95 protein-coding genes, 6 tRNA genes, 2 pseudogenes and 1 riboswitch (2 of these 104 only partly in view) are annotated in these 115,343 nt (G+C 57.8%); of the genes and pseudogenes, 53 read left to right on the top strand and 50 right to left on the bottom strand.

Annotation, left to right across the window (positions count from 1 at the left end; translation table 11 throughout):
• The 3 genes from ACTG20_RS14055 to ACTG20_RS14065 all read left to right on the top strand — a co-directional run.
• Positions 1-505 carry the 3' portion of an electron transfer flavoprotein-ubiquinone oxidoreductase gene (locus tag ACTG20_RS14055; RefSeq protein WP_194496285.1) on the top strand. The gene continues 1,139 nt to the left of window position 1, outside the view, so only the last 505 of its 1,644 coding nucleotides appear in the window; the start codon falls outside the window, past its left edge; its stop codon occupies positions 503-505.
• A gap of 293 nt (positions 506-798) precedes the next feature.
• Positions 799-1,746 (top strand): magnesium/cobalt transporter CorA, encoded by a 948-nt coding sequence (gene corA / locus ACTG20_RS14060; RefSeq protein WP_194496284.1) that lies wholly within the window; start codon positions 799-801, stop codon positions 1,744-1,746.
• A gap of 149 nt (positions 1,747-1,895) precedes the next feature.
• Positions 1,896-2,357: a DUF2919 domain-containing protein gene (locus ACTG20_RS14065; protein WP_194496283.1), complete on the top strand. Its 462-nt coding sequence runs from the start codon at positions 1,896-1,898 to the stop codon at positions 2,355-2,357.
• Between the two features lie 12 nt (positions 2,358-2,369).
• Here ACTG20_RS14065 and ACTG20_RS14070 read toward each other — a convergent pair whose 3' ends face one another.
• Entirely contained in the window at positions 2,370-3,089 is a 720-nt protein-coding gene (locus ACTG20_RS14070) for a hypothetical protein (RefSeq protein ID WP_376787914.1), read from the bottom strand.
• Between the two features lie 278 nt (positions 3,090-3,367).
• Here ACTG20_RS14070 and ACTG20_RS14075 point away from each other — a divergent pair, with 278 nt between their 5' ends.
• Positions 3,368-3,919 carry a lipoprotein gene (locus ACTG20_RS14075; protein WP_439987736.1) on the top strand — a complete coding sequence of 184 codons (552 nt, stop codon included), beginning with the start codon at positions 3,368-3,370 and terminating at the stop codon, positions 3,917-3,919.
• Positions 3,920-4,103: 184 nt separating this feature from the next.
• Positions 4,104-6,101: a hypothetical protein gene (locus ACTG20_RS14080; RefSeq protein WP_439987737.1), complete on the top strand. Its 1,998-nt coding sequence runs from the start codon at positions 4,104-4,106 to the stop codon at positions 6,099-6,101.
• Between the two features lie 84 nt (positions 6,102-6,185).
• Here the strand turns inward: ACTG20_RS14080 and glgC are convergent, their stop codons facing one another.
• On the bottom strand, positions 6,186-7,460 hold the full coding sequence (gene glgC / locus ACTG20_RS14085) for a glucose-1-phosphate adenylyltransferase (protein ID WP_439987738.1): 1,275 nt from the start codon (positions 7,458-7,460) through the stop codon (positions 6,186-6,188).
• A gap of 189 nt (positions 7,461-7,649) precedes the next feature.
• Between glgC and ACTG20_RS14090 the strand changes: the two genes are divergently transcribed.
• The gene (locus tag ACTG20_RS14090) at positions 7,650-9,290 is read left to right on the top strand and encodes an EAL domain-containing protein (RefSeq protein ID WP_439987739.1); all 1,641 of its coding nucleotides are present in this window, start codon (positions 7,650-7,652) and stop codon (positions 9,288-9,290) included.
• On the opposite strand, the gene ACTG20_RS14095 is transcribed toward ACTG20_RS14090, so the two are convergent.
• From ACTG20_RS14095 to ACTG20_RS14135, 9 genes are all read right to left on the bottom strand, one after another.
• Positions 9,253-9,747 carry a hypothetical protein gene (locus ACTG20_RS14095; protein ID WP_439987740.1) on the bottom strand — a complete coding sequence of 165 codons (495 nt, stop codon included), beginning with the start codon at positions 9,745-9,747 and terminating at the stop codon, positions 9,253-9,255. The genes ACTG20_RS14090 and ACTG20_RS14095 overlap by 38 nt on opposite strands.
• 176 nt (positions 9,748-9,923) lie before the next feature.
• Positions 9,924-10,286 carry a DUF2750 domain-containing protein gene (locus ACTG20_RS14100; protein WP_033115181.1) on the bottom strand — a complete coding sequence of 121 codons (363 nt, stop codon included), beginning with the start codon at positions 10,284-10,286 and terminating at the stop codon, positions 9,924-9,926.
• Positions 10,287-10,583: 297 nt separating this feature from the next.
• A complete protein-coding gene (locus ACTG20_RS14105; protein WP_439987741.1) occupies positions 10,584-11,888 on the bottom strand; it encodes an inosine/guanosine kinase in 1,305 nt (434 codons plus the stop codon).
• A 186-nt stretch (positions 11,889-12,074) separates the two neighbouring features.
• A complete protein-coding gene (locus tag ACTG20_RS14110) occupies positions 12,075-12,467 on the bottom strand; it encodes an MAPEG family protein (RefSeq protein ID WP_005346381.1) in 393 nt (130 codons plus the stop codon).
• 34 nt (positions 12,468-12,501) lie between these two features.
• Positions 12,502-13,476 (bottom strand): ferrochelatase, encoded by a 975-nt coding sequence (gene hemH, locus ACTG20_RS14115; protein WP_064336268.1) that lies wholly within the window; start codon positions 13,474-13,476, stop codon positions 12,502-12,504.
• A 98-nt stretch (positions 13,477-13,574) separates the two neighbouring features.
• Positions 13,575-14,219 (bottom strand): adenylate kinase, encoded by a 645-nt coding sequence (adk, locus tag ACTG20_RS14120; RefSeq protein ID WP_005337083.1) that lies wholly within the window; start codon positions 14,217-14,219, stop codon positions 13,575-13,577.
• Positions 14,220-14,522: 303 nt separating this feature from the next.
• Positions 14,523-15,281: a tRNA isopentenyl-2-thiomethyl-A-37 hydroxylase MiaE gene (gene miaE / locus ACTG20_RS14125; RefSeq protein ID WP_194496280.1), complete on the bottom strand. Its 759-nt coding sequence runs from the start codon at positions 15,279-15,281 to the stop codon at positions 14,523-14,525.
• A gap of 204 nt (positions 15,282-15,485) precedes the next feature.
• Complete coding sequence (purF, locus tag ACTG20_RS14130; protein ID WP_194496279.1) at positions 15,486-17,006, bottom strand: amidophosphoribosyltransferase; 1,521 nt, start codon at positions 17,004-17,006, stop codon at positions 15,486-15,488.
• A 21-nt stretch (positions 17,007-17,027) separates the two neighbouring features.
• Positions 17,028-17,516 carry a CvpA family protein gene (locus ACTG20_RS14135; protein WP_005337086.1) on the bottom strand — a complete coding sequence of 163 codons (489 nt, stop codon included), beginning with the start codon at positions 17,514-17,516 and terminating at the stop codon, positions 17,028-17,030.
• Between the two features lie 8 nt (positions 17,517-17,524).
• On the opposite strand from ACTG20_RS14135, the gene ACTG20_RS14140 reads away from it, so the two are divergent.
• Positions 17,525-17,701 (top strand): hypothetical protein, encoded by a 177-nt coding sequence (locus ACTG20_RS14140; RefSeq protein ID WP_155395816.1) that lies wholly within the window; start codon positions 17,525-17,527, stop codon positions 17,699-17,701.
• Positions 17,702-17,703: 2 nt separating this feature from the next.
• Here the strand turns inward: ACTG20_RS14140 and serS are convergent, their stop codons facing one another.
• From serS to lrp, 5 genes are all read right to left on the bottom strand, one after another.
• Positions 17,704-18,999, bottom strand: a complete 1,296-nt coding sequence (gene serS / locus ACTG20_RS14145; protein WP_005351225.1) for a serine--tRNA ligase — start codon at positions 18,997-18,999, stop codon at positions 17,704-17,706.
• Positions 19,000-19,305: 306 nt separating this feature from the next.
• Positions 19,306-20,643: a replication-associated recombination protein A gene (locus ACTG20_RS14150; RefSeq protein ID WP_021230553.1), complete on the bottom strand. Its 1,338-nt coding sequence runs from the start codon at positions 20,641-20,643 to the stop codon at positions 19,306-19,308.
• Positions 20,644-20,719: 76 nt separating this feature from the next.
• A complete protein-coding gene (gene lolA / locus ACTG20_RS14155; RefSeq protein WP_041236057.1) occupies positions 20,720-21,328 on the bottom strand; it encodes an outer membrane lipoprotein chaperone LolA in 609 nt (202 codons plus the stop codon).
• Positions 21,329-21,407: 79 nt separating this feature from the next.
• Positions 21,408-23,924, bottom strand: coding sequence for a DNA translocase FtsK (locus ACTG20_RS14160; protein ID WP_042080407.1), 2,517 nt, complete (start codon positions 23,922-23,924; stop codon positions 21,408-21,410).
• A 202-nt stretch (positions 23,925-24,126) separates the two neighbouring features.
• On the bottom strand, positions 24,127-24,618 hold the full coding sequence (gene lrp / locus ACTG20_RS14165; RefSeq protein ID WP_005300047.1) for a leucine-responsive transcriptional regulator Lrp: 492 nt from the start codon (positions 24,616-24,618) through the stop codon (positions 24,127-24,129).
• A gap of 150 nt (positions 24,619-24,768) precedes the next feature.
• Here lrp and ald point away from each other — a divergent pair, with 150 nt between their 5' ends.
• The 3 genes from ald (at position 24,769) to ACTG20_RS14180 (ending at position 28,330) form a co-directional block, all read left to right on the top strand.
• Positions 24,769-25,884 (top strand): alanine dehydrogenase, encoded by a 1,116-nt coding sequence (gene ald / locus ACTG20_RS14170; protein WP_058059143.1) that lies wholly within the window; start codon positions 24,769-24,771, stop codon positions 25,882-25,884.
• A gap of 185 nt (positions 25,885-26,069) precedes the next feature.
• Positions 26,070-27,020: a thioredoxin-disulfide reductase gene (gene trxB / locus ACTG20_RS14175; protein WP_019445530.1), complete on the top strand. Its 951-nt coding sequence runs from the start codon at positions 26,070-26,072 to the stop codon at positions 27,018-27,020.
• Positions 27,021-27,082: 62 nt separating this feature from the next.
• Positions 27,083-28,330, top strand: a complete 1,248-nt coding sequence (locus tag ACTG20_RS14180; protein ID WP_005351207.1) for a diguanylate cyclase — start codon at positions 27,083-27,085, stop codon at positions 28,328-28,330.
• Positions 28,331-28,438: 108 nt separating this feature from the next.
• Here ACTG20_RS14180 and ACTG20_RS14185 read toward each other — a convergent pair whose 3' ends face one another.
• On the bottom strand, positions 28,439-28,909 hold the full coding sequence (locus ACTG20_RS14185; RefSeq protein WP_439987743.1) for a glycine zipper 2TM domain-containing protein: 471 nt from the start codon (positions 28,907-28,909) through the stop codon (positions 28,439-28,441).
• A 19-nt stretch (positions 28,910-28,928) separates the two neighbouring features.
• Between ACTG20_RS14185 and aat the strand changes: the two genes are divergently transcribed.
• The 3 genes from aat to infA all read left to right on the top strand — a co-directional run bounded on the left by aat (position 28,929) and on the right by infA (position 30,636).
• Complete coding sequence (gene aat, locus ACTG20_RS14190; protein WP_019445527.1) at positions 28,929-29,636, top strand: leucyl/phenylalanyl-tRNA--protein transferase; 708 nt, start codon at positions 28,929-28,931, stop codon at positions 29,634-29,636.
• Positions 29,633-30,349: an arginyltransferase gene (locus ACTG20_RS14195; RefSeq protein ID WP_194496278.1), complete on the top strand. Its 717-nt coding sequence runs from the start codon at positions 29,633-29,635 to the stop codon at positions 30,347-30,349. The genes aat and ACTG20_RS14195 overlap by 4 nt, the downstream gene beginning before the upstream one ends.
• 68 nt (positions 30,350-30,417) lie before the next feature.
• A complete protein-coding gene (gene infA, locus ACTG20_RS14200; RefSeq protein WP_005300033.1) occupies positions 30,418-30,636 on the top strand; it encodes a translation initiation factor IF-1 in 219 nt (72 codons plus the stop codon).
• A gap of 68 nt (positions 30,637-30,704) precedes the next feature.
• Here the strand turns inward: infA and clpA are convergent, their stop codons facing one another.
• Together clpA and clpS are read right to left on the bottom strand one after the other, a co-directional pair.
• Positions 30,705-32,960 (bottom strand): ATP-dependent Clp protease ATP-binding subunit ClpA, encoded by a 2,256-nt coding sequence (clpA, locus tag ACTG20_RS14205; protein WP_005337110.1) that lies wholly within the window; start codon positions 32,958-32,960, stop codon positions 30,705-30,707.
• Positions 32,961-33,019: 59 nt separating this feature from the next.
• Positions 33,020-33,337 carry an ATP-dependent Clp protease adapter ClpS gene (clpS, locus tag ACTG20_RS14210; protein ID WP_005337111.1) on the bottom strand — a complete coding sequence of 106 codons (318 nt, stop codon included), beginning with the start codon at positions 33,335-33,337 and terminating at the stop codon, positions 33,020-33,022.
• Positions 33,338-33,566: 229 nt separating this feature from the next.
• Here clpS and cspD point away from each other — a divergent pair, with 229 nt between their 5' ends.
• Positions 33,567-33,785, top strand: coding sequence for a cold shock-like protein CspD (gene cspD / locus ACTG20_RS14215; RefSeq protein WP_005300025.1), 219 nt, complete (start codon positions 33,567-33,569; stop codon positions 33,783-33,785).
• 116 nt (positions 33,786-33,901) lie between these two features.
• Here cspD and folD read toward each other — a convergent pair whose 3' ends face one another.
• Positions 33,902-34,756, bottom strand: a complete 855-nt coding sequence (folD, locus tag ACTG20_RS14220; protein WP_005346435.1) for a bifunctional methylenetetrahydrofolate dehydrogenase/methenyltetrahydrofolate cyclohydrolase FolD — start codon at positions 34,754-34,756, stop codon at positions 33,902-33,904.
• A 213-nt stretch (positions 34,757-34,969) separates the two neighbouring features.
• Here folD and ACTG20_RS14225 point away from each other — a divergent pair.
• The 8 genes from ACTG20_RS14225 to ACTG20_RS14260 all read left to right on the top strand — a co-directional run bounded on the left by ACTG20_RS14225 (position 34,970) and on the right by ACTG20_RS14260 (position 41,335).
• Positions 34,970-35,046, top strand: a tRNA-Pro gene (locus tag ACTG20_RS14225).
• Positions 35,047-35,083: 37 nt separating this feature from the next.
• Positions 35,084-35,160: transfer RNA gene (locus ACTG20_RS14230), tRNA-Arg, on the top strand.
• A 52-nt stretch (positions 35,161-35,212) separates the two neighbouring features.
• Positions 35,213-35,288, top strand: a tRNA-His gene (locus ACTG20_RS14235).
• Between the two features lie 315 nt (positions 35,289-35,603).
• Positions 35,604-36,314 (top strand): two-component system response regulator RstA, encoded by a 711-nt coding sequence (rstA, locus tag ACTG20_RS14240; protein ID WP_194496277.1) that lies wholly within the window; start codon positions 35,604-35,606, stop codon positions 36,312-36,314.
• Positions 36,315-36,335: 21 nt separating this feature from the next.
• Positions 36,336-37,661: a two-component system sensor histidine kinase RstB gene (gene rstB, locus ACTG20_RS14245; protein ID WP_194496276.1), complete on the top strand. Its 1,326-nt coding sequence runs from the start codon at positions 36,336-36,338 to the stop codon at positions 37,659-37,661.
• A 54-nt stretch (positions 37,662-37,715) separates the two neighbouring features.
• On the top strand, positions 37,716-37,898 hold the full coding sequence (locus tag ACTG20_RS14250; RefSeq protein ID WP_194496275.1) for a hypothetical protein: 183 nt from the start codon (positions 37,716-37,718) through the stop codon (positions 37,896-37,898).
• Positions 37,899-38,051: 153 nt separating this feature from the next.
• Positions 38,052-40,601 (top strand): bifunctional lysylphosphatidylglycerol flippase/synthetase MprF, encoded by a 2,550-nt coding sequence (gene mprF / locus ACTG20_RS14255; protein WP_194496274.1) that lies wholly within the window; start codon positions 38,052-38,054, stop codon positions 40,599-40,601.
• Positions 40,602-40,612: 11 nt separating this feature from the next.
• On the top strand, positions 40,613-41,335 hold the full coding sequence (locus ACTG20_RS14260) for an AcvB/VirJ family lysyl-phosphatidylglycerol hydrolase (RefSeq protein WP_194496273.1): 723 nt from the start codon (positions 40,613-40,615) through the stop codon (positions 41,333-41,335).
• A 291-nt stretch (positions 41,336-41,626) separates the two neighbouring features.
• Here the strand turns inward: ACTG20_RS14260 and ACTG20_RS14265 are convergent.
• Together ACTG20_RS14265 and dauA are read right to left on the bottom strand one after the other, a co-directional pair.
• A tRNA-Ser gene (locus ACTG20_RS14265) sits at positions 41,627-41,714 on the bottom strand.
• 183 nt (positions 41,715-41,897) lie between these two features.
• Positions 41,898-43,634 carry a C4-dicarboxylic acid transporter DauA gene (dauA, locus tag ACTG20_RS14270; RefSeq protein ID WP_194496264.1) on the bottom strand — a complete coding sequence of 579 codons (1,737 nt, stop codon included), beginning with the start codon at positions 43,632-43,634 and terminating at the stop codon, positions 41,898-41,900.
• A gap of 487 nt (positions 43,635-44,121) precedes the next feature.
• Here dauA and ACTG20_RS14275 point away from each other — a divergent pair.
• The 3 genes from ACTG20_RS14275 (at position 44,122) to ACTG20_RS14285 (ending at position 44,790) form a co-directional block, all read left to right on the top strand.
• Positions 44,122-44,197 (top strand) — tRNA-Asn (locus ACTG20_RS14275).
• A 4-nt stretch (positions 44,198-44,201) separates the two neighbouring features.
• Positions 44,202-44,277: transfer RNA gene (locus ACTG20_RS14280), tRNA-Asn, on the top strand.
• 273 nt (positions 44,278-44,550) lie between these two features.
• Positions 44,551-44,790 carry a hypothetical protein gene (locus tag ACTG20_RS14285; RefSeq protein WP_194496263.1) on the top strand — a complete coding sequence of 80 codons (240 nt, stop codon included), beginning with the start codon at positions 44,551-44,553 and terminating at the stop codon, positions 44,788-44,790.
• Positions 44,791-44,815: 25 nt separating this feature from the next.
• Here ACTG20_RS14285 and umuC read toward each other — a convergent pair whose 3' ends face one another.
• Positions 44,816-46,075, bottom strand: coding sequence for a translesion error-prone DNA polymerase V subunit UmuC (umuC, locus tag ACTG20_RS14290; RefSeq protein ID WP_194496262.1), 1,260 nt, complete (start codon positions 46,073-46,075; stop codon positions 44,816-44,818).
• On the bottom strand, positions 46,056-46,499 hold the full coding sequence (gene umuD, locus ACTG20_RS14295; protein ID WP_194496261.1) for a translesion error-prone DNA polymerase V autoproteolytic subunit: 444 nt from the start codon (positions 46,497-46,499) through the stop codon (positions 46,056-46,058). The genes umuC and umuD overlap by 20 nt, the downstream gene beginning before the upstream one ends.
• A 116-nt stretch (positions 46,500-46,615) precedes the next feature.
• Here umuD and ACTG20_RS14300 point away from each other — a divergent pair, with 116 nt between their 5' ends.
• Both ACTG20_RS14300 and ACTG20_RS14305 read left to right on the top strand, forming a co-directional pair.
• Complete coding sequence (locus ACTG20_RS14300; protein ID WP_194496260.1) at positions 46,616-46,804, top strand: DUF3283 family protein; 189 nt, start codon at positions 46,616-46,618, stop codon at positions 46,802-46,804.
• A gap of 659 nt (positions 46,805-47,463) precedes the next feature.
• Entirely contained in the window at positions 47,464-48,696 is a 1,233-nt protein-coding gene (locus tag ACTG20_RS14305) for an EAL domain-containing response regulator (protein WP_194496259.1), read from the top strand.
• A 96-nt stretch (positions 48,697-48,792) separates the two neighbouring features.
• Here the strand turns inward: ACTG20_RS14305 and ACTG20_RS14310 are convergent, their stop codons facing one another.
• The 11 genes from ACTG20_RS14310 to ACTG20_RS14360 all read right to left on the bottom strand — a co-directional run bounded on the left by ACTG20_RS14310 (position 48,793) and on the right by ACTG20_RS14360 (position 65,625).
• A complete protein-coding gene (locus ACTG20_RS14310) occupies positions 48,793-52,422 on the bottom strand; it encodes an ATP-binding protein (protein ID WP_194496258.1) in 3,630 nt (1,209 codons plus the stop codon).
• A gap of 3 nt (positions 52,423-52,425) precedes the next feature.
• Positions 52,426-53,049 carry a response regulator transcription factor gene (locus ACTG20_RS14315; protein WP_139405446.1) on the bottom strand — a complete coding sequence of 208 codons (624 nt, stop codon included), beginning with the start codon at positions 53,047-53,049 and terminating at the stop codon, positions 52,426-52,428.
• 118 nt (positions 53,050-53,167) lie between these two features.
• The gene (locus tag ACTG20_RS14320; RefSeq protein WP_194496257.1) at positions 53,168-53,746 is read right to left on the bottom strand and encodes a cytochrome b; all 579 of its coding nucleotides are present in this window, start codon (positions 53,744-53,746) and stop codon (positions 53,168-53,170) included.
• 409 nt (positions 53,747-54,155) lie between these two features.
• Positions 54,156-57,173, bottom strand: coding sequence for an inverse autotransporter beta domain-containing protein (locus ACTG20_RS14325; RefSeq protein WP_439987746.1), 3,018 nt, complete (start codon positions 57,171-57,173; stop codon positions 54,156-54,158).
• Positions 57,174-57,495: 322 nt separating this feature from the next.
• Positions 57,496-57,633 (bottom strand): hypothetical protein, encoded by a 138-nt coding sequence (locus ACTG20_RS14330; RefSeq protein WP_194496255.1) that lies wholly within the window; start codon positions 57,631-57,633, stop codon positions 57,496-57,498.
• 98 nt (positions 57,634-57,731) lie between these two features.
• Positions 57,732-58,748, bottom strand: coding sequence for an adhesion domain-containing protein (locus ACTG20_RS14335; RefSeq protein WP_194496254.1), 1,017 nt, complete (start codon positions 58,746-58,748; stop codon positions 57,732-57,734).
• Positions 58,749-58,862: 114 nt separating this feature from the next.
• On the bottom strand, positions 58,863-59,945 hold the full coding sequence (locus ACTG20_RS14340; RefSeq protein ID WP_194496253.1) for a cadherin repeat domain-containing protein: 1,083 nt from the start codon (positions 59,943-59,945) through the stop codon (positions 58,863-58,865).
• 691 nt (positions 59,946-60,636) lie between these two features.
• The gene (locus ACTG20_RS14345) at positions 60,637-63,102 is read right to left on the bottom strand and encodes a hypothetical protein (protein ID WP_194496252.1); all 2,466 of its coding nucleotides are present in this window, start codon (positions 63,100-63,102) and stop codon (positions 60,637-60,639) included.
• A gap of 404 nt (positions 63,103-63,506) precedes the next feature.
• Entirely contained in the window at positions 63,507-63,692 is a 186-nt protein-coding gene (locus ACTG20_RS14350; RefSeq protein ID WP_194496251.1) for a hypothetical protein, read from the bottom strand.
• A gap of 27 nt (positions 63,693-63,719) precedes the next feature.
• The gene (locus ACTG20_RS14355) at positions 63,720-64,412 is read right to left on the bottom strand and encodes an autotransporter outer membrane beta-barrel domain-containing protein (protein ID WP_194496250.1); all 693 of its coding nucleotides are present in this window, start codon (positions 64,410-64,412) and stop codon (positions 63,720-63,722) included.
• A 223-nt stretch (positions 64,413-64,635) separates the two neighbouring features.
• Positions 64,636-65,625, bottom strand: a complete 990-nt coding sequence (locus ACTG20_RS14360; protein ID WP_194496249.1) for a DUF2860 family protein — start codon at positions 65,623-65,625, stop codon at positions 64,636-64,638.
• 278 nt (positions 65,626-65,903) lie between these two features.
• Between ACTG20_RS14360 and ACTG20_RS14365 the strand changes: the two genes are divergently transcribed.
• From ACTG20_RS14365 to ACTG20_RS14405, 9 genes and pseudogenes are all read left to right on the top strand, one after another.
• Entirely contained in the window at positions 65,904-66,389 is a 486-nt protein-coding gene (locus tag ACTG20_RS14365) for a YqhA family protein (RefSeq protein ID WP_005333692.1), read from the top strand.
• Between the two features lie 128 nt (positions 66,390-66,517).
• Positions 66,518-66,967 carry a hypothetical protein gene (locus ACTG20_RS14370; RefSeq protein WP_005361249.1) on the top strand — a complete coding sequence of 150 codons (450 nt, stop codon included), beginning with the start codon at positions 66,518-66,520 and terminating at the stop codon, positions 66,965-66,967.
• A 4-nt stretch (positions 66,968-66,971) separates the two neighbouring features.
• Complete coding sequence (locus ACTG20_RS14375; protein WP_194496248.1) at positions 66,972-69,962, top strand: YncE family protein; 2,991 nt, start codon at positions 66,972-66,974, stop codon at positions 69,960-69,962.
• A pseudogene (locus tag ACTG20_RS14380) lies at positions 69,962-70,799 on the top strand (FTR1 family iron permease). The gene ACTG20_RS14375 and the pseudogene ACTG20_RS14380 overlap by 1 nt, the downstream one beginning before the upstream one ends.
• Positions 70,800-70,901: 102 nt before the next feature.
• Positions 70,902-72,326, top strand: a complete 1,425-nt coding sequence (locus ACTG20_RS14385) for an NAD(P)/FAD-dependent oxidoreductase (protein WP_194496247.1) — start codon at positions 70,902-70,904, stop codon at positions 72,324-72,326.
• 34 nt (positions 72,327-72,360) lie between these two features.
• Complete coding sequence (locus ACTG20_RS14390; RefSeq protein ID WP_194496246.1) at positions 72,361-72,921, top strand: hypothetical protein; 561 nt, start codon at positions 72,361-72,363, stop codon at positions 72,919-72,921.
• Between the two features lie 106 nt (positions 72,922-73,027).
• Positions 73,028-74,281: pseudogene (locus tag ACTG20_RS14395) on the top strand (hypothetical protein); the annotation flags it as partial.
• 132 nt (positions 74,282-74,413) lie between these two features.
• Entirely contained in the window at positions 74,414-76,108 is a 1,695-nt protein-coding gene (locus tag ACTG20_RS14400) for a hypothetical protein (RefSeq protein ID WP_194496245.1), read from the top strand.
• A 113-nt stretch (positions 76,109-76,221) separates the two neighbouring features.
• Positions 76,222-77,433, top strand: a complete 1,212-nt coding sequence (locus ACTG20_RS14405) for a Bcr/CflA family multidrug efflux MFS transporter (protein WP_439987751.1) — start codon at positions 76,222-76,224, stop codon at positions 77,431-77,433.
• A gap of 76 nt (positions 77,434-77,509) precedes the next feature.
• Here ACTG20_RS14405 and nhaD read toward each other — a convergent pair whose 3' ends face one another.
• Together nhaD and ACTG20_RS14415 are read right to left on the bottom strand one after the other, a co-directional pair.
• Positions 77,510-78,934 carry a sodium:proton antiporter NhaD gene (gene nhaD, locus ACTG20_RS14410; protein WP_058060016.1) on the bottom strand — a complete coding sequence of 475 codons (1,425 nt, stop codon included), beginning with the start codon at positions 78,932-78,934 and terminating at the stop codon, positions 77,510-77,512.
• Positions 78,935-79,041: 107 nt separating this feature from the next.
• Positions 79,042-79,509: a DUF4357 domain-containing protein gene (locus ACTG20_RS14415; RefSeq protein WP_005333716.1), complete on the bottom strand. Its 468-nt coding sequence runs from the start codon at positions 79,507-79,509 to the stop codon at positions 79,042-79,044.
• Positions 79,510-79,706: 197 nt separating this feature from the next.
• Between ACTG20_RS14415 and ACTG20_RS14420 the strand changes: the two genes are divergently transcribed.
• The 4 genes from ACTG20_RS14420 to ACTG20_RS14435 all read left to right on the top strand — a co-directional run bounded on the left by ACTG20_RS14420 (position 79,707) and on the right by ACTG20_RS14435 (position 86,457).
• Positions 79,707-80,387 (top strand): ABC transporter ATP-binding protein, encoded by a 681-nt coding sequence (locus ACTG20_RS14420; protein ID WP_158112252.1) that lies wholly within the window; start codon positions 79,707-79,709, stop codon positions 80,385-80,387.
• 30 nt (positions 80,388-80,417) lie between these two features.
• The gene (locus ACTG20_RS14425) at positions 80,418-82,847 is read left to right on the top strand and encodes an ABC transporter permease (RefSeq protein WP_194496242.1); all 2,430 of its coding nucleotides are present in this window, start codon (positions 80,418-80,420) and stop codon (positions 82,845-82,847) included.
• Complete coding sequence (locus ACTG20_RS14430) at positions 82,844-83,917, top strand: lipocalin-like domain-containing protein (protein ID WP_194496241.1); 1,074 nt, start codon at positions 82,844-82,846, stop codon at positions 83,915-83,917. Before ACTG20_RS14425 ends, ACTG20_RS14430 begins: the two co-directional genes overlap by 4 nt.
• 716 nt (positions 83,918-84,633) lie before the next feature.
• The gene (locus ACTG20_RS14435) at positions 84,634-86,457 is read left to right on the top strand and encodes a nuclease-related domain-containing protein (RefSeq protein WP_194496240.1); all 1,824 of its coding nucleotides are present in this window, start codon (positions 84,634-84,636) and stop codon (positions 86,455-86,457) included.
• Positions 86,458-86,629: 172 nt separating this feature from the next.
• Here the strand turns inward: ACTG20_RS14435 and ACTG20_RS14440 are convergent, their stop codons facing one another.
• Positions 86,630-87,430 carry an alpha/beta fold hydrolase gene (locus ACTG20_RS14440; RefSeq protein ID WP_123173263.1) on the bottom strand — a complete coding sequence of 267 codons (801 nt, stop codon included), beginning with the start codon at positions 87,428-87,430 and terminating at the stop codon, positions 86,630-86,632.
• A 118-nt stretch (positions 87,431-87,548) separates the two neighbouring features.
• Here ACTG20_RS14440 and ACTG20_RS14445 point away from each other — a divergent pair, with 118 nt between their 5' ends.
• From ACTG20_RS14445 to ACTG20_RS14455, 3 genes are read left to right on the top strand one after another with little or no spacing between them, the layout of a single operon-like run.
• On the top strand, positions 87,549-87,932 hold the full coding sequence (locus ACTG20_RS14445) for an MmcQ/YjbR family DNA-binding protein (RefSeq protein ID WP_439987754.1): 384 nt from the start codon (positions 87,549-87,551) through the stop codon (positions 87,930-87,932).
• Entirely contained in the window at positions 87,929-88,417 is a 489-nt protein-coding gene (locus ACTG20_RS14450) for a GNAT family N-acetyltransferase (protein WP_439987755.1), read from the top strand. Before ACTG20_RS14445 ends, ACTG20_RS14450 begins: the two co-directional genes overlap by 4 nt.
• Before the next feature lie 57 nt (positions 88,418-88,474).
• Complete coding sequence (locus tag ACTG20_RS14455; RefSeq protein WP_005333735.1) at positions 88,475-88,810, top strand: DUF3802 family protein; 336 nt, start codon at positions 88,475-88,477, stop codon at positions 88,808-88,810.
• 261 nt (positions 88,811-89,071) lie between these two features.
• On the opposite strand, the gene msrA is transcribed toward ACTG20_RS14455, so the two are convergent.
• Positions 89,072-89,704, bottom strand: coding sequence for a peptide-methionine (S)-S-oxide reductase MsrA (gene msrA, locus ACTG20_RS14460; protein WP_127006619.1), 633 nt, complete (start codon positions 89,702-89,704; stop codon positions 89,072-89,074).
• Between the two features lie 268 nt (positions 89,705-89,972).
• On the opposite strand from msrA, the gene argA reads away from it, so the two are divergent.
• Entirely contained in the window at positions 89,973-91,301 is a 1,329-nt protein-coding gene (argA, locus tag ACTG20_RS14465) for an amino-acid N-acetyltransferase (protein ID WP_005345063.1), read from the top strand.
• Positions 91,302-91,408: 107 nt separating this feature from the next.
• Positions 91,409-91,632, top strand: a riboswitch (Lysine riboswitch).
• A 90-nt stretch (positions 91,633-91,722) separates the two neighbouring features.
• Positions 91,723-93,075 carry a lysine-sensitive aspartokinase 3 gene (gene lysC / locus ACTG20_RS14470; RefSeq protein ID WP_194496237.1) on the top strand — a complete coding sequence of 451 codons (1,353 nt, stop codon included), beginning with the start codon at positions 91,723-91,725 and terminating at the stop codon, positions 93,073-93,075.
• A gap of 81 nt (positions 93,076-93,156) precedes the next feature.
• Here the strand turns inward: lysC and ACTG20_RS14475 are convergent, their stop codons facing one another.
• The gene (locus ACTG20_RS14475; protein WP_194496236.1) at positions 93,157-94,242 is read right to left on the bottom strand and encodes a hypothetical protein; all 1,086 of its coding nucleotides are present in this window, start codon (positions 94,240-94,242) and stop codon (positions 93,157-93,159) included.
• A 255-nt stretch (positions 94,243-94,497) separates the two neighbouring features.
• Between ACTG20_RS14475 and ACTG20_RS14480 the strand changes: the two genes are divergently transcribed.
• Positions 94,498-96,753: an LTA synthase family protein gene (locus ACTG20_RS14480; RefSeq protein WP_194496235.1), complete on the top strand. Its 2,256-nt coding sequence runs from the start codon at positions 94,498-94,500 to the stop codon at positions 96,751-96,753.
• Between the two features lie 77 nt (positions 96,754-96,830).
• On the opposite strand, the gene ACTG20_RS14485 is transcribed toward ACTG20_RS14480, so the two are convergent.
• A complete protein-coding gene (locus tag ACTG20_RS14485; protein ID WP_194496234.1) occupies positions 96,831-97,832 on the bottom strand; it encodes a S66 family peptidase in 1,002 nt (333 codons plus the stop codon).
• A 265-nt stretch (positions 97,833-98,097) separates the two neighbouring features.
• Here ACTG20_RS14485 and ACTG20_RS14490 point away from each other — a divergent pair, with 265 nt between their 5' ends.
• The 5 genes from ACTG20_RS14490 to cysG all read left to right on the top strand — a co-directional run bounded on the left by ACTG20_RS14490 (position 98,098) and on the right by cysG (position 103,653).
• Positions 98,098-98,940 carry a patatin-like phospholipase family protein gene (locus ACTG20_RS14490; RefSeq protein ID WP_194496233.1) on the top strand — a complete coding sequence of 281 codons (843 nt, stop codon included), beginning with the start codon at positions 98,098-98,100 and terminating at the stop codon, positions 98,938-98,940.
• Between the two features lie 200 nt (positions 98,941-99,140).
• Positions 99,141-100,199, top strand: a complete 1,059-nt coding sequence (gene asrA, locus ACTG20_RS14495) for an anaerobic sulfite reductase subunit AsrA (RefSeq protein ID WP_194496232.1) — start codon at positions 99,141-99,143, stop codon at positions 100,197-100,199.
• A gap of 165 nt (positions 100,200-100,364) precedes the next feature.
• The gene (gene asrB, locus ACTG20_RS14500) at positions 100,365-101,042 is read left to right on the top strand and encodes an anaerobic sulfite reductase subunit AsrB (protein WP_440008028.1); all 678 of its coding nucleotides are present in this window, start codon (positions 100,365-100,367) and stop codon (positions 101,040-101,042) included.
• A gap of 11 nt (positions 101,043-101,053) precedes the next feature.
• Positions 101,054-102,064, top strand: coding sequence for a sulfite reductase subunit C (asrC, locus tag ACTG20_RS14505; protein ID WP_058056676.1), 1,011 nt, complete (start codon positions 101,054-101,056; stop codon positions 102,062-102,064).
• Positions 102,065-102,261: 197 nt separating this feature from the next.
• On the top strand, positions 102,262-103,653 hold the full coding sequence (gene cysG, locus ACTG20_RS14510; protein ID WP_194496230.1) for a siroheme synthase CysG: 1,392 nt from the start codon (positions 102,262-102,264) through the stop codon (positions 103,651-103,653).
• Positions 103,654-103,753: 100 nt separating this feature from the next.
• Here cysG and ACTG20_RS14515 read toward each other — a convergent pair whose 3' ends face one another.
• The 9 genes from ACTG20_RS14515 to ACTG20_RS14555 all read right to left on the bottom strand — a co-directional run bounded on the left by ACTG20_RS14515 (position 103,754) and on the right by ACTG20_RS14555 (position 114,032).
• Positions 103,754-104,356, bottom strand: a complete 603-nt coding sequence (locus tag ACTG20_RS14515) for a hypothetical protein (RefSeq protein WP_064338209.1) — start codon at positions 104,354-104,356, stop codon at positions 103,754-103,756.
• Between the two features lie 250 nt (positions 104,357-104,606).
• On the bottom strand, positions 104,607-104,924 hold the full coding sequence (locus ACTG20_RS14520; RefSeq protein ID WP_005333757.1) for a heavy metal-binding domain-containing protein: 318 nt from the start codon (positions 104,922-104,924) through the stop codon (positions 104,607-104,609).
• Between the two features lie 169 nt (positions 104,925-105,093).
• Positions 105,094-105,894: a cell division protein DedD gene (gene dedD / locus ACTG20_RS14525; RefSeq protein WP_194496229.1), complete on the bottom strand. Its 801-nt coding sequence runs from the start codon at positions 105,892-105,894 to the stop codon at positions 105,094-105,096.
• A 74-nt stretch (positions 105,895-105,968) separates the two neighbouring features.
• The gene (gene folC / locus ACTG20_RS14530; RefSeq protein ID WP_194496228.1) at positions 105,969-107,228 is read right to left on the bottom strand and encodes a bifunctional tetrahydrofolate synthase/dihydrofolate synthase; all 1,260 of its coding nucleotides are present in this window, start codon (positions 107,226-107,228) and stop codon (positions 105,969-105,971) included.
• Between the two features lie 2 nt (positions 107,229-107,230).
• Positions 107,231-108,094 carry an acetyl-CoA carboxylase, carboxyltransferase subunit beta gene (gene accD, locus ACTG20_RS14535; RefSeq protein ID WP_042053089.1) on the bottom strand — a complete coding sequence of 288 codons (864 nt, stop codon included), beginning with the start codon at positions 108,092-108,094 and terminating at the stop codon, positions 107,231-107,233.
• A gap of 119 nt (positions 108,095-108,213) precedes the next feature.
• The gene (truA, locus tag ACTG20_RS14540; RefSeq protein WP_040066446.1) at positions 108,214-109,023 is read right to left on the bottom strand and encodes a tRNA pseudouridine(38-40) synthase TruA; all 810 of its coding nucleotides are present in this window, start codon (positions 109,021-109,023) and stop codon (positions 108,214-108,216) included.
• Positions 109,024-109,224: 201 nt separating this feature from the next.
• Positions 109,225-111,429 carry a FimV/HubP family polar landmark protein gene (locus ACTG20_RS14545; RefSeq protein WP_194496227.1) on the bottom strand — a complete coding sequence of 735 codons (2,205 nt, stop codon included), beginning with the start codon at positions 111,427-111,429 and terminating at the stop codon, positions 109,225-109,227.
• 271 nt (positions 111,430-111,700) lie between these two features.
• A complete protein-coding gene (locus ACTG20_RS14550) occupies positions 111,701-112,717 on the bottom strand; it encodes an aspartate-semialdehyde dehydrogenase (RefSeq protein ID WP_194496226.1) in 1,017 nt (338 codons plus the stop codon).
• Between the two features lie 193 nt (positions 112,718-112,910).
• The gene (locus ACTG20_RS14555) at positions 112,911-114,032 is read right to left on the bottom strand and encodes a 4-phosphoerythronate dehydrogenase (RefSeq protein WP_194496225.1); all 1,122 of its coding nucleotides are present in this window, start codon (positions 114,030-114,032) and stop codon (positions 112,911-112,913) included.
• A gap of 248 nt (positions 114,033-114,280) precedes the next feature.
• On the opposite strand from ACTG20_RS14555, the gene ACTG20_RS14560 reads away from it, so the two are divergent.
• Both ACTG20_RS14560 and rnt read left to right on the top strand, forming a co-directional pair.
• The gene (locus ACTG20_RS14560) at positions 114,281-115,024 is read left to right on the top strand and encodes a phosphatase PAP2 family protein (RefSeq protein ID WP_194496224.1); all 744 of its coding nucleotides are present in this window, start codon (positions 114,281-114,283) and stop codon (positions 115,022-115,024) included.
• A gap of 99 nt (positions 115,025-115,123) precedes the next feature.
• Positions 115,124-115,343, top strand: partial view of a ribonuclease T gene (gene rnt / locus ACTG20_RS14565; protein WP_005333780.1) — the beginning only. Its footprint extends 458 nt past the window's final position; only the first 220 of its 678 coding nucleotides appear in the window; its start codon is at positions 115,124-115,126; its stop codon lies beyond the right edge, outside the window.

Consider the following 115,343-nt stretch of genomic DNA (forward strand, 5'->3'; position numbering starts at 1 on the left):
ACTCAAGGCGGCGCGCAACTTCGGCGCGGCGCTTCATCGCTATGGGCCCTGGTTGGGCGGTGCCTTCAACTGGCTGGAGCAACGGCTGTTTGGCGCAAACTCGCCCTTCAAACTGCTCGATAAGGCTCACGATTACCGTCAGCTGCGCGTGGCCAGCCGCTGCGAGCCCATCCATTACCCCAAACCCGATGGCAGACTGAGCTTTGACAAGCTCTCGTCTGTGTATCTGGCCAACACCAGTCACGACGAGGATCAGCCTTGCCACCTCAAGCTGCAGGACGAGCGCATTCCGGCCGAGGTCAATCTGCCCACCTGGGCCGAACCCGCCCAACGCTACTGCCCGGCAGGGGTGTTTGAAGTACTGGAAACGGAAGGCGCGGCCAAACTGCAGATCAACGCCGCCAACTGCATCCACTGCAAAACCTGCGATATCAAGGACCCCAGTCAAAACATTATCTGGACGCCACCACAGGGGGGCTCCGGGCCTAATTATCCGAATATGTGATGAAGCGGGGCAGCGGCAACAAGCAGCCCCAGCTAGCCCTCCGCCAGCCAAAGGCTGGGTTCTACCCCGCATATCCGCTCAGGTGATCCGACCTCGCTGTTTTTTTGAACAAACAAGCTGAATCCCTGATGAATAGCCCCTGACAAGCGCGGCCCACCCCTGTATAGTTCGCCGCATTCAGGTTTTCCATCGGCCCGATCTGCTTATCCACGGGATCGCCTTCTGCAGCGATCTAAGGCCGCATGACCTGTGCAACCATCCCTGATTACCCATGACTTTTTAAGGGGGGACAGATGATCACCGCCTACATTCTCAACAACAAGGTGCTGGACATAGTCACGCTCGGGCCTAACGACATAGTACCTGACAACACGGTCTGGCTGGATGCCTACAAGCCGGACACGGCAGAGCGAGAATGGTTGACGGGCCTGTTCCTGGAAGAGGTCCCCGACAAGGAAGAGCTCGACGACATCGAGGCATCCGCCCGTTTTTACTGGGATACCGATGGTCTGCACATTCACTCCCTGTTTCCCCAGCGGATCGGTCGTGACACCAAGGGTGTCCACGTCTCCTTTACCCTGCGCAACAACCTGCTGATCAGCATTCGTGAAGATGACATCGGGCTGGTGCGCCTGCTGCGCCACTATATGCGCCAGGATCGGCTGGAGGTGGAGGATGCCCTCGATATCCTGCTGGAGGTGCAGAACCTCAAGGTGGAGTACCTCTCCGACCTTATCGAGGATGGTTACAAGACCTTGGAAAACACCGCCGATCAGATCTTCGAGCCGGATCAGATCAACCCCATGCTGAAAGAGTTGATGGCGCAGGAAGAGGCCAACGGCCAGATCCGTCTCTCTCTGCACGATACCCGCCGCGCCCTGCGTTTCCTCAAACGCAGCCTGCGCCAGCGCATGAGCCTTGAGCAGAACAAGTGGATCGACGAGATGCTGCACGACGTGGAATCCCTGTTGCCCCACACCCAGTTCCTGTTCGACAAGATCAACTTCCAGCTGGAGGCCTCCATGGGGGTGACCAATCTGGAGCAGAACAAGGTGATCAAGATCTTCTCGGTAGCCGCCGTGATCTTCCTGCCGCCGACCCTGATCGCCAGTATCTACGGCATGAACTTCGGCCGCATGCCGGAGCTCGCCTGGGAGTATGGTTATCCCATGTCACTGGTGCTGATGGTGATGTCATCGCTCGGCACCGGCCTCTTCTTCAAGCGCAAAGGCTGGCTGTAACGCCGCCGACTCGCGCTGCGATATCTGAAGAAACGGATTGGGGGGCATTGCCCCCCCGATTAATTTGCGCCACACCCAACGCCTTGCAAAGGACGCTTCGTCGCCCCATATCCCCTTCATCACTCAATTCAAGTGGATAACGGGCAACCATGACCCTCTACCCCGAACACCGATATGACGATCACGGCCAGTTGCGCCCGCCTCTCTGGTTCTGGCCCATCGCCCTGTTGCTGACCCGCTCGGTCTGGCTCTTTCTGATGGCGGGAGTGACCCGCGAGAGCGGCAGCGAGATCCTTACCCTCTTTTATCCGGACAAGATCACCCTCTACATCAGCCTGCTGACCGACGTCCCCGCCATGCTGGCGTTGCTCGCCTACGGGGGCACCTATCAGCAGACCCAGAGTATTCGCGCCAGACTCCGGCGCCACAGCCCGCTGCTGCTGCTCTGCTCTGCCGTCAGCGGCCTGCTGATGCAGTTGCACAGCCTCAATCTGCAGAAGTGGTCATTCAGCTGGCCCACCGCACTGGTGCTGGTCGCCAGCCTCTGGTCACTCTGGTATCTGCTACGCAGTCGCCAACTACGGGAATATGCCGCAGACCAGCCCCACTGACGGGGCTGACACCTATTGACGAGTGACCCGGATCTGCAGGGTTTGGCGCTCGCTCTGGCTGCCTCGCCCCCCCTGTAGCTGGGTGCCGAGGCTACTCCCCTGATCCGCTGAGCTGGTCGAAAGCTCTCCCACCGTCAGCCACTGGCCCGGGGCCCCGCTCACCTCGGTGGCTCTCTGCCCACGATTGATGGTGCCCTGATCCAGCCTCGCCTGTTCGCTGCTCAGCGCAATCTGCACCCGATCGCCAATCAAGGTGGCCGTGGCATAGAGGCCGTTCACCAGCGGCATCATCCCCACCACGGCTCCCCCATTCCAATGATAGAAGGTGACCGGTTGATAGGAGCCCATCCGCAGCAGCACGGGACGGCCCGACAGCCCGCGCACCTGCCAGCTGTCGTTCTGGCTGCGCTGGTACTGCCGGGCGTTGCCATCGACCAGCCACTGCCGCTTGGCCTCGTCGCGACTGATTGAGCCCCCCAGTTGCTGACCGCTGGCGGCACCATAGACCCGCCACTCGATAAGCAGGCTTTGCGGTGGCTGGTTGATCTGCGCCAGCGTGGCTTCGGCCTCCTGCAGCTGGGCTGGCGTCCCGCTCAGCACCAACTGATTCCCCATGGCACTCACCCCAAGCTGGGGATAGACCTCCTTGAGGGTCTGCACCGCCGCCTGCGCCTCGAAGACCGGGATCACTTTCACCTCAGCCCACAGCGATGGGCTCCACAGTCCCATCATGCAGCCAAGCCACAGCAGCGCCCTGCGGCCAACCTTGCCCATCCGAACCATTACGCTCTCCTCGTTCTCTGTTCTCTTCTCTCTGCTTAAGGCGTAGACCCATGCCCGCAGCAAACAGCTCAGCCCTATTCCGCTCACTCGTCGATGATGAACCCGGCGGTTGCCAAAAAACAACCGGGAATACAGCAAGTCCGTGATTTGCCACGGTATGAGGCTCTCATTCCACGTCCGTTATCGCGTAAGATAGCGCCATCATATTTGCCCACGCGGAATCCCTCATGTTGAAACAGCTATTGTTACTCCCCCTCGCCCTGCTGCTGGCGGCCTGTTCCCTGACCCAGTACAACGTCAGCGAAGCCGAAATCAACCAGTATCTCAAAGATCAGGTCTCTTTTGAAAAACAGCTGGGGATCCCCGGCATCATGTCGAGCAAGATCCGTCTGGACGAGATGCAGAGCCGTATCGGCCGCAAACAGCCGGATCGCATCGAGCTGGACGCAGCTGGCGATCTGCAGGTGAGCAGCCCCCTTGGCAGCCAGCAGATGAAGATCCGCTTTGCCCTGAGCGCCCGCCCGGAATATGTGGCCGATCAGGGGGCCATCTATCTGCGTGACCTTGAGCTGATCTCGGTACAGACAGATCCGGCCAACATAGGTGCCGCATTGACCCCCGTCCTGCCCACCTTCAATCAGTCGCTCTCCCTGTTCCTGTCGCAGACGCCGGTCTACCGCCTCGACAGCAGCCGCAAGAACGAAGCGAGGATCAAGGAGAAGGTCGAAGACCTCAAGGTGGAGCCGGGTCGTCTGGTGATCCCCTTCAAGATGCTCTGATCAGGCTATTTCTCCCCCCTCACCTTTGTTGTTCAAACCGCCCGGCCTCTTGTCCTGTTTACCAGACAAGCTGCCGGGCGGTTTTTTGCTTCTCAGCCCGGCGCGAACAGAGCATAATGCACACCATTCTCATTTAGATTCGTCATGAGAAGCGTCAATAATAAAACCAATGGTGAAAAGGGACATGAGAAAAACCGTTCTGGTACAGGCCGTTGCCTGTGCTCTGGTGAGTGGCATCGCACACGCAGCCGTCAAGGTTGAAGAGAAGACTTTCAACACCGCCGCCAACATGCTGGCCTATACCGAATTTGAACTCTCCGGCGAGCCGCTGGCCGAAGCGCTGGGGCTGGATCTGGACGTGCTGGATGCCAACCATGCCAATGAGCCGACCCCGTTCGACTTCGCCGCTGGCATCGAGTCCTATGAATACTCCGAAGAGGCGATGTACGCCCTCAACTATCAGTCCGGCATGGGCCCGCATCTGGTGAACGGGCCGCAAAACCTGGCCCGTGGTGGCACCATGGCCGATCTCGGCAAACGGGTCATGGCCATGGCGGAGGCAGTTGGCTTCCCGGCTGACGAGATCCCGCAAGGCATGTATCCCCTCTCCCTGCCCTACGCCTCCGCCAACCCGGAGTTTGCCGAGGCTGTGAATACCACTCCGGTCAATGGTGACCAGATCACCATGAAGACAGCCAAAGGTGTCGAGAAAACCGTCAAGACCCAGGTTCCGGCCTACTTCCGCGACTACACCACCCTGCGCTGGAGCGGCAGTGACAACCTGCTGGTACCGGCGGCTGTAGGCAGTATTCTGCTCAAAGAGGTCATGTGGTCCCAGGACTTCCTCGGCGGCATGCACGTGGCCGAGAGCGATGAAGAGGTGGAAACCGCCTCCGCCAACATGGATCAGGATGGCAAGCACAAGCTCGGCGTCTCTGCCGCCGACGGCTTCAACGGCATGATGCTGACCGAGCAGTCCATCGACAAGCTGGCCATCATGCAGAACCAGCTTGGCTTTAATGGCAAACAGCTGGGCGCCAAGATCACCCCGCAGTACGATCCAGCCAAGGGTGTCATCTACTTCCCCCATCAGGTGAAAGTGACCGAGACTCGCAACAACGATGCGGGTGCCATCGGCAAGCTCGACGTAGTGGATGGCTCAGCCCAGCTGCGCGATGCCTGGATGATGCTGTGGCCACTCTCCGAGTTCTACGCCTTCAGCGATCAGCGCACGGCCAACACCAACCAGAATCCGGCCTTCCACGCCGTGTTTGACGGCGCGCCGTTTGCCGCGGCACCCAAGGCCAACCAGACCAATGATCTGGGCAAGGCGGTGGCGGGCAGCGACGCCTTCTCGCTGACGCTCAATCTCTCCAACCTCACCTTCAAGAACCTGGCAGCTCTGCACTTTGATGGCAAAGCTGGCACTCTGGTGGATAGCTGGCAGGGAGGCAAACAGAGCAAGCACGTCACCACCTTTGACGCCGCTTACGCGCTGGTCGCCCTGCAGATCTTCCAGCGCGCTCAGGATGCGCTGCCGGTCGGTTACGCCGCTGGCGACAACGGCGAGCTGAACCTCAAGACCAAGCAGGGTCAGCAGGCACTCGAGCTTATCCGCAAACAGGCCGATTTCATCCTTGCCAATCTCAAGGGTAACAACGGGCTGGTACACGATGGTCTGACACTGGGTGGCAAGGTAGACAAGGCGCAATCCGTTGATGCCCAGTTTGCTGCTATCCGCGGCCTGACCGCGGCGTTCCTCGCGACTTCCGATGCCAAGTATCGCACCGCCGCGCGCGAGCTGTTTATCGCCGCTGACAAGGCCTACTTCAATGCCAAGGCGGGCACCTGGCTGGCGGGTAAACAGGGTGAATACACCCCCTGGACCCAGGCTGCCATCTCCGGCGCGCTGCGCTCTGCCATGCTGAACCTGCGCAACGAAGGGACCGAGAAGGCGCCCGAACTGGAGCTGGCCAAGCTGACCGGTCAGTACGTCAGCTGGTTCCGTGGCACCGTCAACGGTGGCATGCAGATGGCCGAGTGGATCGGCGACTCCGGCGAGAACGTCATCGAAGGGGCCGGTGGTGACACCGATGAGGATGGCGTCCCGCAAGTGACCGCGGCCGGTGGCAAGCACGGCACCGCCATGGTGATGGCCGCCAAAGCGGTGGTCAGCGAGTAATCCGCACCATTCACCCGGATGAAAAAGGGAGCCTTGATGGCTCCCTTTGCGTTACAGCGTCTGACACAGTTTCAAGGACTTTCCTCAAACCAGCTTGTCCAGCATCTCCTTGGTCACCAGCACAATCCCCTGCTCGGAGCGATAGAAGCGGCGGCTATCCTCATCGGCGTTTTCACCCACCACCAACCCATCTGGCAGCACACATCCCTTGTCCACCACCACCCGGCGCAGACGGCAACCGGCGCCAATCTCGACCCCCGGGAAGATGACGGCCTGATCGAGAGTACAGAAGGAGTGCACCCGCACATTGGTAAAGAGCACCGAGTTGAGCACGAACGACCCGCTGACAATGGTCCCGCCCGCAAACATGGAGTTGATGGTCATGCCGTGCTGGCCATTGCGGTCCTGCACAAACTTGGCCGGTGGCGTCAGGGTCTGGCTGGTCCAGATAGGCCAGTTTTGATCGTAAATATCGAGCTCGGGCACCACGGAGGCGAGATCCATATTCGCTTCCCAGAATGAATCCAGGGTACCTACATCACGCCAGTAGGGCTTTTGCCCCTCGCGCGCCCCGACACAGGACATGTTGAAGGGGTGAGCAAAGGCCAGCCCCTCCTCCACGATACGGGGGATCACATCCATCCCGAAGTCGTGTTTGGAGTCCTGGTTGAGGATATCCTCTTCCAGCAGTTGGTAGAGGTACTCCGCCTCGAAGATATAGATCCCCATGGAGGCCAGCGAGCGATCTTCGCAACCCGGCATGGCGGGCGGATTGGCCGGTTTTTCCACAAAGGCGCGGATCTTGCGCTGTTCGTCGATATCCATGATGCCGAAAGCAGAGGCCTCGGCCCGCGGCACTTCGATACAGGCAACCGTGACCTTGGCACCGAGGCGCACGTGATCGAGCAGCATGGCGGCGTAGTCCATCTTGTAGATGTGATCCCCTGCCAACACCACCAGGTATTTGGGGCCATAGTCGCGGATGATGTCGACGTTCTGATAGATGGCATCGGCGGTACCGCGATACCAGTGCACCTCGTCCACCCGTTGCTGGGCAGGCAGCAGGTCGATGAACTCGTTCATCTGGTAACGCAGGAAGGACCAGCCCGATTGCAGGTGACGCAGCAGGCTGTGAGATTTGTATTGGGTGACTACACCAACCCGGCGGATCCCCGAGTTGATACAGTTGGAGAGCACAAAGTCGATGATCCGGAATTTGCCGCCGAAATGGACGGCCGGCTTGGCACGGTTGTCAGTCAACTGTTTCAGGCGACTGCCACGTCCACCTGCCAGCACCAGTGCCATACTCTGGTTCAATAATTGTCGTGCTTTGGCACTATTTTCTGGCTCTAACAACATGATTTACCTCTGCCTTGTTTGATCTGTTTTCAACTCATCTTCGCCTGTTTCGGTACCTGTGAAAGTGGTTTCACTCACATTTAACCTATTTCAATTGACCCTTTTCACCGAGTTGCGAGGAATAGCATGCTTTGCTCCGCCAGCTTGGTTAAAATTCCCCCATAAAGCAGCCACTTCAAGGATAACAAGATGGTTCACAAGCTTGGACGCCCCCTCTTAATGATCGCCACCATAGTGACCATCCCCCTGCTGCTCCTGCAAGCAGTTTGGTTGGCCCTTCAGAGCACACCGCTCACTCTGGCGATTATCCTGGCCACCACACTGCTTGGCATGATCCTGCTGTTGATGCTGGCCATCCGCACCATTGACGGCATGGTCCAGCATCAGGAGCTGACCTGGGTTAAGGCCATCAGGAGCCGGGATCCCTCCCAGCTTGATGAGCCCGCCTCCCGGGAGGTACTGCAACAACTGCTGGAGCAGTTCGAGAGTGCCGAACAGAGTACCCATCGTCAGCTGACCGAATTGAGTAATCTGGCCACCACCGACGAGCTGACTCAACTGTTCAACCGCCACGCCTTTCGCCGCGACATGACCGAGTTGCTGCAGAGGGATCAGGACACCCAGACCGCGACCCTGGTGCTGATCCGTGCCACCGAGCTTGGCAAGATCAACGCCCAGCGTGGTTTCCAGTCTGGCGATGCCTACATCAAGGACATGGCCGCCCTCATCAAACGGGTGGTGAGCCGCTTCCCGGGTAATCAGGTCTATCGCATCTCGGGCGCTGATTTCGCCGTTCTGGTGCAACCTGTGGCCAATATTCCCCCCCATTTGCTGGGGCAGGATTTGAAAGTGGCCTTCGACCATTATCAGGCTCAACACGAGCTGGAGAGCGCTGCTTACTCGGGGCTGACCAAGCTCAACAGCGGCCAGAAAATCGAGGCCGTGCTGGCCCGGGCCGATCTGGCGCTGGCTCGTGCCCAGACCGAAACCATCAACGGCTGGGCCATCCAGCAGGATGACAACGTCTCCGATCTGCAGGGACAACACCATTGGCGCGAGGTGCTGACCGAAGTGCTGGCGCAGGAGCGGCTCAGCTTCACCTATCAGCCAATCCAGCCCCTACACCGCAGCATGCTGGCCTACAACGAGATCTACACCCGCTTCAGCGGTAGTGACGGTACAGCCCTGCCCACCGACACTTTGTTTGCCATGGCCCAGCGACTGGATCTGGTGATGCGACTGGAGCAACTGGTGATCGTTCATATTATGCGTCAGTACCGGGCTTTTAGTGCCAACCAGAGCCGCTGGGGGATCAACCTCTCCCCCAACCTGTTGCAAAATAGTACCTTCCTGGTCTGGCTTGACCGTCAGTTGCTCAAGGATCCCAATACCAGTGCCAATCTGGTGTTCGAACTCGACGAGGAGCATCTGGAACGGAATCTGACCGGCGCCAAGCGGGTGTTTGAGCTACTGCGTCGCAATGGCAGCCGCTCGGCCATCGCCAACTTTGGCAAGGGGATCGGCTCCTTTACCCTGTTTCGCGAGCTCAAGCCCGACTACATCAAGCTCGATCCCGCCCTTATTACCGGGCTGGAGCAGGATCAGACCAACCAGCAGTTTGTGCGGATGATCGTCGATGTATCACATCGGATGGGATGTCAGGTGATTGCAGAGGGGGTAGAACAGCTTGGCCAGAAACAGCTGCTGCAGGGGATGTACGTGGATGGCTTGCAGGGCTATCTGATCGCCCGGCCGCAACCGCTGCGACCGGATATCAGCCAGCTGGGGCTCTTTACTGAGGATGCTTCAGCTTCAAAAGGGTCAGAATGATGTCATTGAGCTGGCGATAGCGCTCCAGCTCCTTCTGATCGTACCGGGTCGCCAGCATGGTGGGGTTGTGGCGGTTCTTGAGGTAACGGTTGATTTGCAGGCGATTGAACCCCGCCACCTGATAGACCTGGCCAAGCAGGCTATTGAGCTCATCGTGCTCCAGACCAGCTCTGGCCAGATACGTCCCATCGGCGGGACTCTCGGTCTGGTGGCTCCATTTGCCAATGCGGCCACTCTCTTGCAGGTAGCTGAGCCACTGCTCGATATAGAGCGGTTTGCATCCCGCCAACAGGTTGAAAAAGCCCACCGCATCGCAACGACAACCGCTCAGGAGCACGACCGCCAGCTGATCATCATCGCACTGGAAGGTCACTGGTCCGGCTTGCGCCCAATCCAGCGCCTGCACCCGAATGCTGGCCTTCTCACCCGCAGCTCCCGTTACGTCGAATACAAACATGGCGCTCCTCCCTTGGCAAAAGGTTGATGATGGACCATCCCCCTGACAGGTGCAAAGGCAAATCGGCTTTTAACTCATCAATCGGGCCATTCGACCATAAAAAAGACCGGTATCCTTGACGGATCCCGGTCTTTGTCTCGATGACCTGTACGTTCAGGCCATCAATGGAGGCGCTTTCAGGCGTCCAGTTCAACCAGTGCCTTGGCCAGCTCGATAGGTTCGAGCTCTTGGCCTTCCAGATCAGCGTTCCAGTTCGGGCCGACCAGCACATCGTCTTCATCCAGATCGTTGATCCAGATATCGAGAAACTCTTCCAGATCGATCACTTCCGGCTCGTAATCGGCCCACTCGTCAACACAGTGCAGACGGGCGTCCTCTTCGGCAGACCAGAGCGGCATCACATCGGCATCTTCAAACTCGGCAGAGCGGCAGACCACCCAGTCTTCACCATAGCGCAGGCCCCACACCTGACCCGACTCGCGGACTTGTTCGATAAAAAGTTGGAAATTGGCGTCAAGGTTCTCGGTAAGCATGCTCATGGGGCTCTCTCATTTTCTCAGGTGCGGCGGCATTGCCGGCCGGCAATGCGGTGGCCAAATGGTGTCGCAAAAGCGACATGGACTCAAGCATATTGGGGTTATTGATGGAAAAAAGGGGCCTGAAGGCCCCCCAGACTATTGAAAAACCCCCTAATTTCAGAAAAACAGGGTTTTCTCATCAAACAAAATCAATGCGTTACGATGACGATTTTGGCTTTGTCAGCAATCTGAGGGGCCTGAAGGCCCCCTGTCACGTCAAAACGTCTGCCAATGGCGGTGTTTTGCAACAATTCGGGATCAACGCTCCCAGTAAACCTCTTCCAGACTGTCCTCTTTCTCCGGCAGACCGCGAGAGAGACGCGGGCTGCTCTGGGCCAGCACCTCGTAACTTACCCGGTTGGCGTACTTGCACACCTGGGAGAGCGAGGAATAGGTGAGGAACTCGGAGATGTGCTTGGCAGAGTTGGGCACATTCATCCGGTGATAGGAGTTGGCCACCATGTCGTGCAGCACAGCGGAAAGCGCGCCATCCCCAGCCCCGTTGGTGTTCTTGATCTTCTCCGGCCCCCCCATGTAGGGAGAGATATGGGAATAGATCCGCACCGGCTTGCGGCACTTGGCGCGTGCCATGGGGCGGCTGAACTCGTACATGTTGAACTCGGGAATCACCCCGGGCAGCAGCGGCAAGGTGGTCTCGCGCTTGAAGTCATCTTCGGTGTAGGCCGCCATATAGAGCCCCACCGGACCGGCGGTACAGAGCACCATGTCCGCCCAGTCCAGTGCCTTGTCGGCTGCGGCCAGCGGATCGGAGAAACCGGTCAGGGCCTCGCCCTCCTCCTCGTTCATGGCGAGCACGGTGACGTTTTCGCTGATGAAGTCACGCCACCACTGGGGATCGGACTCGATGACGAAACGGGTACCCAGGGTGAGCACCACCGGCACACCGGCCTCGCGGGCATAACGCACCGCGGCCATGGCGGCATCTTTCATCGGGGTGCCATCTTCACCGCGCACCAGATAAGCAGTGATGACCAGCGCGGAGGACTCCTTGATGATCTCTTCGGGGATGTGCTCTACATCCAGATGATCCATCTTGCCGGCGTTGATGCCAAAGCTGCGCTCGCCCCCTTCGGTAATGAAGGTAAAGCAGCGACCGACCGGGCCGTCTACCGGCTGCAGGTAGTCCAGATTGACGCGGGAAGAGGTGTTGCACAGATAACGGTAGGCGTAGCAGCCGATGCGAATGTCCTGACTCATCACACCCAGCAGAATGGAGTGGGAATCGGCCAGTACCGAGTAGTTGTGTACCGTGTTGCCGATGGTGCCACCGGCAAACTCGCTCACTACCATGTTGTTGGCCTTAAGCTCGTCATAAATCCGTTCGGCTACATCGTCATTGATGACGACGGAGTGCCCCTTGCTCAGACCATAACGGGTCAGAAAGTCTTCATCCACATGGGCTTCAATATCAACCAGGGTCTGATCAATCCCGACCACGTAGGCTTTGCCCAGCTCGGTTAACAGGGGATTTTGCGGAACCAGGGGATCGCGTCTGTCGACAGGGAAGTAGTGTTTGGACTTGCGCTGACCGGGAAATTTCATGGCAATGTTCTGTGCTCTGGGGGAAAGAGGGGCGGGATTTTAACACAATCCGCCGCCCCGAAAAGTCGCCCTGTTTAAATAATGGAGTCAGTATAGACAAGGCTTGCAAGGAAAAACGTTTGCCTTTTCACCATAAAAAAACCACCCCGTCCGGGGTGGTTCCCTAGCATAAAAAATCGCCTGTTTTCAGGCGGCCGCCATCCCCTGCAACAGGGCCAGTACCGAAAAGAGGCCGAGGGCGAGCCAGAATAGCAAGGTGCCCAGAAAACGGGGCACATTGGGGGCTTTGGGGATCTGGATGCCGATGGCATGCAGGATGCGGCCAACCAGTAGCATGGCGCCACCGGCATGCAGCCAGAGCGCACCGGCACCGGATAGCTCGCACAGCGCCATCAGCAGCAGGGTCAGCGGCACATACTCGGCAAAATTACCGTGGGCCCGGATCGCCGCCAGCAGCTCGGGGGCCTCCCCCTGCCCTATCATCACCCCGAACTGGGCGCGGCGTCTGACCACCCAGAAAGATAGCCCCAGAAACAGCAGCCCAAGCAGGCCTGCGTATATCAGCGTGATATGTACCATGACTCGACTCCTTGTTTGACTGACTGCCGGTCACTCATGCCAATTCGCGGCAAATGAGCGAGACCATCATCCTGATATGGGCCTGATCGCTGTTGAGGGCCGGAATATATTCAAACCGCTCGCCACCGGCCTCCATGAAGATCTCCCGATTCTGTACCTGAATTTCCTCAAGGGTTTCGAGGCAGTCGGCCGCAAAGGCAGGGCAAATCACATCGAGCCGCTTGATGCCCGCAGCTGGCATACCGGCGATGGTCACGTCTGTGTAGGGCTTGAGCCACTCCTCCTTGCCAAAGCGAGACTGGAAACTGGCCGTCCACTGCCCGGCCTCCAGCCCGAGCGCCTCGGCCAGCAAGCTGGCGGTATGGCGACACTGGTGACCATAGGGATCCCCTTCGTTCTCGTAGCGCTCGGGAATACCGTGGAACGACATCAGCAGGTGATCACCCTGACCGTGCTGCTCCCAGTGACGGCGCACGCTCATGGCCAGCGCCTGAATGTATTCGGGATGGGCGTGATAATCACGAATGAGCCGTACCACCGGCAGATTGCGTTCTCTCTTCATCGCCTTGCTCCAGGCATCGAAGACCGAGGCGGTGGTACTGACCGAATATTGCGGATAGAGCGGCAACAGGATCACCCGGTTGACCCCTTTGGCCTTGAGCGCCTGCCAGCCATCATTCACTGACGGGGAACCATAGGTCATCGCCAGCTCTACCGGCACCTCGACCCCCTCCCGCTTGAGCTCCTGCTCCAGTGCGGCGCGCTGCTGCTTGCTTATCACCATCAGCGGCGAGCCCTGCTCGGTCCACACCTGCTGATAGAGCTTGGCCACTTTGGGCGAGCGCGTCGGCAAGATGATGAAGTGGAGCAGCGGGCACCAGAGGTAGCGGGGCAGGTCCACCACACGGGGATCGTGCAGGAACTGGCTGAGGAACGCTTTGACGGCAGCGGTGGTCGGTGCGGCTGGGGTACCCAGATTGACCAGCAATATTCCGGTTTTCGTGGTCACGTTGGCTTCCTGTCTATCTGTCATTATGCAAAAAGGGCCCGACAGGGCCCTTCTCTTTATTTATCTGATGGCACGGGAAACTGTGCCGGCAGCAAAGATCAGCCCAGAATGGTGGCAAGCTGCTTGCTGACCAGATCAACCGGCTGGGTGCCGTCGATCTTGACGTAACGGGTGTGGCCCGCTTCCGCCTCTTTGCCGTAGAAACCGATCAGCGGCGCGGTCTGCTGATGATATACATCCAGACGCTTGCGTACTGTGGTCTCTTCGTCGTCGGCGCGGATCACCAGATCTTCACCAGTCACGTCATCCTTGCCTTCCACTTTCGGCGGGTTGAACACCACGTGGTAGGTACGGCCGGAGCCGGAGTGAACGCGACGGCCGCTCATGCGCTTGACGATCTCTTCGTCCGGCACATCGAACTCCAGCACGAAATCAACCACGACACCGGCGTCCTTCATGGCTTGCGCCTGGGGAATGGTGCGCGGGAAACCGTCCAACAGGAAGCCTTTGGCGCAGTCCGGCTGAGCGATGCGCTCTTTGACCAGACCGATGATGATGTCGTCAGAGACCAGCTGACCTGCGTCCATCACAGCTTTGGCTTTCAGACCGAGCTCGGTGCCCGCTTTGATCGCCGCACGCAGCATGTCGCCGGTGGAGATCTGGGGAATACCGTGTTTTTCCATGATGAACTGAGCCTGGGTACCTTTGCCGGCGCCCGGAGCCCCCAACAGAACAATGCGCATACACGCTCCTATTGATTGGTTATTCAAATCTTGCGAAGGCAAAAAAGTACACGGTTTCGCCCGTTTCTACAAGGGTGAGCCACCTGAATGAGCACTTTATCACCACAATAACCGGCTGATCGAACAGGATTTCATCGCAAGGGGAAGACGCAAAAATAGCCAGGGATTCAGCATAGAGCGCCAAAAGCAGGAAGGAGGTACGGCAGAAAAAAAGATCCCGGCTCAGGGCCGGGAATTGCGCTCAAAAGTAACTACTTGTCGCTCGTAGTAGGAACAGGGCAATAGTAGTTTGCCCCCTGTGCGTCAACAACTGTCAGATGTGACAGGCAGGCCGCTATGAAACCGGAACTGCGGATCCGGCGAGCAGATTAGCTCGGCTTCCAGCTTGCCAAAGAAGGCCACCCGCTCGCTGATATCCTCCCCTGCGTACTGTTCGGCCAGGCTCAGGTAATCCTGATAGTGGCGCGCCTCGGAGCGCAGCAAAGAGATGTAGAAGCGGCTCAGCTCTTCGTCCAGATGGGGCGCCAACTTGGCAAAACGCTCGCAGGAGCGGGCCTCGATATAGGCGCCGATGATCATCTTGTCGACTATGGTGGCCGGTTCATGGGTGCGCACATGCTGCATCAATTGGCGGGCATAGCGGGAGGCCGTCACCGGCCCGTATTCGATGCCGCGGGCCTGCATGATCTCCAGCACCTGCTCGAAGTGATGCAGCTCCTCCTGAATGAGCCGCACCATGGGAAACAGCAGTGGATTGCGCTCCAGCTCGGCAAAGACGGTGCGATCAGACTCCCCCATGCTGCGTTTGCCCAGGATCTCGGCCTTCTCCGGAATGGCATCCAGCTCGCGATAGAACTCCAGCTTGGGCAGCAGATGGCGCTTGCCCTTGGGCAGGCAGTAGCGGCGCACCAGACTGTGGGCCGTGAGTGCGGCCTTGGTCTCGCAGTTGGCGTGATCGATAAGCAGGGTCGGTAAACGGGCAGGCTCCCGCGCCATCTCCACCCACTCATCCGGGGTCTCGCACTGCAAAAACTGGCGCACAGGGGCTAACAGATCATCCATCTGAACTCTCGTCTCTTAAAAGCGTATCGGTCATATATGTTGCCGCCTATGCTAGCGGATCCCGCTGGCCATGCCCATATCCGGCAAGATAAACGGATGTTTTTCAAACAGATACCCCTACCCCTTCTGCCGGTGTGAGGCAAAAACGACAATGGGGGCCACTGGCCCCCATCTCGCTATCCCATCCGGCAAAACCGCAAACGTTTAACTACCTTCGTTAAAAATTTCCAGATTGCTGGTGCCTTCCTGCCATTCACGCACCGCTTTGGTGTCATCGTTGCGCAGGGCATTGAGGTGATCCAGATAGGACTGGTCCACATCGGAGGTGACGTAGTGACCATTGAAGACCGAGGTCTCGAAGTGACGCAGATCCGGGTTGATCTCCCGCACGGCGGCTTCCAGATCTTCCAAATCCTGGAAAATCAGACCGTCAGCGCCAATCAGCTTGCACACCTCTTCCACTTCACGGCCGTGGGCGATCAGCTCGTTGGCGGTGGGCATATCGATGCCATAGACGTTGGGGAAGCGAATTTCCGGCGCCGCCGAGGCGAAGTAGACCTTGGCTGCCCCCGCTTCACGGGCCATCTGGATGATCTGCTCGGACGTGGTACCACGCACGATGGAATCATCCACCAGCAACACCTTCTTGCCCTTGAATTCGGAGCTGATGGCGTTGAGTTTGCGGCGCACCGACTTCTTGCGCTGGGTCTGGCCCGGCATGATGAAGGTACGGCCGATGTAGCGGTTCTTCACGAAGCCCTGACGGTATGGCAGATCCAGGGTGTGAGCGATCTCCAGCGCCACGTCACAGGAGGTCTCGGGGATGGGGATAACCACATCGACGTCGAGATCTTCCCACTCGCGGGCAATCTTCTGACCCAGCTTGCGACCCATGCTGAGGCGGGCGGCGTAGACCGAGACCTTGTCGATACACGAATCGGGACGGGCGAAATAGACATATTCGAAGATACAGGAGCTCATCTGCGGGTTCTCCGCACACTGCTCGGAGAAGAGCTGGCCCTGCTCGGTGATGTAGATGGCTTCACCCGGCGCAATATCCCGCACCGTCTCGAAACCGATGGCGTCGAGTGCCACGCTCTCGGAGGCGAGCATGTACTCCACCTGGCCCTGCTCGTCCTGACGACGACCGAGGATCAGCGGGCGAATACCGTTGGGATCACGAAAACCGATGAGACCATGGCCGATCACCAGCGAGACCACCGCATAAGCACCGCGGATCTGCTGATGGGTTCTGCGCACCGCGGCGAAGATATCTTCGGGACGCAGGGCCATCTTGTCACAGCGATCCAGCTCGTGGGCCAGCACGTTCAGCAACACTTCCGAGTCGGAGGTGGTGTTGATGTGACGGCGGGCGACCTTGAACTGCTGCTCCTTGAGCTCCTTGGCGTTGGTGAGGTTACCGTTATGGGCCAGCACCATGCCGTAGGGAGAGTTCACATAAAAAGGTTGGGCTTCAGCGGCACTTGAGCTGCCTGCGGTGGGGTATCTGACATGACCTATGCCGATGTTCCCTTGCAGACGCTGCATGTGGCGCACTTCAAACACGTCCTTCACCAGGCCATTGGCCTTGCGTTGCCGGAAGTTTCCACTATCAATGGTCACGATCCCGGCGGCATCCTGTCCCCTGTGCTGCAACACCGTCAAGGCGTCGTAGAGGGCCTGATTGACGGGGGTGGTGCCAACTATACCGACAATACCACACATGTCTTTGCTACCTCGAAGTCACTATACCTGTTTAAGAAAACTGGATGAGTTCAACATGAACCCGAAAAACCACTGGATCACCGGCTTGAACTCCGGCACCAGCTTGGACGCCACCCACCAGTCGCTCTGGGAGAGGCTGGTGAAGGTATCCATGAAAAAAAGCAGGGCACTGACGATCAGCACCCCGCGAATTGCACCGAAGCAGACCCCCAGCACCCGATCGGTACCGGAGAGACCCGTCTTGTCCACCAACAGGCCCACCACATAGTTGACCACGCTGCCGAGGATCAGGGTTGCCACAAACAGCGCCGCGATGGCCAGGCCGTTGCGAACCAGCGCGTCGGAGAAGGAGGTAAAATAGACGGCGAGATCAGGATAGAAATGGCTGGCAATAAAGAAGGCGACGAACCAGGTGACAAGAGACATAGCCTCCTTGACGAAGCCGCGCACCAGGCTGATGAGTGCAGAAAAACCGACGATGCCGATGATGGCGTAATCAATCCAGACCATAGAAAAAGATGTCCTGCGAAATTGCGGCGCAGTCTAACAAAAACGATTGCGCATTGCTTGATAAAAATGTGTTAACTGTTCAAAGCGACGCCGAAAAGCCGCATTTTTTCAGTACTAAAACGGTTGATCGGCGCCAGAATGCACAACGCCATGGCAATGCCATGGCGTTGTGGTCTGCGGCGTGAATTTACCCGATGTGGGTCAGGCCACCCATGTAGGATTGCAGCGCAGCCGGGATGGCGATGCGGCCATCTTCCTGCTGGTAGTTCTCCATCACGGCAACCAGGGTACGACCCACCGCCAGACCGGAACCGTTCAGGGTGTGCAGCAGTTGCGGCTTGCCATCGATGCGCACGCGAGCTTGCATGCGGCGCGCCTGGAAGTCGGTGCAGTTGGAGACAGAGGAAATCTCGCGGTAGGTGTTCTGGGCTGGCAGCCACACTTCCAGATCGTAGGTCTTGGAAGCGCAGAAGCCCATGTCACCGGTAGAGAGCGCCATCACGCGATACGGCAGCTCCAGCAGTTGCAGCACCTTCTCGGCGTGACCCACCATCTCCTCCAGCGCATCCCAGGATTTCTCCGGGTGAACCAGCTGAACCATTTCGACTTTGTCGAACTGGTGCATACGGATGAGGCCACGGGTATCACGACCGTAGGAACCGGCTTCAGAGCGGAAACAGGGGCTGTGAGCGGTCATCTTGATCGGCAGCTCTTGCGCGTCAAAGATCTCGTCACGGGCCATGTTGGTGAGCGGCACTTCGGAGGTCGGGATCAGGGAGAACTTGCGCAGCTTGCCCTCTTCTTCCCCTTCGCCTTCGATACCGGTATTGAACAGGTCCTGGGCAAATTTCGGCAACTGACCGGTGCCATAGAGGCTGTCCGGGTTCACCAGATAGGGCACGTAGCACTCGGTGTAACCGTGCTGCTGGGTGTGCAGATCCAGCATGAACTGAGCCAGGGCACGGTGCAGACGGGCAATCTGACCCTTCATCACTACAAAACGGGTACCGGAGAGTTTGACGCCGTTCTTGAAGTCAACGCCCTTGGCCGCTTCGCCCAGATCGATGTGATCGCGTACCGGGAAGCTGAACTCGCGCGGGGTACCCCAGCGGCGCACTTCCACGTTGTCGTTCTCGTCACGGCCCACCGGAGTGGTCTCGCTCGGCAGGTTGGGGATGGCGTCGGCAATGGCTTTCAGCTGGGCCAGCAGGGCATCCAGCTCGACCTTGCTGGTTTCCAGCTCGTCGTTGATCTTGGTCACTTCGGCCTTGAGCGGGGCAACATCTTCACCACGACGGGCAGCTTCACCGATGGATTTGGAGCGGGCGTTGCGCTCGGCCTGCAGCTCCTGGGTACGGGACTGCAGATCCTTGCGTTTCTCTTCCAGAGCGTTGACAGCCGCTACGTCCAGAACGTAGCCACGTGTCGCCAGACGAGCGGCAGCCTCTTCGATATCGCTGCGCAGATATTTGGGATCCAGCATGGTTTACCTACTTTTTTAAAATGGGATCTGGGCCTGAGTCGTCATGACGGGCTGGGAAACAGATCCGGAAGTTAACATCGGTTGGCGCACCCCAATCGTCTTCAGAATCGGGCCTCAACAATCAGGCCTTCGAGATCAAGAAGATGGCGCAAGGCCAAGACAAGCGGGGTCAGACGGGCAGTGTAGCAGACCGCCCCCCCGCCCGAACAGGGACTATTTGTGTCGTTTTTACCGACTTTGGCACGTAAACCGTCCTGCATATTCAAACGCCTGACCAATTTTCAGCCACGCGGGGTAACAAAGGGGCTATTTGCCCCGTTGCTGCGGACTTTGCCTGTCCAGTTCATGGAGGTAATCGAGCTTCTGACCAATCTGCTTTTCAAGGCCGCGATCGGTGGGCTGGTAGTACTGCTTGCCCGCAAGCTCGGGCGGAAAATACTGCTCGCCCGCAGCATAGGCGCCCGGCTCGTCATGGGCGTAGCGATACTCGGCGCCATAGCCCAGATCGCTCATCAGTTTGGTCGGCGCATTGCGCAGGTGCACCGGCACCTCGAAGTCAGGGAGGTTTTTGGCATCATGAAGCGCCGCCTTCCAGGCGGTATAGACCGCATTGCTTTTCGGGGCGCAGGCGAGATAGACGATCGCCTGGGCGATGGCCCGCTCCCCTTCCGCCGGACCAATCCGATGGAAGCAATCCCAGGCCGACAGGGCGACCTGCATGGCGCGCGGATCGGCATTGCCCACATCTTCCGAGGCAATCGCCAGCAAGCGGCGGGCAATATAGAGGGGATCGCAACCGGCGCTCACCATGCGGGCGTACCAATAGAGCGCTGCATCCGGCGCCGAGCCGCGAATGGATTTGTGCACCGCGGAGATGAGGTCGTAGAAGTGATCGCCCCCCTTGTCGAAGCGGGCCACGTGCTCCCCCACCACGGCAGCGAGCAGGGCACTGTCGATCACCCGCGCCCCTGTGCTGTCGGTTTCGGCCATGTCGGCCAACAGCTCCAGATAGTTGAGGGATTTTCGCCCGTCTCCATCGACCGCCTTGGCCAGCGCCTCTTTGACGCCGGGGGCGAAGGTGAGTGCCGGATCATTGAGACCACGGGGATCGGTCATCGCCTGATCGAGCATGGCGAGAATATCGCTCTCCTCCAGTCGCTTGAGCAGATAGACCCGGGCTCGTGAGAGCAGTGCGTTGTTGAGTTCGAACGAGGGGTTTTCGGTGGTGGCACCGATAAAGGTGATGGTGCCATCTTCGATGTGGGGCAGGAACACATCCTGCTGGCTCTTGTTGAAGCGGTGCACCTCATCCACAAACAGGATGGTACGCACCCCGCGCCAGCTGTTCTCCTTCGCCTTGTCGATAGCGGCGCGGATCTCCTTGATACCGGAGGTGACCGCAGAGAGTCGCTCCACTTCCGCCTGACAGTAGTGAGCCATCAGCTCCGCCAGCGTGGTCTTGCCGGTCCCGGGCGGCCCCCACAGGATCATCGAGTGGCAGTGACCCGCCAGAATGGCTTTGCGCAGGGGCTTGTCAGCCCCCAGGATATGTTGCTGACCGATATACTGGTCGAGGTTTTGCGGCCGCATCCGGGCCGCCAGCGGACGAAAGTCCGATGAGAAATCCAGCGACAAGTTGCTCATCTGTATTGACCACCCAGCGTCACGCCACTCGCCTTTGACTGGCGCAGTGGCGAGCAATCCAACGACCGCTTGCTCATTAGCGCTGGTCGTCCAGCTCGACCCCCTTCGGGATCTTGAAAACAAATTCGTTGCCCTTGAGCACCGGCTTGCGGTTGAAGCTGCTCAGGGTGAATTCACTCCACTGCCCTTGCGCCTCTTTCACATCGAAACGACTGATGTTGTCTTGTCTGTCGAAGGTGACACGGAAGGAGGCAATCAGCTCATCCTTGTTGCGGCTGGTGACGGTGTAGACATCCCCCTCCTGAGTCACGTCATAGTTCTTCCAGAACTTGTCGTCATTGCCGGCGATCAGAATAAAGGGGGTGTTGAGCACCGCATCTTTCAGCTTGAGGGCGGTGACCTGCTCGACGAAGGGATCATAGACCCAGACATCCTGACCATCGGCCACGATCAGGCTCTCGTCCGGCGAGGTGGTGTGCCAGTTGAAACGGTTTGGCCGCTGCACCAGCAGATCGCCGCTGGCCTTTTGCAGCTCCTTGCCCTTGCTGTCATAGACGGTCTGGGCAAATTTGGCGGAGAAGAGGCTCACCCCCGCCAGCTTCTGTTTGAGATCGCTGGCCGCATCGGCCCACACCTGGCTGCTGGCCATCAGCAACACGGTACCCATCAACAGTTGTTTTTTCATCACGCTCTTCATAAGACGCTCTCGATAAAAGGCCACGCCCGCGGAGGGCATGGCCAGGGATAGTATTAAACGGTGAGGCTTAGTCCCGCACCGGCGGCGGTGCCAGCACGTCGCGCTGACCATTGCCACCCGGTGAGCTGACGATGCCCTGATTCTCCATCTGCTCGATGAGACGGGCTGCCCGGTTGTAACCAATCTTGAACTTGCGCTGGACGCTGGAGGTCGAGCCACGGCGGGACTCCACCACAAAAGCGACCGCTTCGTCGAACAGGGGGTCCAGCTCTTCGTCGCCACCACCGCCATATTCGCCGCTGCCACCTTCGCCACCCGACTCACCGGAGAGGATCTCCTCGATGTAGTTCGGCTCGCCGCGCAGTTTCCAGTCCGCCACCACCTTGTGCACTTCGTGATCATCGACGAATGCACCGTGTACCCGGGTCGGGTTGGAGGTACCGGCCGGCATGTAGAGCATGTCGCCCATACCGAGCAGAGATTCGGCGCCGCCCTGATCGATGATGGTGCGCGAGTCGATCTTGCTCGACACCTGGAACGAAATTCGGGTCGGGATGTTGGCCTTGATAAGACCGGTAATGACATCCACCGACGGACGCTGGGTCGCCAGAATGAGGTGAATACCGGCGGCCCGCGCCTTCTGGGCGATACGGGCGATCAGCTCTTCCACCTTCTTGCCGACGATCATCATCATGTCGGCAAATTCGTCCACCACCACCACGATGTGGGGCAGCTTCTCCAGCTCCGGCGGCATCTGATCCATGGAGTCACCCGGGCGCCACAACGGATCCAGCAGAGGTTCCCCCTCCTCGATGGCGGCCAGCACCTTGTCGTTGTAGCCCTTGAGGTTGCGCACCCCGACTGCCGACATCAGCTTGTAACGGCGTTCCATCTCGCCCACGCACCAGCGCAGGGCGTTGGCGGCGTCCTTCATATCGGTCACCACCTCGGTCAGCAGGTGCGGGATCCCTTCGTAGACCGAGAGTTCCAGCATCTTGGGGTCGATCATGATGAAACGCAGATCATCGGGGGATGACTTGTAGAGCATCGAGATGATCATGGTGTTGACCCCCACCGACTTACCGGAACCTGTGGTACCGGCCACCAGCAGGTGCGGCATCTTGGCCAGGTTCACTACCACCGGCTCGCCGGCGATGTCCTGACCCAGGCCCATGGTGAGCGGGTTGCGGCTATCGCGGAAGGCATCGCAGTCAAGGGTTTCGCGCAGGTAAACGGTCTGGCGCACCCGGTTGGGCAGCTCGATCCCCACATAGGTTTTACCCGGAATCACTTCCACCACCCTCACGCTGCTGGCAGACAAGGAGCGGGCCAGATCGCGCGAGAGGTTGGTGATCTTGCTCGCCTTCATGCCCGGCGCCAGATCCAGCTCGAAACGGGTAATAACCGGACCCGGATAGACACCGACCACCTTGGCCTGCACGTTGTAGTCGGCAAGCTTGGCCTCCACCAGACGGCCCATGCGATCCAGCTCATCCTTGCTCATCATCTGGGTCTTGGCAGGTGGACGGTCGAGCAGCTCGATACTCGGCAACGGTGGCATTGTTGACTGCGGACGACGCTTGGGCTTGGTTGGTGCGACGGCTACCGGCGCGGCAACCTCGTCGTCCCCTTCGGCCCAGGGCAGATCCAGATCGTCCTCATCATCGTCATCGGCCACAGCCAGTACCGGCTGGCGGCGACCATTGGCAGCCGCCACCGCACGTTTAGGCTTGGCAGCCGGAGCCGGCTCATCATCTTCATCATCAAACTGGGGATCGAACTCGAAGGTATCGTCGTCGAGTTCCGGCAGCCACTCTTCGGCGGCAGCCTTCTGATTCTTGGCCTTGGGCTTGCGAGTCCAGCTGGTGTGCGGCTCATCTTCCTCATCATCAAACGCGATGGCCCCTACCCCGCCTTCCAGCAAGGGATCCGGCCCCTCGTTGCGGGGTTGACGCCAGCCACCGGTCAGCCAGCGGCCGAGGGTGGTCGGGAAGTGGTAAACAGCACTGACCGAACCGGTACAGGCCGCACCGATCTGCTCGACAATAGTGAGCCAGGACCAGCCGGTAAACAGGGTGATGCCGGTTGCCACGAAGCAGAGCAGCATCAGGTTGGCCCCGACGCCGCCAAACAGCGGCACCACTGCAGAAGCGATCACATCCCCCACCAGACCACCGGCGGAGAAGTTTTGCATATCGTTGAAGTTCATGCTGGCAATGGCCGACATGCCGAGCACGGTCAGGATAAAGCCGATGATCCGCACCCCCAGGGTGAGGTAATCCACATCGAGCAGACGGCTCGGGCGCCAGAACAGACTCCAGCCCAGCAGCACCACCAGCGGCGGCACCAGATAGGAGAAGGCACCAAAGGTAAACATGGTGATGTCGGCGAGCCAGGCACCGGCACTACCGGCGAGGTTCTTCACCTCCCCTTGCCAGGAGGTCTGGGACCAGCCGGGATCAGCGGGATGATAGGACAACAGGGCAAGCAAAAGATAAGCAGCCATCAGGGTGATGGCGATCAAGACGGCTTCGAAGATCCGTTGTGTACCTGATAAAGGAGTAAACAGCTTTTTATCGGCCAAACTCCGGCTCCTTTCTGAAAACATGTAATGCAGGAAATAAGGGGGCCTAGTATCCCCGAAAAGCCCATCGATTGTCAGCCAGAGCCTGATGGGACGGGGCCATATTTGCAATTATCTTTACAAGAAGAAACGAGCGGACCGGCCGCTCGTTTCTGACTGTCATGGTGTCTCATATGGAAAAGATACCACGGCATAACCTGCTTTATCGGGTGCTGATCACCAGACGACTGCTCTGCTTGACCTCTTCCATCACCACGTAGGTGCGGGTGTCATTGACACCGGGCAGACGCAGCAGGGTTTCCCCCAACAGACGGCGGTAAGCCGACATGTCGCTGACTCGGGTCTTGAGCAGATAGTCGAAGTCACCGGAAACCAGATGACACTCCTGGATCTCTTCGAGCACCTGAACAGCCTTGTTGAACTGTTCAAACACATCAGGCGCCCCGCGATTGAGGGTTATCTCTACAAACACCAGCAGAGATGCGTCCAGATAATGAGGGTTCAGAATAGCGGCATATCCTTCGATATAACCTTGTCGCTCGAGGCGACGAACCCGTTCCAGACACGGTGTAGGACTCAGGCCAACTCGCTTGGACAACTCAACATTCGAAATCCTGCCATCCTTTTGCAGTTCATTAAGAATGTTGCGGTCAATCCTGTCCAAATCCTTTAGCCGACTCTTAGCTTCCATCATTTTATTCCATCCTTTGGCTATTTTTTGGTAAGAATCACCAGTCATTTTATAATTATGGTCACAAATCCTGTCAATACCTGAATATACTAGGCGCAAATGTTGGTTAACATTTTGGCAACATGAAACACCAATCTATAGACGAGGGATAGCATGATTATCGGTGTACCTAAAGAGATAAAAAACCATGAATACCGCGTAGGCATGGTTCCGGCCAGTGTACGTGAACTGACAGCACGAAACCATACTGTTTTCGTCCAAAGCGGTGCCGGAAACGGCATTGGCTTCAGCGATGCAGATTATATCGCTGTTGGAGCCGAAATTTTGGCCTCTGCAGCAGAGGTTTTCGCCAAAGCCGAGATGATCGTCAAGGTCAAGGAACCTCAGCCTGTCGAATGTGCCATGCTGCGCCCGGGTCAAACCCTGTTTACCTATCTGCATCTGGCGCCAGACTTGCCCCAGACCGAAGCCCTGCTGAAAAGCGGCGCAATCTGTATCGCCTATGAAACCGTCACCGACGGCCGTGGCGGCCTGCCCCTGCTGGCCCCCATGTCGGAAGTGGCCGGACGCATGTCTATTCAGGCGGGTGCCCAAGCGCTAGAAAAATCGCGCGGTGGTAGCGGTGTGCTGCTCGGCGGCGTACCAGGTGTCGAACCAGCCAAGGTGGTGATCATCGGTGGCGGCGTGGTCGGCTCCAATGCAGCCCGCATGGCCATTGGCCTGCGCGCGGATGTCACCATCCTCGATAACAACGTCGATACCCTGCGCCGTCTCGATAACGAGTTCCAGGGAGCAGCCAAGGTGGTTTACTCCAACAGCGAGACGCTGGAGCGCCATCTGCTGGCGGCCGATCTGGTCATCGGCGGCGTGCTGGTGCCGGGTGCCACTGCGCCAAAACTTGTCAGCCGTGACCACATTGCACGCATGAAGCCGGGTTCTGCCATCGTCGATGTGGCCATCGATCAGGGCGGCTGTGTGGAAACCTCCCACGCCACCACCCACCAGGATCCGACCTATATTGTCGATGAGGTGGTGCACTACTGTGTCGCCAACATGCCGGGGGCGGTGGCCCGCACCTCGACCGTGGCGCTCAACAATGCCACCCTCCCCTTTATCATCAAGCTGGCCCAGCAAGGGTATCGTCAGGCACTGCTGAGCGACCCCAACCTGCTGCACGGGCTCAACGTGATGGAGGGCAAGCTCACCTGCAAGGAAGTGGCCGTGGCACATGGCCTTGCCTACACGGATCCCCTGACCCTGCTGAACTGATCTGCGCTGGCCTGCGCCAGTTGGAGATGAGTGAAAATCCGCCCGCGATGGGCGGTTTTTTTATCCCTTTATTTTGCATGTCACCCCTTGTGAACACGATTAGTGCAATCGACTCACCAGCCTTTGACCCCGGATCACGAATTACCTACAATCGCGCAAACTCATCACATCCCGGAAATGACATCATGAGCCAAGTCACTCACAGCAAATTGCTGATCTTAGGGTCAGGCCCAGCCGGTTACACCGCGGCCGTCTACGCCGCCCGCGCCAACCTCAATCCCCTGCTCATCACCGGCATGCAGCAAGGGGGTCAGCTGACCACCACCACCGAAGTGGAAAACTGGCCAGGTGATCCGGAAGGGCTGACCGGCCCGGCCCTGATGGAGCGCATGAAAGAGCATGCAGAGAAGTTCGATACCCGCATCCTGTTTGATCACATCAACAGTGTCGAACTGACTCAACGCCCGTTCCGTCTCAAGGGCGACAACGGCGAATACACCTGCGATGCCCTGATCATCGCGACCGGCGCCTCCGCCAAGTATCTGGGCCTGCCCTCCGAAGAGGCCTTCAAGGGGCGCGGCGTCTCCGCCTGTGCCACCTGTGACGGTTTCTTCTACCGCAATCAGGAAGTGGCGGTAATCGGCGGCGGCAACACCGCTGTGGAAGAGGCCTTGTATCTGGCCAACATCGCCAAGAAAGTGCACCTGATCCACCGCCGCGACGAATTCCGTGCCGAGAAGATCCTGATCAAGCGTCTGCACGACAAGGTCGCGAGCGGTAACATCGTGCTGCACACCCACCAGACCCTGGACGAAGTGCTGGGTGACCAGATGGGAGTCACCGGTGTGCGCCTGCGCAACACTCAGGACAACAGCACCAGCGAGCTGCCGCTGATGGGCGTCTTCATCGCCATCGGCCACCAGCCCAATACCCAGATCTTCGATGGCCAGCTGGAGATGCAAAACGGCTATCTGAAGGTACGTGGCGGCCTCGACGGTTTTGCCACCCAGACCAGCATTGAAGGTGTCTTCGCTGCCGGCGATGTGGCCGACCACAACTACCGTCAGGCGATCACTTCTGCCGGTACCGGCTGCATGGCAGCCCTCGATGCCGAACGCTACCTCGACGCGCAATAAACAAGCGCAGATGTGATATAAGGCATACCAGTCGGTATGCCTTTTTTATTTAAAGGAGTCTAATGAAACAGAAGATATTGATTGTCGAAGATAGCCTGACTATCCGCCGTATGCTGACTCAGGCCATTGCCCAGCAGACAGGCCTCGAGATTGACGCCTTCGATACCCTCGAAGGAGCCCGTCACTGTCGGGGCGAGGAGTATGTGGTCGCGCTGGTGGACCTGACCTTGCCGGATGCGCCCCGTGGCGAAGCGGTCAACGAGCTGCTGGCTCGAGGTTTGCCGGTGGTGATCCTCACTGCCGACATTAGCGAGGATAAACGTGCCGCCTGGCTGGAAACCGGCGTGCTGGACTATGTGATGAAGGATTCGCGCCACTCGCTGCAATATGCCGTCAGTCTGGTGCACCGCCTCTATCTCAACCAGTCCATCGAAGTGCTGGTAGTCGACGACTCACGCACCTCCCGTCACCGCACCATGGCCCAGTTGCGCAAGCAGTTGTTGCAGGTGCATGAGGCCAGTCATGCCCGTGAAGCGATGGCGATGCTGGAGCAACACCCGGACATCCGGCTGGCACTGGTCGACTACTATATGCCGGATATCGATGGCATCAGTCTGGTGCGGATGCTGAGAGAGCGATACAGCAAGCAGCAGCTCGCGATTATCGGGATCTCGGTCTCGGACAAGCGCGGTCTCTCTGCTCGCTACCTCAAGCAAGGCGCCAACGACTTTCTCAACCAGCCGTTCGAGCCGGAAGAGCTGCAGTGTCGGGTCAGCCACAATCTGGAAGCGCTCGAGCAGTTCAACAGCATTCAGGAGTCAGCCAATCGTGATTACCTGACCGGTCTCTACAACCGGCGCTACTGGTTCAACGAAGGGCAAAAATGGTTTGAAGAGCATCAGCGCCAACAGACGCCTCTTGCACTCTGTGTGCTCGATGTGGATCACTTCAAGCAGGTCAACGATCACTGGGGCCATGCCATCGGCGATCAACTGCTCTGCCATCTGACCCGGCTACTGACCCAGTTCTTCCCCGATGCCATGATCGCCCGCTTTGGCGGAGAGGAGTTTGCCATGATGGTGCCTCACTGTACCGTCCCCGTGTTGATCAAGCGTCTTGAAGGGCTGCGTCAGCAGCTGCGCCAGCAACCTTTGTCACCGGAAACCCCGCTCTTTGTTCGCGCCAGTTACGGCGTGATCAGCGTCGGGCGGATATCCATGGACGAGGCGCTGAGCGTAGCGGATCGGCTGCTCTATCAGGCAAAGAACACCGGTCGCGACAAGATAGTCTCTCAAGAGACAGCTATCTGAATCCTCAGGGCATCAGTCCCGTGTATTACCGCCCGACAGACTTTCCAGCAGGAGAGTCTGCGGGTTCCTTTCCTGCCACAGTCTCCCCATCACAATGACTATCGAAAGTCAGTAAGTCTTGTCGACCCGCACCCCATCATCGAAGTAGAGAATGCGCACCTTGTCCCCATTGGCAAAGACCATGGCGGGATCATAATCCTGGATCACGTTGATAAGGGCATTTTGCTCGTTGCGGATCAGCAGCTCCACCAGCTTGTTTTCCACCACGGTTCCCCCGGACTGGTATTGCTGCGCAGCCGCAGCACCTGCGAGCGCGCCGACGGTGGTGGCTATTTCACGGCCATGACCGCCACCAAACTGGTTCCCCAGCAGGCCGCCCAACACAGCCCCTCCCAGCGTCTTCCAGCCAGAGTGCTCGGACTCCAGGATCTGGCGCTGGGTAATATTGCGCACCGTTTCGACCTGACCAAACACCACCTGATTGACCGGCCGCGCGGTATTGCGCTGGTAGACCTCCGCCCCGGCGGGCGCCGTGACAAAGCAGAGCAAGCTGGATACTATCAGGATAATGGCCTTCATCTATGAACCTCGTTGCCTTATGTCTCGCTATCTCACCCAACTGGATGATGAGCTTTGCTGGTTTCCCGACCCCAGCCATGCGCTGGAAGAGCCCAACGGCTTGCTGGCGATCGGCGGAGATCTCTCCCCGGCCAGATTGCTGGCAGCTTACCACAAGGGGATCTTCCCGTGGAATGAACCCCACCAGCCGACCCTGTGGTGGTCACCGGATCCCCGCGGGGTGATCCGTCCCGACCAACTCCATGTAGGGCGGACACTGCAGAAGATTATCCGTCGAACCCCATTCGATATTTCCGTCAATCGCGCCTTTAATGAAGTCATTACCGCCTGCGCCGCCCCTCGTCGCACTGCCGATGGCACCTGGATCAGTCAACCCATGATCGAGGCCTACCAGCAGTTGCACCGGCTAGGTCATGCCCACTCTATCGAGATCTGGCAGGAGGGAGAGCTGCAAGCGGGACTGTATGGCCTCTCTATCGGCCGACTGTTTTGCGGTGAATCCATGTTCAGCCGGATTGATAACGGCGCCAAACTTGCCATGGTGGCACTCTGTCGCCACTTCGCCCGCCATCGCGGCGCTCTCATCGATTGCCAGATGCAGAACCCGTTTCTGGCGACCCTGGGTATCGAGGAGTGGCCAAGGGCCCGTTTTTTGGCTGAGCTGGCGCGCCTTGGCCATCAACCACTGTTGGCTTCCTGCTGGCAAGAGGGGGAGATCAGCTTATGACTGAAGAAGTGATCCTCAAAGTAGGGCTGACTCCCAAGCATCCCTGCAGTTATCTGGACCATGAACAGGAGCAGTTGCTGGTGCTGATGGATCACAATCTGCTCAACGCCAACGGTTACGAGCGATTGTTGACTGCCGGTTTTCGCCGCAGTGGCAACGACATCTATCGCCCCCACTGCCCGGCGTGCCATGCCTGCCAATCCCTTCGTATTCACAGCGAGCACTTTCGCCCCAGCCGCGGCCAGAAGCGGATCCGCCAGCTTAACAAAGATATCGAGATTGTCCTGAGCTACGATGACAAACCCGAGTATTACCTGCTCTACGAACGCTATATCCGCGAGCGACATCACGATGGCAGCATGTATCCCCCCAACCGCAGCCAGTATCGCGGGTTTCTCCATTGTGACTGGATGCCGCCACTCTATCTGGAGATGCGCAAGGAGGGCCGTCTTATCGGCGTGGCCACCACAGACCTGCTACCCCACTCCTTGAGCGCTATGTACACCTTCTTCGATCCGGATTATGCCGATCGCTCCCTGGGCACCTTTGCCATCCTCTGCCAGCTCGATCTGGCCAAGCGAACCGGGCGAAGCTGGCTCTATCTTGGCTATCTGGTAGAGGCGTGTCGCAAGATGAATTACAAACGCAATTACCTCCCTCATGAGCTGTTAATTCAGGGGGAATGGAAAAATATCGACACCAAGCCCGAGTAAACTTTACACATAGCCTTAAATCCGGCATGATCCAGCGGTTTTTTGTTGTGGCTTATCAAGAGGATTCAATGGCTAAAGAAGACAGTATTGAGATGCAGGGCACTATTCTCGAAACCCTGCCCAATACCATGTTCCGTGTGGAACTGGAGAATGGTCACGTGGTTATCGCTCATATTTCAGGCAAGATGCGCAAAAACTACATTCGTATCCTGACTGGAGACAAAGTAACGGTAGCACTGACTCCCTACGATCTCTCCAAGGGACGTATTGTTTTCCGCTCTCGCTAAGCCAGGAATTCAGCAAAAAACCCCAACCTTTCGGTTGGGGTTTTTTGTCGTTTTCTGATCACTGAAGCTTAGTGGGAAACAGCTTCAACATTGACCTGAAAATCAAAGCTGAGGCTGTCATTTACCAACTCAACCTTCACAATTCCCCCGTCAACCAGTGAACCGAACAGGATCTCGTTGGCCAGGGGTTTCTTGAGGTGCTCCTGGATTACCCGACCCATCGGTCTGGCGCCCATGGCTCTGTCATACCCCTTCTCCGCCAACCAGTGGCGGGCACGCTCGGACACCTCGAGAGAAACTCCCTTCGCATCCAGTTGAACCTGCAATTCGACAATGAACTTGTCGACCACCTGATGGATCACCGTCATATCCAGATGGTTGAACCAGATGGTGTGATCAAGCCGGTTGCGAAACTCCGGACTGAAGGTCTTGTTGATCACCGCCATGGCATCGTGGCTCAAATCCTGTTGCTGGAAGCCAATCGATTTGCGCTGAGTCTCCTGCACTCCGGCGTTGGTAGTCATCACCAAAATGACGTTACGGAAATCCGCCTTACGCCCGTTGTTATCGGTCAAGGTGCCGTTGTCCATCACCTGCAGCAGCAGATTGAATACGTCCGGGTGAGCTTTCTCAATTTCGTCAAGCAACACAACGGAATGAGGATGCTTGATCACCGCATCAGTCAGCAGACCACCCTGCTCAAAACCAACATAGCCGGGAGGCGCACCAATCAGACGGGAGACGGTGTGACGCTCCATGTACTCGGACATATCAAAGCGCAGCATCTCGACACCCAATGCCTTGCCCAACTGCTGGGTCACCTCTGTTTTGCCAACACCGGTAGGACCGGCAAACAGGAAGCAACCAACCGGGCGACGCTCGTTGCCAAGTCCTGAACGAGAGAGGCGAATCGCATCCGTCAGCACCTCGATGGCTTTATCCTGACCAAAGACCACCATCTTCAGATTGCGCTCCAAGTTCTTCAGCACCTCTTTATCCGAGGAAGAAACTGATTTCTCCGGAATGCGGGCGATCTTGGCTACGATGGACTCAATTTCCTGCACATTGATCACTTTCTTGCGCTTGCTCGCCGGCAGTAACCGTTGACCAGCACCCGCCTCATCGATCACATCGATCGCCTTGTCAGGCAAGTGACGATCATTAATGTACTTGGCAGAGAGCTCGGCAGCTGCACGGATCGCCTTGGCGGTATAGCGCACGCCGTGGTGAGCTTCATAGCGGCTCTTGAGCCCCATCAGGATACGGGTCGTGTCATCAATAGTCGGCTCGACAATATCGATCTTCTGGAAGCGACGGGCCAGCGCACGGTCTTTCTCGAAGATCTGGGCGTACTCCTGATAAGTGGTGGAGCCCACACAGCGGAGCAAACCATTGGAGAGCAGCGGCTTGATCAGGTTAGCCGCATCCAGCTGACCACCGGATGCCGCACCGGCACCAATTATGGTATGGATCTCGTCGATAAAGAGGATGGCCCCTTCCTGACGCTCAATCTGCTTGAGCAGTACCTTGAGGCGCTTCTCGAAATCACCACGGTACTTGGTGCCCGCCAGCAGAGAACCCATATCCAGCGAATAGATGGTACTGCCCGCAATCACCTCGGGGACATCCCCCTTGACGATTCGATAGGCCAGACCTTCGGCAATGGCTGTTTTCCCCACACCCGCTTCACCCACCAGCAGCGGGTTGTTCTTGCGACGGCGGCAGAGCACCTGAATGGTACGATTGAGCTCCTGATCACGGCCAATCAGCGGATCGATGCGCCCTTCCAGCACCAGCTGGTTCAGGTTGGTGGCAAAGCTCTCGATCTGTGCGGCCGAGACATCATCATCAGACTCGGGATTGTTATTGCTGCCGAGATCAGGCTTGCTGTCCTTGCGCACCCCGTGGGAGAGGAAATTGACGACGTCAAGACGGCTGATCTCGGCTTTTTTCAGGAAATAGGCAGCTTGTGACTCCTGCTCACTGAAGATAGCGACCAGCACATTGGCGCCGCTGACTTCGGTATTGCCGGAGGATTGCACATGGAAGACGGCACGCTGCAACACGCGCTGGAAGCCCAGTGTCGGCTGGGTTTCACGATCTTCATCATCGCGCGGTATGAGCGGAGTGGTTTGGGTGATGAATGCGCGGATCTCCTTGCGCATCTGCTCGACATCGGCACCACAGGAGCTCAGCGCCTCATGGGCTGAACTGTTATCCAGAAGGGCTAACAACAGGTGCTCGACGGTCATGAATTCGTGGCGCTCGTCACGGGCCAGTTTGAAAGCCTCGTTCAGCGTCTTTTCTAGATCTTTATTCAACATAGGCACCTCCCCTAGTACAGCTACAATGTGGTGTCACACTCGCCATCAAGTCATCAGATTCAAGCCTTTTCCATAGTACAGAGCAGTGGATGTTCGTTGTTACGTGCATAGGTGTTGACCTGGACAACCTTGGTTTCGGCGATCTCTGCGGTAAACATGCCGCAGACACCCTTACCACTATAATGCACACTCAGCATGACCTGAGTCGCCTTGTCCAGATCCATACCAAAGAACTTTTGCAGCACCTCCACCACAAACTCCATGGGTGTGTAGTCATCGTTGTTCAACACAACTTTATACATGGGTGGCGGCTGCAGCTTTGTTTTCTCTGCTTCTGCAATCTCTTCATTAGCAAAGAGTTCTTTCTGCTTGCTCATAATCGCGCTTTGGTACCTCTAGATTACTACCGTCTAACACAAGCTTGTCAATAGACTTGTTAACCAGATCACATCAGCTGTTAACAACTTCTTGACTCGCTCAAAAGTTAGACTAGATTGGTTACTTGCTAATCTGTGCCCGTCTGCTATGGGCCCATGTCCCTAGTTATAAAGGGCTGGCGCAGGTTACTCAACGACTTCTGGGTAATCAATAAAAGGATGTAGAAGTATGGCAACCGGCACAGTTAAGTGGTTTAACAACGCAAAAGGATTTGGGTTTATCTGTCCGGAAGGGGGCGGTGAGGATATCTTCGCTCACTACTCCACGATTCAAATGGAGGGCTACAAGACCCTGAAAGCGGGTCAGGCTGTCAATTTTGAACTGCAACAGGGGCCGAAAGGAAATCACGCCTCTGTGATTGTGCCAAACGAAGCACAAAATATGTAAATAACACCCGTTGGATAAATAAAAAACCGGTTCCTCTCTGAGCAACCGGTTTTTTATTGTCAGATTTCTGGCGAATCCTGCCTCCTCATGGGATCACAGGTTATCGCCAGCCACGATCAGTCGTGATATTCACTGCAGGCGATCAGGGTATTTTCCATCAGGCTGGCGACCGTCATCGGGCCCACGCCACCGGGTACCGGAGTAATGAAGGAGGCATGGCTGCGCGCCGTCTCAAACTCTACATCCCCGACCAGCGAGCCATCAGCCAGACGGTTGATGCCCACATCGATCACCAGTGCCCCCGGTTTGATCCACTCCCCAGGGATGAAGTTGGGCTTGCCGACAGCGACAACCAGCAGATCGGCACGGCGTACCTGATCTTCCAGATCCCGGGTAAAGCGGTGACAGGTCGTAGTTGTGCAGCCCGCCAGTAGCAATTCGAGAGTCATGGGACGCCCCACTATGTTGGACGCTCCCACCACGACCGCATGCAGACCATGTGTCTTCACGCCGGTGGTCTCGATCAGCGTCATGATTCCTTTCGGAGTGCAGGGGCGCAGCGCCGGAATACGTTGGGCCAGACGGCCGACGTTATACGGGTGAAATCCATCTACATCCTTGTCAGGCTGGATTCGCTCCAGCACCTGAGTGGTATCAAAGTGATCCGGCAACGGCAGCTGAACCAGAATGCCATCTACGTGGCTATCCGCATTCAACTGGTCGATCAGCGCCAGCAGCTCTTCCTGACTGGCAGTGGCACTCAGGTCATAGGAGCGGGAGAGAAAACCCACCTCCTCGCACGCCCGACGTTTGCTGCCGACATAGACCTGAGAGGCTGGATCCGCCCCCACTAGAATGACTGCCAGCCCTGGAGCCCGTTTCCCTGCCGCCAACCGCTGTTGGACTTGCGCCGCGACCTGGCTGCGAATCGTTTGCGCAACCTGTTTTCCATCTATGATTTTGGCAGACATCGTTCTCCACTCACCATGTGTTCAACTGCCGCGCATTGTCGCATTTTTTTAGCCGGGATGTTAGCGGCAGACGCACGCCAGACCTGCAGCGGGCAATAAGTAGGCACTTGAATTTACTGGGGGAAAAAGTCGTTGACGCTAGCCCTTACGCTTGGCTATGATGCCCGCCCGTTGCCCAGTATGACTCTTGTCGATATGCTGGTCAGGGATTTTCGGTGATTAGCGCAGTCCGGTAGCGCATCTGGTTTGGGACCAGAGGGTCAAAGGTTCGAATCCTTTATCACCGACCATGTTCATCGACTCGTCCTTAAGACATGTTGATACAAAGCGCCCTTAGCTCAGTTGGATAGAGCAACGGCCTTCTAAGCCGTGGGTCGCAGGTTCGAATCCTGCAGGGCGCGCCATTGATGCTCTCCTTTTCTTCTGGATTGGTGAGTGTTGATGAAGATTTTAGTGGTGGCTGTAGCTCAGTTGGTAGAGTCCCGGATTGTGATTCCGGTTGTCGTGGGTTCGAGCCCCATCAGCCACCCCATTATTCTGTCGATAATCGCCGCAAGGTGATGTCCATCGACTTGGTGCAGTGAATTCTGGTCTGCTCCGCGAAAAACCGGCCTTGGCCGGTTTTTTTGTTTTGCGCCCGACAGCGCCTTGCCTTGTCTGCAAGGCCATCATCCTCCAGATCAATAAACGCGGCTCCGCCCATTTGTCACGATTCGCGCCTCCCCATCGATACACACAGCCACACTCCCCTACACATCAGCCTGCCTGGTTCTTTTTCTGTATTTCCCAAGCGCCATTGATATGCTGATCGCTCTTCTTCTCTCCTGCTTTCCGTTGGAGCTTTTCTATGCAACGCATTCTTTTTGTCGAAGATGATCCCGAGATTGGCCAGCTCATCAGCAGTTGGCTCGGCCGCCACGATATGGAAGTGATCCTCGAGCCCAGAGGGGACATGGCGCTGGCCCGGATCGAGGCCGAACAGCCCGATCTGGTGCTGCTCGATATCATGTTGCCGGGGCAAGATGGCATGTCCCTCTGTCGGGATCTGCGGCCGCGCTTCGACGGCCCCATCGTAATGCTCACCTCGCTGGATAGCGACATGAACCAGATCCTGAGTCTGGAGCTGGGCGCCAACGACTACATCCTCAAAACGACACCACCACCGGTGCTGCTGGCCCGACTTCGGGTGCAATTTCGCCAGCACCAGCAAACACCAACCCAACCGGCAGCCACCAGCAGCGTTCCCCAGCAGCTGCAATTTGGTCGGCTGCGGGTGGATGGTCCGGGACGAGATGTGCGGCTCGATGGCGAGAGCATTGCCCTCTCGACCGCCGACTTTGATCTGCTGTGGGAGCTCGCCTGCCACGCGGGCCAAATCTTGAGTCGGGAAGCCCTTTTTCGCAGCTTGCGCGGCCGGGAGTACGACGGTCAGGATCGCAGCATGGATGTGGCCATCTCCCGCCTGCGCCGAAAACTGGGTGATAACCCTGAAAACCCGACCCGGATCAAGACAGTGCGTCAGAAAGGCTACCTCTTCGTCCCCCACGCCTGGGAATAACCCTCTTTCGGGAGCACCGCCATGCGCCGTCTCTTTATCCAGTTCTATCTGTTGCTGATAGGCTGCTTCACCCTCGCCATCCTGCTGGTGGGTGTGGTCTATCAGGTGACCGCCGAACGGGCGGGTGATCGCTATCTCGAACGCATGATGCAGGGATCCCTTGGCCTGTTGACCGGCGAGTTGGCAAGAACCCCGCCCGAGCGCTGGCCCGCTCGGCTGGCCGAGCAGAGCAGTCAGTTTACCCTCCCCCTCAAGATCGGCGAGCTGGTGCGCCAGCCGCTGGCCAGCGAGGATCAGGCCTTTCTGGCTGCCGGCAACATTGTCATCGTCGAGGAGGATGACACCTTCCTGCAGCGCATCCCCGATACCGACCGGGTGCTTATTGTCGGCCCTGTACCCTACCTCTCCTACCTGCACGAGCTGCACTGGGTCGATGTGGGGCTGCTGCTGGTGATCGGCCTCTCTCTCGGCCTGCCCATCCTTCTGTGGCTGCGTCCCCACTGGCGCGGCTTGCAGCAGTTGGAGCAAACCGCACGTCGCGTAGGCGATGGGGATCTCTCCTGCCGAACCAATCTGCCACCGGGCAGCAGTCTGGCCCGGGTGGGACGCACCTTCGATCAAATGGCGACCCAATTGCAGGCCATGATTGCCAGCCGCAAGCAACTGACTGATGCCATCGCCCACGAGTTGCGCACCCCGCTGGTCCGGTTGCGCTATCGGCTTGCCATGCTCGCTCCTGCCCCTGCCGAGCAGGAGCAGCATGCGCTGGAGCGAGATCTGGGAGCGCTGGACGCCCTGATCGAAGAGATGCTCACTTACGCCAAGCTGGATAGACCCGAACTGCCGTTGCAGCGCGACGAGCTGGAGCTCAGCCACTGGGCACAAGCGCATCTCGGCGACTGGCAAGCGCTGGCACCCGAGAAGAGGCTCACCCTCGATTTGCCGCCACGCCACATGCCCTGGTGCGGCGATCAGCGTCTGCTGACCCGCGCGGTGGAGAACCTGATCGGCAATGCCCTGCGCTACGCCGAGAGCGAGGTTACCCTCTCCATCTCGCGGCTGCAGGAGAACTATCTGCTGGAGGTTAGCGATGATGGGCCGGGGATCGATCCCGCGCTGGCGCCCCAGATCTTCGAGCCGTTCGTACGCCTTGATCAGAGCCGGGATCGTCGCACCGGCGGCACCGGGTTGGGGCTGGCCATCGTGCGCAGCATTGCCCGTCATCACGGGGGGGATGTGGCGCTGCTTGCCAGTGACCACGGCGCCCGCTTCTGCCTCACCCTGCCTGTACATTTGGATACAAACCGTCACCAACCGCTCACTGAAGGGCCGCAGCAACCGTCATAGGATGACTGTCATGGAGAACGCTCCATAACATCAACCCGAATAAGGAAATTGAACATGAAAAAGATCATTCCCCTGACCCTGGCTGCCGTCTTCGCCCTCACTTCCGGTTTCACCATGGCGGCCACTCCGACCAAGACAGCCACACCGCAGGCGACCCAGACCAAGGTGGTGAAAAAACACCATAAAGCCACCCACGCCAAGACCCCTGCCGTCAACGTCGCGCCGAAAACCAAGTGATCCAACTGGTCACTTGATAGCACCAAGGGAGGCTGACGCCTCCCTTTCCATCTCTTCCCGAAATTTTCCTGACGAGCGCCTCCCTCGTCCAAACCGGATCCACGACCCGGCTCCCCCTTTGCGGGAAACGGTCAATGACCACAGGAACATGGCATGTGGCGTCATCTGCTTAAATGGCTCGGCCCCTTGTGCAGCTTGCTGCTGCTCGGCACCGCACTGACCGTGCTGTATCACCTGACTCAGGCATGGCACTGGCACGATATTCGTGTGGCCATCTGGTCCCAACCCCTGCCGCGACTGGCGGGCGCCCTGTTGCTGACCCTGCTCAGTTATGGCTGCCTCTGCAGCTATGACATGCTGGCGCTCCATGCGCTGGGCAAGCGCCTTCCCTGGCAACAGGTCAGCATCACCTCCTTTATCGCCTACACCTTCTCCAACACCCTGGGATTTGCCCTGCTGACCGGCACCTCGGTACGCTATCGCCTCTACTCCGCACTGGGGCTCGCCACCGGGGAAGTGGCCCGCGTGGTGCTGTTCTGCTCCATCACCTTTTTCCTCGGCCTGCTGGCGTGGGGAGGTGGTGCCCTACTGACCTGCGATGTATCACAGCTGCTGCCTGACTGGCCGCAGTGGGCAGATACTTTGCTCAATCTGGCTGGCGCCATGGCGCTGCTGTTGGTGGCCAGCTACCTCTGCTGGCCCGCCCCACGTCTCTCCTGGCGGAAACACACCCTGACCCTGCCGGGCTTTCGGATACGTCTGTTGCAACTGTTGGTCGCGCTGGCTGACTGGATGGCCGCCGCTGCCGTGCTGTTTGTGCTGTTGCCCGCCGATAGCGTCCCCTACCCCGTGCTGCTCAGTGCCTTCGTGCTGGCCAGCTTCCTCGGGGTGCTGGCCCACGTGCCGGGCGGGATTGGGGTGTTCGAAGCGAGCATGAGCCTGTTGCTGGCTAACTATCTGCCAACCGACAAGCTGCTCGCCTCGCTGCTGCTCTATCGCTGCATCTATTACCTGCTTCCCTTTCTCTGTGCCCTGCTGCTCTTTGCGAGTCAGGAGATGCTGCAACAAAAAGCGCGCTGGCAGCGGCTACAGGGGCTGATGAGCGCGGTGCGCGAATTTCTGCCTGCCCTTATCAGCATGGGCACCTTCGCCGCCGGCAGCCTGCTGCTCTGCTCGGGCATGATCCCGACCATGCGCAGCCACATTGAAGTGTGGCTGCAGGTGTTGCCGCTCCATCTGCTGGAGCTCTCCCACGTGCTCGGCAGCGTGAGCGGTATCCTCCTGATCCTGCTGGCGCGTAGCCTCTATCGCCGTCACGACGCCGCGTTTCGCATCACCCAGCTGCTGCTGGCACTGGGGATCGCCTTCTCCCTGCTCAAAGGGGGGGACTGGGAGTCAGCCCTGCTGCTCGGCAGCTTCCTGCTCATCATGACCCCCTGCCGCGCCCTCTTCTATCGCAAGGGGTCGCTGCTCTATCCCCAGTACACCCCGGGCTGGCTCATTTCAGTCGGCGCCGTGCTGCTGGGAGCCCTGTGGCTGCTGCTCTTCTCCTACCGTCAGGTGGAGTATGACCACGCCCTCTGGTTCCACTTCTCGCCCCACGGCGGGGCTGCCCGCGGCCTGCGCGCCATGGGGAGCGTAGTGGCCGTGCTGGCCGTTGCCGGGGTTGCCCAGCTGCTTGCGCCGCTGCGCGTGGTCGGTGAAAAGCCGGACAAGGAGACGCTGGCACGCGCCCACGAGCTGGTGGTGCGCGAAGGGGGGATCCACGGCTATCTGGCCCAGTTGCAGGACAAGTCCCTGCTGTTCCATCCCGCAGGTGACGCCTTCCTGATGTATGGCATCGAGGGCAACAGCTGGATTGTGATGGGGGATCCATTCGGTCGCCCCGAACAGATCGAAGAGCTGCTCTGGCAATTTCGCGAGCGGTGCGATGAGCAAGACGCCAACCCGGTCTTTTATCAGGTCTCGGCCCGCTATCTTCCGCTCTATCTGGAGCTGGGGCTGATCCCCTTCAAGCTCGGCGAAGAGGCGATGGTCGATCTGACTACCTTCGATCTGGCGGGCAGCCGGCTGCGCAACCTACGCCAGAGCCACGCCAAGGGCAAACGGGAAGGGTTGACCTTCGAGGTGGTCGAGGCAAGTGCCGTGGCCCCCCTGCTGCCCAGATTGCAGACCGTCTCCGATACCTGGCTGCAGAGCAAGATGGGCAAGGAGAAGGGCTTCTCGGTCGGCCGCTTTGAGCCTGACTACCTGACCTTAAGCCCGGCTGCGCTGGTGTGGCATGAGGGGCAGCTCGTCGGCTTTGCCAACCTCTGGGTGAGCGACAACAAGGAGATGCTCTCCATCGATCTGATGCGCTACAGCCTGGATACCGGCACCGCTCCCATCATGGATTTTCTCTTTGTCGAGCTGCTGCTGTGGGGCAAGGCGCAAGGGTACGCCAGCTTCAATTTGGGGATGGCCCCCATGTCCGGCTTCAACGATCACCCGCTCGGCAGCTACTGGGCCCGCCTTGGCAATACCCTGTTTGTGCGCGGCAGCCGCTTTTACAACTTCCAGGGGCTCAGACGCTACAAGGAGAAATTTTCGCCCCGCTGGGAACCCCGCTACCTGCTCTGCAGCAGCAAGCTGGTACTGCCCAGAACCCTGACTCACCTGATCACCCTGATTAGCCGCGGCCCGCTGGGGCTGATCAAGAAATAGGAGCATGGCCAATGAGAGCCTTGATATTGCTGTTACTCAGTCTCGTACTGCCCGTTTCATCTTTTGCGGCACACGCCGCCCCGGTCAAGGACGACCTGAGCCTGATTGAGCTGCCGGTCAAGCAGCCATCCGACGCCCCCATGGTGGTGTTTCTCAGCGGCGATGGCGGCTGGGCGGCCCTCGACAAGGGGTTGAGCGCCCAGTTTCAGCTGCACGGCCTGCCGGTCGTGGGCTGGAGCTCCCTCACCTACTACTGGAAGAAGAAAACCCCGGAGCAGGTGACCGCCGATCTGGAGCGGATCCTCGATGATTACCAGACTCGCTGGCAGCGCCCCCGCTGGCTGCTGGTCGGCTTCTCGTTTGGTGCCGAGATTGTCCCCTTCGTCATCAACCGGTTGCCGGAGCACTATCGTCAGGGGCTGGTCGGGGCCGTGATGCTCTCCCCCTCCACCAGCTCGGACTTCGAGATCCACGTCAGCGACATGCTGACCCACAAGGCGCGCAGCTATCCGACCGAGCCGCAGGTGAAGACCATCCGCGACCTGCCGATGCTCTGCCTGCAAGGAGCCGATGACGATGACGGCGACCGCCTCTGCCCCCGTCTCAACCAACCCAACGTCACAACCGTCACCCTGCCGGGAGGACACCATTTTGACGATAACTACCCCCAGCTCTATCAGGCCATCACCAAGCATCTGAACCTGCTCCCGGATCCGCTGACTGTGGAGCATTAATCGGTATCACCACGGAATGCCTTTTAAGTACCGAGCAGGGCAAATCAGCGAGCAATGAAAAGGGCCTCTCTTACGAGAGGCCCTTGTACTGAATCGGGCGGAAACTTTAAAAGGAGCGACCAATGGGCTGGCCGTGGCGTCAAGGTCACCGAGGCATTTCACTGCGATTGCCCAAGCAGTTCAGCCAGATGCGCTATCAAGAACGAAGATTCGCATTCCTATGCCAGCAACCACTCGGGGATTGCCCCAGAAAGCAAAAAGCCCTGATATTTCCATCAGGGCTTTGCAATGTGGCGGTGAGGGAGGGATTCGAACCCTCGATACGTTGCCGTATACACACTTTCCAGGCGTGCTCCTTCAGCCACTCGGACACCTCACCGAATTTTTGCTCACTGCTTTATGTGCTTGAGCTGCACATTCGCTGGCGGACCATGCCGCGGCGACGGGGCGTAATGTAAGGGATACGATGGCTTTTGGTCAATGCAATTTTTTACTTTTTGCGTTCGTTTGCTCAATATCCGAACCAAGTGACCAAAAATATGCCGTTTCGTATCCCTTTCAATCAATTTACTGCCGCTTCGTGAAAATGTTCACCTTTGAGCGCCTCTTCCAGCGAACCGTAAAATTCCAGCTTGCCGGGCTGCGGCCGCACCTTGGCACGGGCCAGGGTCTTGAGCGGTTGGAACTGCAACTCGGCCACCCGCAACTCGACTCCGGCTTTGGCCATCTGCTTGCCAAAGTGGAGGAAGGCAGACAGACCGCCCGCATCGAGGATGGAAACCGCCTCCATCTGCAACACCAGCACCTTGTGTCCTTTCACTTGCGCTTCCAGCTCGGCAAAGACCCGTTCGGCCGCTGCGAAGAAGAGCGGGCCGTTGATCTTGTAGAGCAGGCCGTTGTCCGGCACCTCATGGGCATAGCGTTTGTGCTCGGCCAAGTCGTGCAGTTTGGTCATCTTGGCGATTTCGCGCATAAAGAGCAGGGAGGCCAGGATCACCCCGAAAGTGATGGCGATGACCATGTCGAAAATGACGGTGAGCGACAGGCAGACCAGCAGCACCAGCACATCGGATTTGGGCGCGCGACGGATCAGCTCCACCACCTTGTGCGCTTCACTCATGTTCCAAGCCACGATGAGCAGCAAGGCAGCCATGGCCGAGAGCGGCAACCAGGAGAGCCAGGGGGCCAGCACCAGAATGGCTGCCAGCACCACCAGCGCATGGACGATCCCCGAAATGGGGGACGTAGCGCCGGCCCGCACGTTGGCGGCAGAGCGGGCGATGGCGGCGGTAGCGGTAATACCGCCAAAGAAGGGGGCGAAGATATTGCCAAGCCCCTGCCCCACCAGCTCGGCGTTGGAGCTGTGTTTGCGACCGGTCATGCCATCGAGCACCACGGCGCAGAGCAGCGACTCGATCGCCCCCAGCATCGCCATGGAGAAGGCGGCAGGCAGCAGCCGCTCAACAGCCGCCAGGTTCCATTCAACTGGCAAGCCATCCGGTCCGGGCAAGGCCCAGGGCATCACCAGGGTCGGCGCGATGGGCGGGATCCCCATCCCTTGAGTGCCATCGGCCAGGGTATAGCTGAACTTGCTGCCGATGGTGGCCACATCCACCCCAAAGTAATGGAGGCCAAAACCCAGCCCCACCCCGACCAGCACAGCGGGCAAGTGGCCGGGCACCGGCAGACGCAGGCGTGGCCAGAGCAGCAGCACGGCCAGTGTTGCGACCCCCACCAGGGTATCGCCCCACTGCCAGCTTGGCAGGGCGGCGGCCAACGCTTCGACCTTGCCCAAATAGGTTTCCGGCATCTCGGGCACGCTCAGGCCAAAGAAGTCCTTGATCTGCAAGGTGGCGATCACGATGGCGATACCACCGGTAAAGCCCAGTGTCACTGACGGGGGAATGTACTCGATAAGGCGGCCAAGACGGGCCATCCCCATCGCCACCAGAAAGAGGCCTGAGATGAGCGTCGCCATCAACAGACCGCCGACCCCGAACTGCTGGGCAACCGGATAGAGGATCACCACAAAGGCAGCGGTCGGGCCGGAGATGGAGTAGCGGGAGCCACCGGTCACGGCGATCACGATACCGGCAATGATGGCGGTATAGAGACCGTGTTGCGGCGGTACACCGCTGGCGATGGCCAGTGCCATGGCGAGCGGGATGGCGATGATGCCCACCGTCACACCGGCGATAAGATCACGGCCGAAGCGGGCCATGCTGTAGGGTTCATCAATACAGGACTGGCGTAAGGCTATGGCGAGCTTCACGCTATTTAAAGAGGCTTGCTTGTGCATGTATATCGTAATACCAGAAGAGGGAGATAAAGGCCGGAGAGATCCGGCGCCCGATCATCATCAAGGGCCGGCAGGGCTGTCGACGCGGCGATGGTATCCTGCGTAACCTTACTCCAGACGGGCCATTTTTTCGATGGGCAGGATCAATGAAACGCGCGCTCACCCATTATTTGGCCTATTTGCCGCCAAATCGCCGATCTTGGCTCCTGCTCTCCCCCTTTTTGCCACAAAGATTACCATTTGAGCCTCACCTGGTTACCGGCACGTTCGCGACATCATGCTGGCATCATCAGGTTGATGCGAACCGAACCAATGTTCCCGGCATCAGTTGGCCAATGCGATGGCAAGGGACTGATTGTGCTGAAAATAAACCGCAAAGCGCAACTTTTGGGCAAACAGTCCGAAAATCCGGTTTTCGGGAAATTCGCGGGTTGACACCCGTCTCCCTGGTCATTAATATTCGCCCCGTCTTAACGAGACAGGCAATTCCTCCTTAGTTCAGTCGGTAGAACGGCGGACTGTTAATCCGTATGTCACTGGTTCAAGTCCAGTAGGAGGAGCCACTTTTCCCTCGTAGTTCAGTCGGTAGAACGGCGGACTGTTAATCCGTATGTCACAGGTTCAAGTCCTGTCGAGGGAGCCAAATACTGTTCCGAGAAGGAACGAGGAAGACCAGAAACCCGCATTCCGAAAGGCTTGCGGGTTTTTTGTTGTCCGAAATAGTTCGGCGAAGTTCGCCAAGAACCGGGGTCATTGGTACCATGAATGGTACCAGCGAACACCAACGCCAATTTTCATTGGCGCCTTCTCGTTGTATTAGTGTCATGGTTGATGCTGGTACCACGAGCACTACTCGTGGTACCAAAACAAGGCGGCAAAGCCCAAAGAACGCCGCAGCATCCTCAACTGGATTTTCTTGCAAGATGAGTTACATGACATAGACGATCCCGCTTATGCCTCCGAATGGGGTGAGCCCAAATCAACAACCCGCCTGCAAAAAATGGCCAACTCCCTCGCATCGTTTGCCTGCAATGCACAACGCAGTCCACACGACACCAGCGTGGCAGTGAAAGAGTGGAAAGAGGATTTAGACTACCTCTATCACACCTTCTACCAGCAGTGGCACCGCTTCCCCTGGCCTGATATTGAAACCTGAGTCCACCAAGGGTGCGGGTATAGCACTACCTCGCCACCGGCAGGTCCTCCCAGCGGGTGGTGTAGCAGGGGCTCAGGTGCTCTTGTCGCATCATCCACTCAGACGACCCCGTACCTTGGCTGGCAAAGCCTACGCGCCCCAATCCCTTGGCTTTGATCTGGTCCATCACTGCCATCAGCGCGTCCGATTGAGCGGAGGACGAGGCAAACAGATCGGCCTGTTGCTGCCCCTTGGGGGTGAACTCACTCAGCATGACACCTCCCTTTTGATAGCGGTAACCGTCGCGCCAAATCTGTGCTAGCAGCACGTTCACTTGCTGCAGCAGCAACCGGGTGTCATCGCTAGGGCAGACCAGCCGGACGCCAGCCTGCTCACTGTAGTAAGGCGCTCGTTCGTCAAAAGGGCTGGTTCGCACGAACAGGTGCACCCGCTGGCAACACATCCCCTCGGCCCGCAGCTTCTCGGCTGCGCGAGCCATAAAGCCTGACAACGCTTGGGCCATTTCTCCACGGTCAGTCACGCGCTCACCAAAGGAACGGCTCGAGAGGATCTGCAGCTTCGCCGCCGGTTCAACTGTCAGCTCTGCGCAAGGCAGGCCACGCAGCTCCTGTACGATCCGCTCGACCACCACGCCGTATTGGGCGCGTAACCCTTTGGCGTCGCTAGCTACCAGGTCAGCAACGGTGTTGATGCCTTGTGCCACCAACTTGGCTCCCAAGCGCCGTCCTATGCCCCACACCTCGTCCACCGGGGTGATAGCCATCAGCCGGGCACGGCGCAGCTCGTCACGCAAGTCCACGACGCCGCCCGTGGCAGGCCACTTCTTGGCTGCATAGTTGGCCAGCTTGGCGAGGGTCTTGGTGGAGCCGATCCCAACCCCTACCGTGAGGCCGGTCCACTGCCACACTCGCTGCCGGATCTGTTGTCCATAGGCTGTCAGGTCCCCGGCAAACGACTCCGACAGTGACAGGAATGCTTCATCGATGGAGTAGACCTCAAGCTCAGGGGCCATGGTCTCCAACGTGCTCATCACCCTGCCAGACATATCGCCGTAGAGCGCGTAGTTGGAGCTGAATGCCACACCGCCATGCGCCTCGAACTGCTCGCGGATCTTGAAGTAGGGCCCGGCCATCTTGATACCCAGCGCCTTGGCTTCGGGGCTGCGCGACACCACGCATCCATCGTTGTTGGAGAGCACCACGATCGGGCGGCCACGCAGCTCAGGGCGAAACAGCCGCTCACAGCTGGCGTAGAAGTTGTTTACATCAACGAGCGCTATAGCCATCACGCTGCCTCAGATTGCCAATCACATGGGTGACCACTCCGAACAACTCCAGGGAGAGGCTCATACAAGGGTCGATAGGCGTGAACGCCGGATTGGCTGGCAACAGCCGCAACCTCGGCTTGAGCTGCAAAGTCTTTACCGTGAAGCCGCCATCGAGTAGTGCAATCACCACATCACCATGGCGAGGGGTGAGGCTCTTATCGACCACCAGCAAGTCACCGGGAAAGATACCGACCCCGGTCATGCTCTCCCCCTCGGCACGCAGATAGAAGGTTGCTGCAGGGTGGGCAACGCAGTGGGTGTTGAGGTCCAACTTCCCTTCCAGATAGTCGCTGGCTGGGCTGGGAAAGCCGCAAGAGGCGCGGTGCAAGAACAGCGGGATGGTCACCTCGGCGGGTGATGGGTCTGGGGTTAACAGCTTCATGACAACAACACCTGTATTTATATACAGTCATTATAGCGCACCACCTTTGAACCAGCGCAAGTCCCGCATGCCAGTGATGGCATACCATGGCGCCAACAAATAACAAAGAGGCCAGTATGAGTCACAATCTGTGTGCCCTACCGAAAGAACAGCAAGAACGGGTCGAGGTCGAGAAAGCCGCCGCATATGCGGTATGGAAGGAGCGCAACGGTCACTTGGTCAGCGCAGAAAGCGAAGCGAACCAACATCAAGGTGAACTGAGTCGCTACTTCCTTGAAAAGGTCGCCTACTTCAAGTCTCGCTGACCTTATCAACATGTTCATCGGTGGCTATGCAGGTCACCGCATTCCAAACAACTTAACGAGGTACGTATTGTAACGGCATTGGGGTTTACAAGTCTCAAGTCGTAGTTGTCATTGAAGGCTGCCAGCTGAAACTCTCGATACCTGATGTTAATGAACTCCACGATGACGGGTGTGATGTCATAGACATCGTTTTAAATTCCTTCTAGATGACTCACATTGTGCACACATGCCCCTATTACTCGCTATATGTGTACCTTTAAGTATTCCCTAATGTAACGAAAAACCGAACCAATACTAATAACAAAGCCAATAAAAAATACAATTCTCCAATAATAAAACAGCTTCTCTTTGGAGGACTAATCAGATGAGTCACCACTCTCTTATTAAAGTAAATAATACCGCAACAATAACTAAATAATCAGGCATCAACACGGTAGGAAATTAAAGTAACACCAAAACACATGATTAATTAAAATTTCATGTGCTCATTGAAAATTCATGGTCACCATCTTGTATAGTTAAGGGGGCCCATCCCCTCAAACGCACTTCTTCATACAACCTGCTAAAATAGATAACAAGGCCAAGTCATTCATAAAAATCAGCTTTATTGAGAATCATTCAACACCATTCATGAATCATTTCAAGAGGAGAACAGCAAAATGGAGGCTCATATCTGGAACAATAAAGACAATTTGGTTCTCCTGATTGTAGAAGACTACGCGCTTCACCGCACCATACTGGTCAGTATGCTTAGCAACATGGGTTTCCAACATATTTTAGAGGCAGAGGATGGGTTTGATGCGCTGGAGGTTTGTGAACAAAACTGCGTCGACATTCTGTTCTGTGATCTAAGGCTCCCAGGAATGGATGGCATGGCACTACTACGAAGACTTTCCTCTAAAGAATTTAAAGGAGGAATCATTCTTTCTAGTGTGCTAGAGAACGATGTGGTCGATGCAGTATTGCGAATGGGAGCAGAATTTGGTCTGCAAATATTAGGTAAAATTGATAAACCGACCAACCCTTCTCAGCTAGAAGCATTAATCGGCCGTTGGTCACCAGTATTAACCGTTTTATCCGATAAGAAACAAGAGCCACGAATTACCAATATTGATCTGGAATATGCGATTCAGCATGGACAGATACACCCATGGTATCAACCCAAGGTTGACTTTTTCACTAGTGAATGGTGTGGCATTGAAGTGCTTGCTCGGTGGCTTCATCCAACATATGGGATGATACCACCGGATCTATTTATACCACTGGCAGAAAAACATGATCTAATGCACCCACTTACCGAGATGATTATTCGTGATGCCCTTTCACAATACCATCAGTGTGCCAAAGGCAAACCATCATTAAATATGGCTCTAAACTTATCGGCTAGTTCAATTACTGATAAAAGCTTGAGTAATTTTCTGCTACTACATTGTGGATTGAACCAGATCCCCCCTCAGAAAATCACTCTGGAAATTACGGAAAGTGCGTTTACTGAAGATATCGCTCAAGCACTTGAAGTATTAACACGGCTAAGAATGCATGGGTTCGGTATTTCTATTGACGATTTTGGCACAGGATACTCATCACTACAGCAGCTGGCTTTGCTCCCTTTCACCGAGTTAAAACTTGATCGTACTTTTGTCGATCACTGCCACAACATGCCATCACATCTAGCTATCATAGAAACAAGTATCAAGTTGGCCAATAACCTTGGACTAAAAACAGTGGCCGAGGGCGTAGAGAATATAGATACGTGGCAAATTCTAAAAAAACTGGGCTGCGATATATGTCAAGGTTATATTGCAGGAAAAGCGATGCCATATCATGAATTGAGTAGTTGGCATCTAAATTGGAAAGCCAAGTCAGTAACGTTAAATTCTGGATTCGAGTAAACTTAAAATAAAAAGACCCCTTGCATTTTTAATCATGGGGTCTGAAAAATACCTCAATTATAGTATGAAGATTTAAATCACCCTTCATTTCTTCTCTTATTCAATTACGCCTTTACTCTCCTGCCAATATAAAACCCCCTGTTTTACTTGGCCATAAATATCATTAACCTGATCCAGCGCTCTCGGCATAGACCCACTCAAATTGGGTGCTTGTTCCCACTCGGTGCAACATTCAACAAGTTGATCAGCACCGATGATCCTTGCACCACCTTTGATTCGGTGCAAATAATCGAGAAAACGCCGGCTATCATTATCGTTACTAGCCAATGTCAACATAGCGATATCATCATCCGTAGCCTTCAAGAACTCTTGTAGCAAAGGCAACATAAACTGGGTATTTCCGGCTGCTAATCCCCCAAGCACCTGGTCAATCCGTTCAGCTATTGCTGCACTAGTCGTCACTTGTGCATCATTACCCGATGGTCGTGGATCATGCTTGGCAAGACAATCTCGAATCTGATCCAGACTGACAGGCTTGAATAAACAATCATCCATGCCTACTTCGATCGCATGCTGGATCTGCTCTTGTCTCGCATCGGCGGTCAACCCAATAATAACTGTCCGTTCTCGTTGCTCGTCACGCTCTTGCTGACGATAGCGCTCAGTAAAATCAAGGCCATTTATATCCGGCATATTAAAATCGGTAATAATGAAATCGAAGCGTTGATCCACTAACTGCTGTAAGGCATCCCGACCGGACTCAGCCATCGTAACCTCGTGCCCTAAAAAGGTCAGTTGTTGATTCACCAACAATCGATTAGTTGGATGATCATCGATAATCAGAATTCGACTGCTGCGGGTGGCAATAGCTGATATGTCACTCAACGTCGGGAGTAATGGCCGCACCATAGCAGAACTGCCAACTATTGGTAACCGAAGTGATATCAGGACCCTTGTACCTTGACCCGGTTCGCTCATCAGTTCGAGACGACCCCCCATCATTTCGCACAGGGTACGACAAATCATCAAACCGAGCCCGGTACCAGAACGATACTCATCTTGGGACTGTTCTACCTGACTGAAAGGTTGAAACAAACGAGTTTGATCATCCTGGCTTATCCCTATCCCGGTATCCGTAACGTTTATCGTCACTACACACTCGTCACCCTCGCTTAATAGTGTAAGAGCAAGATCCACGCCCCCTCTATGGGTGAACTTAATCGCATTGCTGATCAAGTTTGATATGATCTGTTTGTAACGCATCGAGTCGATCAAAACCGTCTGTTCATCATCGATGGAACATGTGAGGTAAAGCCCCTTTTCTCGTGCATTCGCCGAGAAAACATTAATTACTGAGCGGCTAATTTCAGCAATATTATGAGGAGCAGGAGATAGCTCAAGCTTGCCTGATTCAATTTTTGATACGTCAAGGATATCCCCAATCAATCCCAGCAATTCTTTCGAAGACTTGAGTGCAATTTCGATTGAATCATTCGCCTGTGCGCTAATACCACCTTTACGAAGGGTCAATTCAAGCAAACCGATTATTGCATTCATTGGTGTGCGAATTTCATGACTCATGGTCGCAAGAAATGTTGTCTTGGCCCTATTGGCATATTCTGCACGCTGTGAGGCTTCTGCCAACTCCTCCATCAAGCGATGACGTTCACTGATATCTAGCCAACCACCAATAATACCACTGACTTCATCGGATAGATCATGATATATATGCAGCCAATAATAAACATGAAAGGCTCGACCATCCGCAAGTTTCAATAAGTGATCATTATTATAACTAACCCCATTTTCATGAAGCTTACGGTAAATCTCTCGAAGATCTTCTTGTGATTGTTCCGATATCGGCAGGTTGGCAATATTTGTGCCTAACATGCGCTCTTTTTCAACCCCGACAAAGCTACAGTAGCTTTTATTACATAATATGAAGTTGTTATCTTTATCTCGAGCGAATACAGGATGAGGAATACTGTCAACCAGATCGTCCATGAATTTAAGCTGTTGCTTTAGCGCGAATTGAGCACGCTTTCTTTCATTGTTTTGGCGGCGCAAGACCAATGCCCATGACACCACTATCAATAGCGTGACGGTTGCTGCAACAATCTCCAGCCAGAATTGATGAAACACATCATTCAAGGTCAATATATCTTGCTTGGCGCTGACTCGCCAACGACTGGATAATACTTCCAGTTCATCTGGTGGAATTGATGCAATAACTTTATCCAATATTTCAATCAGCTCACGATTATCTGGCCGTGTTGTAAAGGCCGCTGCCACCGGCTGTGAGTCATAAAGTTCCCCTCCCACAGCAAGTGAATCGGTATGATTACTGTTAATGAAATATTGAGCAGGCCGCAATGGCACAATCGCAGCGTTACATAGCAGATTGGCAACGCAAGCCAATGCATTGTCGTACTTGTCAAAATAGGTGACTTTCAGATTATCGGACTGGTACTCTTCCACCAATTTTTCCGCTACGGTACTTTTTACCAACGCTAACGGACCATCCTTTAGCACGCTCTCAACATCTGAATACTTATCGTAATTTTCCTTTCTGATCACATAAACCAACGGATCCAACACAATCGCTCTGCTGAAAACCAAAGGCTGGCTATATTTTCTATTGGGGCTGGTAATGGTCACATCAGCATCACCGGATTGCACCGCATCTAATTGATGACGCAAGTCATCCATAATCGCCAGCTTTACATTGATCCCAAGCCGTAGCCGAATTGTTTGTATCAGGTCAGCCAAGATGCCTCGAAAATAGCCATCCTGATCGACGAATCCCATCGGCGGGATCCGGTCATTGACTGCCAGGGTGATCTCTTTCTTTTGCGCCAGAAATGCCTTTTGGGCAGCGGTCAGATTGAGCGACTCACCAACCAACGATACCCCACCTCCAGCCCAGCGTTGATAAATGGCGTTGATAGATGTAGCCGGAATAATGTCGATGGCTTTGTTGATTAATTGCTGGAGGAGTTTGTTTTCGGGAGAAAGGGCAAATGAGAAACCGTAAGAGTTGAATGGTATCGTTTTTCCGAACTCAACATTCTCCAGATAGAATTTGTTGACTAAAAAGTTCCCAGATAACAAGTCGATCAAAACCGCATCATTTCTTTTGTAGGCCACACTGGCCAAGGCACTGTAACGTCCTGAATAATGAATCACTTTTTTATCATTGAACAAGGTGTTGAAAAATTCGTCTGGCAGGTAATCTTGTGGCACCGCAACAGATTCAACGTCGTCTACCTGTATGCCCTGGCGAATAAAGAGCACTGGGGTGTCGCTAATATAGGGCTTAGTGAGTAAAAAACCCTGAAAAGATTCATAGGTGTTTGCGGAACCAATAAAATCTACCTCTCCACGCCTGATTGCCTGCAATGCAGCAGAGCGTGTCTCATAGCGCTTGGCGATGACAGGGATGCCAAAGGTGGCAGAGAGCAACCCCACGATGTCTGCCGTAACCCCCTCATAGTCACCGGACATCAGAGAGATATCGAGAGGTGGATTGTCGGGGGCAGGCACGGCCAACACCAACTGCTTTTTATTGTGCAGCCATGTCTGTTCGGCGGTATTAAAGGGCGTCACGGCTCGACTGACAGGGACTGGCTCACGGGAAAATATTGGAATTATGGTCTGATCCGTTTTTTCTGAAGCGACGACAGTGGTGCAAGTGATAAAAAAAAATAGCGTCAAGATTTTTTTCATGGCTCAGACCAGATTATGGCGTTTGGCAAAGTTAAGAAGATCGACAATATTGTTGAGCTGTAACTTGGTCATTAGCCTTGTTTTATAGGTACTAATTGTTTTTTCACTTAATACCAAATCGTTGGCAATTTTCTTGTTATTATCGCCTCTTGCCAAAGCCATCAGCACACTCATCTCACGCATTGAAAGCGTCTTCAATACCTCTGCACTGTCGATATCTGACTTGCCGGCAGCATCAAAGCGAAGGGCTTGGTCAAATAACACATAGCCAGCCAGCACCTGCTCCACCACAGAAGAGAGCTTGGTGAGATCATCAAGCTTGGAGACAAAGGCGGAGACCCCCAGTTGAACACAGCGGGTTTTGACGTGGTCGCTGTCATGGGCACTTAACACGATAATTCTTGGTGACATGGCCAGCTCGTGGCAGCGCTTGATTACATCAAAGCCATCGATACGGGGAATATTGATATCGAGCACCAGGATATCGGGCGCTTGCTGGCGGATCTGCGCCAGAGCATCGATACCATTATCAAATTCACCCGAGATCTGGTGGCCCTTACTTTTTAACAGGATGCCTACGGCCATTCTGATAGCCGGATGGTCATCCACAATCATGATCGTTGCCATGCGATTCCTTTATCAAGCCAATAGTAAAGCCAGTAAGTGATTGATTGTAACCTAGAACATTATCGATAAGGGGGCAAGTCAGCAGTCGGATGGTACCTGCCGACCTGTGGTACAACACTTAGCGCCACAACATTCTGGTCAAGAGATTGTGCCCCTTGAACCGGTGCACCATCACAGCAGTGATATGCAGCAGCACCACGGCCATCATGGCAAAGGCCAGAACACTGTGGCACTGCAACAAGAGCTGGTAGATGGTGTTAGTGGCCGCTTGTTTGGGATCACCCAACTCAACGAGGTTGGGCAGGGTCAGCCACTCTTGCCAGAACAGGCGCAGTTCGTATCCTTTGGCGTTGGCGGTGGCCCACCCCAGCAGGGTCAGAAGGATCACCCCGTACTGCAAGAACAGATGCACCGCCTTTTCAAGAGCGTGCTTGAGCGGATGATCCGCATTGATTGAACGGGGTCTCTCAGCTCGGTGACTTAGGGAATTGCAGATTCGCACCACAGTCGCCAGCAGTAAAAAGAAACCGACCGTCTCATGGCCGATAAATGTGGCAAACACTGTATCTTTGGTAAAGGGGAGATGGAAGGTTTTAACACTCCAATAAAAAAGAGAAAAAAATATAACCATTGTCATCAAGATAGCTATAAGCCAATGAAAAACAATCATTGTGCCGTGATATTTTTTCACCAACATAAACTCCACCAATTACATTATTACTAACCATAAAAATGAACATACTGCAATGATATTTAAATCAGTCAATTCCTACTATCTAAATGAAACTCAGTAATAACCCCCTATAAATGACAGCAAATTAATTACAGAATTAAAAACAGCACGATTATCTTTAATAGTAGACCGTTCCTAAGTTATTGGTCTTTGACATTACCATACCTCTATTTCTTCAAGCTCTAGCTATACCTACCTTTTACGAGTTTAGCATAACGAAATAATTCGTAAGCACCGTTGAATAACCAGGGCAGCGTTGTTTATTGTTTCAATTAATCTTCCTGTTTGTTTAGTGCTTGGTGTTGGCAGCCCATCAGTAGATGGGCAACCTGTTTATGACAAGACGATTTACGAGACCTTCATCTCCTGACCGTCACTGTGCGGTGACGTGAACACGGAAGGTGTAACCCTGATCCGCACCGGTCGTTGTGTAGCGATCAAAGGAGCCGATATCGGTCCAGTTCACGCCATCATTGGTACGTTGCCACTGGTAAGTCAGCCGTGAACCGCCAGTCAGTTGCTCATCACCCCGGCCGGTTTGTCCGTCAACCTCTCCTTCCAGGCGCACATGGGCATAGAGGATAGTACCCACCGGAGCATAAGCCGGTACATCGTTACCACTCTGGTCAGTCACCCGCACACCATCGCTTGCGATCTGCCCAGCAGCAAAGTTCACATCAGCCTGTTGGCTGGAGCCCAGCAGGGATGCGGTTACAGTAACGCTGGCAATCCCGGTATGTCTCACCTCGATGCGGGCAATACCATTCACATCAGTGATGCTGGTTGTTCCCGAGAGGCTGCCGGCAGTGGTGGTCCACTCGACGGTCACACCGGCTTTCGCATTGCCCGCAGCATCGACTACTGCCACTTGCAACTCGTTACTGTCAATACCATTCGCTACAGCGTTATTACGTACCACAGTCAGGCTGTTATCACTCAACTTCATACCACCATTAAGCGGGTCGTTCGGGTCGAGCGGATTGCTGCCGTTATCTACTTCGGTCTTGTCATCAATGCCGTCACCATCGGTATCCTTGTTCTCCGGATCGGTACCGAGCTGGCTTTCCTGACCGTTGGTCAGGCCGTCACCATCAAGATCCCCGTCCGGATCAGCCACCGGGTCGTTCGGGTCGAGCGGATTGCTGCCGTTGTCTACTTCGGTCTTGTCATCAATGCCGTCACCATCGGTATCCTTGTTCTCCGGATCGGTACCGAGCTGGCTCTCCTGACCGTTGGTCAGGCCGTCACCATCTATATCCCCGTCCGGATCAGCCACCGGGTCGTTCGGGTCGAGCGGATTGCTGCCGTTGTCCACTTCGGTCTTGTCATCAATGCCGTCACCATCGGTATCCTTGTTCTCTGGATCGGTACCGAGCTGGCTCTCCTGACCATTGGTCAGGCCGTCACCATCAAGATCCCCGTCCGGATCAGCCACCGGGTCGTTCGGGTCGAGCGGATTGCTGCCGTTGTCTACTTCGGTCTTGTCATCAATGCCGTCACCATCGGTATCCTTGTTCTCCGGATCGGTACCGAGCTGGCTCTCCTGACCGTTGGTCAGGCCGTCACCATCTATATCCCCGTCCGGATCAGCCACCGGGTCGTTCGGGTCGAGCGGATTGCTGCCGTTGTCCACTTCGGTCTTGTCATCAATGCCGTCACCATCGGTATCCTTGTTTTCCGGATCGGTACCGAGCTGGCTTTCCTGACCGTTGGTCAGGCCGTCACCATCAAGATCCCCATCAGGGTCAACAACTTCAGGTCTGGTTCGGCTTTGCAGTACCTCAAGGGCGCTATACGCACTGACCTCGTTGCCCTTGATGTCACGAACAATGACGGTGATACCGTATAAATTGCTGCCTTCGGCTTCAAATACGGGCAACTCGGGCAAGCGCAGCGTGGTCAAATCGGCACCGCGCAACTGCGCTGCCGGAATACCAAGCTTGTCAAACAAGGGGCTCTGCCAAACAATCTCGGCAACAGGGTGTTTGCTGCGTAGCTCCTGCACCGAAATATCAAACGGGCTGCCTTCGAACCCACTCAGCTGTTGCGGTAATGCCACAGACATCAGTTGTGCCTTGGTATATTCGAGAACAATCTGGTTGTTACGCTCGACCAGGTCATAGCGCATGCCGCGCATGGACTTGTTGACCTTGCGGCCATCCAACATGTTGTTGAGTGACTCGCCCAGACGCCATTCAAGATTTAACCCAAACTGGCTGTTGCTCTGACCACCGGATGCTTCAGTGTGCTTGACATCAAATTTGACCAATGGAACGGGCTGATACCCGACCCCCAGGGTAATGGCATGGGGATCTTTCTCCAGCTTCTGGGAGCCCAAGATATCCACCTTGTCACCAAAATACTGCTCTGCGGTCACAGAGCCTGACAGTGCCGGATGCGAAGGCAGATAGGCCTGAATGTTGACATCAATACCACTGGCCGCACGGGACAAGTGATCTTCGATCTTGTCGCTCTCTTTCCAGGAACTCAGCGGTATATAGCCGTTAGCAGACATCTTGAGACTGTCACGCCATGCTTCTGCACCAATACCGGCACGGGACGCGCGCTCGGTGAAATCCTGGTCATAAAATGCGTTGTAACCGAGCATCCAATCTTTGGTGAAATGGCGCTGGCCGATACCAACGTTCGCGATGATGTTGTCATTGCTGGATTTTCTGACCCCACCTTGCACAAACGGCATGCGCGACTCGCTTTCTGCGAACGGCATCAGCACATCAAGGGATGACTCGGCAAAATTCATTTCATCGTCGAGAGCAATCTTGGCTCTGGCGGTCCCCTTGCCTACCAATTCCTGAGCATACTGGTTGGCTTCGGCCTCAAAACCTGAGACAGCTTGACGTTTCCAGTACTGCGCTTCCTCTTTGGCGCCATAGGATGAACCTGTAACAACAGATGCATTGTCAGCATTACCGTACGTCTGGCGTGCAAATTTATCAGCTAGGGTCTCATCAACCCCAGGCTCATCGTTGGTTGCAAACTGGGTTGCAATGCGCGCAGTATTTTCCGCAGCGTAATCGGCAACGGATTTAGCGCTCTCATTGCTCGATGTCAAATTAAGAGGATTTTTGCCGCCCAGCTCAGGGAGAGCCAATGCTGCTGGCACAATAATTTTTTGGCCAACGTCAAGAGGGTGAGTTGCCAGCCGGCTCTCGTTCATGGCAAGCAGAGTATGAACAGCTACACCATGAGCTTTGGCAATACCACTCAGGCTGTCACCTACTTTAACGGTGTAAATATTCTGTGAGGACTGTTCCTGACGTTTTTTCGTTTCCGGTATTGCACCAGCAGCGTATGCAATCGGCAATACAGCGTTATGTCCAATAAAGAGGTAAGCCCATACCAGTTGATAGACGCGGCTTTTCTTAAACATACTTAAAACTCACTTCTGTTGTTGCAATATATGTCAGCGGTCCATCAATTGGAGAATCCATGTCAGCTATCATATAGAAATGGACGAACATGCGATGTAGGAAATCACCTATAGCGATGTAGGGCTCACCTTATGCGATTAAAATTACAATCCACACCTTAAAAGTGACCAGTATGTTGTTTTATGTTCTTAGATTTCACAAAAAAACTTAAGTCTATTCCTACAAGGGTTTTATCTTTAAACGTGGCATTATTTAGTCGCGTAACACATATCCCGTGCCTGGCTGACAAGTTGCGCGTTTAATAAAGTCAGATCATCGACTTTATCCAGCCATTTTGGCCGCCGCCAGGCGGCTTTTTTTATGCGCAATATCTTGATTATCATTTCTATACATTCTAACATTCACCAGTCTGCTCTGCTGAAACAGCATAAACCCACCTTTTAATTTCTTGCCAGACACAAGCACTCAAGTAGCATTTCGCCACTTATCCTTATGCTGCATCAAAAAGTGTGGACAAATAAAAAGACCGCTTCGAGCGGTCTTTTTTATTCATATCGTCATCCACTAACACAGAGATAATACTCATTGTTTATCGAGTAGGTTCCGTTAGTATTTCCATTATCCAGTCTGAATGCCCAATGTAAGCTACCCGCGGTGTGAATGTCTGATGTCCAAAATGCATAGATGTTTGTTGGCCAGCCAATAACGGAAGATATTTTATTGGCTGGGTAGGCATTATAGAGAAGCTGATATTCGGTCCTCGTGGGTAACCTCAAACCTCGCTGCTGACACTTTGTCGTTGCACCACTATGGGAAGCCAGTTCGCCCGACACTGCAGAACGGTAAAAAGTAAGCGCCCCTACTTTCACTTTTAGATGCGCTACTTTCCATACCGATGATGTCCTCTTTTTACCCAGATTTGCCAACCCACTCTGAGCCATCGGCTCAACCTCTACGGCCAGCTCTTTATTGAGATCGCTCTCTTTCACCATGTATTGGCGTGCCGATTCGCCGGCCATAGCAACGCCGTTGACGTACCACTGATAGCGACTGGCGCCTTCAAGGTCTCCATCCAGATCTTCATACAGGTAACTGGCTGAAACAGCTGTTCCTGGCCCAGCCAACTGACCACGGTTGACCTCGATATTGCTAACCTTGGGTATCCGGCCAGTCGCCAGTTCAGTCCAGTTGCTACCACCTTGTGTTGCTTGCGGATAGCCCCGTGGGGTAACCGCACGCGCCGCAACGTAATAACTTACTGATTCAGACATCTGTTGCGCATCGCCGTATGAGCAAGCGCCCTGACCAGACGGCTCAGAACACCAGCGTGTCTGGTAAGTGATCTCGTCACCATCCGGATCAATAGAGCCGTCAACGCGATCCACGCGAAGATACTGATCTTGTGTCATGGCTTTAAATGTAATGGCAGGGGCTGTTGGAGCACCGCGCCCATAAATGGCTGCCGTCGAATCACTCTCCTTGGCTACGGCTGAGTGACCTGCCAGCACAAACAATATCAGGCATCCTATCTTTGACCGGCGCAGGGTTGGGTGTAAACGCTGTGGTAGTGTCATGGTTTCTCCCTTGGTTAAACTGTCGCAATATGAACTTATTGCCAACCCGTATGTTGATAAAAAAGGCCCGGTATACACCGGGCCTCCTTGCCGCTTTTGTGATTTGTAGCGAGATTACTTACCGTTGGCGTCCACGCGGAACTTGTAACCCTGATCTGCACCGGTGGTGGTGTAGGTGGCACTGGTTGCACCATCAACATTAGCCCAATCTTCCGAACCATCCAGCGCACGCTGCCATTGGTAAGTGGCATCAACACGGTCAAGCTTCTCGCCAGCACCGTCATCCAACGTCACGGCGGAGTGCAGAGTGGTCCCTACGACAGGGTTGCCGGTGATGGTTGCACCAGTCGCATCCACTACCTTGACGTCGATTGCAGCTTCAACCACGTTCTCCACAGTGATGGTGATAGTGATACTGTCCTGCGCCCCTGTAACTGGATCGGTCACCGTGACCTCAACTACGTAGGTACCATTACCATCCGTATCAAGCGGGTTTTCAGCATCTTGCGGCTTCAGCGTCAGTACACCGTTGTCGTCAATGGTGAACTGACTACTATCATCGCCACTCAGGCTCCACTCCAGATCACCACCGCTGTTGTTGTTGGTGACCGAAGAGCCGACATCAACCTTGATCTCCTGGTTTTCGGGGCCACTGCCGTTACCTGCGCCGTCAAGACCAATGGAGCCCGGGATACCAGGATTTTCAACAATGGGGCCTTCACCACCGATCTCCAGATCTCCGGCCGCAATAATAATTTCATTGGAGAGGCTATCGGCTGAGTAACGGGTTGCTACCGGGAAGCTTCGCTCGTCTGCAACGGCACGCAGCTTGAGTGTCAGCTTCTTGCCAGCATCAGCAGGTTGCGGGGTATAGGCGGGAATAGCATCAACGCTGCCAGCCAGCTGCTCGGCACCGACATCAACGCCATCCAGTTGCCAAACGTAGTACCAGTCGGTCAGTGCATCACCATCTGCATCGGCAGTACCCGGTACCATTGGCAGAGTGACCGGCACACCGACCACCCCCAGCCCAGTGATTTCCGGTGTGGCGACGACGGTGATTTGACGACCATGAATGGGGCCTGCGCTATTGGTTGAGACCAAAGCGCTTGCGCCGTTACTGACCAGCGTAGCCAGCAAAACGGCAGCCAAGGTGGTACGACGAATATGGTGATCAGGGGTTACAAACTTTTTCATGAATAGAGACCTTGTCGGTTACATCAGCAGCCAAAAGACAACTGCATTTTGTTAACTATCGCGAGGAGACTATCCCTGGTTCACTGCCCCGAAGATGGGCTTGATACTGTTTGCACTATTTAACCTGTTAGATGAGGCAAAACACAAACAACTCTGTATCCGGCTGGACAACATTTTAATACTGACCAACGCATTAAGACCGGCAACTCGATTTTGGATTTTTATCTTTTCAACGAGCCCGCTGAATCGATGCATGAATAATAGCCACATAGTGATTCGAGGTATGTAGGATTGCAGGGCAACGCAATGTAGGAAAATACTTATCAACTCAATAAGTCAAGAGCGTACACTTGCCCATCCTGAGATTTACCGTGCTAATAACATGCTGATTGGGCTCAACAGGGGCTAAATCTCATAACGCCACATAGCAGCATTGTTTACATGGTCCCTATTGTTGGCTCCCCCATGAAATGATCACCGTTACGAAATGGCTGACTATCCAGTTCGGCACTCAATTGACATTATTCTCCTTAATTTGAGCAATCGAATGACACATGAGCCTTCCCCCGATATTTCGATGATATCAAGTCGTTAAACATCTAATGTGCTGATTAAGTGAAACAAAAAAAACCGGCCTCTCTCGAGGCCGGCTTTGATATTTACTCTCCGGTTTTACTTCTTGCACTGCTTATCAGAACTTCAGCTCGTAGCTCAGTTGCACGCTGCCATCCACGCCCTGATTGCCATATTCAGCCTGGCTAGCCTTCACATTCAGCCCTACGGTGCCAGCCTGCTCCAGCTCATAGCCAACACCCACTGCCGCGTAAGGACGCATATCATTGCGCTCAAGCTCGGCACTCACCGCAAACTCCTGCATCCCTTCACCCAAGCTGAATATGTCGCTTCTGCCCTTGAGCGTCACCGGGTTCACATCCAGGTCCATCTCGACCCCTGTATCCAGTTTCAGCTTCACTCCCTTCGCCAGCGCGGTCTCGCCTTTCACACCCACCTTGCCCACTGTGCTCTTGTCTTTCACCTTGTCGTGCTCGACATCAAACACCAGTCGCTCACCACCTTCACGGTAACCGTCTCGGCTGGTGATAAAGTGGGTCACTTCGGCATGAGGGGTCACTTTCCAGTCTGCCACCTCTACGCCATAGCCCAGGGAACCCCGCACAGCCACGCTCTTCACATCAGCTTTGCCTTTACCGTGTTGCACATTGGCAAGACCATCACCACGCACAAACTCACCACGCTGTTCGCCGTAGCCCAGCGACACACCGGCTTGCACTCCGGTCTCATCTGCCCCTTGCGAGAAGTGCAGATAGCTACCCACGCCCACACCGCTGTCCAGCTCCGCACCACCGCGCTCAGTCAGCAACTGGTTGTCCAGCGATGAACCAAACATCGAGGCAGTCACCCCGGCGGTCAGCTGGTCGGTGAGGCCATAGCCATACGCCAGCGACAGTTGCGGCGCGACCTGATAATCCAGCTCTGTCGGGGCGTCAGTCACCTTGCTCAGCTCACCCGCCACACGCAGGCACTGTTGACCTTCGGCACCGCTGACACAGGCGTTGTCCAGCTGACGGCCCAGTGAGCGCTGCTGGGCGCGGAAGGCCTGTTCGGTCTGGGCGGCCAGGAGCGGCATCGAGTCAAACAGATAGCCCAAATCCTGCATTACACCACCGCTCCCCTCGCTACCCGGCTCGGGCTGAGGCTCGGGCTGATTGGCCACTTCGCCACCCGGCTCGACTGGCGGAACAAGGGGGACAACCGGATCAGTGGGGGGATCGACCGGATCAGTCGGTGTATCGATTGGATCAGTCGGTGGATCAACTGGGTCAACCGGATCAACCGGCGGCTCAACGGGCTTAAAGGCACGCCAGATAAACGCTCGATCCCATCTCCCCCCGTTTCCCGACCAGCCTAAAACGACAGAACCATCATAGTTGGCCTTGTAGGCACGGGAATCTGCGGTGCCGAGAGTCCCGAGGTCAGTCATTCGTGCATCGCCTTCGCGATGAAGGAATGCGTGAGACCTTCCAGCGACATCAATGGCGGCCTCACCAACCACCACCTTGCCATCACCAGACACCCCGCGAGCAAAAGAGGAGCCGCTAGCGGCGTTATCACTGCGCAAGTTGCCAAGGGGGGTGAGCTGGCTATCCCCTTTATTGTGACGAAACGCTTGGTAAACGTTCGTATCATTTTGAGCAAGACCTACCACCACTCGACCATCGTCCGAGACGGCACTTGCATAAGAAGCGCCGAGATTATCCGAGCGCAGTGAGCCCAAGCGGACCATCCCCTCCTCGTCGGAGTGGCGAAACGCACTCGTTTCACCGGAGCCAAGTCCATAAGCAGCCTGCCCTACCACCACCTTGCCATCAGCGGAAACATTCGTTGCCTCAGACTGTCCCGCATTGCCTGCCATAAAGGTGCCCAGGTCGGTCATCTGTGCACGGCCTTGCTGATAGCGATAGGCCCTGTTTTGACCGCTATCCGTCTCTGCGTAGCCGACGATCACCCCACCATCTTTGCTCATGGCCCTGACCATGGAGCCACCCAATTTGTTACTGCGCAGTGAACCGAGATCGGTCATCCGGCGAGTCGCTTGGTCATAACGAAATGCGCGGTGGGCCCCATCATCGGTAGCGGCATATCCAGCAATCACCTTGCCATCAGACGAGACCGCCATCGCTTCGGCACCACCTGAGTTGTTGCTGCGCAGAGTGCCAAGATCGGTAAGCCGGGCATCCCCTTCACCAAAACGAAAAGCACGCCATTCGCCACTATCAGATTGTGCCCTGCCAACCACAGTGTTACCGTCAGCAGAAACTGCATAAGCATATGATTGACCGCCGTTATTACTGCGTAGGGTGCCGAGATCCTGCATGATGCCAGTGCGGGCGTCAAAGCGAAACGCCCGCGCATCATCAAACTCGTTTGAAGACCAACCTACCACCACATTGCCATCTGCAGAAAAATTGCTTGTGGTATCCCAGATGTAGGTATCTGGGATATTAGTGCTCAGATAACCAATGTTGCTCATCTCACCATTGGCAACCTCGATAGCCCGTGCCTGCTGGCTGGCCAGCGAAACACCGATGGCCAGTGCCAGGGTGCTTAATGTCATCACGGCATTTGCTTTGTTCATAACTAACCTCTTGCAACCGGTATGCGCTATGCATATCCGGTATCACTACAACCAGACCACCACTTGGTGGACCGACAACAAAATAGCGCCGCTGCGCATCACGATAACTTCGCTAAGCGGTCTGCATGTGTTGCATTGATATGGCGTGAACTGCCATGACTACCGAGATTGCCTGACCAAGTAATGGCTGGATGTTGTTCCCAAACGCTCTCGGGTCTCTCATCCATGAAAGGGGGTATCAAATACATCTGAGGCTATTTTTTCATCACCACCATCAGCCGTATGTAGGGCAATTCCTATGAGTGAGTAGTCATATTCCCCTTACTGTGTCCCAACAAAAAAGCCGGCCCCTCTCGAGGCCGGCTTTGATATTTACTCTCCGGTTTTACTTCTTGCGTTGCTTATCAGAACTTCAGCTCGTAGCTCAGTTGCACGCTGCCATCCACGCCCTGATTGCCATATTCAGCCTGGCTCGCCTTCACATTCAGCCCTACGGTGCCAGCCTGCTCCAGCTCATAGCCAACACCCACTGCCGCGTAAGGACGCATATCATTGCGCTCAAGCTCGGCACTCACCGCAAACTCCTGCATCCCTTCACCCAGGCTGAATATGTCGCTTCAGCCCTTGAGCGTCACCGGGTTTACATCCAGGTCCATCTCGACCCCTGTATCCAGTTTCAGCTTCACTCCCTTCGCCAGCGCGGTCTCGCCTTTCACACCCACCTTGCCCACTGTGCTCTTGTCTTTCACCTTGTCGTGCTCGACATCAAACACCAGTCGCTCACCACCTTCACGGTAACCGTCACGGCTGGTGATAAAGTGGGTCACTTCGGCATGAGGGGTCACTTTCCAGTCTGCCACCTCTACGCCATAGCCCAGGGAACCCCGCACGGCTACGCTCTTCACATCAGCCTTGCCTTTGCCGTGTTGCACATTGGCAAGACCATCACCACGCACAAACTCACCACGCTGTTCGCCGTAGCCCAGCGACACACCCGCTTGTACGCCAGTCTCATCTGCCCCTTGCGAGAAGTGCAGATAGCTACCCACGCCCACACCGCTGTCCAGCTCCGCACCACCGCGCTCAGTCAGCAACTGGTTGTCCAGCGATGAACCAAACATCGAGGCAGTCACCCCGGCGGTCAGCTGGTCGGTGAGGCCATAGCCATACGCCAGCGACAGTTGCGGCGCGACCTGATAATCCAGCGCTGTCGGGGCGTCAGTCACCTTGCTCAGCTCCCCCGTCACACGCAGGCACTGCTGACCTTCGGCACCGCTGACACAGGCGTTGTCCAGCTGACGAGGAGCCAAATTCTAAAGCCCAGCCTTTTGGCTGGGCTTTTTCGTATTTTCTGTTCTCCCCCTTCCCTACCTCGCGCGTCCCTCAAATGCCCTCTGTCATAACGCCTCTTGTCTGCATGTGATGACCAACCTGCATACAGCTTGAATTGTCTATTGCGCTCCATCCCATAAACAAAGAGCTGGATTGACCAGCCCCTGTGTGTACACCTCATCTCGCTGCCGGATGCCGGGATCAGAAACGGTAGAGCAAGCCCGTGGTGATGCTGGTGGCGTGAATATCGTAAAAGTCGATCCCGGAGTCTGCATTGGCGTAGCTGGCGCTCAGGAGTGCAGAGAGCGGCGCAATGCCAAACAGCTGGTGCCAGAAGAGGGTGGCATCGATAGCCATGTCGCGGCTGTCGGCACGCAGGCCAAACAGCGGATTGGCCTCGTCATAGTCGCGCTTGCCCAGATAGAGGTTGCTGACGAACGACCAGCGAGGCGAGGTTTTGGCGTAGGTGAGCTGCAACCCTTTGCTCACATAAGACTCGGCACTGCCCGCCAGATCAGCCTTCTCATAGCGCAATGCTGGCTCGAGGAACTGATCGTCTGTTAGCCGGAACTGGTAGGAGACCTCGGCGGAGTTGACCCAGCCATTGCGATCCAGCATCCCCATCACAGCGCGGCCATATTGCTCGCCACTGGACTCCCCATCCACCTTGACGTCGCGGCTGGTGACACTACCACTGAACGCGCTGCCCCAGATGTTGTCCCACGCCAGACGGGCGCCGTGGGAGCGCACGTCACTCTGCTCGCGTTCCACACCCACAGCAAAGGGATCGCGCCAGACCTTGACCGGGGTGGCATTGAACACCAGCGAACCGGCCACGATCCCCTTGTCCCCCAGTTGCTGGCGCAGCCCGAACTGCTGGGTACCATCGCCACGAATGGCATCCTGAATGAGGTTGCCCAGAAACAGCTGGCTACCGGTGGAGGCAAAGGTGTAGCGCAGATCCCCGTTGATCACCGGATCAAGGTGGCGCTGCTGCGCCGCAGCACCCAAAGTGTCAATACGCTCGCTACCTGCACTCCCCGTGGCAAAATTGGACTTGGTCTCGCCAACGCTGGCTCCCGCCAGCACACTGCCGGAAAAGCCAGATTCCTCAGGAATGGCCCCCAGCTCTTGTGCCTGAACCCCGCTTGCAACCAGCATCCCCATACTCAACAGCAGACCAATACGCATCGCAACACTCCTGGCAAGCGGCCACTCTCGGTGGGCCGAGCCTGATAAATAGGAGGGAGGCAGTCGCCCCCCTGAATTGAGAAGCGGCATGTTACGGCAGGGAAAAATCACAAATAAGACAGCGGGATGCGGTTTTATTTTTTATGATGGCTTTTTATTTTTTTATAGGCGCAAGCAGGGGGCGACCCGGCATAATCAGTCCCCACGGCCTTGCAACGCTGCGGGCTGCTCGCGCCATACTCACTCTATTTACCCCTGTTCCCAACATCGGAGTTCTCATGCGTCGATTCAATTTCATGCTCAATGGCAGCAGATTGATGATGTTCCCCTTCTACATTGGCATCCTCATCTGCGTGGTATTGCTGATGGTGAAGTTTGCCATGCAGCTCTATCAGCTTTCTGTAAACATTTTCGAGATCCCCTATCTGGACCTCATTACCGGCGTGCTGACCCTGGTGGACTTTATACTGGTGGCCCAGATGCTGATCCTGGTTGCTATCTGTGGCTATGTGCAATTTATCCAGACGGAAGAGCAGCGCGCCTCCCTTAGCAGCAACTGGCTTAGCAAGATCAACTTTGCCTCCCTCAAGCTCATCGTCATCAACTCGCTGGTGACTATTGCCGGAGTGGAGGTGCTCAAGGCATTTCTCGAAGATGGCATCATCAATGAAGTCGATATGAAGTGGTCCGTGGTGGTGTTTCTCGCCTTCTCGCTGGCCGCGCTCATCTATGCAGTGACCGAGCGGATGGCGGAGCATAAATAGTCGAGCTTGATCACTGTGCTTGTTCAGCCTTGATTCACCAGCAATACAATTGATAACACTTTTCATTACTCTTACTGCGTTATAAACTTGCTCCCCCCGGGCTGCCCCGCCCGGGTGCTGGAGCCTTTATGACAAGCCTTTCTCTCTCACCCCGACAATTCTGGCAGTGGCTGGCCTACCACCATCAGGCCGCCGAGGGCACCCTCTATCTGATGTTCTTCTCCGGCCTGCTGCTGTGGGAGCCGCTGACTCCGCTCTGGTCGCTGGCACGCTGGAATCTGTTTTTCCATGTGATGCTCTCGCTCACCCTGTTCCCGCTGCTGTTTGGCGCCTTCTGGCTCTCCCATCGCAGCTTGTTGAACCGCAGCAACAAACCCTTTTTACGCACCACGGGGCGGATTATTGAAGCCCTGCTGCTGATCTGTCTGGCCAGCGGCCTGCTGCTGGTGCTGCACGGCACTCCGGGCGATGCCATGGGCAACCTCGCCAGCTGGGCCCACTGGTTGAGCGCATTGGCGTTAACTCCTCTGGTGCTGCGCCACGCCTGGCGCTGGACCATCTTGAAATGGCGCACCTGATCCCATGTTGAAGTCATCGTTCTCTGCATATTTGTCACCCCTGCTGGCCCTCCTCCTGCTGCTGACCAGCCCCTTCGCGTTTGCCCAGCAGATGGGTTCAGGGATGCTTGCCTATGAGGAGGGGCAAAGCCCGCGCCTCGTCACCGCCAACCTGAGCGCAGGTTCCGTCACCCTGCTTGAGCGCGATAGCGGCAAGCGCCTGAAAGAGGTGCAGCTGGGGGGCGATCTACGCCAGCTTGCCCGCGCCGATGACGGCACCCTGCTGGTCACCGACTACAGCGGTGATCGCCTGTTGCTGCTGGATGATGATCTCGATCTGGAAAAGACGCTCCCCAGCGGCCACCGCCCCTATGGGGTCATCTTCGATGCCAAGCGGCAGTGGTTCTGGGTCACGCTGTTCGAATCCGCTCGCCTGCAGGCTTTCGACACCGCCGGCAACCTCAAGCTGGATGCAGAAACCGCCGAGACTCCCCGTGGACTGGCCCTGACCGACGACGATCGCCTGCTGCTGACCCACGCCATGACCGGACAGCTCGCCATCTATGATCTCGCCAAGCTTGGCCACGGCGCCAAGGGATCTTCGCTTCCCAAGCCCAAACTCATCACCCTGGCCGAGACCCATAGCGACACGCCGAGCGACTCCCAGGGATTGCCACGCCTGCTCGATGGCATCGCCCTCTCCCCCGATGGCAGCGAGGCCTGGCTGCCCCATGTGCTGTGGAGCTTCAGCCACCCCTTCCAGTTTCAAAGCACCGTCTTTCCGGCCGTCTCCATCATCGCTCTCGATGAGGAGAAAGAGCGGGTCGATGAAAGAAAGCAGCTCTTTTTGCAGATCAATTTGCCAAGCGTAGGTAACCGCAGCCAGATCGTCTCCAACCCGTTTGCTGCGCGCTTCGCCGCCGACGGCAAGCGGGTCTATCTGACCCTTGCGGGCTCGGAAGATCTGCTGGTGTTTGATCTCTCCCGCAGCGGCAAATCCAACAACAACCGCCACCGCCGCAAGAAGTTTCAGGGGGGCGCCAAGGCGACCCAGCTCTTGCGCCACCTGCCGGGCCAGAATCCGCGGGACTTGCTGATCGACGGTGACCATATTCTGGTGCACAACGCCATGGGGCAGGATCTTACCCGCCTCAATAGTGGCGGCAGCGGCCCGTTTGCCCGAGTCACGGTCGATGTGCCCCACTTCGCCAAGCTGGTAGAGACGGATCCGCGCCCCGCGCCGCTTCAGCGTGGCGAGCGGCTATTCAACCTTGGTAACACAGCGTCCAACTCACGCTTCCCCATGGCGGGAGACAACTGGATGAGCTGCAACTCCTGCCATCTGGACGGGTTCAATTTCACCAACCGCTATCTGATGGCGGCCCATCGCCAGAAGAGCGGCGACAACGCCATCAACGGCCACGCCAACCTCACCAACATGGTGGCGGGGGATTTTGTCGGCGAATACCTGCGCATGACCCAGCAGACCCAGGGCGGCATGGGCCATGACACCCGCGATGGGGCCGAGGCAGTTGACCCCGCGAGGCCCCAACCGGAAGTGAAAGCGATGATGGAGGACTTACACGCCTTCGTCACCGCCGATGGCAACCTCCCCTATCTCGCCAACTGGCTGCGACTCGATGCCCCGCGCACGGATCCCGCCAAGGCGCCGACCACTCACCCGAAAGAGTGGCTCAACTCCGCCTCCTGCCAGAACTGCCACCAACAGGCCTTCAAAGATTGGAGCGAGAGCAACCACCGGCTGATGGGCAACTCCCACCCCTACTACAAGGTGGTGCAGGCGCTGGCCCGCGAAACCGAAGGGGAAGCGTTTGGCCAGTGGTGTCAGGGCTGCCATATGCCCCAGCAGGTGATGACAGGCCAGCTGGATCTGCCCAAGGGCTCCCACATGTTCGAGCAGGGGGGCGCCTCGCTGATTGCAGCCCACAAGGCGGGCGAACCTGTGGTTGAAGAAGGGACTGGCTGCGTACTCTGTCATCGCATCACCAAGGTGGAAGATGCGGGCGGCAACAGCGCCTTTACCGTGAATTTGAAAGACCGTGAGAGCTATGTGTTCGAGGATGCCGCGGGTGGCAGCCTCCAGCACTGGCTGGCCGAGCGGCAGATCAACGCCCGTCCGGCGGCCCACAAAGCCTCCTATCAGAAGGATTTCTACCGCGACGCGGCTCTGTGCAAATCGTGCCACAACGAGTTTGCCCCGGGCACCGGCGCCAATATCGTCAACACCTGGGACGAGTGGGAAAAATCCAGCTTCGCAAACGCGGAGGATCCCGCCAAGCGGCGCACCTGCATCGACTGCCATATGAACCCGGAGCCGGGCAATGGCGGCGCGCCGGTGGCGGGCCAGTCCACCGAAAACGGCACCATGAAAGCGCGGCTCTATCGCCACAACTTTACCGGCGCCCAGCACCAGCTGGTGGGACTGCGCAATCCCGACCTTGAACAAGAGAGCCTGGCGCTCTTGCGCTCCAGCACGACCCTCTCCGCCCGTATCGAACAGGCGGCCGATAGTCAGCAACTGGTGGTGCGGGTCGCCAATACCGGCGCGGGCCATGCCCTGCCCACTGGCGTAGCTGATTTTCGTGAACTCTGGCTGGAGCTGACCGTCACCGACGCCAGCGGCAAGGTGGTGCTTGCCAGCGGCCAGCCGGTGGATGGTGCCGTCCCTGAAGATGCGCGACTGTTCAGAAAAGTATTCGGCGATGCCGAGGGCAAGCCGGTGGGGCTCAAGTTCTGGCGCTACGCCAAGCTCTTGGAAGATACCCGCATTCCGGCCGATGGCTGGCGCGATGAAGCCTGGCCGCTGCCTGCAGATGCCCAAGGGCCCTTCAAGGCCGATATCAAACTCAATTTCCGCACCTACCCCAAGTGGGTCAATGATGCGGTGCGCGCCGCCGAGCCCAGCTTGCCGGAGCCACCCATAGTGCAGCTAAATCGGTTGCAACTTACCTTGCAGCCTCTCCCCGTCACGCCCGCTACGGAGCCTCAATCCTGATGTTTGCAAGTTTTCTCATTACCCTGCGCGAGGGGCTGGAAGCCTTCCTGCTGGTCGGCATCTGCCTCTCCTACCTCGCCAAGCTGGGGGCGAGCCGCTACAACAAGTTCATCTATCTGGGGGTGGGGCTTGGCCTTGTCGCCTCCCTTGTGGTCGCCTTCCTGTTCCAGGTGGTGGTGAGCCAGTTCGAGAGCGAGCGCTACAACCACCTCTTGATGGCGGGGATCCTCATCTTTGCCACCTTGGTGCTCACCTATATGGCGATCTGGATGCAAAAGCAGGCCAAATCCCAGGTGGGGGCCATGACAGCGCGCATCGATGCGGCCATCGATGGCGGCAACCTGTTTGGTCTGGTGCTGCTCGCCTTTGGCGGTGATGCGCGAAGGGTTTGAAACCGTGCTCTTCTTCTCCGCCCTGCTCTACTCCGGGCAAGGGGTGGATCTGCAATCGGGCCTGATGGGCGCGCTGGCAGGGCTGCTGGTTTCCATCGCGCTGGTGTGGGGGCTGCTGCGTTCCACCCGCAAGGTGGCGCTGGCCCCCTTCTTCCGCTGGACCGGCCTGCTTATCATCATCATCGCCGCAGGCTTGCTCTCGTCTGCCGTCAACATGTTGCAGGCGGCAGATATCATCACCTTCTGGACCACGCCGGTGTTCGACATCAGCCACATTCTCGACGATCAGGGGGTATTTGGTACCTTCCTGCGCGCCCTGTTTGGCTACAATGCTTCACCCGCTGGCTTGCAGCTGCTGACCTGGGCCCTCTATCTGGCGATCTTCGTTACCCTCTGGCAGCGCAGCTATCGCCCGCAGGTGAGCGCCGCATCCAGCAAGGGCTGAGCCCGCACGCCCTGTGGCAACAAGGCCACGGGGTAACAACACCATTCGGGAGCCGCGCCTTGGCGCGGTTCCCTTATCTATCAAGCAGTTTCGGAATAGGTCATGAGCGATAACAACAAGAAAAGCATTGCAGTGCTGGGCGCTGGCCCCGCCGGTTTGATGGCGGCCTGGCGCCTGCGCCGCGCCGGTTTTGCCGTCACCCTGTTCGAGCAGGAGCCGATAGTCGGCGGCATGTGCGCCACCCAGACCTTCAAGGGACGCGATGGGGAGTATCGCTTTGACTACGGCGGTCACCGCTTTATCACCAAAAACCCCGAGCTGCTCGCCTTTATCGACGAGCTGATGGGGGATGACCTGCTCCACGCTGAGCGCAAGAGCGTGATCCGCTTTGGCGGGCGCACCTATGACTACCCATTGAACCTGCCCAACCTGCTCAAGACGGCGCCGCTCGCCCTGATGGCCGGTGCGGTGAAAGACTTGCTGCTGTTGCCCTTTAGCAAGAAGCCGGACGATTTTGCCAAGGCGAGCTTTGCCGAGTGGATCCAGAGTCACTTTGGCCGCACCCTCTACCGTCAGTTTTTCGAGGGCTACACCGGCAAGTTGTGGGGCATCAATCCGGACAAGCTCTCCGCTGACTGGGCCGGTCAACGTATCAGCCTCATCGATTTGAAAGACGTGGCGCGCCGTCTGTTGCCAAGACGCAACGGCAGTATCTCGGTGCGCACCTATGCCCGCAAATACCGCTACCCCAAATATGGCTTCGGCCAGATCTTCACCACCCTGGGGGAGCGGCTGGTGGCAGAGGGCGTTGAGCTCAAAACCGGTGCCACCATCACCCGCCTTGAGCAGACTGATGGCCGCATTGAACGGGTGTATTGGAAACAAGATGATGTTGAGCAGAGCGAGTGCTTTGATCAGGTGATCTCAACCCTGCCGCTCCCGCTCACCTGCCAGCATCTGGGCTTGCCGTGCGACCTCCAATACCGGTCGCTTCGCTTCGTCAATATGCCGCTCAAACAGGAGAACTTGTCGGACAACACCTGGCAGTACCTCTCCGATCCCCATATTCTGGCCACCCGTCTGCAGGAGCCGCGCCGCCGCAGCCCCTTTATGGCGCCACAGGGCCAGACCTCGGTGATGCTGGAGATCCCCTGCAATCCGGGGGATGCCACCTGGCAGGCTCCGCTCGCTGATCTGCGCGGTCGGGTTACCGCCGATCTCGCGAGCCTCGGTGTCGATACCGCCAAGCTTGGGGATGAAACTTTTGAAGCGCGTAGCGAATACGCCTATCCGCTGATGGATCTCGGCTATCAGGCCCGCCGCAACGAAGCCATCAAGGCGCTGATGCCCATCACCAACCTCATCATGACCGGCCGTCAGGGGACATTCCGCTACATCTTCACCGACACCGCCATGGAGATGGGGATGATGGCCGCCGACATGGTGATCGACGGGGTGGACAGACGCCACGCCATCTTTAACCATCGCAACGAAAACACCGTGATTGAAACCCAGAGCGTGGCCTGATGGCCGCGCCATTGGCATAAGTAAGGAGAACAGGATGACCATCCGCCCGGGTTTACTCGCCCTCACCCTGCTGCTGGCCCTCTGCGGGCAGGCGCAGGCTTACTCCTACGCCGCCGCCGGCAAGGAGCCACTGATCGACGCCCGCGAAGCGCTGCTTGGCGCCGCCACTGACGGCAAGGATGCCAGCGCCACCTTGAGCGAGATTGCCGACGAGCTGACCTATCTGGAACAGCACCACAAGGTGGAGCTGCAAGGGCCGCTGGCCGCCGCCATCAAGGGGAAAGACGCCGCAGCAACCGCCGCCCTGCTCAACCGGGCCTACAAGGCGGAGATCGAGCGCCGCCTCGAAGGGGCCAACCAGAATCTTGGCGACTACCAGACCGCCAAGGTGCTGGTGGTCAAGAGCAAGCGCTTCCTCGATCTGATCCTCCCCTCCCTTAGCGAGGGGGATCGCAAGGCGGCCGAACAGGCGTTGGCCAAGGTGCTGGATGCCATCGGCAACCCGGGGGTATTCGGGGTGGGCGCCAAGCCCGCCGACGCCGCCGCCTTTGCCGCAGCGGAAAAAGCGCTGATGGCCGTGCTGGCGCCGCTTTGATGGCCTCTCATCGATGATGACAGCCCCCCTCATCCCCAACCCTTCTCCCGCAAGGGGAGAAGGGGGGCGTCACCACTGCCGATTACGCTTCGCTAATCGACCCTACTTGCTGATCCTGCTGCAACTGGCCTGGCTCGGCTGGCTGCTAGCCTTCCCTGTGGCGCTCGATTCCGATGATGCCCTCAATTTCGCCCACGGGGTAACGCGCTTTAGCGTGCTGGAGTTCTCCCCCCACTTTCCGGGCTACCCCGCCTTTATCTGGCTGGCAAGGCTGATCAATCTGGCGGTGGACGATCCGGCCCGCGCGGTGCAGTGGGCAAGCCTGCTCGGTAGCAGTTTGCTGGCGCCGCTCGCCGCCTTGTTGGCGGTCAGATTGTGGCAACGGCCAAGCCTGCTCGCCCCAGTCTGGCTGCTGGTGCTGGCCCTGCCGCTCACCCCGACGCTGGCGCTCTCCGGCCTTTCGGACGGGCCCGCGCTCGCGGCCTGGCTCGGGTCCCAGCTGGCCTTGCAGCAGCGCAGATTCGTACTGGCTGGCCTCATGCTTGGCTTCATGCTGGCGCTGCGCCCCTCCTATTTTGTGCTGGCGTTGCTGCCGCTTTGGCTGGGGATGGCACAAAAGGGTCAGCGACTTAACTTTCTGCTCCCGATTATTCTGGTGGGGCTAGCCTGCCTGCTGTTTGTCTGGCAAGCCGATGGCTGGGCCTATTTCAGCGAAGGGCGGCGCTTTACCGACGGCCACTTTACCCTGTGGGGCAACACGGCGGCGGCCCATGGCGATCGACTGCTGAGCTGGGCGCGCACCTTCAACGATCAGCTCACCCCGCTTTGGCCCCCGTTGATGGGGGCTTTGCTGGTGCTACCACTTTGGCAACGTTCAAAAGGCCAAGCTGCAACCCTCCCCCCGCTCTGGACGCTCTACTGGCTCGCCCTGCTGCTCTGGACCCTGCTTGGCCAGAATCCCGACAATCCCCGCCATCTGGCCCCTATCACCCTGCTCGGTATTGTGCTGCTGGCAGGCTGGCTGCCACATCGTGGCGAGTGGCTGGTTACGGTGGCCGGATTGCTGCTGCTCGGCGTGACCTTTACCCTGCCCCGTCCACCCGCCATGGTGCAGGCGGCAAGGCTCGCAGAGAAAAGCTGCCCGGCGCTGGTGACCCAGTGGGGCGTGCGGCTGCTGCGGGAGACCACAGCTCTGCCGGTGACCGATGGCTGGTACAAGGGGGATGCGGCGCTGGTACTCTCTCAGGGAGCCTGCCGCCTCAGTCGCCGCCCCATCACCGCGAACGAAATGCCCACTGCGGTGCGCCAGCACTGGTTTGCCCCGCGCTTTGCCGCCGAGCCCGGACTCTGGCTCGCCATTCCCTCACTGCAGACAACCCATGGGAAAGTGACAAGAGACACAGAAGGAGAACAAAAACCAACCAGGGCAACTAAAAAAGAGGGGAGCAACTCGGTTACACTCACTGCGCATCCATAACAGACGAGTCTCCTTATGCGTGTAACCAGAGAGTGGCTGTGGGTTTTGTCGGTGCTGACCGGGGCCTGTGCCCTCCTGTTGCTGCCATTCTGGCTGCGTGGCGGCAGTCAGGGCCATGATCTGTTTCACCACCTGCTCTCCGGTCACTTCTTTGCCGTGCAACTGTGGCAAGGTGAGCTCTATCCGCGCTGGTTGATGGAGATGAACGGCGCCTTTGGCAGCCCGGTCTTTTTCTTCTATCCCCCCCTGCCCTACTATGTGAGCGCCCTGTTCGCCGGCCCAACCCCACTGGCCCACGAGGCGATGACGCCGCTGCTCTGGAGCAGCAGCGTGGCACTCTGGCTCTCCGGCCTGTTTGCCTATCTCTGGTTGCGCCCCTTTGCCGGCCACGGACGGGCGCTGGCAGCCAGTTTGCTCTATATGGCGCTGCCCTATCATCTGGCCATCGATATCTACGCCCGCTTTGCCCTTGCGGAGAGCTGGGCCTTCGTCTGGGCACCGCTGGCACTGCTGGCGCAGGATCGCCTCTGCCGCGGCGCCCCCTTTGCGCTACTGCTGCTCGCACTGGCCGTCTCCATGCTGACGCTTTCCCATCTACCAAGCACCCTGCTCATTCTCGGCTTGCTCACCCTGCGCAGCCTGCTACTGGTCTGGCGCTACAAGGGGAGCACAGCGCTTGTCAGTGTCCCTGTCACCGCCTCCCCGCTTATCGGCACCCTGCTGGGCCAGCTCTGGGGGTTGGCGATGGCCAGCCTGTTGCTGCTGCCCGCTCTGCTGGATCAGGGGGGGATCTCCATGGAGCAGATGCGCACCGGCATGTTCGAATTTCAGCGCAACTTTCTCGATCGTTTGCCCCAAAGCCGTGATGACTGGCGCTTTCGCGGCCATCTCGCCTGGCTGACGCTGCTCACCTTGGCTCTGCTACTGGTAGCTTGGGCTGCCGCCCGCGAGCCGCGCCATCCCGAGTTGCTGCTCTGGGGGGTCATTGGCACCCTGAGCTTTCTGATGATGCTGCCACCAAGCGAGCCCCTGTGGCGCCTGCTCACACCCTTGCAACTGGTGCAATTTCCCTGGCGCCTCAATTTGCTGCTGGTCATCGCTACCGTCGCCGTGGTGGCGCTGGGTACCCCCACCTATCGCCCGTGGCAATGGGTCTGGTGGCTACTGCTTGCCCTCACCCTGCTCTCGCAGGGACTCTATGTACGCGAGGCGCCGCTCACCCAGGCTCCCGTAAAGAGTCAGCTCGACGGGGAGTTCGATAGCAAGCGCAGCGCCCGCGAATACCGACCAAAGCAGGTGCCGCGCGGCATGTTTGCCCCCACCCTGCTGGCCTGGAAAGAGGAATTCCAGCCCGCCATCACCAGCGACCATCAGGGGGTGAACTGGCAGATCCAGCGCTGGCAGCCTCGTCATATCGAATTGAAGGTGGATGCCCCGGTACCCGCCAAACTGATCCTGCACCAGTTTGATTACCCAGGCTGGCAGGCAAGGCTCGACCAGCATCTGCCCCTTAGCGTCAGCAGCACCCGTAACGGGCTGGTACAGGTCTGGGTACCCGCCGGACAACACAGCCTCACCTTTACCCTCACCGCCCGCTGGCCGGAGCGGCTCGGGTACGCCATCTCGTTGCTGGCCTGGCTGCTCTGGCTGGGGGGAGTGATCCGCGCAGTGCGCCCCCATGACCGCAAGCGTGCACCCCAAGGTGCCTGAATGGCCGGGCACCTCCCCCTTTTGAGGGGGCAGGAACGTCATGCCGAGCGGGGGCAAACCTGATAGACTCGCCCTTCTCCCTTTTTCAACCAAGGTTCACCAGCGGATACCCTATGCCCCAATCGCCAACAGCTCAGGCTGCCGCCCTCTCCCCCCGTTTTCTGTTTATCCTGCTCGGCGCTCTGGCGGGTCTGACCCCGCTGGCGGTGGATATGTATCTGCCCGCCATTCCGGCCATCGCCCGGGATCTGGCCACCAGCATCGACGGCGCCCAGCTCACCATCAGCGCCTTTTTGGGCGGCTTTGCCATCGGCCAGCTCTTCTACGGCCCGCTCGCCGACAGCTATGGCCGCAAGCCGGTGATCCTGGCGGGGCTGGTGATGTTTGCCATCGCCTCGGTGGGCTGCGCCATGGCGGACTCCCTGCCCGAATTGCTGGCCTATAGGATGTTGCAGGCAGCGGGCGGGGCGGCCGGCTCTGTGGTGGTCAATGCCCTGCTGCGCGATCTGTTCGAGAAGGATGCGTTTTCTCGCGCTATGTCGTTCGTCATTCTGGTGATGACCCTGGCGCCGCTGGTAGCGCCTGTGGTGGGCGGCTATATCAGTGCCCACGCCGACTGGCGGGTGATCTTCTGGCTGCTGGTGGGGATCAGCCTGCTGATCTGTCTGGTGATGCAGTGGAAAATTCAGGAAACCCTGAAACCGGAGCACCGTCAGCCCCTTAATCTGGGCCAGATCCTCAAGAACTACTGGGGGGTGCTCTCCCATCGCGGCGCCATGGGTTATGTGCTGTGCGGCTCCCTCTCCAGCTCCGGCATGTTCGCTTTCTTAAGCGGCTCCCCTTACGTCTATATCGAGTACTTCAAGGTGCCAACCGAGCACTACGGCTGGCTGTTTGGCCTCAATATCCTGCTGATGATGGTGGTCACCTTCGTCAACAGCCGACTGGTGAAAGGGATGGGCGCCGAGCGGATGCTGCAATACGGCCTGCTGTTGCTGCCCTGCGCGGGCGCCCTGCTGGTCTACAACGCCTGGAGCCAGACCGGCGGTCTGTGGGGCATTGTCATTCCGGTGGTGCTGTTTGTCGGCCATATCAGTCTGGTGGGCGCCAACGCCATGACCGGCCTGATGGGCCACTTCCCGCAATCTGCGGGCACCGCCTCGGCACTGGCGGGCACCCTGCGCTTTGGCATCGGCGCCCTGGTCGGCATTCTGGTCAACCTCAATCCGCCCCACTCGCCGCTGCCCATGGCCATCGCCATCGCCTGCTGCGGGGTGGGCTCCACCCTGAGTTACTGGCTGCTGACCGGCAAGCGAGGCAATTGATCCCCCTCCCCCCTGTCAGGAAAACGAAAGAGGCTTCCATCGACGGAAGCCTCTTTTCGTACTGGCGCCCGGACGTTCAGAACTGGGCACTGTTGAGCCAGAGGTGCGCCCCTATGCTCACCAGATAACCGAGCAAGATAGCAGGCAGCCACTTCAGGTGGCCAAAGAAGGTATACATGCCGTGGGCCTGTCCCATCAGGGCTACCCCGGCCGCAGAGCCGATGGAGAGCAGGCTGCCGCCCACTCCGGCGGTCAGGGTCACCAGCAGCCACTGCCCCAGCGCCATATCCGGGTTCATCGACAGCACGGCAAACATCACGGGAATGTTGTCGATGACGGAGGACAAGACCCCGATGAAGATGTTGGCCATGGTGGGATCCCCAGCGTCATACAGCCAGTGTGACACCAGCTCCAGATAGCCCATAAAGCCCAGCCCACCGACACACATCACCACCCCGTAAAAGAACAGCAGGGTATCCCACTCCGCCTTGGCCACCTTGTTGAACACGTCAAATGGCACCACAGAACCCAGACTGCGCAACCGCACCTCATCACCATTGCGTTCATAGAGCGCACGCTTGCGGGCAAGGGATCGCGGCAGCGATTTGCGCAAATAGAAGCCGAAAAACTGCAGATAGCCGAGCCCCAGCATCATGCCCAGTACAGGCGGCAGATGGAGGAAACTGTGGCATAGCACCGCCGTGATGATGGTCAGCAAGAACAGTGCGACGATGCGGCGGGCCCCCCGCTTGAGATCGACCACCTCGTTATCAGCCTCCGGCACATGGCGCGGCACCATCAGGCTCATCAGGATGGCTGGCACCAGAAAATTGAGCAGAGAGGGAATAAGCAGGGTGAAGAACTGGCCAAATTGCACCTTGCCCGCCTGCCACACCATCAGTGTGGTGATATCGCCAAAGGGACTGAACGCCCCTCCGGCGTTGGCGGCGATCACTATGTTGATGCAGGCAAGATTGACAAAACGCCGATCACCGTTGGCCACTTTCAACACCACGGCGCACATCAAGAGCGCAGTGGTCAGGTTGTCTGCCACTGGCGAGATACAAAAAGCAAGCCCGCCGGTCAACCAGAACAGGGTGCGCAAGTGAAAGCCGGATCGCACCAGCCAGGCGCGCAGGGCATCGAACAGCCGCCGATCCTCCATGGCGTTGATATAGGTCATCGCCACCAGCAGGAACAGCATCAACTCGGCATATTCCAGCAGGGTATGGCGGAAGGCCTGCTCGGCGACAGGGCTCATCCCCTGCTGTGCATAGGCGATACCGATCAGGATCCAGATCACCCCGGCGGCCACCAGCACGGGTTTGGACTTGCGCAGTTGCAGATACTCTTCAGCCATCACCAGGGCGTAGGCCAACACAAACAATCCGACACAAAAAAGTCCGATTGAAGAGGATGTCAACAGAACAGGGCCACTACTGGCATGGGCGGGAGGGATAAACAGGGACAGCAGCAAAATAACAGGGGTGAGCGCAGACATGGTCTCTTCCTTTTAGAACCGTCTGGCAATGATGCTAGCACCTGGATGAAAAGAAAAATTCATCCAGGTCAATTAACGCTTAATTGGTTTGCTGTCGAAACGCGGGATTATTTCTTGCCGAAACCCGACTGCTTGAGGGTATAGCCTGCGCTGTTTTGCCAGGCATCCAGACCGCTGCGGTTATTGCCCGCCACCAGACTGGCGGCCAGACTCGGGCTGTTGAACAGCTGATCGGCGGTAAAGACAAAACCGCCCTGACTGCGGGGCACTATGACCCCCTTCTCCAGCAGCTCGTGACGCAGCTCGATCACCGCTTCACGCAAAGAGGCGGCATCCTCGCCATTGGCGGTGGAACCGGCCAGCACCATAAAGCCCGGATTTTGCCGCTTGCCCACCGGATAACCGTGGGCCTCGGCCCCTTTGCCGTTGAAGTGGTAGAGCTCGCGCTCCCCCGGCCGGTTGTCGGAGAGTGCCTTTTGCAGGGTCATCAGCTCGTTGTAGATCTCGATGGGGACGACGGCAGCCTGCTTGTTGCCCTTGCTATCGATGATAAAACTGACTTGCTTGTGTAACATCCTTGCTCATCCTGTGACCCATGGAAGCCCCTATTCTAACCACCTCGGGCAAGCGGGATCCAGCGAGGATCCACTGCTCTTTTGCCGCCTTGATCACTAACTGGCACTCTTGATCAACCGTAAGGGGTGTTGATCAATGCTGGCCGTGCTAGCGTACCAAGCATGATGAAAGCCATTGACCATCAAACGGTTATCCCATGCTGACCCTGCGCAACCTCTGCAAGAGCTTCGATAACGGCAGTGAACGACTGCCGCTGTTCCACCATCTCGATCTCGCCCTCCCTGCTGGCGAGATCACCCTGCTGCTGGGCCAAAGCGGCTGTGGCAAGTCGACCCTGCTCAATCTGATCGCCGGGCTGATTGCACCGGATGAAGGGGAGATCTGGCTGGGGGAGACCCGGATCGACACCCGATCTCCCGACGAGCGGGCGCGCCTGCGGGGCCGCCATTTCGGTATCGTCTATCAGGATTTCAACTTGTTGCCGACCCTCAACGTGGCCGAGAATCTGGCCCTGCCGCTCGCTATCAACGGGCTGCCACCGGATGAGACAAAGATTGACCAGTTGCTGCAGCGGCTCGACATGAGCCACAAGCGCCATGCCTGGCCGGAGCAGCTCTCCGGCGGTCAGCGACAGCGGGTGGCGCTGGCCCGCGCCCTGATCCATCAACCCGGTTGGCTGCTCGCCGACGAACCCACCGGCAGCCTCGATGAGCACAATGCCGAACAGGTAATGGCGTTGATGGTGGCGGCGGTGCGGGGCACTGGCGCAGGCTTGCTGCTGGTGAGCCACAACCCGGCCTACGCCGCTCTGGCCGACAGGGTGCTGCGCCTCGAAGGGGGTCAACTGATCGAGCTCAAGGGGCCCCGTCATGACTAAACAGCGACTGCGCCAGCCGGAGACACGCTGATGCTGCCACTCAAAGCGCTGCTGCGCCTCTATCGCAGTCACCCCTGGTTGCTGCTGATGAGTCTGGCCGGGCTGGTATTGGGGGTCTCGCTGGTGGTGGCCATCGAGCTGCTCAATCACAGTGCCCGCACCAACTTCGTCGCCGCCCGCAGCCAGCTCGCCGGGGAAGCCAACTACCGGCTGGCCCCCGCTGGCGGGCTGGATGAACAACTTTACGTGCAACTGGTGACCAGCCAGCCCGCCCTCGATGCCATGCCCCAGCTCCATGGCTGGCTCAAGGATGAAGAGGGGCGCAGCTTTCAACTGCTTGGGATGGATCTCTTCAACCCCGGCCCCCTGCGTCAGCTGTTTGGCGCCCAACCCGAGAGTGAACCCGCCTTTTCCCTCAACCGTGCCGACAGTATCTGGCTGGCGGCCCCCGAAGCGGCGCGCCTTGGCTGGCAAGCGGGCCAGAGCCGCCACTTTGTATTGGGCGGCAGCGATGGCGCCAGCGCCAAACCCCTGACCCTGACGCTGGCGGGTACCTTTGAACCGGGCGCCGTGCCCATGGAGCGGCTACTGATAACCGATATTGGCCTCGCCCAGCCGTTGCTGGATAAAGCGGGTCGGCTCGATCGCATCGTCTTCAAGCTAAGCGAATCAGAAGCTCGTACCCTGCAGACCACCCTGCAAACCGATTACCCGAACCAGCCCTTGTGGCTTGAGCCCATCAGCCCAGCGCTCGATGCCAGCCAGCTTGGCGATGCGCTGGCCCTCAATCTGACGGCGCTCTCATTGCTCGCAATGGCGGTGGGACTGTTTCTGGTGTTCAACGCCCAGCGATTCGTGCAGAGCGTGCGCCGCCCCCAGCTGGCCCAGTTGATCATTCTGGGAATGGGGCCAAGCCGGGTGCTCCGCTGGCTCATTCTGGAGCTGCTTATTCTTGCCACCCTCGGCACCCTGCTAGGGGTGCTGCTCGGCAGCCTGTTGGCGCTGGCGCTGATGGGGCAACTGACCCAGGCGCTGGCCGATCTCTATGGGCCCAACCCCATCGACCTGTTGCGCCTCTCCCCTGTGAGCCTGCTCAAGGCACTGTTGATCGGGCTGCTCGGCACGCTTGCTGCCAACCTGCCCGGCTGGTGGCAACTGCTGCGCCAATCCCCCCTCGAACTGCGAGCCGGCAGCAGCCGCCCCCCCGCACACCCGTGGCGACGGCGCGTGCTGGCCATCGCCATCTTGCTGCTGTGCGCCCTGTGCCTGTGGCTGCCACAAACAGGCCTCACCGGTGCGCTGTTTATCGCCGGCGGCTGGCTGCTGGCCATGGCGCTCTGGCTGCCCGATGCCCTGCGCGGCCTGCTTGGCTGGCTGCGACGGCGCACGCGCGGCCCCCTCACCGCCCGGCTAGGGGTGGCCGAGACCCTCTATCACCTCGATCGCACCGCCATCGCGGTGATGGCGTTGCAGCTCGCCATCGCGGCAGCCATCGGCATCGGGGTCATGGTGTCGAGTTTTCGCTCCAGCGTGGAGATCTGGCTCGGCCAGCGTCTGGCCGCCGATCTCTATGTCACCGCCCCCAAGGGGGTGGCGGGCAGCAAGGGCACCTTGAGCGACACAACCCTTAAGACCCTGCTCGCCAATCCGCTGGTGAGCGCCGCCTCGCGCCGCTCGGTGCATCCGGCCCGCTGGCAGGGGCAGCCCATCGAGTGGGCGCAGATGGATTTTATCCCCCAGCTTAAAGCGGCCTATCCGCTGCTGGCCGGGCGCTGGCCGACCCGTCCCGACGAAGTGCTGGCGAGCGAACCGCTGACGGTGCGCCTCGGGGTCAAGGTGGGCCAGAGGTTGGCGATCAGCGGCGAGAAGGGGCCAAGACAGTTCACCGTCACAGGTGTCTATCAGGACTACGGCAGCGACAAGGGGCAGATCCTGCATGCCTTCGAGGCGGGAGCGGTGCAATCCCTCGCCCTCTTTAGCAACGACCCCGAGCAGCTGGCCGACCGCCTGCGCGAGCGCTTTGGCGAGCAGCTCAATCTGCTCTCCGCCCCCGCCATCCACAGCGCGGCGCTCAAGGTGTTTGACCAGACCTTTGTGGTGACCGAGCTATTGAAACTGCTGATCCTCGGCATCGCCTTTGTCGGCATTGGCTCGGCCTTTATGGTGCTGGGGCTGGCGCGCCGTGGCGAGCTGCAGACCTTGCAGAGTCTGGGCTTGAGCCCCCGCCACTGCCGCCAGCTGCTGGTGTGGCAAGGAGCGGGATTGGGGCTGCTTACCGCCCTGCTGGCCCTGCCGGTGGGGTATGGCCTCGCCTGGGTGCTGATCGAGGTGGTCAACCCACGCGCCTTTGGCTGGCGCCTCGCCTTCGAGGCCGCCCCCCTTCATGCGGTCACCGCCCTGTTGCTGGCACCGGTCTGTGGCGCATTGGCCTCTTGGTATGCGGCAAGGAGAGTGGTATGAAACAGATCAAAGGGTGGCCGCTGGCGCTGGGTATGCTTTGGACGCTCTATAGCGGGGCTATCGCTGCCAGCGATCTGGGCGCCCTGCTCGGCGGCGGCAGCGACAGCTTTAAAAAGGTGCTGCCGGGGCAAACCATTCAATTGCCGGAGGATCACGCCGCCCACCCCGATTACCGCTCCGAGTGGTGGTATCTCACCGGCAACCTCAAGGATGAACAGGAGCGTGAATATGGCATGCAGTGGACCCTGTTTCGCCAAGGGATCGAACAAGAACTCCGCACCGGCAACCCCTGGCTCACTCCCCAGCTCTGGCTGGCCCAGTTTGCCATCACGGATCTCGACCGTGGCAGCCACCAGCAAGATGAACGGGCCAGTCGGCAGGGGCCGGGGCTGGCGGGAGCCAGCGGCGGCCAATATTGGCTCAGGGAGTGGCGGCTTGCTTCGCAAGGGGCAGCGCTCTTCCCCGCCACCCTCAAGGTGCAGAGCAAGATTGGCGAGCTGAACCTCACCGTCACTGCTGCCAAGCCGCTGGTGCTGCAAGGCAAGGCCGGTTACAGCGAGAAGAGCCTAGGCAACGCCTCCTTTTACTATTCCTACCCGCGCCTCACTCTTCGCGGCACCCTGACTCGCGATGGCGAGACCCGCACCGTCACCGGACAAGGCTGGTTTGATCACGAGTGGAGCAGCTCGGTATTGGCCGAATGGCAATCGGGTTGGGACTGGTTTTCGCTGCAACTGGCCGATGGCCGCGAGCTGATGCTGTTTCGCCTGCGCACCAAATCGGGCCGCGCAGAGCCCGAGAACCGCTACGGCATCTTGATTGAGCGCGACGGCAGCAGCCGGGTGCTCGCCCCCGACGCGATTCGCCTCACTCCAGGCAACACCTGGCGCGGCCCCAAGGGGCAAGCGTACCCCGTTGAGTGGCAGCTAAACGCCGCCGGAATGAGCCTCACCATCAAAGCCCGTCAGCCCAATCAGGCCATGACAGGTCGCTTTGACTACTGGGAGGGAGCGGTCTCTGTCTCGGGGGATGCCAAGGGGGTCGGCTATCTGGAGATGACCGGCTACTGAACACCCTCGACAAACGTGGCCGGTCTGCTCGATGACCTAAAAACAAATCGCCCTTATAACAGGGCATCACTGTGATATTGCCCAGCCACTTCTGTCACTTGGCGCCAGTCGTCAAGGATGCCTTATCTGTTTATTTAGTGAACTCACCTCACCCACTCAACCCGCAGCCAACTTGGCTCAAGTCTGATCCTCGTCAAAAAACCTTTCAAAATCCGAGCGATAAATAACTTTTTACTCACTTTTATTGGTAGGTGTTTGATACCTTGCTCATCTGGCCCTCATAGCTCCAAAGGCAGCCGAGACCAGCCCATGATTTACCCATTTTCAATCTGGTTAAACGCAGTACTCGGGGAGCTGTAACCCCGTGCGGTAGCTATGCTGTATTTATTCCATCTGTACGGTGAATACATGTATATATAAAACACTCAAAGACCGAAGTGATTTGGCAAGATATTTGAAATGTCCATACTGTCTTTGTTTTAAACATACAATAAATAAAACCCACTTTCTAACGCTGAAAAGTAAAGGAACTGTGGCATATTTTCATATTCAATACTCTATTACACCAGTCAAATAATTAGGTGTTTCTAGCCCCCTACTACTCATAAGATCTAGTGTTAAACCACATCAATAAACAATATCATCTCAAGCTATACGCAGCATAATAAATCACAATTCAAATATTAATTCATCTTACACAACCTGAGTTACTGAAAATGAATAAATTACTACATGCTGGCTTGATCGCAGAGGTCAATAGACTTAGAAAAATAACTAACACTTTGAGCATCGAAAGCATTATAAATTTTGTCGTGATGGAGCAACGCCGCTTCAATGAGGGTGATGTAACTGGTGAGCATTTATCTTCACCACTAAAACAAGGTATGTATTTGCTTGCTATAGCAAGTAACCAGCCAGAACCCATAGATGCCAAGGCCATCGATGAAAAAAAACATTCTTATCTTATAAAAACTTTAAATTCCATATTTAACAAATATGCTTTAGCATATTTCCCAGAAAAAGGTCAGCATATCGAAGGTTTAAACTCCCAATGGCATCTAGATCGTCAAGTTTCTATGCCTGCTTTTCTAAGATACTTTACATCAGGATTTAATATTTCCACACATAAAATAAAATCATGGATTGAGTTTTATTACAGTGATTTTGATGAACAAATACGTGCTCATTTTGGCATTTCATATAAAACTATGATTGATGTGGGAAATTTTTTTGAAGATAAAATATCAGAAAACTACAGCAATATTAGAAATACAATTGAGAATATTGATTTACATCGCAATAAATATATGGACATGTTGGAAAAAGATTACCAGTCCGCTATATTACAGATTCGTTCAGATGAAAACTTGGCATTATTGATGGAGAGTTTTTACAATGGCACCAATGAAATACATTCAATTAATACATTAGACCTTACAAAGGCCTTTGATGAAAATGTAAAAGAATCTATATTAACCCACTTCACAACCCAGAGAGGGCATTCAGACCAAATTTGCTATATCACTGACGATAACCCTGTAATTAAAAAACCTATATTCACAGTTGATGGAGAGAAATTATACTTTGTCTTAAACAATTCATTCTATCAATCAATAATCAACAATATAGAATCTCATCTATCTAAAGGGAATTTAGCCAATTCATTTTTAAAAGCTAGAGATAGGAAGCTTGAAGAAAAAACAGTCACACAGTTTAAACGATTACTTCCTAAAAATGCAGAGTTTTACGAAAGTGCTTTTGAAAATGATAAAGCGCACTTTGAGCATGATTTAATTATTGTTCATGATGACCGCCTATTCATAGTTGAAGCAAAAGCCTCTCCTCCTAGAGAGCCATTACGTGACCCATCAAAGGCCTTTATTAGAATTCGAGACCACTTCAAAAGTAATGCAGGCATCCAAAAAGCATATAATCAAGCTCATGCATTAGAGAAGAACTTAATAGCTAATGGCCAAGTTGAACTATACGATAGAAAAGGTAAAAAACTGACTGTTTTAGATTATGCCAAGCTAAAAAAGATCTATTGTATTTGTGTTACAAGAGATGATTTTGGTGCAATGGCAACTGATCTCTCACTATTGTTAGAAAAAGATGAAGATTTTGCATACCCATGGGCAGTAAACATAACTGATCTAGAGTTCATGATTGATGGTTTATTGCATTTAGATATGAATCATGAAAAATTCTATCAGTATCTAGAACAACGTAGATTAATACACGGGAAAGTATTTGGGTTAGATGAGCTTGAGTATGCGGGGGCATTCTTAAAATATAATGGACTGGATAAATTCATTACAGCAGAAGCCGATTTCATACCTCTTGACATATCAGAATCAGATATATTTGATGATATTTATTTCGCAGAATTGAATGGCGAAAAAATGACTATCGAACACACCGACCCCGAGTTGATAGTTTTGGATCGTGAAAGAATATTCAAATTCAAGAAAACGCAAAAAAACAAAAAAGATAGAACTAAAAGAAAGGCTGCCAGAAAAGCAAGACGAAATAATAGATAGGCCTATGCATACTGAGCATGTTTACATCTATGTATGTAAACATGCAAACACATTTCCTACTTGTCCAAGAATAAGCCTCTACAGAACTCATTCTGCTGAGGTTTTATTACTCTCAGTAGTTCAATTTTCTACTATTGCTGAAACCTTGATTACAATCTGCATTGCTTCGCATTTAATCATTCTTTGCTGAATAAAAACTACACGATTGAATAAATGCCAGGGTACGGCGATTAAACTGCTCCGGCTGCTCCACATTGCAGACATGGCCGCACTGTTCGATCACCGCCAGTGAAGAGCTGGCATCGCGGGCCACCTGTTCGCGCACTGGCGCCAGAAACATATGATCCTCCTCCCCCATCACATAGAGGGTGGGTATGGGCAGGGAGCGTTCGCGGAAGTAACGCATCAGCGGGTTAACCTCGGTGGCGAGGCGGAACCAGCGTTTGAACTCTTTCTGGCAGAGCTTGCGGGCCTCGCGCACAAAGAGATTGCGCGACTCCTGATGGTGCTGGCGCGGCATGATGATGAAGGCAAACAGCCGGTAGAGCCACATATAGGGCAGGAAGTGCTGGCCGAGTCGGCCCAGCTGCACCAGTACCCGCGAGCGGATATCGAGCCGCAAAATGGCGCCTCCCAGTACCATGCTCTTGACCCGCTCCGGGCAGAGCTCGGCCAGATGGCGAATAAGGATGGTGCCAAGGGAGATGCCGACAAAGTGGGCGCGGCGGATATCGAGATGATCGAGCAGCCGAACGATATCTTCGGTCACTTCCCGAAAACTGTAGTGGCCCTTGACCACCTGTTGCAGCTGGTGGGACTGGCCGTGGCCGCGCAAGTCCAGCAGCAGCACATTGAAGTGTTCGCGATAGGCGCGCAGCTGCTTGAACCAGATGGAGGAGCTGCCACCGGCGCCGTGGACAAACACCACCCAATCCCGCTCGGGACCCAGTTCGAAAGTCTTGTGATACAACATCCAATAGGCTCCCTTGGTGATGGGGGGTATACTCGGCTGCGCGCATATTAACAGAACAGACCCGCCGATAGATATGCGCCTGACATGACCCGGATCACCCCTTGCGCGAGAACCCACCATGGATTTGACCAGTTTGCGCCACTTTCTGCTCTCCCTGCCGGGCGCCACCGAAGATACCCCGTTTGGCCCGGAGATCCTGGTCTACCGCATCGCGGGCAAGATGTTCGCGCTGGTGGATTGGCAGGCCGAGCCGCTCACCATCAACCTCAAATGCGAGCCTGAGCTGGCGTTGCTGCTGCGCGAGATCCACCCCGAGGTCAAACCGGGCTGGCATATGAACAAGCAACACTGGAACACAGTGACCCTGAACAGCACCTTGCCAGATGATCTGTGGCAGGGCTGGGTGCACCACTCCTATGAGCGGGTTGTCGCGGGTCTGCCCAAAGCCAAACGGCCACAGGCGCCGCGCCCCCTCTCCCCCACTGACGACCCAACCTTATGACCCCGGCACTTAGTCCAGCACTTTGCATTGTCCCCCTTGGCGAGGCACATATCCCCGCTCTCGTGAGCCTGTTTGAGCAGGCGGTGCGACGCAGCGGCCCCGAGCACTACAGCGCCGAGCAGGTGGAGCAGTGGGCCCTTGGTTCACAACATCCGGGCTTTGTCAGCCAGCTGCGCGAGCACCACGGCTGGGTGGCGGAGCAGGCAAATGTGCCCCTCGGTTTTGTCACTCTGAGCCCCGATGGCCACCTCAGTCTGCTCTATGTCAGCGCCGACCATCAGCGCCAGGGACTGGGCAATCTGCTGCTCACCACGGCGCTCGCGGAGGCCCGAGGGCTCGGTATGACGCTCATCACCACCGAGGCCAGCGCCTTCAGTTATGAGCTATTTTTACGACATGGCTTTACGTTGACCGGGCTGGAGTGCGTGGAGCGGGGCGGAGTCAGTTTTACTCGCCATCGCCTGCACTGCTGCTTGCCAAGCTAGGGCAAGCCACTAAAATACGCTTAATTTTCGTATTGTTACTGTATTGAGGCAGCAACCATGGTGGTAGAAAGTGAAGGCTATATCTCGCTGATCGAGTATCTGGTGGAGAGTTTGGGATTGTTTGAATCCCAGCAGCAGAACGATGGTGAAGAGACCATCGAAGATCTGGTCAGTGGCCGTGTTGCCAGCAACCTGATGGCCATTTGCGAGCAAAACCCCCAGCTCGATCCCAAGGTGCGCTTTGCCATCATGCAGGAGGCCGACGCCGTGGTCGCCGACCTGGAAGAGGTGCTCTCCGCCGTCTGGCTGCGCGCCCCGACCCCGGAACAGAAAACCTTCCTCATCGAGTTTATCGATCTCATCAAGAACCTGTTCGACAGCGCCATCGGCTGATCTGCCGTCCGGCTCTCCCACCCAACGCAAGATTTCAGAACAGCAGATAAGGAAAAGGGCCGCCTTGGTGGGCAGCCCTGCTTGCTATCATTTTCAACCCGCCAGTGCGTTCATTCATCAGGCGGTTATCAAGGCAAGAAATGTGTCTGGACTTTGCATCCGATCCCTGGACGCTACCTAGTTAGTCCCGACTGGTCGCAATAAGTTCCCTCCTCCGACCATTTATTTTCACTTTTATTAAGAAATCGACTACAAACCTGTTCAGCGGTTCAGGCTGGGTGGCAAACAGACTCCAATACCACCCAATCCGCAGTAACCATCCGGATTTTTCTCCAGATATTGCTGATGGTAATCCTCGGCGTAGTAGAAGGGCGCCAGCGGCAGAATGCGGGTGGTGATGGCACGGCTGTCGCCGCTTGCCGCCATCGCCTGCTGATAGGCCGCCATGCTCTGCTGGGCAATGATCTGCTGGCTCTCGTCGCCATAGAAGATCACCGAGCGATACTGGGTGCCGATGTCCCCGCCCTGACGCATCCCCTGCGCCGGATCGTGCTGCTCCCAGAATAGTCTGAGCAGATCGCCGTAGCTGATCACCGCCGGATCAAACACCACCTGCACCGTTTCGGCATGACCGGTCAGCCCGCTGCACACCTCTTTGTAGGTGGGATTCTGGGTCACGCCGCCCTGATAACCGGCCGCGGTGGAGTAGACGCCCGGCTGCTGCCAGAACAGGCGCTCCACGCCCCAGAAGCAACCCATGCCAAACCAGGCGATCTCTATGTTCTCGGGCCAGGGCCCCTGGGTCGGGTTGCCGTTCACCGCATGCTGCTGACCAATCACCATCGCTTCGCGTCGTCCCGGCAGGGCATCTGCCGGTGAAATAATCTGTTCCATGAATTCTGTCCTTGTATAAAACCCTGTGAAATCACACAGCTGACGAAAAGGAGCATCGAAGATAACAGTTTATCGCGCCGGATCAACCGGCGGGCTCCTCCCCGCTCGCCCCGACGGCTATCTGCACCGTCCGTCACTCTTTCCCGCTCCGCACTGCCAACCCGCCCCTCGTAGACCAGAAACGGCCAAAATCAATATTTAGTCTTGATTTGTGAATTAATTTTCATATATTGAGCCAATCGCCGTTTTTTTATGGAAGAAATATCAAGTGCGTGAACGCGAACCCAGTCTGGTCAATGCCTTCCGGCAATCCACCCCCTATGTCAATGTGCATCGGGGTGCCACCTTTGTGCTGATGATGGGGGGAGAAGCCATCTGCCACCCCAACTTCGCCAATATCGTCAGCGATATCGCTCTGCTGCAGACACTGGGCATACGCCTGGTGCTGGTGTTTGGTTCACGTCCGCAAAACGATGAAGCACTGGCCCGCGCCGGTATCGAGGCCCAGTATCACAAGCGGATCCGGGTCACCGATGACGAGAGTTTCACCATCATCAAACAGGTGTGTGGCGGCCTGCAATACGACATCACAGCCCAGCTCTCCATGGGGCTCGCCAACACCCCCATGCAGGGGGCGCGGATCAGTGTGGTGAGCGGCAACTTCGTCACTGCCCAGCCGCTGGGGGTGGATGATGGCATCGACTTTTGCCACAGCGGCCGGGTGCGCCGCATCGACGTGGAGGGGATCACCCGCCAGCTCGATCAGAAGAGTCTGGTGCTCATCTCCCCCATCGGCTGCTCGGTCACCGGCGAGAGCTTTAACCTGAGCTCGGAAGAGGTGGCCCGCCGGGTGGCGGTCGATCTCAAGGCGGACAAGCTCATCTGCTTTAGCAGCACCCAGGGGGTGATGGACAGACGCGGCGAAGCCATCTCTGAGCTCTTCCCCGAGCAGGCCGAAGAGCTGCTGGTGGAGCTGGAGCAGGCTGGCGAAGAGATGTCCGGCACAGCCCGCTACCTGCGCGCGGCCATAGCCTCCTGCCGTGGCGGGGTGCCCCGCTCCCATCTGGTGAGCTATCAGGATGATGGCGCCATGCTGCAGGAGCTGTTCAGTCGCGACGGCCTCGGCACCCAGATAGTGCGGGAAAGTGCCGAGCAGGCCCGCGCCGCCACCATCGAAGATATCGGTGGCATTCTGGATCTTATTCGCCCGCTGGAGGAGGAAGGGATTCTGGTGCGCCGCTCCCGCGAGCAGCTGGAGATGGAGATCGACAAGTTCACCATCATCGAGCGCGATGGTCTCATCATCGGCTGCGCGGCCCTCTACTGCTTTATGGAAGAGGCGATGGCGGAGATGGCCTGCGTCGCCATCCACCCCGACTATCGCAACTCCAACCGGGGGGATCAGCTGGTGGCCAAGGTGGCCGAGCGGGCCAAGCGGCTTGGCATTCGCCGCCTGTTCGTGCTCACCACCCGCTCCATCCACTGGTTCCGGGAGCGGGGCTTCGATCCGCTGGAAGTGGAAGATCTGCCGGTGGCGCGCCAGCGTCTCTACAACTGGCAGCGCCGTTCCAAGGTTTTGTCAAAGACCATTGCCTAAGCCATTGATTATGCGTTGAGTTAGCCGACAATTTGAACTTTTTCACAAACTCGATTGACAGTGCAATCCAACGCAGGGTATTTCTAAATGCACTCCACCGCCCTGGTGGAGCCAGAAGAGGAGCGCTGCCCAGGCAGCCCAAGGGAGGACGCCAGCGTCCGGTGAACTTGGGTCAGGGGGAGCAGCGCCGAGACGAGTGAGGAGACTGGTAACCTCAACGTCGGCTGCGGGGGCTGAATCCCCCGGGTTGTCATCGGTAGTGATCATCCCCCACCGCGCTCTGTCAGGGGCGGTACGGGATGGGCTCTGCAGGTGGAGTGCTTCTGGCCGGGATAGCTTCGTTCATTCCTGCCATTTTCAGCCTCCTCCTCTCTTTTTTGCCCGATGGAACCGGAATCTTAAAATAAGACAGGAGTAAGCAATGAGCCCGATCAATGTCGCCAAGTTTGGCGGAACCAGTGTCGCCAACTTCCCAGCCATGAACCACTGCGCCGATATCGTGCTGTCCAATCCCGCCACCCGGGTGGTGGTACTGAGCGCCAGCGCCGGTGTCACCAACTTGCTGGTCGCCCTGGCACAAGGGGAGCTGGACGAAGCGGGCCGCGACGAACAGCTGGCCAAACTGGCCGGGATCCAGCAGGCCATTCTGGCCGATCTCGGCAACCCTGTTGATGTGAGCGCCCTCATTCATGGCCAGCTGGACGAAATTCGCCTCATGGCCCAGCAAGCCCACCAGCATACCGATGCGGAGCTGGCCGATCGCCTCATCGCCTGCGGTGAGCTGATGTCTACCCGCCTCTTTACCGAGCTGCTGCGCCAGCGCGGCGTCAAGGCCCACTGGCAGGATGTGCGCCAGCTGATGCGCACCGACAGCCGCTTTGGCAAGGCCACCGTCGATCTGGTTACCACCCGCACTCTCTGCCAGCAGACGCTGGGCCCGCAGCTTGGCGACAGCCTCATCATCACCCAGGGCTTTATCGGTGCCGATGGCGATGGCCGCACCACCACGCTGGGGCGCGGCGGCTCTGACTACAGCGCGGCCCTGCTCGCCGAAGCACTCGATGCCGCCAGTATCGAGATCTGGACCGATGTGCCCGGCATCTACACCACGGATCCGCGCCTCGTCACCCGCGCCCGCCCCATCCCCGAAATCAGCTTTGTCGAGGCGGCCGAGATGGCCACCTTCGGCGCCAAAGTGCTCCACCCCGCCACCCTGCAACCGGCGGTGCGCCAGAATATTCCGGTGTTTGTCGGCTCCGCCAAGGATCCTGCCGCCGGTGGTACCTGGATCCGCGCCAGCACAGATTCAAGCCCGCTGTTTCGCGCCGTCGCCCTGCGCCGCCAGCAGGTGCTGGTGACCCTGCACAGCCTCAACATGTTCCACGCCTACGGCTTTCTGGCCGAAGTGTTCGGCATTCTGGCCCGTCACCGCATCTCGGTCGATCTCATCACCACATCGGAGGTGAGCGTGTCACTGACGCTGGATCACACCGGCAGCCAGAGCAACGGCGAACCGATCCTGAGCGACAAGGTACTGGCCGAACTGGGGCAACTCTGCAAGGTGGAGGTGGAAACCGGTCTGGCACTGGTGGCGCTCATCGGCAACCGGATGAGCGAAGTGAACGGGGTGGGCAGTCAGGTCTTCGACGCCCTGCGCGAGCACAACATCCGGATGATCTGCTATGGCGCCAGCGCCCACAACCTCTGCTTCCTGGTCAAGGAGAGCGAGGCGGGCAATATCGTCAACCGCCTCCATCAGGAGCTGCTGGACTGATCCTCAACCGAGGCAATTCCGCCCATGCAACAGGGCGCCAACACGGCGCCCTGTTCATTTGTACTCCGCAAAGGTATTGGCTCAGGCAAGGCTGGTGGCTGGCAACTGGCAGGCCACGGCTTCGCGGCGCAGTTGCTGCAAGCGGGCCAGCAGCCCTGTCTGCCCCAGCTCCGTCTCCTGAGGCGAGAGATTGTCCACCAGCAGTGGATAGTGATCCGTCACCGCCTGCATCAGCCAGTCGAGGCGACGCAGGGTGAGCGGGCCGCAGCTCTGGCCGCTCAGATCATCGGCCACATCGAGCCGGTGGCTGCGATACATGTCCCGCCACCAGTTGGCGACCAGCGCCTCGTCGCTCGCCAGCGCGGCGCTCCACTCCCCTTGCAGGGCGTGCAGGCGGGCCAGCACGGGCGCGCTGGCTCCTTCGCGGATCAGGTGGTGGATCTCCCGTTTCACCCATTTCAGGCAGAGTTCACGCCAGTAGCGAAATTGCGGCAAAGGATCGGCCTCATCGAGCCAGAGTCCGGAGAGGGTGCGGGTCTCCAGTCGCTCCGGCACATGGAACTGCGGGTCGACCAGACCGTTGGAGTTGTATTCAAAGCGGGGATCGAAGGTCCACATATAGCCGAAGTCGAACACGCAGATCTGCTCGCCGTCATCGAGCAGGTTGCCCGGGCTCGGGTCCCAGTCAAACCAGCCCCAGCGGGCCAGCTCCCCCTGCACCTCCAGCATCTGGGCCAGATTGCGTTCGTTGAGATGGTGGACCGGCACACCCCGTAACCAGGGAGAGACCAGCACCCCGGCCCGCGCCGAGCCGAAGCTGGTGCAGACCACGTGGGAGAGGACAGTAGGGTGCAGCTCGCGCAGCGCCTCGATTTCGCGCCGCCGCTCCAGCTCGGTCAGAAAGGCAGTCTTGCCATCGAGGTTGGCCACCAGTGAATCCTGACGGCGCCGCTTGAGGCACCAGTGATGCCCCTCCACCTTGAGGTGAAACACCTCGGCGGTGAGACCGTGGCGATAGACCTTGACCACAGCCGGATGGCTATCCTTCAGCTTGACCAGTTGGGCCAGCGGCAACGGGCAGTCGCGCTCACGTCCGATCCGGATCTCTTCCTTGCTCTCCAGCATGCGCAGCAATCTGGCCTGACGTGCCATCACTTTGGGATTCATACATGTACCTCCAGTCGCTATCGAGAGACTAAACAGCAGATCCCTCCCAAGCCAGCGGCAAAACCCCATGATGACGCTTTCATCACATATTCCGAACAACCCCTCGATCGGGATCACAATTTGCAAGGTTGAGCTGTAACCAAATATTCATTAAGTGGTCATTAAATTGACAAGCTGAAACAAGGCCCGCACCATCGGGTCAAACTCTATGCGGATGAACGATCTCTCCCTCACTCGCTCAAAGGATGAGCTTATATGAATCGCCCCTCCTCAGGCCGCCCCCGCGTCCTGAGTCTGCCCTCTCTGCTGCTTGCCCTGCTGGGCGGATTGCTGCTGCTGACCCTGTTGTTGCCGCTGATCAATCCCGGCAGCTGGTTGGGCCGTGCCCAGCCGCTGGTGCTGGGCCCCGCCGACAATCCACTGGCCACCCTCACCCGCCACGCCCTGCTCTATAAAAGCGACAGCCGCGGCCTCTATCTGGTGGTACGGAGCCAGTGGCAGTTGCGGGGACCATTGCAAGCGGGGGACAAGGTGCGGGTAGAGCTGCTCAACGACAAGGGGGAGCGGATTGACCAGCTCAGTCAGGCGGTGGATAAACGTCAGGTGTGCCGCAATAACCGCTGCACCCTGGATCTCAACAGCACCCTGCGCGCCCCGGATGATGCGCTGGCCAGCCGCTATCAGTTGCGCATCGGTCTGCTGCTCAAGGATCGCCCCGAGAGCGGCGATTTCAGCCAGATCCTGCAAACCCTGCCGGAGCAGGGCTTCAACCTCACTTATCTGGTGGTGAGCCTGACCCTGGTGCTGGCCCTGAGCGCCGCCGTGCTCAAGACGGTGTTGCCAAAGCTGCGCCGCAGCCTGCGCTGGCGGATCATCGGCAGCCTGCTGCTCGGCAACCTCACCTTCGTGCTGCTGCACGGCTTCGTGGTGTTCAAGCTGGGGGAGTTTCTGCTCTGGTCAGGCTTTCGGCCGGAGCACTACTATCTGGCCTGGGGCAGCATGGTGCTGGGCTGGAGCCTCTGCGCGCTGGCGGGCTTCAACCTCTATATGGGGCTGGTCTTTACCGCGCTGTCAGGCATCGGCCTGCTGGCAAACTTTATGAAGATCGCCATCTACGGCGTGCCGCTCGGCGGGGACGATTTTGGCAACCTGCTGGCGCTGCTGCGGATCCTGCTCGACCAGCACCCCATCCTGCCCATCTTCACCGTGTTGCTGGCACTGTTTCTCTGCTGGCGCTTTGCCCTGTCACGCTGGGTATTGCGCACTGCCGCGGCCACCGTCGCCTTCTTTGCCCTGTGCGTCTTTGCCACCCAGACCGGCAACAAGCTGCTGGGGGTCAACATTCGCTACGTGGATCGCGCGGTCAACTACCACAGGGACATCATCCGCTCCGGCCCCGGCCTCTATCTGTTCAATCTGGTGGACGAGATGCTGCAAAGCGGCAGCGTGTTTCGCTACCCCTTGCAGATCAACGAGCTGGCCCCGCAGCTGAGTTATCCGCCCCAGGGCATTGCACCGCGTTGGGATCTGGTGATCGTACTGCAATATGAGTCGCTCTGGCTCGACTGGAAGGGGCGGATCTGCGCCCCGGCTCCCACCCTCTCCCTGCCCGCCAGCGTGCAGCAGTGGCAAAAAACCATCCACTCCCCCACCACCGGCGGCATGACGGTACTGGCGGAGTTCGAGATGAACACCGGCCTGCCGGTGGGCTTGCTCAAGCAGGGGGTGGTGCCCTACTACTACCTCTCTGAGCAAGTGCCAGGACTGGCCCAGAGCGCCAGACAGAGCGGCTACCAGACCCTGTTCGCCCACCCCTATGTGGAAAAATTCTGGGGCCGCGCCAAGGCGATCCCGGCGCTCGGCTATGAGGAGCGCTGGTTCGATACCCGCTTCACCACCCTTGAGCACAAGGGGCCCTATATCTCCGATGATGCGCTCATCGACCACCTGCTCAAGCGCAGCGAACAGGATGACAAACCGCTGTTTGCCTATGCAGTCACCATGCAGGGGCACGGCCCCTTCGATGGCCCCCGTTATCAGGGGCAGGAGCGCAGCGGCGCCTGTCCGAACCAGAGCGAGAGCGACACCCAGCTGCTCAACACCTACTACACCGGGGTGGTGGATGCCATGGCCTCGCTGGAGCGGCTGCTCAAGACCCTCGACCAGTCGGACAAGCGCTATCTGGTGGTGGCCTTTGGCGATCACCAGCCGTTTTTGATGTCCGCCGGCAAGGGGATTCACGGTGACAAGCCGGCGCGCGATGCCACCTACCAGATCCCCATGATGGCCTTCACCCGCGCCGATGACCCCCTCAATCTGGCGACCCAGTTTGCGCCGGTGCGCCAGCTCTACCAGATGGGTCAGGCGACTCGCCAGCTGCTGGCGGGGGATATCACCCCCATCGAAGAAAAACCCCTGCTCCATCCGGTGCTGGGGGAGGAGAAAGGGTTCGACCCATCAAGCCTGGTGCCGCAGATCCGCGCCAGCTTCCGGCCCGATGCCCTGCCCTGATCACGCCCCACAAAAACAGACAAGGCCGCTAAGCGGCCTTGTTTTTGACATTCATTTCGTGCTCATTCTGCTCGCCACTAGGGCTCCAGCAAGGTGAGCTGCTGGCGGTCGAGATCGAGCGCCACCTCGATACCCAGCGGCAGCGTCAGCATGGGGTGGGTATGGGCGCAGTCAAACTCCGCCAGAATGGGGAAGTTCGGCTCCCCCACCACCTCCAGCAGGATATCGAGGGGGCGCTTGCCGCTCCCCTGAGCGTTGAACAGCTCGTGCTTGCCGAGGATAAGCGCGCCGATCCGATCAAACACCCCGCACAGCTTGAGGTGGGCAAAGGAGCGCTCCACCGTCTCGGCAGATTTCAGGCTGTCCTCCAGCAGCAAAATGTCACCACGCTCGATGGCTGGCATATAGGGGGAGCCCCAGATCCCCGCCATGGTGTTGAGGTTGCCGCCAATCAGCCTCCCCTCAACCCGGCCTGAGCCCACCGAGATCAGCCGATTGGGCTGGCACTGCTTGGCCCGGGCCTGGTTCTCCCAGTCCAGCCGTTCATCGCTCCATTGTGCTGGCGTAGGCAGCGTGCAGGGGACGCCAGCTTCGTCGGCCAACGCAATCTGTAAAAAACTGGCCAGCGTCTCATCCACCAGCGGCGGCAACTCGCCAAAGGAGGCCACCAGCGCCGGGCCATAAAAGGTAACCAGGCCAGTTTGGGCGTGGATGCCGAGCAGCAGGGCCGTCACATCGGAGTAGCCGACGATGATCTTGGGGTCGCGCTTGAGCGCATCAAAATCGAGATAAGGGAGCAGGGAGTTGGAGTTGCTGCCGCCAATCACCGACATGATGCAGCGCACTTCTGGGTCGCGAATAAGGGCATTGAGCTCCTCGGCCCGCGCGGCGATGGAGCCGGAGCGCCAATAATCCTGCTGGCCGGTGAGGCTGCCCGCCTTGAGCCTAAAGCCCTGCCCCTCAAGAAAGGCTTTTGCGCGGGCAAAACGGTTGGGTGCCCAGGCGGTCGCCGCGCTGGAGGGGGAGAAAAAAGCGATGGTATTGCCACGTTGGAGCAGCGGGGGAACCAATAACGTCATGACACACTCATCCTTGCCAATATCCAGCCATCACAGAGTCGTTGAGACTCCTACACAACCCCTTTGATCACAACGGGTTTATCACTATCGTTTAGAAATACAAAACACTTGATTCATTATTAACAGATATTCTAAACACCATCCCCTTCCTAGAATGACCTCATTGCGATGGCCAACCCCGGTTGGTTGTCAGAATGGTCGGCCTGACAGCCCGAACGTTCTCTTTCCCACTTTTTCTCTCTGACTTATCAATGAGGTGCCTGTCATGAACAAAAACGCATCCCCCAGCGCATTGGTTGTAGAAGGCGGTGCCATGCGCGGCATATTTGCCAGCGGCGTGCTGGATGCGTTTATCGAGCATGACTATCGCCCCTTTGACTTCGCCATCGGCGTCTCGGCGGGGGCCACCAACTTGCTGGCTTATCTCGCCAGCCAGCATGGCCGCAGCCACGAGATCCTGACCAAACTGGCGTGCAGCCAGCAGTTTATGGATCCCCTGCGTTTTGCCAAAGGAGGCAATCTGGTGGATATACACTGGCTGTGGAACACCAGCTGCCGCAAGTATCCCCTCGACATTCACGCCTACCGGGAGACCGGCATCCCCTTCTATGCGGTGGTGACCAATACCCTGACCGGCAAGGCGGAGTACATCCGGGTCAAGCCGGAGAACATGAACGAGGTGCTGCCGGCCAGCTGCGCCATTCCCCTCGCCTCCCACGAATACCCGGAAGTGCACGGGGTACCGATGACAGATGGCGGGGTGGCCGACTCCATCCCGGTGATCGAGGCCTACCGCCGCGGTGCCCGTCACCTGACGGTGATCCTCTCCGAGCCCCTTGGCTACCGGCTCAAGCCGATGCCCTTCCCCTGGATGATCCGTACCCTGCTCAAGACCCGCCCCGCGCTGGCACAGGCGCTGGAGCAGCGGGATCGCAGCTACAACGAGGCGCTCGATTTTATCGCCAATCCGCCGGATGACTGCCAGATCGAGGTGATCGCCCCGGCCGACTACTTCCCCGTCTCCCGTTTCACCCGCGATATCAACAAGCTGGAGATGGGATACGTGATGGGCAAGTGCGCAGGCTATCGGGCCGCCCTGCTCAATTGATAAGGATTTTACAGGCATGACCCGACCTGCCGCGACGCACGCGCCGCCAACACAATAACAATCGGGTCAGTTGAGCAACATGAGTCATAAAAACAGACCGTGGCGAGGCAAGCGCGGCCAGAACCGATGCCAGACATCCTGACCGGCCCGCTCCTCATCCCTATGCCAGGGCATCTCACCCTCATACAAGGTGTTTATTTATGTCGTTTCTTCTCACCCATCCCGCGCTGGCGCAGCTGTTCGAGCGGCTGCTGCCCGATTACCGGATCATGGCGCCCGCGGCCGAATATCGGGGCGGCCGCTTCTCCGACACCGACAACGTCACCTACCACAGCATCCGCCATCCGGCCGATCTGGTGTGGCAGGAGAAGTCCCACTTCTCCCCGAAAGAGGTGGTGCTCCCCATCACCCAGACCCTGTTCCACTTCGACAATCTGGAGCTGCGCGAATCAAAGGTGGAGGCCAAGCCCACCCTGCTGTTCTTGCGCAGCTGCGATATCCACGCCCTGCGCAGGCTGGATCAGGTCTACCTGAAAAATGGCCAAAACAGCGACGTCTACTACGCTCGGCTGCGCAGCAAGCTCAAGCTGGTGCTGCTGGAGTGCCGCGAGAGCTTCGAGAACTGCTTCTGCGTCTCCATGGGCAGCAACGAGACCCAGGACTACGCCGCAGCCATTCGTCTGAGCGATGAGGGTGCCCGCATCGAGGTGAAGGATCCCGAGCTGCTCGGCTACTTTGCCGAACTGGGTGAATCCGATGACTTCACCCCGGAATTTGTCCAGAGCAATCCGGTCAAGGTTCGCACCCCGGACAGCGTCTGTGACGACCCCCAGCGGATCCGCCAGATCCTCACCGCCCATCCGGTCTGGGCCGAGTACGACAGCCGCTGCATCGGTTGCGGCCGCTGTACCACCTCCTGCCCGACCTGCAGCTGCTACAGCGTGCATGACCTCACCTATGCGGAGAACCCCAAGCAGGGCGAGCGCCGTCGCCAGTGGGCCAGTTGTATGGTGGATGGCTTTAGCGACATGGCCGGTGGCCACGGTTTTCGCGCCAAACATGGCGAGCGCCTGCGTTATCGCGCCCTGCACAAGGTCAACGACTACAAGGCCCGTCAGGGGGAGGAGCACATGTGCGTCGGCTGTGGCCGCTGCGACGATCGCTGCCCTCACTACATCTCCTTTAGCAACATCATCAACAAGATGACCAATGTGGTCGAACAGACCATCGCAGCCGACAACGCGCAGGGGACGAACTGATATGTGCCAGTGCCAGCAAACCGCAACAGCAGAACCGCAGCAGGACGTGGTCGAAAACCGCCTGCTGCCCAAGGCCTACACCATTCTGGCCATCGAGCGCCACACCGAGCTTGAGTGGAACTTTCGTAATTCTCCCGCGACTTTGATGTCCACTACGGTCAGTTTGTGGAGATCTCCCTGCCCACCGTGGGCGAAGCGCCCATCTCGGTCTCCGACTATGGCGATGGCTATGTGGATCTGTTGATCCGCAAGGTCGGCAAGGTGACCGATGCGCTGTTTGCCCTCGATGTGGGCGACAAGGTGTGGATGCGCGGCGTCCACGGCAACGGCTATCCGCTGGAGACCTACCGCAACCAGCACCTCATCGTGGTGGCGGGCGGTACCGGCGTCGCGCCGGTCAAGGGGCTGCTGCGCCGCTTCAGCAAACACCCGGAAGAGGTGAAGTCCCTCGACATGATCCTCGGCTTCAAGAACGAGCAGGCGGTGCTCTATCGCCACGAGATGCCGCTCTGGGCCGAGCAACAGAACCTCATCGTCACCCTGGACGAGGGCAAGGAGAGCGAGCAGTTTCGCATTGGCCGGGTCACCGACTACATCGACCAGCTGGATCTCTGTGACAAGGAGGATATCCAGGTGATCGTGGTCGGCCCCCCCATCATGATCCGCTTCGTGGTGCTCGCCTTCCTCGAACGGGGCATCCCCAAGGATCGCATCTGGGTCGACTACGAACGCCGCATGGCCTGCGCCGTGGGCAAGTGTGGCCACTGCCGGATGGGCGACACCTATATCTGCGTGGATGGACCGGTCTTTCGTTTTGACCAGGCCCAGCATCTGATCGACTGAGGGAGAACACCATGAGTCTCGATATCGACATCATCAAGGCCCGCGCCAAGAACGAATACCGCCTCTCCAAGGTGCGCGGCGAAGCGATGATCAGCGTACGCATTCCCGGCGGGATCATGCCCGCCCACCTGCTGGCAGTGGCCCAGCAGATCGCCGAACAGTATGGCAACGGCCTGATCCACCTCACCACCCGCCAGAAGCTGGCGATGCCCGGCATCAAGTATCAGGACATGGACAAGGTCAACGCCGCCCTCGAACCCTTTATCAAGGAGATCGAGGTGGAGACCTGCGGCATCGAGGTAGAAGACACCCAAGCCGGTTACCAGACCATCGGCGGGCGCAACATCGTCGCCTGTCAGGGCAACACCATCTGCCAGAAGGGCAATATCGACTGCACCGGGCTGGCCCAGCGGATGGAGAAACACCTCTACCCCAACCCCTATCACCTCAAGATGGTGATCGCCGGCTGCCCCAACGACTGCGCCAAGGCCAACATGGCCGACTTCGGCATCCTCGGCATCGCCAAGATCCACTTCAATGCCGAGCGCTGCATCGGCTGCGGCGCCTGCGTCAAGGCGTGCAGCCACCACGCAGTGGATTGCCTCGCCATCAAACATGGCAAGGCGGTCAAGGAGGAGAGCAAGTGTATCGGCTGTGGCGAGTGCGTGCTGGCCTGTCCGACCCTGGCCTGGCAGCGGGATCCCAAGCAGCTCTACATGGTCAAGCTGGGGGGACGCACCAGCAAGAAGACCCCCCGTACCGGCAAGCTGTTCCTCAACTGGGTCACCGAAGAGGTGCTGCACGCGGTGATCAAGAACCTGTTCGAGTTCGAGGCCGAGATGCTGGATGGCAAACCCATCTATCTACACATGGGTCACCTTATCGACCGGGCCGGTTATCACAAGTTCAAGGAGCGGGTGCTGCGCGGCGTCACCCTCAACCCGGAAGCCATGGTCGCTGACCGCATCTTCTGGGCCGAAGATCAGTACGTCGCCAACATGCACGTCAAAGCGGTGCAATAGGAAAAACCTCGTTTGGGGAAGCGTGATCAAGTGGCCGACACCGGTGGGGATCTGTCGTTGGCCCGGGCGTAGATCACCCTTCCCCTTTTTTATTCCCGTCGGGGGATCTTTCCCCCGGCCATCCGGGGTGCGTCACGGCGCGCCCTGCTATCTCGCCCGGCGCGGCATTGCGAGCGGGCCAGCATCCGGAGCCTGTTATGGACTTTCTCCCTCTCTTCTGTCAGCTGCAAAACAAGCCGGTCCTGATCGTCGGCGGCGGTGAGGTGGCGGTGCGCAAGGCGCGCCTGCTGCTCGATGCCAAGGCGAAGATCACCATCAATGCCCCGCATCTGGAACCCCAGCTGATGAGCTGGGCCGAGCAGGGTCGCCTGACCGTCTGCGCCGCCGATTTTCATCCCAAACTGCTCGATGGCAAGTGGTTGGTGATCGCCGCCACCAACCAGCCCGAGGTCAACCAGCAGGTCTTCAACGAAGCGAATCTGCGCCAGATCTTCTGCAATGTGGTGGACTCCCCGGCCCACTGCAGCGCCATCATGCCCGCTATCATCGACCGCTCGCCGCTGATGGTGGCCATCTCCAGCGCAGGCGCGGCGCCGGTTCTAAGCCGCCAGCTGCGGGAAAAACTCGAAGCCATGCTGCCGCAACACCTCGGCCAGCTCGCGGCGCTGGCGGGCAAGCTGCGCGAGCGGGTCAAACTCATTCCGGACAAGCTGGCCCGCCGCCGCTTCTGGGAGCGACTCTTTAGCCACGATCGCCTCGCCCGCCAACTGGCCCGCGACCAGCAACAGGCAGCCGAGCAGAGCGTCGCAGAGCTATTGAATGAGCCGCTGCAGAGCAAGGGAAGCGTGACCCTGGTGGGAGCGGGCCCCGGCGATGCGGGGCTGCTCACCCTAAGCGGTCTGCAGCAGTTGCAGCAGGCGGATGTGGTGGTCTATGACCGGCTGGTCTCGCAGGAGGTGTTGGCGCTTGTTCGCCGGGATGCCGAGCGGATTTTTGTCGGCAAGGAGGCGGGCCGCCACTGTGTGCCCCAGCAGGCGATCAACCAGCTGTTGCTGGAACAAGCGCAGCTGGGCAAACAGGTGGTGCGGCTCAAGGGGGGCGATCCCTTTATCTTTGGCCGGGGTGGCGAGGAGCTGGAAACCCTGGCCGAGGCGGGCATCCCCTTCTCGGTGGTACCGGGCATTACGGCAGCCTCGGGCTGCGCTGCCTACAGCGGCATTCCCCTCACCCACCGCGATCACGCCCAGCGGGTGCAGTTCATCACCGGGCACGACAAGGAGGGCAATATTGCCCAGGAGTGGTCGGCGCTGGCGGCCCCACGCCAGACCCTGGTGTTCTACATGGGGCTGGCCCACGCCGGCCGTATTCAGGATGCGCTGCAAACCCACGGCATGCCCGGCCACACCCCGGTGGCGCTGGTGGAGCAAGGCACCCAGCTCAGTCAGCGGGTGGTGCGCGGCGAGCTGCGGCAGTTGGCCGAACTGGCCCGTCAGGTGAAGAGCCCGAGTCTCATCATCATCGGCTCGGTGGTCACTCTGGCCGACAAGCTGGACTGGTATGGGGAAGCCAACGCCATCCACGGCATCTAACCCCGCACGGCGATCAACCAATGTAGACAACAAAACAGAGAGCGGCCATGCCGCTCTCTGTTTTTTGCATCAATGACCAAGCCGTGGCACGGCGCGTCTGTTACTCGAGCCGGATGGGGCCGGTGTTCTGAACATCGCTGTCATTCCAGTCGCTCTCATCGCGAATACGCGGATCCCCCTGCAAGGTGTAGAGGATGGTGCCCTGACGAAACTGCAGCGCGCCATCGGCCCGTTTCGCCTTCACCTTGACCCCGTTGACCCACACCTGCTCCTTGCCATCCACCTGAATATTGGCCACCGTGGCGCCTGTCTCGCGGTTTTTGGCGATCCACTTGCCCTGATAGGGCGAGTCCCCCTTGGCCATCGGCAGTGCGGCGGCCTTGCCCGCCGACCAGGCGTGCACGGTGCAAAAGCCGTGGGCCCGGCGATCATGTTTGATGACGTAATCCAGGGTGGGTTCGCTGGCGGGCAGATCGAAGGTGATCCCGATGACCACCTTGCCGCTCGTGGCCGAATAGGCGGCGGGCGCCAGCGTTTTCAGGGTCGCCTTCTTACCATTGATAAAGACGTTGCCCCCTTGCGACTTGACCCGAATATCGGTGGGACAGGTGGCGCTGAAGTTGGGCAGCGCCGCGAGGGCACTGCCGGCATGGGCGGTCATGGCCAACATGACAAGGGTCAGCAGAGCAGGTTTTTGATTCATAGTGATACGCCTTCAAAAGAAGAGAACCTCGTCCGTGAGCGGTGTCGTTCCTGATGGCGGCACTCTAGCTTGACCCTCTCGGGCTACCCAGTTAAAAAAATAAAACCGGTCAGTGGAATTATTAATAAATATAAATATTTAAAATCAATGAGTTGAGAAAAAACCTTACAAACAACACGTATCTGCCAAGCAATAAAAAAGCCGATAACCCGGTTATCGGCTCATTGCCCATGCAGAGGCTGGTGCCCGATCAGACCACCACGGCGGTGCCACTGATGCTGACCATCAGCATGCTGCCGTTTTGCCCCACCACCTCGTAGTCGATATCGATGCCGACCACCGCATTGGCGCCAAGGGCAGCGGCACGCTCTTTCAGCTCATCGAAGGCGATCTCGCGGGCACGGGCCAGCTCTTTTTCATAGGCGCCGGAGCGGCCGCCGATGATGTCGCGGATCCCGGCAAAGAGATCCTTGAAAATGTTGGCGCCGAGAATGGCTTCGCCAACCACGATGCCGCGGTATTCACGAATGGTTTTGCCTTCCAGCGTGGGGGTCGTCGAGAGGATCATCTTGAACTCCTTGAGTAGCAGAAGGGCTCAGACTACCCCAACTGCCCGAAAATCCCAACCGAGGGGTGACCTGTACGACGCCGTCCTTAAAAATCACGACAGCCAGATAAAAAACACCGCGCACGGGGCGCGGTGTTTGTTTCAAAGGGCCATTGCCAACGGCAAGCCGTCACGGATTGTAAGAGACCACCGAGCCACTGAGGCCGGTCATCTGGGAGATCCGCCCCTGCATCCCCTGCAGTTTGGCCTTGGAGACATCCGGCCCGATAAAGACCCGGTTGAGCTGCCCCTGCACCGGTGTGCGCGGCGAGGTGTGGGCAGAGTAGCCAGCCGCCCGCAGCTTGCTCACCAGCGCGTTGACGCTGTCGACGTTCTTGAAGGCGCCAAGCTGGAGGATCCAGCTACCCTGTGCCGTTGCCGTAGCAGGCGCGGGTGTGGTCGGCTGGGTCATCTTGCTTTCAATCAGATCGTCGAGGGACTTGATCTGACCCGCCTGCGGCTTGGCCGGTGCGGGCGACTTGGCCACTTCAACCGGTTTGGCTGGCGTCTGCTTGGGTGCAGGCTTGGGCGGTTCGACCGGCTTTTTGGCCACCACTTCCGGCTTGGGCTGTGGCTTGGGCTGGGCATTCTGTTGCTGCTGGACCGGCGCCGGTGCGGCAGGGGTTGTCGCCGGCTGCGCGCCGTTGCCCTGACCGGCGAGGGTCATAGGGTCAGCCACCTCTTCCACTTGCCACTGTTGGGCCGCAGAGGCCTGTTGCTGGCTGGCCAGATGATCGGCGGGCAGGCTGCTGGCTGCCGAGACCTGCAGTGCAGGCTTGGCAGGCTCCAGCTCGGGGCGCAGCGGGATCTTGGCAAAGGCCTCCTCCTTTTGTGCCAGCTTGTGACCATCCAGCAAGTCCGGCAGGAAAATAACAACCAGGGCCACCAGGATGACGGTGCCCACCAGACGGTTTTGAAACTTCGAGGCCAAGTTGAATCCTACCTTTACGTAACTCAATATGCGATTTGGCTCCCCGCCCGAAGGCCGGGGAGCCGGGGTGTGGCCTAGACGGCGACACCCGCCAGAATGTCGGCGACAGTGTAAAACGAACCAAACACAATGACCATATCGTCCGGACTCGATGCGGCCAACGCTGCCTGATAAGCGGCGCTGACATCATCAAACTCTCTGGCAGGGCCCTTTCCCTCCCCAAGCGCCGCAGCCAGCTGCGCAGCAGTTGCGGCGCGCGGGCCGGTGAGGCTGGCCAGATACCACTCGCCGATCAGACCATCGAGTTCGGCAAGGGAGCCCGCCATGTCCTTGTCTTTGAGCATGCCGACCACGGCGCGGCGCACACCCGTGCAGGGCATCTTGCGCAATTGCGCGGCCAGATAGGCCGCCGAATGGGGGTTGTGAGCCACATCGACGATCACCAGCGGCACACTTTGCAACTGCTGCATCCGGCCAGCCAGTCGGGCATTGGCAAGCCCGTCACGAATGGCGGACTCAGGCAGCGGCAAGCCGAGGGATTCCAGCGCCGCCAGCACGGTCACCGCATTCATCAGCGGCAGCGCCGGTTTTGGCAGATCCCGCCACTGGTTGAGGCCGTGATAATCCCAACCGCTCTCGTGCTCATCGCCACGAAAATCGATACCGACCTGACGCAGGTTGGCGCCAAGACGCAGTGCTTCACTCGCGATAGTCGCAGGCGGATTGGGCTCGCCACTGATGGCGGGTTTACCGGCGCGATACACCCCAGCCTTCTCCACCGCCACCGCTTCCCGGGTATCACCCAGCCAGTCGCAGTGATCAAGGGCAATGGAGGTGATCATCGCCACATCGGACTCCACCACGTTGGTGGCGTCGAGCCGACCACCCAGTCCCACTTCCAGCAGCAGCACATCGGGGGCGGCGCGGCAGAAGAGCCACAAACCGGCCAGGGTGGCGAACTCGAAGAAGGTAAGGGCAATCTCGCCGCGAGCAGCTTCCACCTCGGCAAAGGCGGCGCAGTGATCGCTGTCGGGCAGCTCTTGCCCGTTGACCCGCACCCGCTCGGCAAAGCGCAGCAGATGGGGCGAGGAGTAGACGCCGACCTTATAACCTGCGGCCATCAGAATGCTGGCCGCCATGGCACAGCTGGAGCCCTTGCCGTTGGTGCCCGCCACCGTGATCACCTTGAACGGCAGCTGGGTAAGCCCCATACGCCGGGCGACAGCACCGACCCGATCCAGCCCCATGTCGATATTGACCGGATGGATCTGCTCCAAATAAGAAAGCCAGTCGACAAGCGACCGGCTTTGGGATTGTTGCATGTTTGAACTCATCTTCACTCTTCGATGACGTGAGTATTCAGCATTTTGGCGAGCAGGCTGGCCAGACGGTTACGCATTTCACGGCGATCGATGATGATATCGATGGCACCCTTTTCCAGCAGGAACTCGGAGCGCTGGAAGCCTTCCGGCAGTTTCTCGCGCACGGTCTGCTCGATAACGCGCGGGCCGGCAAAGCCGATCAGCGCCTTGGGCTCGCCCACGTTGATGTCACCCAGCATCGCCAGACTGGCAGAGACGCCCCCCATGGTGGGGTCGGTCAGCACGGAGATATAGGGCAGGCCGGCTTTGGACAGACGGTCCAGCGCCGCACTGGTCTTGGCCATCTGCATCAGGGAGAACAGCGCTTCCTGCATGCGAGCACCACCAGAGGCGGAGAAACAGACCAGACCGCGGCCTTCCTTGATGCACTCCTCGACGGCGCGCACAAAGCGGGCGCCGACCACGGAGGCCATGGAGCCACCCATGAAGGAGAATTCGAACGAACAGGCGACAACCGGTACCCCTTTGAGGGTCCCTTTCATCACCACCAGCGCATCTTTCTCCGCCGTCTCTTTCTGAGCGGCAGACAAACGATCCTTGTAGCGCTTGGAATCCTTGAATTTCAGTACATCCTGCGGCTCCAGCTCGGCACCGATCTCGGTACGACCCTGCTCATCGAGGAAGCTCTCGAGACGGGCGCGGGCGCTGATGCGCATATGATGATCACACTTGGGGCACACTTCGAGGTTGCGCTCCAACTCTGCCCGGTAGAGCACCTGTTCACAAGCACTGCACTTGGTCCACACCCCTTCCGGAATGTTGTGACGACGGGGCGCAGTGATCTTGCTCTTGGGAAGAATCTTCTCAAGCCAGCTCATGGAATTCCTTAATGCTTTTGTGCCTGACAAAACGCATCGAGCCTAGATTGTTCAATGACTTAATAGCTCGATGGCAACAAATGACGGGTCATTAAACCACAATTTTTCGGGCGCAGTTACTAAAAACTGGTCGTACCCGGTGCCGAGTCCGGCAGCCACAGCGGGCCAAGCGGCAACTGCGGCAGAGCAAACTCGGCCGGGTAATCCACGTCGACCAGATAGAGGCCACCGGCCTTGGCGGTCGGTCCGGCCAGATTGCGATCCTTGGCAGCCAGCACCTCGGCAATCCACTCCACCGGTTTGAGCCCCTGCCCCACCAGCAGCAGGGAGCCGGTGATGTTGCGCACCATATGGTGCAGGAAGGCGTTGGCCTTGATGTCGAGCACGATGTAGGGGCCGGAGCGGCTGACACACAGATGGGTCACATTGCGCCACGGGGTGTTGGATTGGCAGGCGACGGCACGGAAGGTGCTAAAGTCGTGCTCCCCCAGCAGGCTCTGGCCCGCCTGGTGCATCAACTCGGCATCGATGGTCTCGTGGTAGTGGCTGACGCCACTGCCGAGGATCGCCGGCCGGTAGTTGTGGTTGTAGATGACATAGCGGTAGCGACGGGCGGTGGCGCTGAAGCGGGCGTGGAAGCTCTCGTCCACCTGCTTGACCCAGCGCACGGCGATATCCGGCGGCAGGTTGGAATTGAGCCCCAGGGTCCAGGCCCCTTCGGCACGGTTCGCCTCGGTATCGAAGTGGATCACCTGACCGGTCGCATGGACACCGGCATCGGTGCGTCCGGCACACTGGATGGAGACAGGGTGGTTGGCGATCCGGCTCAGAGCCGTCTCCAGTTCAGCCTGCACGCTGATCACTTCACGCTGACGCTGCCAGCCGAAATACCGGCTGCCGTCATATTCAATACCTAGGGCAATTCGCATGGATAAACTTGTCTTGTTGTGAAAACGCAGTGAAAGAAACGGGGCGGATTATACGCGCTCAGCCCGAAAAGTCCCACCACGCACGCAATTGGCCTGGATTGCGAACCTGCACGGCCATGCTCACGCCATTGCAACTCGCCAAAAGAAGAGGGCAGCCTGCTGGCTGCCCCCCGTTTTGCTGATCCCGTGATGGGAAATGCTTTAGCCCAACCGCTTGAGCAACTTCTCGGCTTCGGCGCGCTGGTGATCGCTGCCCTGCTCCGCCGCCTCTTGCAGCAGCTCGCGGGCGCTATCCTTGTCGTCAATCTCGAGGTAGGCACGGGCCAGATCCAGCTTGGCCCCCACACCGCCGTCGTCGGCATCCACGTCAAATCCGGTGGATTCCGGCAGCACCTCGGGGAAGCCATCGAGCCCCACATCCAGCGAGAAGCCCTGATACGGCTCCTGCTCCGGCGCGGTGGCATCCGCTTCGGCCAGCAGCTTGTCGATCTCGACGTAGCCGCTCTCTTGCGCCTGCTCACGGGGTTGAACATCTGCCGGATGAGACTCCACCTCGGCGAACGCATCTTCGAAATCGGAGAGCGCCAGCTCGTTGGGATCCCACTCCAGATCCAGCTCCGCTTCTTTCGCCTTGACAGGCTCAAGACCGAGCTCGGCCAGCATGGCATCCGCACTCTCGTCAGCGTCCTCTGCGGCACTTAGATCAATGGCGTTATCATCTTTGCCAGCAGCAGGCTCGTCGAGGGCACTGTCGAAATCGCCGAGATCGAAGCTCGCCAGATCGTCGTCAGCGGCGCCGACTTCGTCGATGGAGCTCAAATCGGGCTCGAGGTCAGCTGAGAGATCCGCATCCAGCTCGGCAAACAGGGCTGCCTGCAGCTCCTCTTCGCTCATGATCTCGTCAGCGGCCTTGGGCTTGGGGTTGAACTCGCTGGCCAGATCCATGGCGGGCTCGTTGGCCAGCGCAATGGGCTCATCCAGCGAGAGATCGAGATCCGGCACCAGATCCGGGTCACGACTGGCTGGCTGGGCCGCCATCCGCTCGGGCTCGAAGCCCTGCAGCTCCATCTCGCCCTCGTCGCTGAACACCAGATCGACATCCGGCTTGGCGGCCGGCTCGTCAGGCTCCATCGGCATAAAGCCATCCGGGGTGTTGAGATCCGGCACCGGGCGCACCGGCTCGTTGTCGGTCACATCGACGCTCAGCAGATCATCAAACTCGCTCTGCTCCTGATCCATCATCATGGCGGTGGATTCGGAGAGGCTCTTCTCCTGCTCTTCCAGCTCTCGGCGGGCACGGGCACGCAGCCACAGGGTCACCAGCGCCAATACCAGCAGCACCGGCAGCAGAATGATCATGGCGAGGTTGAGCGGCGAGGAGAGCAGATCCATCAACCAGTTTTTCTCAGGCTCAGGCTCGGCTGCCACCGGCGGGACCGGTTGAGCCTTGAGCTCGGCAATCTCTTTTTGCAGCGCCGTCTGATCCTGCAGCTGGGCTTTGAGGGTCTCTACCTCTTCGGTCAGGGATTGCAGACGCAGCTTGAGCCTGTGGTTCATCTCGGTCACCTGGCCGAGCTGGGCATTGGCATCTTCCAGTGCCAGCGCCATCTCGGTGGCCGGTTTGCCCACCGGTTTATCCAGATCGGAAGGCAGAGGCGCCGGGGTGGTGCCTTCTGCAGCGCTAGGAGCAGGTGCTACCGCCTCTTTCGGCGCAGGCTCGCTCACCTTGGCCACTTCTTTGGTTTCAGCAGCCGGTTGCGGTGCCACCACCGGGGCGGGAATGGGAGCGGCTTTCGCCACTGGTAGCGGCGCAGGCGCAGCCTTCACCGGCTCGGTCTTGGCGGCTTCAACCTTCGCGGGTTTGGCGGCAGCCGGCTTGGCGGTATGGGCCTGCTTGTCAGCCAGATATTTGGGGCTTAACCCCTTCCAGCTGGCGTTGTCGCTGCGGAACTTGGCGCGGGCCTGTGCATCAGTGATGACGCTCGCCTCGGCCGCGGTCGGCAGCAGAATGCGGGACCCCACCAGAATGTGGTTGATATTGCCATCGGCAAAACTGCGGGGGTTTTTCTCGTAAATCGCCACCATGGTCTGGTAGACGCTGACCCGATTGGAGGGGCGATATTTGCTCGCCAGGCTCCAGAGGGTATCGGTCGGACGAACAGGGCCATAGCTACCGGCATTGGCAGTGACCTGACGCACCACCGGCTGGGCGGCTGCTCGCACCGGTTGCGCGACGGGTCTGGCGACCGGCTGCGCCAGCGGCTGGGAATTGACGGCGGGAGGTGCGGGTTCGTCAGGGCCTTTTAGCTCGACAAAAAAAGGCTCCCGCGCTGAGTCTTCAGCCTGGACGGTGCCCAGCAGACCCAATGCGAGTAGCGTTGCCAATGTTATGCGGGAATGTCCCATATTCGTTCCTTCGTATGACGGCCCTATCACATTGAAAAATCTGGATAGTTACCCCAAAACAGTCGGTTCAATATAAATCAGGCTTGCCTGGCAAGCCAGCAGTCCGACACATTTAGCACCCAACTTGACCCTGAGTGTAGGAAAAAACTTAATCAGTTGATATCGCAACAGAATCTTGAAGTGACGGAGTGCGGCATGGGTCACACCCCGGTTTGATCACAGGCCGGATGCGCAGCACTCCCTGCTGCGCATCTGTGGCATCTGACCAGCCTTACAGATAGTCGCGAACCAGCAGCTCGGCAATCTGTACACTGTTGGTTGCCGCGCCCTTACGAACGTTATCGGCCACGATCCACATATTGATACCACTCGGGTGAGAAATATCCTGGCGCACCCGACCCACCAGCACCTCATCCTTGCCGGTTGCGTCACGCACCGGGGTCGGATAGTCCCCTTCGTCATCAAACAGGGTCACGCCCGGCGCACTGCGCAGCAGCTCCTTGACCTGTTCGGCATCGAGCGGCTGGTGCAGCTCGACGTGTACCGCCTCGGCGTGGCCGTAGAAGACCGGCACCCGCACGCAGGTGGGGTTCACGGCAATGCTGGCATCCCCCAGGATCTTCTGGGTTTCCCACACCATCTTCATCTCTTCACGGGTGTAGCCGTTGTCAGTGAAGCTGTCGATCTGCGGGATCAGGTTAAAGGCGATCTGTTGCGGATAGAGGGTCGGTTCCACCGGACGGCCGTTGAGCAGATGAGCGGTCTGACCCGCCAGCTCGCTGACCCCCTCTTTGCCGGAGCCTGACACGGATTGATAGGTGGCCACGTTGATACGTGCGATCCCCACTTCGTCGTGCAGCGGCTTCAGGGCCACCAGCATCTGGATGGTGGAGCAGTTGGGGTTGGCGATGATGTTGCGATTGCGAAAATCGGCCAGCGCATCCGGGTTCACTTCCGGGATCACCAGCGGGATATCTTCGTCGTAACGGAAGCAGGAGGTGTTGTCGATGACGATGCAGCCGTGTTCGGCAGCAATCGGCGCCCACTTGGCAGAGACCTCGGCACCGGCGGAGAAGAGTGCGATCTGTACCTGGCTCCAGTCAAACTCCTCCACATCGAGGATCTCGAGGTTTTTGCCGCCAAAGCGCACGGTATCACCGGCGCTGCGGCTGGAAGCCAGCGGATAGAGGGTCTCTACCGGAAATTCGCGCTCTTCCAGGATCTCGATCATCGCCTGACCCACGGCGCCGCTGGCACCCAATACCGCTACGTTAAACTGCTGGCTCATTCTGTTCTCCTCTGATAATGCTGCAATGGCGCCGGGTGGCGCCATGGTCGGCAGGCGCTCGCACGGCGAGATGACGCTGCCTGATATGGCTGAGCCGGCGCAGTAGTATCTGCGCCAGCTCAGTAAAAAAGGGGGTCGAGGTAGCCAGTACGGCTCACCCCTTCCGGTTATCTTCCAACTCCTAGTCCCCGATTCAGGGGCGTGGCAGCGCAAATCCCAGCTCGCCCAGCGCCAGGTCGGCAAACGCACCCTCAACCTGCAGGGAGGATAGTTCACGGCGCTCGGGGTAGTGTTTGCGCTGCTCGTCAAAGCTGCTGGGCAGACCGAGTCGGGCACGGAAACGGGCATCATCGCGACGCACGTCATAAACCAGATGCACCAGCTGCTTGATCAACGCCTGATCCGGCGCGCGGCCCGGCACCACTGCCTGCACATCGGGGGCAGGCAACAGCTGACTCAAATCCTGACGAGGCTGGCGTCCCAGCTGCTGGCAGAGCGCCTGATAGAGCATCCAGGTGCCGCGCGCCTTCCCCTCCAGGCTGTAACCGGCGATATGGGGGGTGGCAATCTCGGTATGGGGCACCAGCGCTGCCAGTGGCTCGGGCTCGTTCTCCCACACATCCATTACCAGTCGCAATGGCGCATCGCTCAGCTGGCGTGCCAGCAGGGCCCGGTTATCCCACACCTCGCCACGGGATGCGTTGATCAGGATCTGCCCTGCCGGGCGCGCGGCAATCTGTTCGGCATCGAGCAGATGGTAGGTGGCATCCAGCCCTTCACGGGTGATCGGCACATGGAAGCTGACGATATCGGCGCCAAGGGCGGTCTGGTAATCGACAAAGCCCGCATCGGGATTATCCCGCGCCCTGGGCGGATCGCAGCGCAGCACCCGCATGCCGAGTGCTTGGGCCTTGCCAGCCACGCACTCGCCGGTATTGCCCGCGCCAATCACCGCCAAAGTCATGGCCGAGAGGTCGAGTTCATAGCGCTCCGCCAGCACCAGCAGGGCTGAGAGCACATAATCCCCCACCGAATACTTGTTACAACCGGGGGCGCTGAAGAAGGGAATATTGCGGCTTGCCAGCAACGCCTTGTCCACATGGTCGGTGCCTATGGTGGCGGTGCCAACAAACCCGAGTTTGGGGCTGGTCGCCAGCAAATCGCCGTTGACGCGGGTGACCGAACGCACCAGCAGCACATCGGCATCGAGCAGATCGCGGGCCTGCATCTGCCGTCCGGGCAAGGGGATCACCTCGCCAAATTCGGCAAACAGCTCCACGGCATGGGGCATATTCTCATCAACGACTATCTTCATCGGGCTCTCTTTGGTCACAACCGCCACGGGGGCGCCATTCTAGCGCAAAGCCGACCGAGATTTCAGCCTGTGATGCAATCCGGCGCGAAAGGGGACCACATTGTGCGGCAGCCACCCCATCCGCCCGCTCAAACAGAGGATGTCGCCACAAATGTGTAAGCAGAGGTAACAAACGTGCTGCTCGGCTTTGTCCGGGCATATCACGGTGGCACAATGCCCCTCTTTTTTCGCGATCGCCCATACCCACCATGCCGCCACACACTTCGTCGCACCCAACATCAACCGCCTCACTCACCCACGGCCAGGTGCTTGGCTTCACTGCCCTGTTGATCCTGCCCCTGTTACTGCTCGCCACCCTGCCCTGGCAGCCTTTTCTGACCGGCTCCCTGCAATCAGGCTGGTTATGGTGGTCATACGCCCTCACCCGCATGGTCGATCTTCCCGGGATCGGGGTCAGTGGCGCCCTCTTGCTGATGCTGACTCGCTACAAACTCAAACTGGAGCTGGCTCCCTTCATTGCGCTGGGGTGTGCGCTGGCGGCCCTGCTCGCCAGCGACTGGGGGCTCAAGAGCCTGATCAAACACCTGACCGAAGAGCCCAGACCCTATCTGCTCTGGCTTGAGAGTCAGGCGCTGATCCCGGCCATCAAGAGCTTCTACGCCAGTAGCATCGATGTGCGCAGTGAACAGGTTCACGCCGCCAGCCAGTTGCTGGCCCTGCCAGAGTGGCTCGGCCACCACTGGCAGGACGAGGTGAACTACGCCTTCCCCTCCGGCCACAGTATCGCCGCCATCAGCCTGGCCCAGTTCTTTGGCCTTATCTGGCTGGCCCGCGCCCCTACGGGCGTCTGGCTGCTGCCGTTGTGGGCGCTAGGGGTTGGTCTGTCGCGCATGGTAATGGGGATGCACTGGCCGGTGGATGTGCTGGCCAGCGCCCTGTTGGGTACGCTCACGGCGCTAATTGCCGCCCGCTGGTGGCTGCACAGATATTGAATCGTGCGCCATCTTGGCGCGGCATCCTGCGTGGGATGGGAGGACAAGCCAGCGCATTTTTGCCATAATGCCGCCTCATTTTATCCCGACCGAGATCCCATGACCGACGCAGTTCATACCCTCAAGGGCCGTTTCCGTGGTTTTTACCCTGTCGTCATCGATGTTGAAACAGCCGGGTTCAACGCCAAGACCGATGCCCTGCTCGAAATCGCGGCTTACACCCTGAAAATGGATGAGCAGGGCTGGCTCGTTCCCGATCAGGTATTCCACTTTCATGTCGAACCCTTCGAAGGGGCCAACCTGGAAAAGGCCGCGCTGG

It is taken from the genome of Aeromonas sp. 84A, assembly GCF_051919345.1.
Classification (GTDB): Bacteria; Pseudomonadota; Gammaproteobacteria; order Enterobacterales; family Aeromonadaceae; genus Aeromonas; species Aeromonas veronii.

Coding starts and splice junctions, on each gene's coding strand:
- corA (WP_194496284.1), top strand. CDS start 799: ATGATCACCGCCTACATTCTCAACAACAAGGTGCTGGACATAGTCACG.
- ACTG20_RS14065 (WP_194496283.1), top strand. CDS start 1,896: ATGACCCTCTACCCCGAACACCGATATGACGATCACGGCCAGTTGCGC.
- ACTG20_RS14070 (WP_376787914.1), bottom strand. CDS start 3,089: ATGATGGGACTGTGGAGCCCATCGCTGTGGGCTGAGGTGAAAGTGATC.
- ACTG20_RS14075 (WP_439987736.1), top strand. CDS start 3,368: ATGTTGAAACAGCTATTGTTACTCCCCCTCGCCCTGCTGCTGGCGGCC.
- ACTG20_RS14080 (WP_439987737.1), top strand. CDS start 4,104: ATGAGAAAAACCGTTCTGGTACAGGCCGTTGCCTGTGCTCTGGTGAGT.
- glgC (WP_439987738.1), bottom strand. CDS start 7,460: ATGTTGTTAGAGCCAGAAAATAGTGCCAAAGCACGACAATTATTGAAC.
- ACTG20_RS14090 (WP_439987739.1), top strand. CDS start 7,650: ATGGTTCACAAGCTTGGACGCCCCCTCTTAATGATCGCCACCATAGTG.
- ACTG20_RS14095 (WP_439987740.1), bottom strand. CDS start 9,747: ATGTTTGTATTCGACGTAACGGGAGCTGCGGGTGAGAAGGCCAGCATT.
- ACTG20_RS14100 (WP_033115181.1), bottom strand. CDS start 10,286: ATGAGCATGCTTACCGAGAACCTTGACGCCAATTTCCAACTTTTTATC.
- ACTG20_RS14105 (WP_439987741.1), bottom strand. CDS start 11,888: ATGAAATTTCCCGGTCAGCGCAAGTCCAAACACTACTTCCCTGTCGAC.
- ACTG20_RS14110 (WP_005346381.1), bottom strand. CDS start 12,467: ATGGTACATATCACGCTGATATACGCAGGCCTGCTTGGGCTGCTGTTT.
- adk (WP_005337083.1), bottom strand. CDS start 14,219: ATGCGCATTGTTCTGTTGGGGGCTCCGGGCGCCGGCAAAGGTACCCAG.
- miaE (WP_194496280.1), bottom strand. CDS start 15,281: ATGGATGATCTGTTAGCCCCTGTGCGCCAGTTTTTGCAGTGCGAGACC.
- purF (WP_194496279.1), bottom strand. CDS start 17,006: ATGTGTGGTATTGTCGGTATAGTTGGCACCACCCCCGTCAATCAGGCC.
- ACTG20_RS14135 (WP_005337086.1), bottom strand. CDS start 17,516: ATGGTCTGGATTGATTACGCCATCATCGGCATCGTCGGTTTTTCTGCA.
- ACTG20_RS14140 (WP_155395816.1), top strand. CDS start 17,525: ATGTCCTGCGAAATTGCGGCGCAGTCTAACAAAAACGATTGCGCATTG.
- serS (WP_005351225.1), bottom strand. CDS start 18,999: ATGCTGGATCCCAAATATCTGCGCAGCGATATCGAAGAGGCTGCCGCT.
- ACTG20_RS14150 (WP_021230553.1), bottom strand. CDS start 20,643: ATGAGCAACTTGTCGCTGGATTTCTCATCGGACTTTCGTCCGCTGGCG.
- lolA (WP_041236057.1), bottom strand. CDS start 21,328: ATGAAAAAACAACTGTTGATGGGTACCGTGTTGCTGATGGCCAGCAGC.
- lrp (WP_005300047.1), bottom strand. CDS start 24,618: ATGATGGAAGCTAAGAGTCGGCTAAAGGATTTGGACAGGATTGACCGC.
- ald (WP_058059143.1), top strand. CDS start 24,769: ATGATTATCGGTGTACCTAAAGAGATAAAAAACCATGAATACCGCGTA.
- trxB (WP_019445530.1), top strand. CDS start 26,070: ATGAGCCAAGTCACTCACAGCAAATTGCTGATCTTAGGGTCAGGCCCA.
- ACTG20_RS14180 (WP_005351207.1), top strand. CDS start 27,083: ATGAAACAGAAGATATTGATTGTCGAAGATAGCCTGACTATCCGCCGT.
- ACTG20_RS14185 (WP_439987743.1), bottom strand. CDS start 28,909: ATGAAGGCCATTATCCTGATAGTATCCAGCTTGCTCTGCTTTGTCACG.
- aat (WP_019445527.1), top strand. CDS start 28,929: ATGTCTCGCTATCTCACCCAACTGGATGATGAGCTTTGCTGGTTTCCC.
- ACTG20_RS14195 (WP_194496278.1), top strand. CDS start 29,633: ATGACTGAAGAAGTGATCCTCAAAGTAGGGCTGACTCCCAAGCATCCC.
- infA (WP_005300033.1), top strand. CDS start 30,418: ATGGCTAAAGAAGACAGTATTGAGATGCAGGGCACTATTCTCGAAACC.
- clpA (WP_005337110.1), bottom strand. CDS start 32,960: ATGTTGAATAAAGATCTAGAAAAGACGCTGAACGAGGCTTTCAAACTG.
- clpS (WP_005337111.1), bottom strand. CDS start 33,337: ATGAGCAAGCAGAAAGAACTCTTTGCTAATGAAGAGATTGCAGAAGCA.
- cspD (WP_005300025.1), top strand. CDS start 33,567: ATGGCAACCGGCACAGTTAAGTGGTTTAACAACGCAAAAGGATTTGGG.
- folD (WP_005346435.1), bottom strand. CDS start 34,756: ATGTCTGCCAAAATCATAGATGGAAAACAGGTTGCGCAAACGATTCGC.
- rstA (WP_194496277.1), top strand. CDS start 35,604: ATGCAACGCATTCTTTTTGTCGAAGATGATCCCGAGATTGGCCAGCTC.
- rstB (WP_194496276.1), top strand. CDS start 36,336: ATGCGCCGTCTCTTTATCCAGTTCTATCTGTTGCTGATAGGCTGCTTC.
- ACTG20_RS14250 (WP_194496275.1), top strand. CDS start 37,716: ATGAAAAAGATCATTCCCCTGACCCTGGCTGCCGTCTTCGCCCTCACT.
- mprF (WP_194496274.1), top strand. CDS start 38,052: ATGTGGCGTCATCTGCTTAAATGGCTCGGCCCCTTGTGCAGCTTGCTG.
- ACTG20_RS14260 (WP_194496273.1), top strand. CDS start 40,613: ATGAGAGCCTTGATATTGCTGTTACTCAGTCTCGTACTGCCCGTTTCA.
- dauA (WP_194496264.1), bottom strand. CDS start 43,634: ATGCACAAGCAAGCCTCTTTAAATAGCGTGAAGCTCGCCATAGCCTTA.
- umuC (WP_194496262.1), bottom strand. CDS start 46,075: ATGGCTATAGCGCTCGTTGATGTAAACAACTTCTACGCCAGCTGTGAG.
- umuD (WP_194496261.1), bottom strand. CDS start 46,499: ATGAAGCTGTTAACCCCAGACCCATCACCCGCCGAGGTGACCATCCCG.
- ACTG20_RS14300 (WP_194496260.1), top strand. CDS start 46,616: ATGAGTCACAATCTGTGTGCCCTACCGAAAGAACAGCAAGAACGGGTC.
- ACTG20_RS14305 (WP_194496259.1), top strand. CDS start 47,464: ATGGAGGCTCATATCTGGAACAATAAAGACAATTTGGTTCTCCTGATT.
- ACTG20_RS14310 (WP_194496258.1), bottom strand. CDS start 52,422: ATGAAAAAAATCTTGACGCTATTTTTTTTTATCACTTGCACCACTGTC.
- ACTG20_RS14315 (WP_139405446.1), bottom strand. CDS start 53,049: ATGGCAACGATCATGATTGTGGATGACCATCCGGCTATCAGAATGGCC.
- ACTG20_RS14320 (WP_194496257.1), bottom strand. CDS start 53,746: ATGTTGGTGAAAAAATATCACGGCACAATGATTGTTTTTCATTGGCTT.
- ACTG20_RS14325 (WP_439987746.1), bottom strand. CDS start 57,173: ATGTTTAAGAAAAGCCGCGTCTATCAACTGGTATGGGCTTACCTCTTT.
- ACTG20_RS14335 (WP_194496254.1), bottom strand. CDS start 58,748: ATGACACTACCACAGCGTTTACACCCAACCCTGCGCCGGTCAAAGATA.
- ACTG20_RS14340 (WP_194496253.1), bottom strand. CDS start 59,945: ATGAAAAAGTTTGTAACCCCTGATCACCATATTCGTCGTACCACCTTG.
- ACTG20_RS14345 (WP_194496252.1), bottom strand. CDS start 63,102: ATGAACAAAGCAAATGCCGTGATGACATTAAGCACCCTGGCACTGGCC.
- ACTG20_RS14350 (WP_194496251.1), bottom strand. CDS start 63,692: ATGCAGGAGTTTGCGGTGAGTGCCGAGCTTGAGCGCAATGATATGCGT.
- ACTG20_RS14360 (WP_194496249.1), bottom strand. CDS start 65,625: ATGCGTATTGGTCTGCTGTTGAGTATGGGGATGCTGGTTGCAAGCGGG.
- ACTG20_RS14365 (WP_005333692.1), top strand. CDS start 65,904: ATGCGTCGATTCAATTTCATGCTCAATGGCAGCAGATTGATGATGTTC.
- ACTG20_RS14370 (WP_005361249.1), top strand. CDS start 66,518: ATGACAAGCCTTTCTCTCTCACCCCGACAATTCTGGCAGTGGCTGGCC.
- ACTG20_RS14375 (WP_194496248.1), top strand. CDS start 66,972: ATGTTGAAGTCATCGTTCTCTGCATATTTGTCACCCCTGCTGGCCCTC.
- ACTG20_RS14385 (WP_194496247.1), top strand. CDS start 70,902: ATGAGCGATAACAACAAGAAAAGCATTGCAGTGCTGGGCGCTGGCCCC.
- ACTG20_RS14390 (WP_194496246.1), top strand. CDS start 72,361: ATGACCATCCGCCCGGGTTTACTCGCCCTCACCCTGCTGCTGGCCCTC.
- ACTG20_RS14400 (WP_194496245.1), top strand. CDS start 74,414: ATGCGTGTAACCAGAGAGTGGCTGTGGGTTTTGTCGGTGCTGACCGGG.
- ACTG20_RS14405 (WP_439987751.1), top strand. CDS start 76,222: ATGCCCCAATCGCCAACAGCTCAGGCTGCCGCCCTCTCCCCCCGTTTT.
- nhaD (WP_058060016.1), bottom strand. CDS start 78,934: ATGTCTGCGCTCACCCCTGTTATTTTGCTGCTGTCCCTGTTTATCCCT.
- ACTG20_RS14415 (WP_005333716.1), bottom strand. CDS start 79,509: ATGTTACACAAGCAAGTCAGTTTTATCATCGATAGCAAGGGCAACAAG.
- ACTG20_RS14420 (WP_158112252.1), top strand. CDS start 79,707: ATGCTGACCCTGCGCAACCTCTGCAAGAGCTTCGATAACGGCAGTGAA.
- ACTG20_RS14425 (WP_194496242.1), top strand. CDS start 80,418: ATGCTGCCACTCAAAGCGCTGCTGCGCCTCTATCGCAGTCACCCCTGG.
- ACTG20_RS14430 (WP_194496241.1), top strand. CDS start 82,844: ATGAAACAGATCAAAGGGTGGCCGCTGGCGCTGGGTATGCTTTGGACG.
- ACTG20_RS14435 (WP_194496240.1), top strand. CDS start 84,634: ATGAATAAATTACTACATGCTGGCTTGATCGCAGAGGTCAATAGACTT.
- ACTG20_RS14440 (WP_123173263.1), bottom strand. CDS start 87,430: ATGTTGTATCACAAGACTTTCGAACTGGGTCCCGAGCGGGATTGGGTG.
- ACTG20_RS14445 (WP_439987754.1), top strand. CDS start 87,549: ATGGATTTGACCAGTTTGCGCCACTTTCTGCTCTCCCTGCCGGGCGCC.
- ACTG20_RS14450 (WP_439987755.1), top strand. CDS start 87,929: ATGACCCCGGCACTTAGTCCAGCACTTTGCATTGTCCCCCTTGGCGAG.
- ACTG20_RS14455 (WP_005333735.1), top strand. CDS start 88,475: ATGGTGGTAGAAAGTGAAGGCTATATCTCGCTGATCGAGTATCTGGTG.
- msrA (WP_127006619.1), bottom strand. CDS start 89,704: ATGGAACAGATTATTTCACCGGCAGATGCCCTGCCGGGACGACGCGAA.
- lysC (WP_194496237.1), top strand. CDS start 91,723: ATGAGCCCGATCAATGTCGCCAAGTTTGGCGGAACCAGTGTCGCCAAC.
- ACTG20_RS14475 (WP_194496236.1), bottom strand. CDS start 94,242: ATGAATCCCAAAGTGATGGCACGTCAGGCCAGATTGCTGCGCATGCTG.
- ACTG20_RS14480 (WP_194496235.1), top strand. CDS start 94,498: ATGAATCGCCCCTCCTCAGGCCGCCCCCGCGTCCTGAGTCTGCCCTCT.
- ACTG20_RS14485 (WP_194496234.1), bottom strand. CDS start 97,832: ATGACGTTATTGGTTCCCCCGCTGCTCCAACGTGGCAATACCATCGCT.
- ACTG20_RS14490 (WP_194496233.1), top strand. CDS start 98,098: ATGAACAAAAACGCATCCCCCAGCGCATTGGTTGTAGAAGGCGGTGCC.
- asrA (WP_194496232.1), top strand. CDS start 99,141: ATGTCGTTTCTTCTCACCCATCCCGCGCTGGCGCAGCTGTTCGAGCGG.
- asrC (WP_058056676.1), top strand. CDS start 101,054: ATGAGTCTCGATATCGACATCATCAAGGCCCGCGCCAAGAACGAATAC.
- cysG (WP_194496230.1), top strand. CDS start 102,262: ATGGACTTTCTCCCTCTCTTCTGTCAGCTGCAAAACAAGCCGGTCCTG.
- ACTG20_RS14515 (WP_064338209.1), bottom strand. CDS start 104,356: ATGAATCAAAAACCTGCTCTGCTGACCCTTGTCATGTTGGCCATGACC.
- ACTG20_RS14520 (WP_005333757.1), bottom strand. CDS start 104,924: ATGATCCTCTCGACGACCCCCACGCTGGAAGGCAAAACCATTCGTGAA.
- folC (WP_194496228.1), bottom strand. CDS start 107,228: ATGAGTTCAAACATGCAACAATCCCAAAGCCGGTCGCTTGTCGACTGG.
- accD (WP_042053089.1), bottom strand. CDS start 108,094: ATGAGCTGGCTTGAGAAGATTCTTCCCAAGAGCAAGATCACTGCGCCC.
- truA (WP_040066446.1), bottom strand. CDS start 109,023: ATGCGAATTGCCCTAGGTATTGAATATGACGGCAGCCGGTATTTCGGC.
- ACTG20_RS14545 (WP_194496227.1), bottom strand. CDS start 111,429: ATGGGACATTCCCGCATAACATTGGCAACGCTACTCGCATTGGGTCTG.
- ACTG20_RS14550 (WP_194496226.1), bottom strand. CDS start 112,717: ATGAGCCAGCAGTTTAACGTAGCGGTATTGGGTGCCAGCGGCGCCGTG.
- ACTG20_RS14555 (WP_194496225.1), bottom strand. CDS start 114,032: ATGAAGATAGTCGTTGATGAGAATATGCCCCATGCCGTGGAGCTGTTT.
- ACTG20_RS14560 (WP_194496224.1), top strand. CDS start 114,281: ATGCCGCCACACACTTCGTCGCACCCAACATCAACCGCCTCACTCACC.